The 115343-nt window shown below is 47.3% G+C and carries 115 protein-coding genes, 4 pseudogenes, 3 riboswitches and 1 other annotated feature (2 of these 123 only partly in view); of the genes and pseudogenes, 45 read left to right on the forward strand and 74 right to left on the reverse strand.

The genetic code is table 11. The features are described from left to right. The 7 genes from MY7_RS16460 to MY7_RS16490 all read right to left on the reverse strand — a co-directional run. Positions 1-975, reverse strand: the 5' portion of a protein-coding gene (locus tag MY7_RS16460) for a purine/pyrimidine permease (RefSeq protein ID WP_021494757.1). It extends 345 nt beyond the left edge of the window; only the first 975 of its 1320 coding nucleotides appear in the window; its start codon is at positions 973-975; its stop codon lies beyond the left edge, outside the window. 18 nt (positions 976-993) lie between these two features. Then, positions 994-1320 (reverse strand): YwdI family protein, encoded by a 327-nt coding sequence (locus tag MY7_RS16465; protein WP_228767507.1) that lies wholly within the window; start codon positions 1318-1320, stop codon positions 994-996. A gap of 154 nt (positions 1321-1474) precedes the next feature. Then, complete coding sequence (locus MY7_RS16470; protein WP_029325744.1) at positions 1475-2158, reverse strand: uracil-DNA glycosylase; 684 nt, start codon at positions 2156-2158, stop codon at positions 1475-1477. A 14-nt stretch (positions 2159-2172) separates the two neighbouring features. Next, positions 2173-2979 carry a glycosyltransferase family 2 protein gene (locus MY7_RS16475; protein WP_029325745.1) on the reverse strand — a complete coding sequence of 269 codons (807 nt, stop codon included), beginning with the start codon at positions 2977-2979 and terminating at the stop codon, positions 2173-2175. An 84-nt stretch (positions 2980-3063) separates the two neighbouring features. Then, entirely contained in the window at positions 3064-3591 is a 528-nt protein-coding gene (locus tag MY7_RS16480; RefSeq protein WP_029325746.1) for a hypothetical protein, read from the reverse strand. 44 nt (positions 3592-3635) lie between these two features. Further along, a complete protein-coding gene (locus tag MY7_RS16485; protein WP_007614549.1) occupies positions 3636-4271 on the reverse strand; it encodes a permease prefix domain 1-containing protein in 636 nt (211 codons plus the stop codon). Further along, positions 4264-4602 (reverse strand): PadR family transcriptional regulator, encoded by a 339-nt coding sequence (locus MY7_RS16490; RefSeq protein ID WP_007614551.1) that lies wholly within the window; start codon positions 4600-4602, stop codon positions 4264-4266. The genes MY7_RS16485 and MY7_RS16490 overlap by 8 nt, the downstream gene beginning before the upstream one ends. A gap of 149 nt (positions 4603-4751) precedes the next feature. Here MY7_RS16490 and MY7_RS16495 point away from each other — a divergent pair, with 149 nt between their 5' ends. Next, entirely contained in the window at positions 4752-5564 is an 813-nt protein-coding gene (locus MY7_RS16495; protein WP_003150959.1) for a bifunctional hydroxymethylpyrimidine kinase/phosphomethylpyrimidine kinase, read from the forward strand. Positions 5565-5594: 30 nt separating this feature from the next. Here MY7_RS16495 and MY7_RS16500 read toward each other — a convergent pair whose 3' ends face one another. The 5 genes from MY7_RS16500 to MY7_RS16520 all read right to left on the reverse strand — a co-directional run bounded on the left by MY7_RS16500 (position 5595) and on the right by MY7_RS16520 (position 10140). After that, positions 5595-5870, reverse strand: a complete 276-nt coding sequence (locus MY7_RS16500) for a hypothetical protein (RefSeq protein WP_042635591.1) — start codon at positions 5868-5870, stop codon at positions 5595-5597. 63 nt (positions 5871-5933) lie between these two features. After that, complete coding sequence (locus tag MY7_RS16505) at positions 5934-7373, reverse strand: sucrose-6-phosphate hydrolase (RefSeq protein ID WP_007614555.1); 1440 nt, start codon at positions 7371-7373, stop codon at positions 5934-5936. Then, positions 7370-8752, reverse strand: a complete 1383-nt coding sequence (locus MY7_RS16510) for a sucrose-specific PTS transporter subunit IIBC (RefSeq protein ID WP_007614557.1) — start codon at positions 8750-8752, stop codon at positions 7370-7372. The genes MY7_RS16505 and MY7_RS16510 overlap by 4 nt, the downstream gene beginning before the upstream one ends. A 219-nt stretch (positions 8753-8971) precedes the next feature. After that, positions 8972-9802 (reverse strand): PRD domain-containing protein, encoded by an 831-nt coding sequence (locus MY7_RS16515; protein WP_012118737.1) that lies wholly within the window; start codon positions 9800-9802, stop codon positions 8972-8974. Positions 9803-9825: 23 nt separating this feature from the next. Further along, on the reverse strand, positions 9826-10140 hold the full coding sequence (locus MY7_RS16520) for a hypothetical protein (protein WP_029325747.1): 315 nt from the start codon (positions 10138-10140) through the stop codon (positions 9826-9828). 525 nt (positions 10141-10665) lie between these two features. Here MY7_RS16520 and MY7_RS16525 point away from each other — a divergent pair. Next, a complete protein-coding gene (locus MY7_RS16525; protein ID WP_007614561.1) occupies positions 10666-13077 on the forward strand; it encodes a S8 family peptidase in 2412 nt (803 codons plus the stop codon). 41 nt (positions 13078-13118) lie between these two features. On the opposite strand, the gene MY7_RS16530 is transcribed toward MY7_RS16525, so the two are convergent. The 4 genes from MY7_RS16530 to MY7_RS16545 all read right to left on the reverse strand — a co-directional run bounded on the left by MY7_RS16530 (position 13119) and on the right by MY7_RS16545 (position 16981). Further along, the gene (locus tag MY7_RS16530) at positions 13119-14120 is read right to left on the reverse strand and encodes an LLM class flavin-dependent oxidoreductase (protein WP_007614564.1); all 1002 of its coding nucleotides are present in this window, start codon (positions 14118-14120) and stop codon (positions 13119-13121) included. A 161-nt stretch (positions 14121-14281) separates the two neighbouring features. Continuing rightward, positions 14282-15031, reverse strand: coding sequence for an oxygen-insensitive NADPH nitroreductase (nfsA, locus tag MY7_RS16535; protein ID WP_007614566.1), 750 nt, complete (start codon positions 15029-15031; stop codon positions 14282-14284). 102 nt (positions 15032-15133) lie between these two features. After that, positions 15134-16321: an FtsW/RodA/SpoVE family cell cycle protein gene (locus MY7_RS16540; protein WP_007614568.1), complete on the reverse strand. Its 1188-nt coding sequence runs from the start codon at positions 16319-16321 to the stop codon at positions 15134-15136. A 201-nt stretch (positions 16322-16522) separates the two neighbouring features. Next, positions 16523-16981: a GNAT family N-acetyltransferase gene (locus MY7_RS16545; protein WP_029325748.1), complete on the reverse strand. Its 459-nt coding sequence runs from the start codon at positions 16979-16981 to the stop codon at positions 16523-16525. A gap of 291 nt (positions 16982-17272) precedes the next feature. Between MY7_RS16545 and ywcE the strand changes: the two genes are divergently transcribed. After that, positions 17273-17533 carry a spore morphogenesis/germination protein YwcE gene (gene ywcE / locus MY7_RS16550; protein WP_007614574.1) on the forward strand — a complete coding sequence of 87 codons (261 nt, stop codon included), beginning with the start codon at positions 17273-17275 and terminating at the stop codon, positions 17531-17533. 42 nt (positions 17534-17575) lie between these two features. On the opposite strand, the gene qoxD is transcribed toward ywcE, so the two are convergent. Genes qoxD through qoxA form a run of 4 tightly spaced genes read right to left on the reverse strand, consistent with a single transcriptional unit; the run spans position 17576 to position 21517 of the window. Continuing rightward, entirely contained in the window at positions 17576-17944 is a 369-nt protein-coding gene (qoxD, locus tag MY7_RS16555) for a cytochrome aa3 quinol oxidase subunit IV (RefSeq protein ID WP_007614576.1), read from the reverse strand. 1 nt (position 17945) lies between these two features. Further along, entirely contained in the window at positions 17946-18560 is a 615-nt protein-coding gene (qoxC, locus tag MY7_RS16560) for a cytochrome aa3 quinol oxidase subunit III (protein WP_003150930.1), read from the reverse strand. A gap of 14 nt (positions 18561-18574) precedes the next feature. Further along, positions 18575-20524: a cytochrome aa3 quinol oxidase subunit I gene (gene qoxB, locus MY7_RS16565; RefSeq protein WP_007614578.1), complete on the reverse strand. Its 1950-nt coding sequence runs from the start codon at positions 20522-20524 to the stop codon at positions 18575-18577. A gap of 27 nt (positions 20525-20551) precedes the next feature. Then, entirely contained in the window at positions 20552-21517 is a 966-nt protein-coding gene (qoxA, locus tag MY7_RS16570) for a cytochrome aa3 quinol oxidase subunit II (protein ID WP_087920812.1), read from the reverse strand. Positions 21518-22020: 503 nt separating this feature from the next. Between qoxA and MY7_RS16575 the strand changes: the two genes are divergently transcribed. Beyond that, on the forward strand, positions 22021-22266 hold the full coding sequence (locus MY7_RS16575) for a GlsB/YeaQ/YmgE family stress response membrane protein (RefSeq protein WP_003150926.1): 246 nt from the start codon (positions 22021-22023) through the stop codon (positions 22264-22266). A gap of 16 nt (positions 22267-22282) precedes the next feature. Here the strand turns inward: MY7_RS16575 and galT are convergent, their stop codons facing one another. From galT to MY7_RS16595, 4 genes are all read right to left on the reverse strand, one after another. Then, positions 22283-23824, reverse strand: a complete 1542-nt coding sequence (galT, locus tag MY7_RS16580) for a UDP-glucose--hexose-1-phosphate uridylyltransferase (RefSeq protein ID WP_007614582.1) — start codon at positions 23822-23824, stop codon at positions 22283-22285. Then, positions 23814-24998 (reverse strand): galactokinase, encoded by a 1185-nt coding sequence (locus tag MY7_RS16585; RefSeq protein WP_007614583.1) that lies wholly within the window; start codon positions 24996-24998, stop codon positions 23814-23816. Before MY7_RS16585 ends, galT begins: the two co-directional genes overlap by 11 nt. Before the next feature lie 51 nt (positions 24999-25049). Beyond that, complete coding sequence (locus MY7_RS16590; RefSeq protein WP_029325749.1) at positions 25050-25436, reverse strand: GtrA family protein; 387 nt, start codon at positions 25434-25436, stop codon at positions 25050-25052. A 79-nt stretch (positions 25437-25515) separates the two neighbouring features. Then, a complete protein-coding gene (locus MY7_RS16595) occupies positions 25516-26139 on the reverse strand; it encodes a TetR/AcrR family transcriptional regulator (protein ID WP_007614590.1) in 624 nt (207 codons plus the stop codon). Between the two features lie 335 nt (positions 26140-26474). Here MY7_RS16595 and MY7_RS16600 point away from each other — a divergent pair, with 335 nt between their 5' ends. From MY7_RS16600 to MY7_RS16610, 3 genes are all read left to right on the forward strand, one after another. Next, on the forward strand, positions 26475-26636 hold the full coding sequence (locus MY7_RS16600) for an anti-repressor SinI family protein (protein WP_003150917.1): 162 nt from the start codon (positions 26475-26477) through the stop codon (positions 26634-26636). Positions 26637-26852: 216 nt separating this feature from the next. Continuing rightward, positions 26853-27533 carry a class I SAM-dependent methyltransferase gene (locus MY7_RS16605; protein WP_007614593.1) on the forward strand — a complete coding sequence of 227 codons (681 nt, stop codon included), beginning with the start codon at positions 26853-26855 and terminating at the stop codon, positions 27531-27533. Next, entirely contained in the window at positions 27533-28207 is a 675-nt protein-coding gene (locus MY7_RS16610; protein ID WP_007614595.1) for a glycosyltransferase family protein, read from the forward strand. Before MY7_RS16605 ends, MY7_RS16610 begins: the two co-directional genes overlap by 1 nt. A gap of 20 nt (positions 28208-28227) precedes the next feature. On the opposite strand, the gene MY7_RS16615 is transcribed toward MY7_RS16610, so the two are convergent. From MY7_RS16615 to cidR, 6 genes and pseudogenes are all read right to left on the reverse strand, one after another. Further along, positions 28228-28830 carry a DsbA family oxidoreductase gene (locus MY7_RS16615; RefSeq protein ID WP_007614597.1) on the reverse strand — a complete coding sequence of 201 codons (603 nt, stop codon included), beginning with the start codon at positions 28828-28830 and terminating at the stop codon, positions 28228-28230. An 85-nt stretch (positions 28831-28915) separates the two neighbouring features. After that, positions 28916-30172 carry an iron uptake transporter deferrochelatase/peroxidase subunit gene (efeB, locus tag MY7_RS16620; RefSeq protein WP_029325750.1) on the reverse strand — a complete coding sequence of 419 codons (1257 nt, stop codon included), beginning with the start codon at positions 30170-30172 and terminating at the stop codon, positions 28916-28918. A gap of 21 nt (positions 30173-30193) precedes the next feature. Further along, positions 30194-30507: pseudogene (locus tag MY7_RS19795) on the reverse strand (Efem/EfeO family lipoprotein); the annotation flags it as partial. Between the two features lie 75 nt (positions 30508-30582). Further along, complete coding sequence (gene thiE / locus MY7_RS16625; RefSeq protein WP_007614604.1) at positions 30583-31257, reverse strand: thiamine phosphate synthase; 675 nt, start codon at positions 31255-31257, stop codon at positions 30583-30585. Further along, positions 31254-32072 carry a hydroxyethylthiazole kinase gene (thiM, locus tag MY7_RS16630; RefSeq protein WP_007614606.1) on the reverse strand — a complete coding sequence of 273 codons (819 nt, stop codon included), beginning with the start codon at positions 32070-32072 and terminating at the stop codon, positions 31254-31256. Before thiM ends, thiE begins: the two co-directional genes overlap by 4 nt. Before the next feature lie 2 nt (positions 32073-32074). After that, positions 32075-32983: a cidABC operon transcriptional activator CidR gene (gene cidR, locus MY7_RS16635; protein WP_003150908.1), complete on the reverse strand. Its 909-nt coding sequence runs from the start codon at positions 32981-32983 to the stop codon at positions 32075-32077. 106 nt (positions 32984-33089) lie between these two features. Between cidR and MY7_RS16640 the strand changes: the two genes are divergently transcribed. The 5 genes from MY7_RS16640 (at position 33090) to MY7_RS16660 (ending at position 36268) form a co-directional block, all read left to right on the forward strand. Beyond that, positions 33090-33476, forward strand: coding sequence for a CidA/LrgA family holin-like protein (locus MY7_RS16640; protein WP_007407725.1), 387 nt, complete (start codon positions 33090-33092; stop codon positions 33474-33476). After that, entirely contained in the window at positions 33458-34138 is a 681-nt protein-coding gene (locus MY7_RS16645) for a CidB/LrgB family autolysis modulator (RefSeq protein WP_007614609.1), read from the forward strand. Before MY7_RS16640 ends, MY7_RS16645 begins: the two co-directional genes overlap by 19 nt. Before the next feature lie 129 nt (positions 34139-34267). Next, a complete protein-coding gene (locus MY7_RS16650; protein WP_007614611.1) occupies positions 34268-34462 on the forward strand; it encodes a YwbE family protein in 195 nt (64 codons plus the stop codon). A 155-nt stretch (positions 34463-34617) separates the two neighbouring features. Continuing rightward, on the forward strand, positions 34618-35379 hold the full coding sequence (locus MY7_RS16655; RefSeq protein WP_007614613.1) for a MerR family transcriptional regulator: 762 nt from the start codon (positions 34618-34620) through the stop codon (positions 35377-35379). Further along, positions 35366-36268, forward strand: coding sequence for a DUF2268 domain-containing protein (locus MY7_RS16660; RefSeq protein WP_007614615.1), 903 nt, complete (start codon positions 35366-35368; stop codon positions 36266-36268). Before MY7_RS16655 ends, MY7_RS16660 begins: the two co-directional genes overlap by 14 nt. An 81-nt stretch (positions 36269-36349) precedes the next feature. On the opposite strand, the gene MY7_RS16665 is transcribed toward MY7_RS16660, so the two are convergent. Next, entirely contained in the window at positions 36350-37537 is a 1188-nt protein-coding gene (locus tag MY7_RS16665) for a class I SAM-dependent rRNA methyltransferase (protein ID WP_029325752.1), read from the reverse strand. A gap of 94 nt (positions 37538-37631) precedes the next feature. Here MY7_RS16665 and MY7_RS16670 point away from each other — a divergent pair, with 94 nt between their 5' ends. Continuing rightward, positions 37632-38015, forward strand: coding sequence for a VOC family protein (locus MY7_RS16670; RefSeq protein ID WP_003150894.1), 384 nt, complete (start codon positions 37632-37634; stop codon positions 38013-38015). A gap of 28 nt (positions 38016-38043) precedes the next feature. Here MY7_RS16670 and celB (MY7_RS16675) read toward each other — a convergent pair whose 3' ends face one another. Beyond that, entirely contained in the window at positions 38044-39378 is a 1335-nt protein-coding gene (gene celB, locus MY7_RS16675) for a PTS cellobiose transporter subunit IIC (RefSeq protein ID WP_007407728.1), read from the reverse strand. Between the two features lie 161 nt (positions 39379-39539). Between celB (MY7_RS16675) and MY7_RS16680 the strand changes: the two genes are divergently transcribed. Then, on the forward strand, positions 39540-41285 hold the full coding sequence (locus MY7_RS16680; RefSeq protein WP_007614626.1) for a S8 family peptidase: 1746 nt from the start codon (positions 39540-39542) through the stop codon (positions 41283-41285). Between the two features lie 58 nt (positions 41286-41343). Here the strand turns inward: MY7_RS16680 and MY7_RS16685 are convergent, their stop codons facing one another. Then, positions 41344-42204, reverse strand: a complete 861-nt coding sequence (locus MY7_RS16685; RefSeq protein WP_029325753.1) for a glycosyltransferase family 8 protein — start codon at positions 42202-42204, stop codon at positions 41344-41346. A 178-nt stretch (positions 42205-42382) separates the two neighbouring features. On the opposite strand from MY7_RS16685, the gene MY7_RS16690 reads away from it, so the two are divergent. Next, entirely contained in the window at positions 42383-42880 is a 498-nt protein-coding gene (locus MY7_RS16690) for a MarR family winged helix-turn-helix transcriptional regulator (protein WP_032864572.1), read from the forward strand. Further along, positions 42877-43088 (forward strand) — a binding site (T-box leader). It overlaps the preceding gene by 4 nt. Before the next feature lie 45 nt (positions 43089-43133). After that, positions 43134-44378: a tyrosine--tRNA ligase gene (gene tyrS, locus MY7_RS16695; protein ID WP_007614632.1), complete on the forward strand. Its 1245-nt coding sequence runs from the start codon at positions 43134-43136 to the stop codon at positions 44376-44378. A 56-nt stretch (positions 44379-44434) separates the two neighbouring features. Here tyrS and MY7_RS16700 read toward each other — a convergent pair whose 3' ends face one another. Together MY7_RS16700 and MY7_RS16705 are read right to left on the reverse strand one after the other, a co-directional pair. After that, complete coding sequence (locus MY7_RS16700) at positions 44435-45067, reverse strand: GTP pyrophosphokinase (RefSeq protein ID WP_007407732.1); 633 nt, start codon at positions 45065-45067, stop codon at positions 44435-44437. A gap of 130 nt (positions 45068-45197) precedes the next feature. After that, on the reverse strand, positions 45198-46133 hold the full coding sequence (locus tag MY7_RS16705; RefSeq protein WP_007614633.1) for a 1,4-dihydroxy-2-naphthoate polyprenyltransferase: 936 nt from the start codon (positions 46131-46133) through the stop codon (positions 45198-45200). A gap of 442 nt (positions 46134-46575) precedes the next feature. Between MY7_RS16705 and MY7_RS16710 the strand changes: the two genes are divergently transcribed. The 6 genes from MY7_RS16710 (at position 46576) to MY7_RS16735 (ending at position 52137) form a co-directional block, all read left to right on the forward strand. Beyond that, the gene (locus tag MY7_RS16710) at positions 46576-46725 is read left to right on the forward strand and encodes a teichoic acid D-Ala incorporation-associated protein DltX (protein WP_007614636.1); all 150 of its coding nucleotides are present in this window, start codon (positions 46576-46578) and stop codon (positions 46723-46725) included. Positions 46726-46740: 15 nt separating this feature from the next. After that, positions 46741-48252: a D-alanine--poly(phosphoribitol) ligase subunit DltA gene (gene dltA / locus MY7_RS16715; protein WP_007614638.1), complete on the forward strand. Its 1512-nt coding sequence runs from the start codon at positions 46741-46743 to the stop codon at positions 48250-48252. Then, positions 48249-49430, forward strand: coding sequence for a D-alanyl-lipoteichoic acid biosynthesis protein DltB (gene dltB / locus MY7_RS16720; RefSeq protein WP_007614640.1), 1182 nt, complete (start codon positions 48249-48251; stop codon positions 49428-49430). The genes dltA and dltB overlap by 4 nt, the downstream gene beginning before the upstream one ends. Positions 49431-49446: 16 nt before the next feature. Further along, positions 49447-49683: a D-alanine--poly(phosphoribitol) ligase subunit 2 gene (dltC, locus tag MY7_RS16725; protein WP_003150875.1), complete on the forward strand. Its 237-nt coding sequence runs from the start codon at positions 49447-49449 to the stop codon at positions 49681-49683. Beyond that, positions 49684-50862: a D-alanyl-lipoteichoic acid biosynthesis protein DltD gene (dltD, locus tag MY7_RS16730; protein ID WP_007614648.1), complete on the forward strand. Its 1179-nt coding sequence runs from the start codon at positions 49684-49686 to the stop codon at positions 50860-50862. A gap of 183 nt (positions 50863-51045) precedes the next feature. Next, positions 51046-52137 carry a branched-chain amino acid aminotransferase gene (locus tag MY7_RS16735; RefSeq protein ID WP_029325756.1) on the forward strand — a complete coding sequence of 364 codons (1092 nt, stop codon included), beginning with the start codon at positions 51046-51048 and terminating at the stop codon, positions 52135-52137. A gap of 40 nt (positions 52138-52177) precedes the next feature. Here the strand turns inward: MY7_RS16735 and licH are convergent, their stop codons facing one another. The 7 genes from licH to MY7_RS16765 all read right to left on the reverse strand — a co-directional run bounded on the left by licH (position 52178) and on the right by MY7_RS16765 (position 58513). Then, a complete protein-coding gene (gene licH, locus MY7_RS16740) occupies positions 52178-53506 on the reverse strand; it encodes a 6-phospho-beta-glucosidase LicH (protein ID WP_007614651.1) in 1329 nt (442 codons plus the stop codon). Then, the gene (gene licA / locus MY7_RS16745; RefSeq protein WP_003150867.1) at positions 53503-53835 is read right to left on the reverse strand and encodes a PTS lichenan transporter subunit IIA; all 333 of its coding nucleotides are present in this window, start codon (positions 53833-53835) and stop codon (positions 53503-53505) included. The genes licH and licA overlap by 4 nt, the downstream gene beginning before the upstream one ends. 18 nt (positions 53836-53853) lie before the next feature. Beyond that, positions 53854-55212 carry a PTS cellobiose transporter subunit IIC gene (gene celB, locus MY7_RS16750; RefSeq protein ID WP_007614652.1) on the reverse strand — a complete coding sequence of 453 codons (1359 nt, stop codon included), beginning with the start codon at positions 55210-55212 and terminating at the stop codon, positions 53854-53856. Positions 55213-55227: 15 nt separating this feature from the next. Further along, complete coding sequence (gene licB / locus MY7_RS16755; protein WP_003150863.1) at positions 55228-55536, reverse strand: PTS lichenan transporter subunit IIB; 309 nt, start codon at positions 55534-55536, stop codon at positions 55228-55230. 98 nt (positions 55537-55634) lie between these two features. Beyond that, positions 55635-57590 (reverse strand): transcriptional regulator LicR, encoded by a 1956-nt coding sequence (gene licR, locus MY7_RS16760; protein ID WP_007614653.1) that lies wholly within the window; start codon positions 57588-57590, stop codon positions 55635-55637. A 146-nt stretch (positions 57591-57736) separates the two neighbouring features. Beyond that, complete coding sequence (locus tag MY7_RS20050) at positions 57737-57871, reverse strand: hypothetical protein (protein ID WP_369719122.1); 135 nt, start codon at positions 57869-57871, stop codon at positions 57737-57739. A 51-nt stretch (positions 57872-57922) separates the two neighbouring features. Then, entirely contained in the window at positions 57923-58513 is a 591-nt protein-coding gene (locus MY7_RS16765; protein WP_007614654.1) for a DNA-3-methyladenine glycosylase, read from the reverse strand. Positions 58514-58755: 242 nt separating this feature from the next. Here MY7_RS16765 and MY7_RS16770 point away from each other — a divergent pair, with 242 nt between their 5' ends. From MY7_RS16770 to katX, 13 genes are all read left to right on the forward strand, one after another. Beyond that, entirely contained in the window at positions 58756-59754 is a 999-nt protein-coding gene (locus MY7_RS16770) for a FecCD family ABC transporter permease (protein WP_050585487.1), read from the forward strand. Next, on the forward strand, positions 59755-60768 hold the full coding sequence (locus tag MY7_RS16775; RefSeq protein ID WP_007407745.1) for a FecCD family ABC transporter permease: 1014 nt from the start codon (positions 59755-59757) through the stop codon (positions 60766-60768). A 16-nt stretch (positions 60769-60784) separates the two neighbouring features. Further along, entirely contained in the window at positions 60785-61681 is an 897-nt protein-coding gene (locus MY7_RS16780) for an ABC transporter substrate-binding protein (protein ID WP_007614657.1), read from the forward strand. Between the two features lie 102 nt (positions 61682-61783). Beyond that, complete coding sequence (locus MY7_RS16785) at positions 61784-62134, forward strand: ArsR/SmtB family transcription factor (RefSeq protein WP_007614667.1); 351 nt, start codon at positions 61784-61786, stop codon at positions 62132-62134. Between the two features lie 13 nt (positions 62135-62147). Continuing rightward, positions 62148-63446: an arsenical efflux pump membrane protein ArsB gene (locus MY7_RS16790; protein ID WP_007614668.1), complete on the forward strand. Its 1299-nt coding sequence runs from the start codon at positions 62148-62150 to the stop codon at positions 63444-63446. Between the two features lie 153 nt (positions 63447-63599). Continuing rightward, the gene (locus tag MY7_RS16795) at positions 63600-63911 is read left to right on the forward strand and encodes a PTS sugar transporter subunit IIB (RefSeq protein ID WP_007614670.1); all 312 of its coding nucleotides are present in this window, start codon (positions 63600-63602) and stop codon (positions 63909-63911) included. A 14-nt stretch (positions 63912-63925) separates the two neighbouring features. Next, complete coding sequence (locus MY7_RS16800) at positions 63926-64243, forward strand: PTS lactose/cellobiose transporter subunit IIA (protein ID WP_007614672.1); 318 nt, start codon at positions 63926-63928, stop codon at positions 64241-64243. Between the two features lie 18 nt (positions 64244-64261). Further along, positions 64262-65581 carry a PTS cellobiose transporter subunit IIC gene (gene celB / locus MY7_RS16805; protein ID WP_007614674.1) on the forward strand — a complete coding sequence of 440 codons (1320 nt, stop codon included), beginning with the start codon at positions 64262-64264 and terminating at the stop codon, positions 65579-65581. 29 nt (positions 65582-65610) lie between these two features. Continuing rightward, complete coding sequence (locus MY7_RS16810) at positions 65611-67011, forward strand: glycoside hydrolase family 1 protein (RefSeq protein ID WP_007614676.1); 1401 nt, start codon at positions 65611-65613, stop codon at positions 67009-67011. A 19-nt stretch (positions 67012-67030) separates the two neighbouring features. Next, a complete protein-coding gene (locus MY7_RS16815; RefSeq protein WP_007614678.1) occupies positions 67031-67912 on the forward strand; it encodes an ROK family protein in 882 nt (293 codons plus the stop codon). After that, positions 67909-68853 (forward strand): mannose-6-phosphate isomerase, class I, encoded by a 945-nt coding sequence (gene manA / locus MY7_RS16820; protein WP_007614679.1) that lies wholly within the window; start codon positions 67909-67911, stop codon positions 68851-68853. The genes MY7_RS16815 and manA overlap by 4 nt, the downstream gene beginning before the upstream one ends. A gap of 19 nt (positions 68854-68872) precedes the next feature. Then, positions 68873-69955, forward strand: a complete 1083-nt coding sequence (locus tag MY7_RS16825; RefSeq protein WP_007614682.1) for a glycosyl hydrolase — start codon at positions 68873-68875, stop codon at positions 69953-69955. Positions 69956-70032: 77 nt separating this feature from the next. Further along, entirely contained in the window at positions 70033-71646 is a 1614-nt protein-coding gene (gene katX / locus MY7_RS16830; RefSeq protein ID WP_007614684.1) for a catalase KatX, read from the forward strand. 38 nt (positions 71647-71684) lie between these two features. Here katX and MY7_RS16835 read toward each other — a convergent pair whose 3' ends face one another. Further along, on the reverse strand, positions 71685-72671 hold the full coding sequence (locus tag MY7_RS16835) for a choloylglycine hydrolase family protein (RefSeq protein ID WP_007614685.1): 987 nt from the start codon (positions 72669-72671) through the stop codon (positions 71685-71687). Between the two features lie 316 nt (positions 72672-72987). Between MY7_RS16835 and MY7_RS16840 the strand changes: the two genes are divergently transcribed. Beyond that, positions 72988-74346, forward strand: coding sequence for a purine-cytosine permease family protein (locus MY7_RS16840; RefSeq protein WP_007614687.1), 1359 nt, complete (start codon positions 72988-72990; stop codon positions 74344-74346). 13 nt (positions 74347-74359) lie between these two features. On the opposite strand, the gene MY7_RS16845 is transcribed toward MY7_RS16840, so the two are convergent. The 5 genes from MY7_RS16845 to MY7_RS16865 all read right to left on the reverse strand — a co-directional run bounded on the left by MY7_RS16845 (position 74360) and on the right by MY7_RS16865 (position 81117). Further along, a complete protein-coding gene (locus MY7_RS16845; protein WP_007614689.1) occupies positions 74360-75190 on the reverse strand; it encodes an NAD(P)H-hydrate dehydratase in 831 nt (276 codons plus the stop codon). A gap of 90 nt (positions 75191-75280) precedes the next feature. Then, positions 75281-77011, reverse strand: a complete 1731-nt coding sequence (cydC, locus tag MY7_RS16850; RefSeq protein ID WP_007614690.1) for a thiol reductant ABC exporter subunit CydC — start codon at positions 77009-77011, stop codon at positions 75281-75283. Next, positions 77008-78711, reverse strand: a complete 1704-nt coding sequence (gene cydD, locus MY7_RS16855) for a thiol reductant ABC exporter subunit CydD (protein ID WP_007614692.1) — start codon at positions 78709-78711, stop codon at positions 77008-77010. The genes cydC and cydD overlap by 4 nt, the downstream gene beginning before the upstream one ends. Beyond that, positions 78711-79727, reverse strand: coding sequence for a cytochrome d ubiquinol oxidase subunit II (cydB, locus tag MY7_RS16860; RefSeq protein WP_007614694.1), 1017 nt, complete (start codon positions 79725-79727; stop codon positions 78711-78713). The genes cydD and cydB overlap by 1 nt, the downstream gene beginning before the upstream one ends. Then, a complete protein-coding gene (locus MY7_RS16865; protein WP_007614697.1) occupies positions 79711-81117 on the reverse strand; it encodes a cytochrome ubiquinol oxidase subunit I in 1407 nt (468 codons plus the stop codon). The genes cydB and MY7_RS16865 overlap by 17 nt, the downstream gene beginning before the upstream one ends. A gap of 502 nt (positions 81118-81619) precedes the next feature. Between MY7_RS16865 and MY7_RS16870 the strand changes: the two genes are divergently transcribed. Beyond that, positions 81620-82963 carry a 2-hydroxycarboxylate transporter family protein gene (locus MY7_RS16870; protein ID WP_029325757.1) on the forward strand — a complete coding sequence of 448 codons (1344 nt, stop codon included), beginning with the start codon at positions 81620-81622 and terminating at the stop codon, positions 82961-82963. Between the two features lie 34 nt (positions 82964-82997). Here the strand turns inward: MY7_RS16870 and MY7_RS16875 are convergent, their stop codons facing one another. The 4 genes from MY7_RS16875 to MY7_RS16890 form a co-directional block, all read right to left on the reverse strand. Beyond that, positions 82998-83840 (reverse strand): polysaccharide deacetylase family protein, encoded by an 843-nt coding sequence (locus MY7_RS16875; protein WP_007614704.1) that lies wholly within the window; start codon positions 83838-83840, stop codon positions 82998-83000. A 99-nt stretch (positions 83841-83939) separates the two neighbouring features. Then, on the reverse strand, positions 83940-85040 hold the full coding sequence (locus MY7_RS16880; protein ID WP_029325758.1) for an ABC transporter ATP-binding protein: 1101 nt from the start codon (positions 85038-85040) through the stop codon (positions 83940-83942). Between the two features lie 116 nt (positions 85041-85156). Further along, a complete protein-coding gene (locus tag MY7_RS16885) occupies positions 85157-86050 on the reverse strand; it encodes a PucR family transcriptional regulator (RefSeq protein WP_007614708.1) in 894 nt (297 codons plus the stop codon). A 166-nt stretch (positions 86051-86216) separates the two neighbouring features. Further along, positions 86217-87053, reverse strand: coding sequence for a YitT family protein (locus tag MY7_RS16890; protein ID WP_003150818.1), 837 nt, complete (start codon positions 87051-87053; stop codon positions 86217-86219). A gap of 65 nt (positions 87054-87118) precedes the next feature. Further along, positions 87119-87220, reverse strand: a riboswitch (guanidine-I (ykkC/yxkD leader). 347 nt (positions 87221-87567) lie between these two features. Between MY7_RS16890 and MY7_RS16895 the strand changes: the two genes are divergently transcribed. Beyond that, positions 87568-88107, forward strand: a complete 540-nt coding sequence (locus MY7_RS16895) for a DUF4352 domain-containing protein (protein ID WP_139325673.1) — start codon at positions 87568-87570, stop codon at positions 88105-88107. Positions 88108-88153: 46 nt separating this feature from the next. On the opposite strand, the gene galE is transcribed toward MY7_RS16895, so the two are convergent. Further along, positions 88154-89170 (reverse strand): UDP-glucose 4-epimerase GalE, encoded by a 1017-nt coding sequence (galE, locus tag MY7_RS16900; RefSeq protein WP_007614717.1) that lies wholly within the window; start codon positions 89168-89170, stop codon positions 88154-88156. Positions 89171-89380: 210 nt separating this feature from the next. On the opposite strand from galE, the gene pepT reads away from it, so the two are divergent. The 4 genes from pepT to MY7_RS16915 all read left to right on the forward strand — a co-directional run bounded on the left by pepT (position 89381) and on the right by MY7_RS16915 (position 93322). Then, on the forward strand, positions 89381-90613 hold the full coding sequence (gene pepT / locus MY7_RS16905) for a peptidase T (RefSeq protein ID WP_007614719.1): 1233 nt from the start codon (positions 89381-89383) through the stop codon (positions 90611-90613). A 576-nt stretch (positions 90614-91189) separates the two neighbouring features. Continuing rightward, on the forward strand, positions 91190-91357 hold the full coding sequence (locus MY7_RS19800) for a hypothetical protein (RefSeq protein ID WP_003150808.1): 168 nt from the start codon (positions 91190-91192) through the stop codon (positions 91355-91357). Positions 91358-91459: 102 nt separating this feature from the next. After that, positions 91460-91936 (forward strand): LURP-one-related/scramblase family protein, encoded by a 477-nt coding sequence (locus MY7_RS16910; RefSeq protein ID WP_007614724.1) that lies wholly within the window; start codon positions 91460-91462, stop codon positions 91934-91936. A gap of 84 nt (positions 91937-92020) precedes the next feature. Then, positions 92021-92107: riboswitch (SAM riboswitch) on the forward strand. Positions 92108-92185: 78 nt separating this feature from the next. Next, positions 92186-93322, forward strand: a complete 1137-nt coding sequence (locus tag MY7_RS16915) for a 5-methyltetrahydropteroyltriglutamate--homocysteine S-methyltransferase (RefSeq protein ID WP_015418525.1) — start codon at positions 92186-92188, stop codon at positions 93320-93322. Positions 93323-93356: 34 nt separating this feature from the next. On the opposite strand, the gene MY7_RS16920 is transcribed toward MY7_RS16915, so the two are convergent. Beyond that, on the reverse strand, positions 93357-94238 hold the full coding sequence (locus MY7_RS16920; RefSeq protein WP_029325759.1) for a methyltransferase domain-containing protein: 882 nt from the start codon (positions 94236-94238) through the stop codon (positions 93357-93359). Positions 94239-94599: 361 nt separating this feature from the next. Further along, a riboswitch (purine riboswitch) is annotated at positions 94600-94700 on the forward strand. 135 nt (positions 94701-94835) lie between these two features. Here MY7_RS16920 and MY7_RS16925 point away from each other — a divergent pair. After that, complete coding sequence (locus tag MY7_RS16925; protein WP_029325760.1) at positions 94836-96029, forward strand: NupC/NupG family nucleoside CNT transporter; 1194 nt, start codon at positions 94836-94838, stop codon at positions 96027-96029. A 47-nt stretch (positions 96030-96076) separates the two neighbouring features. On the opposite strand, the gene MY7_RS16930 is transcribed toward MY7_RS16925, so the two are convergent. The 3 genes from MY7_RS16930 to MY7_RS16940 form a co-directional block, all read right to left on the reverse strand. Beyond that, positions 96077-96751, reverse strand: a complete 675-nt coding sequence (locus MY7_RS16930) for a DUF3298 and DUF4163 domain-containing protein (protein ID WP_007614732.1) — start codon at positions 96749-96751, stop codon at positions 96077-96079. Between the two features lie 140 nt (positions 96752-96891). Continuing rightward, on the reverse strand, positions 96892-97200 hold the full coding sequence (locus MY7_RS16935) for a hypothetical protein (protein ID WP_015418528.1): 309 nt from the start codon (positions 97198-97200) through the stop codon (positions 96892-96894). A gap of 251 nt (positions 97201-97451) precedes the next feature. Further along, positions 97452-99503 (reverse strand): catalase, encoded by a 2052-nt coding sequence (locus tag MY7_RS16940; RefSeq protein ID WP_029325761.1) that lies wholly within the window; start codon positions 99501-99503, stop codon positions 97452-97454. Between the two features lie 200 nt (positions 99504-99703). Here MY7_RS16940 and citH point away from each other — a divergent pair, with 200 nt between their 5' ends. Continuing rightward, entirely contained in the window at positions 99704-100984 is a 1281-nt protein-coding gene (gene citH / locus MY7_RS16945; RefSeq protein WP_007614739.1) for a citrate transporter CitH, read from the forward strand. 41 nt (positions 100985-101025) lie between these two features. On the opposite strand, the gene bglS is transcribed toward citH, so the two are convergent. Both bglS and MY7_RS19410 read right to left on the reverse strand, forming a co-directional pair. Then, complete coding sequence (gene bglS / locus MY7_RS16950) at positions 101026-101757, reverse strand: beta-glucanase (RefSeq protein ID WP_007614740.1); 732 nt, start codon at positions 101755-101757, stop codon at positions 101026-101028. A gap of 217 nt (positions 101758-101974) precedes the next feature. Continuing rightward, positions 101975-102067, reverse strand: a pseudogene (locus tag MY7_RS19410) (CAT RNA binding domain-containing protein); the annotation flags it as partial. 171 nt (positions 102068-102238) lie between these two features. On the opposite strand from MY7_RS19410, the gene MY7_RS16955 reads away from it, so the two are divergent. Then, a complete protein-coding gene (locus MY7_RS16955; protein ID WP_139325669.1) occupies positions 102239-103489 on the forward strand; it encodes an MFS transporter in 1251 nt (416 codons plus the stop codon). Positions 103490-103518: 29 nt separating this feature from the next. Here MY7_RS16955 and MY7_RS16960 read toward each other — a convergent pair whose 3' ends face one another. The 15 genes and pseudogenes from MY7_RS16960 to MY7_RS17030 all read right to left on the reverse strand — a co-directional run. Continuing rightward, positions 103519-104958, reverse strand: coding sequence for a DEAD/DEAH box helicase (locus tag MY7_RS16960; RefSeq protein WP_015418533.1), 1440 nt, complete (start codon positions 104956-104958; stop codon positions 103519-103521). 54 nt (positions 104959-105012) lie between these two features. Then, a complete protein-coding gene (locus MY7_RS16965) occupies positions 105013-105387 on the reverse strand; it encodes a hypothetical protein (protein ID WP_007614747.1) in 375 nt (124 codons plus the stop codon). Beyond that, positions 105368-105712: a hypothetical protein gene (locus tag MY7_RS16970; protein WP_007614748.1), complete on the reverse strand. Its 345-nt coding sequence runs from the start codon at positions 105710-105712 to the stop codon at positions 105368-105370. Before MY7_RS16970 ends, MY7_RS16965 begins: the two co-directional genes overlap by 20 nt. Then, the gene (locus MY7_RS16975) at positions 105699-106064 is read right to left on the reverse strand and encodes an SMI1/KNR4 family protein (RefSeq protein ID WP_007614750.1); all 366 of its coding nucleotides are present in this window, start codon (positions 106062-106064) and stop codon (positions 105699-105701) included. Before MY7_RS16975 ends, MY7_RS16970 begins: the two co-directional genes overlap by 14 nt. 50 nt (positions 106065-106114) lie before the next feature. Further along, complete coding sequence (locus MY7_RS16980) at positions 106115-106588, reverse strand: DUF2716 domain-containing protein (RefSeq protein WP_007614752.1); 474 nt, start codon at positions 106586-106588, stop codon at positions 106115-106117. Positions 106589-106650: 62 nt separating this feature from the next. Next, on the reverse strand, positions 106651-107454 hold the full coding sequence (locus tag MY7_RS16985) for a hypothetical protein (protein ID WP_228767508.1): 804 nt from the start codon (positions 107452-107454) through the stop codon (positions 106651-106653). A 53-nt stretch (positions 107455-107507) separates the two neighbouring features. After that, complete coding sequence (locus MY7_RS16990; protein ID WP_007614756.1) at positions 107508-107786, reverse strand: hypothetical protein; 279 nt, start codon at positions 107784-107786, stop codon at positions 107508-107510. A gap of 16 nt (positions 107787-107802) precedes the next feature. Continuing rightward, the gene (locus MY7_RS16995; RefSeq protein ID WP_007614767.1) at positions 107803-108168 is read right to left on the reverse strand and encodes a YxiJ family protein; all 366 of its coding nucleotides are present in this window, start codon (positions 108166-108168) and stop codon (positions 107803-107805) included. A gap of 154 nt (positions 108169-108322) precedes the next feature. Then, complete coding sequence (locus MY7_RS17000; protein WP_007614774.1) at positions 108323-108928, reverse strand: hypothetical protein; 606 nt, start codon at positions 108926-108928, stop codon at positions 108323-108325. Beyond that, a pseudogene (locus MY7_RS17005) lies at positions 108910-109418 on the reverse strand (YxiF family protein). The gene MY7_RS17000 and the pseudogene MY7_RS17005 overlap by 19 nt, the downstream one beginning before the upstream one ends. Positions 109419-109449: 31 nt before the next feature. Further along, on the reverse strand, positions 109450-110268 hold the full coding sequence (locus tag MY7_RS17010; RefSeq protein WP_007614778.1) for a hypothetical protein: 819 nt from the start codon (positions 110266-110268) through the stop codon (positions 109450-109452). 42 nt (positions 110269-110310) lie between these two features. Continuing rightward, positions 110311-110790 (reverse strand): hypothetical protein, encoded by a 480-nt coding sequence (locus MY7_RS17015; protein ID WP_007614780.1) that lies wholly within the window; start codon positions 110788-110790, stop codon positions 110311-110313. Positions 110791-110857: 67 nt separating this feature from the next. Continuing rightward, a pseudogene (locus tag MY7_RS19415) lies at positions 110858-111118 on the reverse strand (YxiG family protein); the annotation flags it as partial. A 364-nt stretch (positions 111119-111482) separates the two neighbouring features. Next, positions 111483-111965, reverse strand: a complete 483-nt coding sequence (locus tag MY7_RS17025) for a YxiF family protein (RefSeq protein ID WP_007614784.1) — start codon at positions 111963-111965, stop codon at positions 111483-111485. 5 nt (positions 111966-111970) lie between these two features. Next, on the reverse strand, positions 111971-115343 hold the 3' end of the coding sequence (locus tag MY7_RS17030; protein WP_007614785.1) for a DNRLRE domain-containing protein. 3668 nt of this gene lie beyond the right edge of the window; the window shows 3373 of its 7041 coding nt (coding positions 3669-7041); its start codon lies beyond the right edge, outside the window; its stop codon occupies positions 111971-111973.

A 115343-nucleotide genomic window follows, 5' to 3' on the forward strand; every position in this document is an offset into this window, starting at 1 on the left:
CATACTGATGATCATGACAAATACACTTCCCAAAAGAAACGGCTTTTTCGAAGGAAGCTTCGTCGTCTCAATAAAACCGGCTGCCCCTGAAATCGGCACAGGCGCAATGCCTCCTGACAGTCCGCTCAAAAGGTGGCTGATCGAAGCCGCAAACCCTGCCGGACGCTCACGCCGCTTCCCGACGGTGCCGCCGAATTTTTTCACCGCCGCTTCTACAACCCGGATGCTCGCGAGCATGTTGACAATCAAAAGCACGGTAATGAAGAGTGATGTAATAATCAGGCCGCTGTCAAACACGGGTTTTCCAAACGGAAAAAGAGCCGGCAGCTGAATCACGCGGTCCGGTATTTGAATCGGTTTGGCAGCGCCGAAGACGGCGAATAAGATCCATCCGCCGGCAAGCGAAAGGAGAATCGCATACTGTCTTAAGAACGTAACATTCGATCGGGACATGATGAACATCGCCGCCGTCACAACCATGGCGAGCCCGAATACAAGGCCGTCGACGCTGTTTTTTAAATAGCCGATGCCCAAAAGGCCTTTCACAATCGGCTGACTCAGCTGCATGACCAACAGCAGCAGATACACACCGGTCACAACCGGCGTAAACAGCACGGCCAGCCGTTCAATCACTTTAAAAAGGCTGAACAAAAAGAAAAAGACAGCGCTTAATAACAGCGCCCCTTGCAGCGCCCGCAGCGTCTCGCCGAATGTCGCGAACACCGTGCCAGTCAGTCCGCCGTAAATCGTGTATACGCCCCACCATAAGCCTGCCGGGCTTTCATTAATCGGCAGACGATGTCCCTGGAGACATTGGATGACCGCGGCGACGCCAAGCACAAAAAATGTGCTCTGAATCAATGCGGCAGAATCGGCATGGTTCAAGTGAAATGATTGTGCGATGGCGACAGGAACTACAATCGCAGCCGCAATCATAAATGCCGTCCATTGCAAACCCCCGAGTATCAGTTTCAAGTCAATCAACCTCTCCTGTTAAAAATCGAAAATGGAATCCCCGTTTCCGTCTTCCTCACGTTCGTCTTTCGCTTTTTTCTGATATTGGTTCAGCCCGGCGCTGCCCATCATTTTTTCAAGCAGCAGCGGGTCTGTCGAAGGAGACGCGGAAGGTTTCGGCGCCGCTTTCGGAATCGGATTCTGCACAGGCGCCGGATCGGTGTGCGTCTGAGTGCCGAGCACGACATCACACAGAGAGCGGATGGCGGCCGCGTGCATTTTGACCTCCTCGGTGCGGGTCGCCGTTTTCGCCTGCCTCAGTTCTTCTTCCATCTTCTGAATCAAAGCAGAGATATGTATGTTCATGAGTAAATCCTCCAGCAGTAATTTGTCTTCTTCCTGCATTTTATCAAATTTCTGAGCGAATCGCAGAATTGAGTTTGTTATTTTTTCTGACGGCATATCGCCCTGAACGTCAAAAAGACGCTTCCGCCGGGCGGAAGCGCCTCAAAAAAACCGTTTATTGCGGCAGGTCGGGGATGCACCAATCGATCGGCTGCTCCCCCATTTTTTCAAGGACGGCGTTTGTACGGGAAAACGGTCTGCTCCCGAAAAAACCGTTCCTTGCCGAAAACGGGCTCGGATGAGTCGATTCAATAATAATGTGTTTCGATGTGTCAATGCGCTCTTTTTTCATCTGCGCGTGACGCCCCCACAGGATAAAGACAATCGGCTTCTCTCTTTCATTCACCACATCAATGATGCGGTCAGTGAGCCGCTCCCATCCCTTGCCTTTGTGGGAATTGGCCTGACCGCGGCGAACCGTAAGCACTGTGTTTAACAAAAGCACTCCCTGCTTCGCCCAGCTGACGAGCGATCCGTGGTTCGGTACGGAGCAGCCGATATCGTCCTGAAGCTCTATGAAAATATTTTTCAAAGACGGCGGCTGTCTGACCCCGGACTGAACGGAAAAACTAAGCCCGTGCGCCTGTCCTGGCCCGTGATACGGGTCCTGTCCGAGAATGACCGCTTTTACATCCTCATAGGGCGTATAATGCAAGGCGTTAAAAATATCATGACTGTCTGGATAAATCGTTTGGCTGCTGTATTCTTGTTTCAGCATTTCTCTCAGCTCTTGATAATACGGTTTGTCAAATTCATCTTTCAGCTGATTCCACCAGCTGTCTTTTAAAAGCTGTTTCAAACTGTCCGTCCCCCCTATGAATTTTGCAGTCTTGAATGGACGGGCTTTCCGTCCCACACAATGTCAGTCGGCGCCTCCCGCCTCTTCATGTCCGGCTCTTCAAGAAGAACCGCGAAGTTTTTCGTCGGGAGCTCCCCAAGCCCGTGCTTTTCGCTTAACCGGTCTAAGTACCGCTTCCGTTTGCCGCCGAGATCCGCGGACTGATTGCCGCCTCCCTCAAAAAACGCATATATGACGCTCGCGCAAGGAACACGCTTCACACGGTGCTGTTTCGCGGCGCGCAAATAGAAGTCCCAGTCCCAATAATTATGGACATCCGGATCAAAATACCCTAACGTGTCATGCAGAGAACGCCTGTACATGCTGCCTGACGGAACGTACGTGGAAAATACCCGCATATCCGCATAATCCGCCGTATAGGCGAAAGACTTTCGTGACACCGGGTATCTCGTGCCGCCCCGTTCTTCAAATGACACAATTTCCGCGTCAGAATGGACAAAATCCGCATCAGCAAGTGCAGCCGCCATTCTTTCCAAATGGCCCGGCGTAATGAAATCATCATCATCGCACAGCATGATACAATCACCCGACGCTTTTTTCACACCTGCGTTCCGCGCTTCCACATGTCCGGCATTCTGTTCTAAATCAATAATCTGAATCGGCAGATCGCTGTACAGCTGCTTCGCTTGTTCGACCGATTCCCCGGCATCATTTACAATGATCACTTCATAAGGCTTTATGGTCTGCATGGAAATCGACTCCAGCAGCTCACACAAAGCCGGAATCCGGTTATACGTGACTATGACAATTGATATATTCATGACCCGCTCCTTCTGCTTTTTCTCATGTTCTATTAAAACATAAAGCGGCGGAGAGATCAGGGGGGATTTTTGATTTCTGCCCATTCAGAAACAAATCCAGGTCATGCCCGCCAGCAAAACGAGAATGATCAGAAGGTCTCCCCAAACAGTGCATACCGCCTTGGCATTAAGTCTGCCCGCCTCCATGGCGTTCCAAAGTTTTGATTGATAAACAGGCACCAACACCATTGCATAGCATGTGCACAAACAGACAAAAGCCGGCGGGACAAGCGCACATCCATCCTCATCCCAATCATGAATCAGTTCCGGTATACTCACCCCGCTGTCAATGTACAAGTATAATATACCCGCCGGCGGAATGAGCGAACTGATCTGCAGCTCGAAAAGTTTCACCTTCCACTCACGCGCAAACGAAACGGCCCAAATCCATCCCAGCGCATAAAACAATAGAAGAAGCAAAATACTGAAAACAACAAAAGTAGCGTCTTGCATCCCATTCAGAACCATAATAAAAAGACTCACAACGGGCAATGCAAGAACCAAGCCGCAGGCGGTAAATACGGTAACGGCTATTTGGGCGCACGCGCCGTACATCCACGAACCTAATCTCATTTTAACACCCCTATATAGATTCCCTATGTATATAGTGAAAAAGATCAGGCAAGCCTCTGCCTGCCTGCGTAAAAACCTATTTTGCCGCAAAACGGAAAACATACCGTCACAACGGCGCATACTGCCGCAAAACTCGGTGTGACCGCCGAAGGAAACAGCCCAGCCGGAACCAGATTGAACAAAAAGACAAACATAAAACATAGATTCGGCACCATTGAAGCCCATACCGTCCGCTCAGCAAGCTTTTTGCCGCCAGCCCCGAACTCTTTGCCAGCTTGATAGCCGATTTGGAACCAATACAGCACATAACCGATCATAATCAGCCATACTGACACGGAAATCCCTTTCCACAGCGCGTCAACAGCGGGATGAATCCTCCACGCGTGCATCATCGTAATCATCGCCCCCATCACAAAAAGACCGCAGTTGCAGAACAGATAAAAGAGCATAAAAGTCCGCGCGGGCACCGCCGAAGCTTTTTGAAAAGCAGAGATAATCTCAGACGGAGCCCCCACTTCCCGCAGAATAAGCGCCATCGCTTCGCTTTCGGTTTTTCCTTTTTCCAAATGATCACATATGGCATGATGAATATGGCTTTCGATTTCTTTTAATAATTCACGGCTTCCGGCCTTGCCTTCCAGCCCTTTTCTGATTTCCTGCACATAAAGGTCCTTATCCATTCTGCCCGCCCCGCTTCAGCATCCGGTCCATCAGTGCAGAGAACAGATTCCATTCCTTCGTCCGTTCGGCTAGAATGGTCTTTCCTTCATCGGTGATCCGGTAATATTTTCGGTCCGGCCCTTTGGTCTGCTTTTCCCAGTAAGAAGAAATATAGCTTTGGCGTTCAAGCTTATGAAGCGATGGGTACAGCGTGCCTTCCTTCATTTGCAGTTCATTCCCGCTTCTTTTCTCCATTTCTTTCACAAGTTCATACCCGTACATGGGCCGTTCATTCAGCAGCGTCAGCACCAGAATGACCGTGCTTCCCTTTACAAGCTCCCTGTTGAGCATTTATTTTCTCACCCTTACCTAGTAATCTTATGTAGGTATTGTACGCACATCCCCCGCGGCTGTCAAATCATTCCTCCAAGCCTTCCGTATTGTGATCGGGAGAAAATCTAACTATAATGAGATATAAAACACTGATGGAGGCCATTGATATGTCAATGCACAAAGCACTTACTATTGCCGGTTCTGATTCCAGCGGCGGCGCGGGAATTCAGGCCGATTTAAAAACATTTCAAGAAAAAAACGTATACGGAATGACGGCTTTGACCGTGATCGTAGCGATGGACCCGGAGAACAGCTGGGATCATCAAGTATTTCCGATCGATGCCGATACGATTCGCGCACAGCTGGCGACGATTGTTGACGGAATCGGCGTAGACGCCATGAAAACGGGAATGCTCCCTACCGTGGAGATCATAGAGCTTGCGGCGAAAACGATTAAAGAAAAACAGCTGAAGAATGTCGTTATCGATCCTGTCATGGTCTGCAAAGGAGCGAACGAAGTGCTGTATCCGGAGCATGCCGAAGCGCTTCGCACCCAATTGGCGCCTCTGGCAACCGTCATCACGCCAAACCTGTTTGAAGCAAGCCAGCTGAGCGGTATGGATGAATTAAAAACAGTGGAAGACATGAAAGAAGCGGCCAAGAAAATTCACGAACTCGGCGCGAAATATGTATTGATTACAGGCGGAGGCAAATTGAAACATGAAAAAGCGATCGACGTGCTGTATGACGGAGAAACCGCAGAAGTATTAGAAAGCGAAATGATTGATACACCTTACACGCACGGAGCCGGATGCACATTCTCCGCCGCCGTGACGGCAGAACTGGCCAAAGGCGCTGAAGTGAAGGAAGCCATCTATGCGGCAAAAGAATTTATCACCGCGGCAATCAAAGAATCCTTTCCGCTGAACCAATACATCGGACCGACTAAACATTCGGCGATGCGCCTTAGCGGAAAATAAAATAAATATCCCCCTCATAATCGAGGGGGATTATTTCATTTTTTTCGCGGATGACCGCAAAAACATCTCAATAGACTGCACAAACAGCGCATATTCCTTCATCTGTTCATATGTATGCATTAGCCGATCACTCCATTCATTGTGCGGCTCAGCTCTCTTGAGCATGCGATTCAGCTGAAGCAATACTTCTTTATATTCTTCCCGCTTATCTTCCACTTGCTCTGCGGCTTTGACAAGTAAACATTTCGGCGTCATCTTCTGATTTTTCAAAACTGAGAAAACAACTCCTTTTATTCCTGGAATCATAGGCTTTCGTTTGAAGAATAGCACAGATGGCATAGGTTTCACATAAGAAAAAAGAACGATTTTCTACAAAAGTGTCCAAATTGAGCCATTTATTTCCGTTTTTCCTACCGAAGTGACGGTTACGTCATCATTTCCCGGGAAAGGAAAATATCTGGCGCTGAATACCTCTTCTCCATCATTTAAAAACAATTCAATCGAGGATGCATCCAGAAACAGCTGCACAGAATGCACCTCGCTGATGGCGCAGCTTCTCGTTTCTTTTTCTTCTCCGCTGAAAGCGGTGCGCTCCAGCACAGCTAGCCCCTCTTCCTGATGAAATATAAACCGGGCTGCGCCCCGAATTGAGATTTCAAAACCGGATTCGCAAGTGATGTCTTCCAGCAGCACTTCAGCCCGGGACGCATCTTTCACCGGGAGGCTTACAGACGAGCAATTCAATTGAAGACGGCGCTTTTGTTCATCCGTGCGGCGTGATTTCATTTCCGGGAGCGGGCGCTGTATGATTCTGCCGTTGGACAGTGACAGCTGTCTCGGCATCGTTAAGCAGTGAATCCAGTGATACGCATGTGTCGGATGTTTGTCCTCATGCTGATCCGGAACCCCCATCCACGCGAACAGAATTCTCCGTCCCTTATCATCTTCCAGCGTCTGCGCCGCATAAAAATCAAATCCTCTGTCAAGCTCCGTAAATTCACCATGCTTAAACTCTGGCCGCTCTGTATGCAGCCTGCCGAGGAAATAGCCCGCCTGGTGGCTGTTATGATATTTTATCCCGTCGGCTTCAAGCCCCTGCGGACATACGAGCAGCACGTCGGTTCCGTCAAGGGAAAACAGGTCGGGACATTCCCACATATAGCCGAATGACCCGAGACCGCCGGAGTCCGCCCCCGCAATCGCACCGTGAAACGTCCAATCCGTCAAGTTCTCTGATGTGAACAATACAGCGCTTCCGGTGAGCTTTTCTGTCTGCGCGCCGAGCACCATGTAATACGCTCCGTCTTTCTTCCAAACCTTCGGATCACGGAAATGAGCGGTATAGCCTTCCGGGAGACGCGCGACGACTCCTTTTTTTTCAAATACGATCCCGTCTTCGGATACGGCGAGGCATTGATACGTTTCCCGATTGCCTTCTTCGTCACGGACATTGCCTGTGTACATCAGGCAGAGCCGCCCGTCTTTTTCGATGGCGCTTCCGGAATAACAGCCGTTTTTGTCATACCACTCACCCGGCGCAAGCGCGATTTCTTCCTCTTTCCACTCAACGAAATCCTTCGTCGTCACATGCGCCCAAAATTTCGCGCCATGCCCCGTTTGAAATGGCTGCCATTGAAAAAACAAGTGATATACGCCGTTCCATTGGATCACGCCGTTCGGATCATTTAAAAGCCCGACCGGCGGCATAATATGATAGTGCTGGCGGTATGGATCTGACGCGGCTGTTTCTCCCCGCTTCTTTTTCGCTTCCTCAGCCTGCAGGCGCAGCTCTTGATCCGGTGTCCTCATTTGACGGCCTCCTTTTCTTTAGCTCCCATAATGTAAGCGGCAATAAACGCCGAGACAGAGGCGATGCCCATTCCGATCAGATAGTTTATAAGATTTCCTAAACCGAGCGGAGCCGTGATGGCAATCATCGGAATTCCGGTCAGACCGTAGGCATTGGCGGCGACGCCGGTCACCACGACATAGGCTCCTCCCAGCGCTCCGCCGATCATTCCCGCGATAAACGGCTTACGGTACCTTAGGTTCACACCGAAAATGACTGGTTCGGTTACGCCGAGAAAAGCGGAGAATGCGGCTGGCAGAGCGATTTCTTTCATTTTCGCTTTTTTCGTCAGGAAAAATACAGCCAGTCCCGCCGCACCCTGAGCGACATTCGCCATCGACCAGATAGGAAGGATATAGTTTCTGCCCAAATCAGCGATGAGGCCGGCCTCAATCGCATGAAAGCTGTGATGCACACCGGTAAGCACAATAAGCGGATAAAGACCGCCGAAAAGCAGTCCGGCAACAATTCCCGCATGATCATACACATATGTCAGCGAGACGGTAATGCCTGATCCGATCGCCCTGCCAAGCGGACCGATTGCGATAAAGGTAATAAATCCTGTGACAATCACCGTGACAAACGGCGTGACCAATAAATCGAATGCGTGAGGCACAATTTTTCTCGTGCCCTTTTCCACTTTGCTCATAATGTAAACGGCTAACAGTACGGGGATGACCGTCCCTTGGTAGCCGAGCAGCGCAATGTCGAAGCCGAAGAGCTGCATAAAATCAGGCGATGCATCCGCAAGCCCCCACGGATTCAAAAGCGCCGGATGGATCATAATTCCCCCGAGCACGGCACCGAGATAGGCATTACCGCCAAATTCCTTCGCCGCGCTGAACCCGATGAATACGGGCAGGAAGATAAACGCCGCGCTTGAAAACATGTCTAAAAGCTTAAACAGCGATGATTGTTCAGACACCCAGTGAAAAGCCTTCATCATGCCGAGCAGCCCCATTAAAAGTCCGCTTGCCACGATAGCCGGAATGATGGGAACGAATATGTTAGACAGTGTCTTCGCAAATCTTGCGGCCGGATTCAGCTTTTTTTTCGCTGCGTCCTGATGTGTCTCACGATCCTCCCGCCCCAAATCGGCTTCTTTTGAAAAAGCGTCATACACTTTATTCACGAGGCCGGTGCCGAATATAATTTGATATTGCCCCGAGCTGCTGAAAGCCCCTTTTACGCCTTCTATTTCTTCAATGCCGGCCTGGCTGATCTTCTGTTCATCTTGAATGACGAGCCTGAGCCGCGTCGCGCAATGTGTCGCGCTGATGATATTTGATTCCCCTCCGATATGTTTGATAAGCTGTTTTGCCGTTTCTTGATAATTCATTATGTATCCCCCTTTCTAAAATCAAAAAAGACCTAAAATTCGCCAACGAAAAAGGTCAGCATGATCCCTTTTTCATGTACGCAAATTTTAGGTCTTGCCTGTATTACCAGTCACAATCCCGCCGGATTCAGTTTTTTTAATGCGCTTTCATTCTATTTCATGATAGCGCTTTCGTCAATATGTTTTCAAAAAAAAAGTCTGTTTCTCGAAACAGACGCGTTATTCCGGGTTTTTTTGCAGACGCTGGACATGCAGCGTAATATAGCCGGCCTCGGATTCCGGCAGTTCCAAATCATATTCATTTTTTAAAAACGCCGCCAGTTCAAGCGCACACCGATAAGCAAACGGATACTTTTTTTGGATGAAATAAAGCATCTCCTCGTCCATGGAATGGAGTGCTTCATTTGAGTCCAACCGGCTGACCGCATACCGCAAGTGCGTGACGAGGCGCTGATAGGAAATACTGTCTTCATCCACCTTCTGTTCGAAAAAGGATTCGATCTTTTCGATCATTTCTTTGATCATGGTTGTATGCTTCATCGCCGAATACATGCTTTTGGCATCCGCCTTGGCAGTGTGGATATGAAGCGCGATATACCCCGCCTCATCATCAGGCAATGATATACCGAGGGTTTGTTTCACGTGTTCAACCGCCCAGCGGCCGATCTCATATTCTTTTTTATAAAGCGCCTTAATTTCATGAAGCAATCGGTTATGCACCTGAAGGCCGTTTTGAATCCTTTCGATCGCAAAGGATAAATGGTCCGCCAGCGCAATGTGGATGTGATCGCTCAAAGGTGCCGCAAGCTCTCCCTCCGCATGGCTGATGATATCTTCAGCCGCCTCTATATGCTCTTCGGGAAGCGTTTCTAACACTTGTTTGAACTTTTCATTTTCGTCGTGCACGACAAATATTTTTTCAATTTTATGTTTTTGAATCACATCATTTTTTCTCTTTTGAAAAGCGATTCCGGGACCCATTACGATCTTTTCCCGTCCGTCTTCTTTTATTAACGCCGCATTGTTATTTAATACTTTGTCTATTCTCAAGAGGTTCGCTCCCGTTCTTATGTTTAGTGGGATTGTACCCTCTTTTTCATATGATGTAAAGGTGTCGGACCCGCGCGCTCCCGTTTCGGCAATTCTTTGCGGACAGGCATCCATCGGTTTTTATCCAGCCTGCCGCTGGCCGATTTCGTTTCATCGGTCAAATCCGCCGATCGGACACGGCTCACAAACGAAAAAGCCCCAGCCGTCCGGTTCGCTTTCTTATGATAAGCCGCTTGGTTTCCGTACACGGCGGCTAATGGATATCTTCCGTTACCCGGCGCCATCCAGTTCATCAGAAAGACCATCCACACCCGTAAAGATACTAGCAAACGTTTCATTGCAAATCATCCCTCCGCTTCTTTTTGACAGACAGCTTGTTCGCAGGCCTGTTTTTCTCTCCGCTTTAACGGAAAAGGCGGCCGATCCTTCTCCGTTAAAAACTAGCGGGTCTAGCAACCCTATGACTCTATGATAGACGCGGTCGGGCGAATTGTTTGTCACAATATGAGTGAAAAAACAAACTAGTTTTCAGAAGTTTTGTTGAAAGCTGATGGAAATGACCTGAAAAATGGAAAAGCCGATAAAAAAAGTTATACACACTTTATCCCTTGGTTAAGCACAGCTTAAACACAGGGTATATCCACATATCCACAAACTTGATCTATATTTTGTATAGGAACATTCGTTCCCAACAATATATATACACAAATTTATTCAGTTATGCACAGGATTCTGTGTATAACTCCCTCCTTATTCACAGACCAATTTCCATAAATGAGTCATATGTCACAAGGATTATTTTGAATTTTCAAGAAATATATACTAGATTTCTAATTTAGATAAAGAAAAAGGGGGAAACACGATTGAAAAAAGGAATCATCCGTTATCTGCTTCCGGCTTTTGTCTTATCCTTTACCTTATCCACAAGTTCACAGGCTGCGCCGGCTTCAAAACCGCAAACTCCTGATCTTGAGAAGGCTGAGGTGTTCGGTGACATTGATATGACCACCGGCAAACAAACGACAGTCATCGTGGAGCTGAAAGAAAAGTCACTGGCGGAAGCAAAGGAACTCGGCAAAGCACAGACAAAAAGCAAGCTGAAAAGCGAACGCGCAAAAGTGAAAAAGAAAGCGCTCAAAACCATAAAACACGGAAAAATCAACAGGGAATATGAGCAAGTGTTTTCCGGCTTCTCCATGAAACTCCCGGCAAATGAAATCCCCAAACTGCTGAGTGATCAGGATGTCAAAGCGGTTTATCCGAATGTTACCTATCATACCGATCAGCTCAAAGATAAAGACATCACCCTATCTAAAGATGCCGTGTCTCCGCAGATGGATGACAGCGCGCCTTATATAGGGGCAAATGACGCGTGGAAGCTCGGCTATACGGGTAAAGGCGTCAAGGTTGCCATTATTGACACCGGTGTCGAATATAAACACCCTGACTTAAAGAAAAATTTCGGACAATATAAAGGATACGATTTTGTGGATAACGACTACGATCCTGAAGAAACGCCGTCCGGTGATCCGAGAGGCGCGTCGACTGACCACGGAACCCATGTCGCGGGCACGGTAGCGGCAAACGGAACGATTAAAGGCGTCGCGCCGGATGCTACACTCCTTGCCTACCGTGTGCTCGGTCCGGGCGGAAGCGGAACAACGGAGAACGTCATCGCCGGCATCGAACGCGCGGTACAGGACGGAGCGGATGTCATGAACCTTTCTCTCGGCAATTCTGTGAATAACCCAGACTGGGCGACAAGCACGGCGCTTGACTGGGCGATGTCAGAAGGCGTCACGGCCGTTACATCAAACGGAAACAGCGGGCCGAACAATTGGACCGTCGGCTCTCCGGGAACGTCCAGAGAAGCCATCTCCGTCGGAGCGACCCAGCTGCCGCTGAACGAGTACGCCGTCTCCTTCGGTTCCTATTCCTCAGCGAAAGTAATGGGCTACAACAAAGAAGATGACATAAAAGCACTGAATAAAAAAGAAACAGAGCTCATAGAGGCGGGTATCGGCGAGCAAAAGGATTTTGAAGGCAAAGATCTGAAAGGAAAAGTCGCGGTCGTCAAACGGGGCAGCATCGCCTTTGTGGATAAAGCCGACAACGCCAAAAAAGCGGGCGCGATCGGTATGGTTGTGTATAACAATGTCCCGGGAGAAATTGAAGCCAACGTACCGGGCATGTCCGTGCCGACGATTAAACTTTCATCAGAAGACGGCGAAAAACTCGTCAGCCAATTAAAAGCGGGCGGCACAAAAGCGACTTTCAATTTATCCGTGGCTAAATCGCTCACTGAACAAATGGCAGACTTTTCGTCACGCGGTCCGGTTATGGACACGTGGATGATTAAACCTGACGTCTCCGCTCCCGGCGTAAACATCGTCAGCACCATTCCGACCCATGATCCGGCCGACCCGTACGGCTACGGATCGAAGCAGGGAACGAGCATGGCTTCCCCGCATGTAGCCGGCGCAGCTGCCGTCATCAAGCAGGCCAAACCGAAATGGAGCCCGGAACAAATAAAAGCCGCTCTCATGAACACGGCGGAAACCTTAACGGACGCGGACGGTGACGTATACCCGCATAATGCGCAAGGCGCCGGAAGCATCAGAATCATGAAGGCGATCAAAGCAGACTCCCTTGTCGCCCCGGGAAGTTATTCTTACGGAACGTTTATGAAAGACAAAGGCAATGAAACGAAAAAAGAAACCTTTACAATTGAAAACCAATCGTCCATCAGAAAATCATATCAGCTCGTGTACTCTTTCAACGGCACAGGCATTACCGTTTCGGGCACAGACCGGGTCGTGATCCCCGCTCATCAAACCGGAAAGGTCAATGCGAAAGTAAAGGTCAATGCCAAAAAAGTAAAGGCAGGCACCTATGAGGGAACCGTCACAGTGCGTGAAGGCGGAAAAACAGTCGCAAAAGTGCCGACGCTGCTGATTGTAAAAGAGCCGGACTATCCGCGCGTGACGTCAATCGACGTGCAGGACGGCACAACGCAGGGAACCTACCAAATTGAAACCTATCTTCCGGCGGGAGCCGAAGAGCTTGCCTTCCTTGTATATGACAGCAATCTTGACTTTGTCGGCCAAGCCGGCATCTACAAAAAGCAGGATAAAGGCTATCAATATTTCGACTGGAACGGCAAAGTCAATGGTGACACCGCACTGCCGGCAGGAGAATATTATATGCTGGCCTATGCCGCGAACAAAGGGAAATCAAGCCAGGTGCTGACTGAAAAACCTTTTATCATTGAATAACCGAACAACCCTGCTGGAGCATCAGCAGGGTTTCTTTCTGATTAATCGGCAAAAGCTTCTCGAAGCAGGCGATATGACTGAAGTTTATCTTCAAAATGATGAGTAATGGTTACAGCCATCACTTCTTCTGTTCCGTATGCTTTACTGAGAGCCAGAATCTGTTCTTTCACTTGCTGCTTCGTTCCGATGATCATTCGGTTCCGATTATCGGCAATTCGTCTTTGCTCATACGGTGTATACGTATTGCCGCGGACGGTTTCGTAAGACGGTACGCCGTGAAGCGGAATCCCCTGTTCACCCGCAAGCAGCGTATAATCCATGACGGCCGCGAGTTCCTCCGCTTTCTCCTCCGTGTCCGCGCACAGCACAAACACCGCCACGGCTGTTTTTGGTTCTTTTCCTAATAGAGAAGGTTTAAATCTGCGCTTATATTGTGCTGTCGTGCTTTCTCCGCCTTCTCCATTAATAAAGTGAGCAAACATATAGCCTGCACCCATTTCTGCGCTCAGAAGCGCGCTTTCCCCCGAAGAACCGAGAAGCCAGACTTCCGGCGACGTCTTAATAAGGGGTGATGCGGTCAGATTCGGAAAACGGTGATTGTCATCGGCTGCATCATGCAAATACATCGCCAGCTCACGAAGCTGCTGCGGATATTGATCAGCACTACGCTTCCCGCCGTCATTCAGCGCCCATGATGCGATCGGCATTCCGCCCGGCGCTCTCCCTAATCCGAGATCGATTCTGCCCGGCGTCAACCCTTCAAGCACGCGGAAATTCTCCGCCACTTTATATGCGCTGTAATGCGGAAGCATGACACCGCCTGAGCCTACACGAATCTCATTCGTTTTCGCCGCAATATGGCTGATCAGCACTTCAGGGCTTGAACCCGCCAACCGCTCTGAAAAATGATGCTCTGACACCCAAAACCTCTTATATCCGAGCTTTTCCGCCTCCTGCGCCAGTCTTACTGTATTCCGCAGCGCGCTTTCCGCAGAACTCCCTTCTGATACAGGAGATTGATCTAATATGCTTAATGAAATCATCACTGTCACCTCATCAACATCGTACCACTGCTAAGCCGTTTTTTCTTTCTGTATGCTTATAAGCATCCCTGATGATAAACATTTATATACCTTGTTCCATTTTGTCGAAATATGTTACACGTGAAACATAAAAAACCTCTCCCGTCAGGAGAGGTTTTTTCTTAATTCTTTTGAAAACCTTTATCTTTTACATATTGATTCAAATAGGTTCTCGGTTTTTGTTTCATGAACTGCAGAATTTGATCAGACCACGTTTCAACCCGCTTGCCGTTTGTCCGTTTATCATAATAAGCGGAGATGGTTTCATCATATTCCTTCATATAACTGCGGAAGTTTTCTTCATTCGTATCATACGTGTTTTCATGATATACGGCTTGTTTCGGCAGGCGCGGCTTTTGACCGGACGGATGAGCGGGATGACCGACTACCAAGCCGAACAGCGGCAGCACATGGTCAGGTGTACCAAGCACTTCCGTCACCTGATCAAGTTCATTTCGAATGCCTCCGATATAACAAATGCCAAGTCCCATTGATTCCGCGGCCACACTTACATTTTGTGCGGCAAGTGCGGCATCAATGACGCTGACCATAAACATTTCCGTATTCTCAAGAAGCTCGGTAATGTTTTCGCCTTTTTCCTCAGCAAGTTTTTTATGGCGGTACAAATCAGCGCAGAACACAAACAAGTGCCCGTTATTTTCGACGTAAGGCTGGTTTCCGGCCAGCGCCGCCAGCTTCCGCTTTTTCTCCTTATCGGTTACGCCGATGATGGAGTAAGCCTGCACGTAACTGGACGTTGACGCCGCCTGGGCGCTTTTCACTAATGTATCTATCTCTTCTGCTGTCAGAAGCTCGTCAGTAAATGATCGGATCGACCGATGATTAAGTATAGTTTCGATGGTATTGTTCATATAAAAGCCTCCTTCTCTCTATATCATATCCGAAAGGGAATCATGTCAAAAGCGAAATGCTCTAAACAAAAAAAGACAGCCCGAAAAACGAGCCGTCTCACATTAAGAATTGAACAAGTAGCTTTTATATTTCGTCAGCTGCACACTTGCGTTATATACGATCCCGAAGCTGATTAATGTAGAAAGCACCGAGCTCCCCCCATAGCTGACAAACAGCAGCGGAATACCGGTAACCGGCATAATGCCGATATTCATCCCGATGTTCTGGAAGGTGTGAATCACGATAAGTGCAGTAAATCCTACGCAAAAAAACGCGCCAAATCGGTTAAACGCATGCAAGCGGTCAATCAGCACCACAAGTCTGTAAATTAAAAAGAAAAACATGACAACCGCAATGGCGCAGCCTAAAAATCCAAAACTTTCACCCAAAATCGCAAAGATAAAGTCGGTCTGTCCCTCAGGTACGTACACCTTCAGATTATGAACACCGTTTCCGGTAATGCCGCCCGATCCGATCGCCATAACGGCCTGATCCACCTGCCAGCTTTTATCGCTCTCTGCCTGAGTCGTTGCCGCACTGGAGTCAGACATCCACGATGTAATCCGGTTAATTTGATAATCCGCAATGCCGATTGAATTCGCCACATGGGGAAATTCAATCACGAGAACTAAGAAAAGGCCAAGCACGAGCGCGGCCGAACCGCCGATGATGGTGATCAGCTTCCAGTTTACACCTGACATAAACACCATCACCATAACGATAAACAGACAGATCGCACCCGTTCCGGCATCCTGCAAAACGATCATCCCGATCGGAATAACCGTCCATGCCGCAATTTTCAAAAGCAGATTCACATCTTCCCGAAGTGACCTTTGATCCTTCGGGCCCGCCTTCGATATAATGGACGCGACCATCATCATAATTCCTATTTTCGTGAACTCTGAAGGTTGAAGAGTGAAGCTGCCGATTTTAAACCAGCTCTTCGCTCCGTTTTTAATCGGCGCGATGGATTCCGGCGCCACACGTAAAAGGAGCAGTGACAGCACGCCGGCAATTAACACGTACAGACTCAGTTTTTCAAGCTGCTCTAAATCAAAATACATGATACTGACCATGAGACCGGCTCCGATGACATAAAAGACGATCTGTCTCATCCAGGCATCACTTCCGTACTGCCCGAACTGTCCGGCCGCATAAATCGCCGCAACACTAATTATTAAAAACACACCAAATATAAAAATCAAATCCCCCTGATAATAGGGATTTTGCTGTTTCTTATATCGACTCATTCTATCCCGCCTTACATTTTCATCGGAAGTCACTATTGTTTATTATACATGAACACTGTTCAAGAAAACATGATGAGGTTGCTTCCTTTTTATTTTTTACGGTTTGGGGACTACACGACATATGACGTGTCAGAAAAGGAAATGTTTCGGTCATGACGAAACTTTTCCGATAAAAAACCCCTTCTCGTCAGAAAAGGGGTTTCAGTCTATGTTTAACGTCATAAACAAGCTGTTCGGGTCCTCTTTATAATGTGCAAACGGATTACAATATTGAAACCCGGCTTTTTCATACAGGCGTCTGGCGGGGAGAAAAGCCTCCATAGAACCGGTTTCTAAGCTGATACGCTGATAGCCTCTCCGCCTTGCTTCTTCAAGCATATGGCGGAGGATCCGATTGGCTGTGCCTTTTCTGACATGATGCCGAGAGGTTCTCATTGATTTGATCTCACCGTGCCGGCTGTTTACCTCCTTTAAGGCACCGCAGCCGAGCAGGATGCCGTTTTCCCTCGCACTCCAAAACGTAACGTCAGGCTGACGCAGCCGGTCCGCATTGAGCGCGTGTATACTTTCCGGAGAAGAATGCATGGTCATGCTCTTCAGATGCTCCTGCAAAAGCGCAATGACATCCGGCGCTGTGACATCTTCTTTCCTTACGTCCACTTCAAACCGCCCTTGCTGTGCATGTTTCTTTGACCATAGGAAAGGTTCACAGCCTGCGCCATTCCATTGTCCGGAAATGTGACAGGGTATTTGGCCTTTCCGGTTTCTTGTACCTATCCAAAAATGAGGCAATAGTTGCAATACATTTCTCGAAAAAGCGGTATCAAAAATTGGAAAACATGGTATAATAATTGTAACAAAATGTTCAAAAAACGACCACAAAACAGACACATTTCATTCTCTGTATTTCATTTTGGAAACGCTCCCATAAAATGAAAGGAGACATGTAAGATGGACATGTTTTTTGCTTATTTACTGGTCGCAAGCGCAACACCCCTCTTTATCTGGCTGGATAACAAAAAAGTCGCTCTTTCGGCCATACCGCCAATTATTCTCATGTGGGTTTTCTTCTACTTTTACGCAACCAGCAGCCTATCCCCTCTCGGCCACACACTCATGATCATCCTGTTTGCCGCCAACGTCATCGTTGCCCATATCGCCGCCTTTATCATTTACGGCCTTCCGCGCCTGCGCCGGAGAAGAAGCCAATAAAGGCACAAAAAACCCTCTTCGTCTGAACGAAGAGGGTTTTTTTTATTCCTGATGTTCGGAATGATGCTTCGCACCGCCAGGAGGGTTTCCATCCATATGGTCACCGTGATGGTAGTGCGCCGCAAAGATCCAGATGGAACCAAGGATGATAACAATCGCTCCGAAAAATCCGAAGAGCGTGTTTCCGACTTGAATTCCGCCGTTTTCGCTTTCTGTCATGTGCATGAACATGAGAAGCTGAAGACCAGCTTGGATAAATGCGAATCCGAAAATGATCCAGAGTTTTGCTGATGAGCTTAAATCTGTATATACCGCAACCCAAAGGGCCAGCAGGGTCAGAATAATAGACAACGCAAAACCTACGATATGCTTCCACGGAAAGTGGCTGTGTTCAGCAGATTTGTTTGCCATATTATAGTCCCCCCAATCCGATGAGATAGACGCCTGTAAAGATGAAGATCCAAACAACGTCTAAGAAGTGCCAGTATAAACTTGAGATAAAGATTTTTGAAGACGTCTGCGGCGTTAATCCGCGTTTCTTCAATTGCAGTAAGATGCCGGCAATCCAGAAGATACCGATCGTTACGTGCGTTCCGTGCGTTCCTAGAAGGACGAAGAATCCAGACCAGAAAGCACTTGTACCGAGAGATGCTCCTTCATGTACATAGTGGATGAACTCGTTAAGCTCACATCCGACGAAGCCCGCGCCGAGAAGGAGCGTAATGATCGTCCAAATGACGACGCCTTTTAAACTTCCGCGACGCATTTCATGAACAGCGATCCCGCAGGTGAAACTGCTGATCAGAAGCAGGAATGTCATGATCATGACAAGCTTCACTTCAAATAATTCAGCCGGTAAGACTCCTCCTGCTGTTCTTCTTTGAAGAACGAAGAAGGTTGCAAATAGTGTTGAGAACAACACAATCTCTGCCCCTAAAAAGATCCAAAACCCGAGAATATTGAGTCTGCCGGTTTCAGATTGATATTCCATAGGCGCGTTAGAATTGCCGTGTTCTGCATGTTCCATAAATCACGCCTCCTTTATTCGGAAATCTTTCTTTCCGTCTCTTTTATTTCTTCAACAGGTATATAGTAGCCATTGTCATATTCAAATGAACGAAGCACCATGCAAAGCAGAATGCCGATCAAGCCGACAATGCCCATCCAGAACCATTCAAATACAAGTCCGAAGCCTGCAATACCGAACGCCACTGACATAATAAGCGGTCTTCCGGAGTTGTGCGGCATATGGATTTTCTTGAACTTGCTTTCCGGATGAATATCCGTTTTGTCTTCTTTCAATTGCAGTAACGCATCTTGAGATTTCACTTCAGGAAGCACCGCAAAGTTGTAATGCGGCGGAATCGCAGATGAAGTCGCCCACTCAAGCGTACGTCCCACGCCCCATGAATCTCCGCTGATCTCGCGAGTAGAGTAGCGGAAGCTGTAGTAGATGTTGTAGCAAAGGATTAAGAATCCGACACCCATCATGAAGGCTCCGACAGTTGAAATAAAGTTCAATGCAGTCCATCCGTCATTCGGTCCGTAAGTGTAAATACGGCGAGGCATACCTTGCAGCCCCAAGAAGTATTGAGGGAAGAAACATACATTAAATCCGATCATAAAGATCCAGAAGAACCATTTTCCGATTCTTTCGTTCAGCTTGTGGCCGAACATTTTCGGATACCAGAAAATAAATCCTGCGAAACATGCAAATACCGTACCCGCGATCAGCACATAGTGGAAGTGAGATACGAGGAAGTACGTATTATGGTATTGATAATCCGCTGCAGCCATTGCAAGCATAACCCCTGTTACCCCGCCGACAACGAAGTTCGGGATGAACGCAAGCGCCCACAGCATCGGTGTTGTAAAACTGATCCGGCCTTTATACATCGTAAAGAGCCAGTTAAAGATTTTAACCCCGGTCGGAACCGAAATCGCCATCGTTGTAATTGAGAAGAAAGAGTTAACGGACGCACTGTTCCCCATTGTGAAGAAGTGGTGAGTCCATACAAGGAAACTCAGGACGGAAATGGCGATAATTGAGCCGACCATCGCTTTGTAACCGAATAACTGCTTTCTTGCAAACGCTGAAATAATTTCAGAGAAAATACCGAATGCCGGTAAGATAACGATATATACTTCAGGGTGTCCCCAAATCCAGAACAAGTTAGCCCAAAGCATCGGCATACCGCCGGCTTCCAGCGTGAAAAAGTGAGCGCCGAACAAACGGTCAAATGATAACAGCGCCAATGCCACTGTCAAAACAGGGAAGGCGAATACGATAATTACCATTGTAATCAGCGTCGTCCATGTGAACATCGGCATACGCATCAGCGTCATGCCTTTCGTACGCATTTTCAGGATCGTCACCATAAAGTTGATACCCGTCATCAGCGTACCGATACCGGCAATCTGAAGACCGAGCAGGTAGAAGTTCTCACCAGGCCCGGGACTCATGTCGTTGCTTGCCAGCGGCATGTAACTCGTCCAGCCTGCGTTCGGAGAACCTCCGATAACGAAAGAAATATTGAAAAGCATCGCACCTACGAAGAACGTCCAGAAACTCAGGTTGTTCAAGTAAGGGAATGCTACGTCGCGCGCACCGATCTGCAAAGGTACGACAACGTTGATCAGACCGATTAAAAACGGCATCGCCATGAAGATAATCATGATCGTACCGTGAGTCGTAAAGATCTCATTATAGTGGTTTGAGTCTAAAAAACTGTTATTAGGAAGCGCTAACTGGGCGCGCATCATCAAGCCGTCGACCCCGCCGCGGAACAGCATGATAACAGCAGAGATAATGTACATGATTCCAAGTTTCTTATGGTCTACAGACGTAAGCCATTCAGACCAGAGCCATTTCCACTTTTTGAAGTATGTGAGTACAACGATGATAGCAATAGTGGAAAGCGCAATGGAAACTTGTGCGCCCAGAATTAATGGGTCACCTGTTACAAAAAATTCATCCCATCTCAATTTCATTCGGGCTTCCTCCTTTCTTGTTCAATTTCAATCTTGTTTATCGTCGGATACTTTAAATTCGTTTTTCTTTACATTTTCCCACGGATCTGTTTTAGAGTGCGGTGATACGGCTTTGTAGCCAAGGCGTTTGCGCGCCTCCATCGCATATTCGGCATCTTGGCCGTGGTCAACGTATTTTAAGTGTGTAGAAGAGAACGTTAATTTACCGACATTCTCCGGAAGCATCAGTTCGTCATACTTCTCTTTCGTCAGCTTTGGAGAATCGCTTTGGGCTTTTTTCACCCAGCTGTTAAAGTCTTTTTGCGTAACAGCTTTTACGTTGAATTTCTGGTCGGCAAAGTGTTCGCCGGTGAAGTTCGCGTTGCGGCCTTCATATGTTCCCACTTTGTCAGCCTGTAAGTATTGATCCATCAGCATTCCCGCCATCGCGTATTTTTGTCCCCCAAGCTGAGGAATCCATAGCGATGCCATTGAATCGGCTGAAGAAATTTTAAATAAAACCGGACGGTCTACAGGAATGTTCAGGTAGTTAACCGTCTCAATATCCTGCTCTGGGTAGCTGAATACCCATTTCCAGTCTACCGAAGTAGCATAAACAACAAGAGGCTCTTTATCCTTTGTCGCTTCAGGCGCTTTTTCTAACGAATATATCGTCTGTACGGTAGGCACAGAAAGTGCAATAACAATTAAAATTGGGATCACTGTCCAGACTACTTCTAAGAACGTGTTGCCGTGCATCTCGGGCTTGTAATTTCCGCTGTCTTTGCCTTTGCGGTCGCGGTATTTCACTAAAATGATTGTAAATAGTACGAATACGACGCCGACAATGAACAGCATAAATCCGATTGACAAGAGAATCAGATCTTTCTGCTGGTCTGCTACAGGTCCTTTCGGATCTAAAACGGAAATGTCGCTGCATCCGCCCAGTACGAAAACAACAGCCAACATCGCTATTAAAAGTAACGGTTTAAATGCTCTGAACAAGAAGATCACCATCCTTCCTATTGATGTAGTGAATCTGAAATGTACTTTCTCAAAATCTTTTCTCTATCTACCTTGTTATGCTATCAAAATCTGCCCTTATTAGCTTTATTTTTTTCTAAAGTTCATCTTTTTTTCGACCTAATGTCACAAAATCGTCAAAAAATGCATGAACTTTTTCCACTTGCGCAAATCAAACATAAAAAGTTTTAGATCATTTAGCATATATAGAGAAAAAAGATAGTGAGAACGAATAATACCAAATAAAGGTTTACCATAATAAAAAACGCTGGTCAACAAAAAGTTTCATTTTGTTAAACATTCTACAAAAGAAATATTTTTTCCTTTGCTCACACCTTTTCACACGGTTTCCATTTTAACGCAACGCATTGTGAAAAAAAAGACCGGAACGCGCCTTGATATGTTCATTATAAAAAACGCATTCATATGTTTAATATGGACAAAACGAAGGTAACATATAGGCATAAATAAATAAAAAATAGGAAGTGATATTTATGGGTTTTATCGTATCTCTGATTGTCGCTATTATTATCGGCTGGATCGGAAGTTTATTTGTAAAAGGCAGTATGCCCGGGGGAATCATCGGGTCAATGATCGCCGGTCTGATCGGCGCATGGATCGGGCACGGACTGCTCGGCACATGGGGTCCTCACCTTGCCGGCTTTGCCATCATTCCGGCAATCATCGGAGCTGCGATCGTGGTATTCTTATTCAGCCTGATCGCCAGAAGCAGAGGATAAAAAAAAGCCTCGTCCCTTATGGGATGGGGCTTTTTTCCGGTAGAGCGCCCAAATGGCGGATAAACCGCCGGAAAGCCGCTCTGCCTTCTTCCGTCTGTTTAAAGACGCCGGCATGCTCCAGTATCCGCGCAAAGGCATGGCCGATTTCCTCTTTCAAAATCTGTTCCGCGTTTTCTTTCGTTATCTTCCGCTTATGCAGCACACTGAGCGCCCAATCTTTATGCGCTGCCGCAGAAGGGTCTGCCGTTAAGACCGCTTCCGGGTCCGGTGAGCACAGCGCTTCAGCCGTGTATTTCATTTCTTGTTCAAGGCGGCCCGGCAGAATCGCAAGCCCCATTACCTCAATCAGTCCGATATTTTCTTTTTTCAGGTGATGAACTTCCTGATGGGGATGAAAAATTCCCAGCGGATGCTCATCAGAGGTGCGGTTATTTCTGAGGACGAGATCTAATTCGAATAAACCTTTTTTCCGCCGGGCAATCGGCGTAATTGTATTGTGCGGTGTTTCTCCTGAATAGGCGAGGAGATCAGCCGCCTCATCGGAATAACCGCGCCATGCCCGCAGGATGGCATCCGCCGCGCCGGAAAGCTCAGACGCGCTCTCGCTTTGCAGGCGGATGACCGACATCGGCCACTTCACAATTCCCAACACCGTTTTCGGATAGTCAGGCAGCCTGTACCGGCTTTCTGTCTCCGCCCGCGCCATCGGGAATTCATAATTGCCCCCCTGAAAATGGTCGTGGCTTAAAATACTGCCGCCGACAATCGGCAGATCAGCATTGGAACCGAGAAAATAATGAGGATACTGGCTGACGAACGACAGCAGCCGGTCAAACGTTTTTTTACTGATCTCCATCGGTTCGTGCCGGTCTTTCAAAACGATGCAATGCTCCCGGTAATACACATACGGAGAAAATTGCAGAAACCACTGCTCATCGCCGAGAATCACCGGAATGACACGAAGGTTTTGACGCGCCGGGTGATCCGGTCTCCCCTCGTACCCGACATTTTCTTTACAAAGAACACATCTCGGATAATCGGATTGAGGCTGCTCTTTGGCAGCCGCAATTGCTTTCGGATCTTTTTCCGGTTTTGAAAGGTTGATCGTGATGTCCAGCTTTCCGTAAGCCGTCTCAGCCGTCCACCCGACATTCCGCTGTATTCTGTCCGAACGGATATAATACACATCCTCTGAAAATCGGTAAAACGCCTTTGTCGCCTGCTCCGGCCCGTGCACCGCCTTTGTTTCTTCAAAACGACGGACAATCTCGGACGGCTGCGGGGCAAAGCAGCCCATGATCTTCGCGCTCAGCAGGTCGCGATAGGTGTCTGTATCGGCTGCAATCCGGCCTGTTTCTGCCGCCCATTCATAAATCGGGGCCAATATGTCCGGCAATGATGCCGCCGATTCATTTTCTTTCTGTTCTGAAACTTCCGGATGGGTGATATGCAAAGCTTCATATAAACGGTTTCTTGTATATTCAATATCAAGATAGGAAATCAGCTCTTTTTGCAATCCGTACCGGATTAAACGTTCCACGTGCCGCTCAATTGCCATCGTCATCCCCCTTTAGTTCTCTCGCTCCGGCTCCGACATCCGCCGTGTAAAAGTCAGCTTTTCTCCCTGTCTTTTCCTCATAGCGGGCCCCTGCCGTTTCAATAAAATCCGAAACCGCATCGTCCTTGACGATACTGACAGTACAGCCGCCGAAACCGGCTCCCGTCATCCTTGATCCGATCACCCCGCCGTGGCGCCAGGCCGCTTCAGCCAGTGTATCCAGCTCATGACTCGTCACCTCGTAGTCATCGCGTAAAGAGAGATGCGAATCCCTCATTAATTCACCGATATGATGAAGCTGATTGTTACTGAACATGTCGGCGGCCTCTATTGTGCGGTGATTTTCATAGACGGCGTGTTTCGCCCGGCGTCTGTTCACTTCATTCTGAATCAGCTCCGCATGAGCGTCAAAAGCGGAAGGGGTCAGCTCTCCCAGTGATTGAACGGAAAGATGCTTCTGGAGATCACAAAGCGCTTCCCCGCACTCCTTGAGCCTTGTATTATAGCCTGAGTCTGCAAGCGTTCGTTTTTTATTGGTATTTGCAATAACGATCGACAGCCCCGACAGCCCGAGTTTTGTATATTCAAAGCTGAGCGTCCCGCAATTCAGCAGAATCGCATGATGTTTCTTTCCCATTCCGATGGCGAATTGATCCATCATTCCGCAGCTGACGCCGATAAAGGAATTTTCCGCCGTCTGAGCGAGCTTCACCAAGTCGAGCATATCCGCCTCAAGCTCATGGCATTCCTTGAGAATGACCGCCGTAACAAGTTCAATGGAAGCCGAAGATGACAGCCCCGCTCCGTTCGGGATATTTCCCCAGAACACAATATCGAAGCCGTGCGGAAGGGAAAAACCGCTGCCGAGACATTCCGCCATGACCCCTTTCGGATAGTTGGCCCACCCGTCCTCTTTTTGATAACGGATATCATCGAGACTGCATTCCTTTATGCCCGCTTCCTTAAATTGATGAGAGTACATTCTGACGAGCCTGTCCCCTCTCTCCCGGACGGCTGCATATGTACCGATCGTCAGCGCGCACGGAAAGACGTGGCCCCCGTTATAATCCGTATGCTCTCCGATGAGATTCACTCTGCCGGGCGCAAAGAAAATGCGCAGGTCCTCCGATTCCCCGAATACATCAGCAAACGCTTTCTTTATTTTGTGCTTCATACGCATCCCCTTTCACCATTACACTTTCCCCCGGGGCGCGGAAAGAAACCGTTATGACACGCCCTCTTCTTTCGCTTTTCTGAAGACAATCCACTTGCTGGCCGCATAGTTGACGACTACGATAATGACGTTATCGGCGATTTTCGCCAGCGTTTCGTTCATATGAAATTGACTGACCAGAAGAATCATCATGGCGAGATCGATGGCGAGAGACAATACCCGCACGCTGAAAAAGGCCGTCAATTCTTTCATCAGACTCCGCATCCCCGCGGTCTTTTGCTGAAATACATACAGTTTATTCGTGACATATGCAAATAGAACGGACAGAATCCAAGCAGCGACGGTCGCCGCCTTGTAATCCATCTCAAAGGCCGACGTCAGAATGTAAAAACTGACGATATTCACGATGGTCGTGAATATCCCCATAATGATATACATCATAATTTCTCTGTAGCGCATGGCAGTTCCTCGCTTTCTGAAAGACTTTTCTAAACCTTTTGTCAAATCAAGAAGAACGTTACCCCGATTTTCTGCCGCTGACAAAAACATAGAGCGCGTCAAACATGCTGCGGAAAGTAACCGGCCTTCCCAGCACATTGGATTGCTTAATCATCCCGTCGATGAGCGCGCACATCATGTTAGCGGTATGCTCGGTATCTATATGGTCTTCTATTAAATTTCTCGATTTGAGCCAATTTATGTACATGGTGCTTTCTTCTATCCATAACTTATAAAGACGGATATAAGCTTCATATTCACTGACGACTTTGTAAGTAGGCATATGAACGGCAAAAGACACAACATTCCAGGCAGGCTTGCTGTTTACAAACCGCATCAACAGGCTGGCCGCGCTGGCCGCAGCTTCACAAAGCGTCAACGGCCGCGCTGTTTGCTTCTCTAATTCGTCGAGATAGCCAGTGATGATCCTTTTTTTAATCTGACGCCTGTCTAACAAATGCTTCAGAAAATCTTCCTTGCTTTCAAAATGAACGTAAAACGCGCCTTTGCTGAAACCCGCCGCTTTACTGATGTCATCGATTGAGACTGAATCGTAAGCTCTTTCAATCAGGAGATGAAGGCCTGCGTCAATAAAACTTTCAAATGTTTCTTCTCTCTTAATTTGAAATTTGTTTTTTTTCATTTTTTACCCCAGCTGTTTGATCATTCACTTTATCTTACACCGAATCATTCTTTTGCGGTATTTTTTATGCAAAAAGAATATGCTAGTCGACGCTTTGAGGGTAAATGTTAATAGGTCATATGATTTATTTTTATTTGCATACTATCCAGTCAGTATTTATTTGTTTATTATTATACGTAAGAATTCTTGAAGGATTTTGGTTATTTCAGTCATTTTCTTAGGGAATAGGTAGGTGAATTCATCTTCAATTTGGGATTACCGGCCAACTATGTGTGATATTTGTTATACATTGGCTGCTGTAGCTGGGCAAATCAATTTTTCAATTGGAGGTTCTTATGAAAACTCATGTAATGAAAGATATAGATCAAGATTGGCAATTGTTAATTCAAGAGGCTAGAATCATGGGTTTGCACATTGACGATGTGAGGCGCTTCTTAAATACTGAAAAAGCGGTGAAGAAAAAAACACCAATGAAAAACACCATCCGCCAGCGGTAAGATTACAGGCGGATCCTTTTACTATATGACCTGCCACAGTCCGCCCGCACCCGAGTTTTCAAAGGAACATCCGCAATAAGAGGGGAATCAGAGAACAAACCGTATACCGGACAACCATTCCCGTCCGCATTCCGCAATTGAACAGCCAAACATGGTGATATGAGATCCCCCCGCTGCATATCTTGTGTATATGCCCGTTTATGAGGTGATACACAGATGGATACGAATCCCTATTATGATGAAAAACAACAGAACTACTACGAAGGCCTGAATCCTTATTTATTGAACAAAATAGACGAAAACTGGCGGACAGTGCTTGATGTCGGCTGCGGCACAGGCAATTTAGGAGCGGCGATCGAACACCGCGGAATAACGGTTTACGGCATTGAAGCGTATCCCGAAGCCGCAAAAAAGGCGGAAAGCAAATTGAGCCACGTGCTTTGCGGCGACATTGAATCCGCCATTCTTCCGTACGAATCAGAACAATTCGACTGCATGCTGTTCGGAGACGTTCTTGAGCATCTTATCGACCCGTGGTCCGTGCTGAAAAAGCTTCGTCCTTATGTAAAAAAAGACGGCACGGTGCTTGCATGCATACCGAATGTCGGCCACATCTCAGTGGTGCTGGAGCTTTTAGCCGGCAAATGGACTTACAGGGACGCCGGATTAATGGATCAGACCCACCTGCGTTTTTTTACCCGTGAAGAGATGCTTTCATTATTTAAAGCCGCCGGCTATGAGGTGAAACGCATTGAGGCGATCCGCGTTGATCACCCCTCTTATCACAAAGCCATCGCATCATTGCACGAAGTATGCGTACAGCTTGGCATAAGGCATGACTTTATGACAGAAGCATCGGCGTATCAATATGTGATTGAGGCCGAGAGGAGCATGTAATGGATTCACATTCATTTCTGTTTGTCGTCTGTGTGAATGACGAGTCGCTGTACTCCCGGTGCAAAAGCCATATCATGCAGCTTACCGTCCCCCCTTCATACTCCGTTGATATCATGCCGATATACGATTCAGCAAGCATGGCCTCGTCCTACAACAAAGCGCTGAGACACCCCTCCAAATATAAAATTTATCTGCATCAGGATACCTTTATCATTCATCAGCATTTCCTTCATGATATGCTTCATATCTTTCAATCTCATCAGGAGCTCGGCCTTCTCGGTGTCGCCGGCTGCAAAACCCTGCCGCCGAACGGCATTTGGTGGGAAAGCGGAGAGCGGATGGGAAAAGTGATTGAATACCGGGGGAATGCTTATCACCCGCTGGACTTTGAGCACGGCGATGAAGACGGCCTGTTTACGCCCGCTGACGCCATTGACGGCTTGTTAATGGCGGCTCAATATGACGTGGAGTGGCGGGAGGATTTGTTTCGCGGCTTTCATTTTTACGACACATCACAGTCGCTTGAATTTCAAAAATACGGCTATCAAGTTGGCGTCGCCTGCCAAAAAGACCCTTGGTGCCTTCATTTTTGCGGCGACTCATTTGACGCCGCGGCTTATGAAGCGGACAGACAAACATTTGTCAAACACTATATGGCAAAGCCCTCTCGCTGATCGAGAGGGCTTTTTTCGGGTTAACGTTTATTCAGTTCCCGCTCAATGATTTGTTCAAAGGTTTCCTTCCCCGCCGCGCCAGGGATTCTCTCATCGCCGATGATAAACGTCGGCACTGCCGTAATGCCGGCTTCCTCATAAGCATGGCGGAGCGCTTCCCGCTGTACGTGTCTGTACGCTCTTGTCTCAAGCGCCTCTTTGAAGGCAGTGCCGTCAAGTCCGGCTTCTTCCGCAAGCTTTGTCAGCACGCCAACGTCACCGATATTTTGTTCTTCCTGAAAGAACGCCTGAAAAACGCGTGTATGGTATTCGCTTCCTTTCCCATGTTCCTTTGCGAAATGAAAGCCTTCAAATGCCAAATCCGTGTAAGGATGCGGTGACACGCGGGGGAACGTGATTTCAACGCCTAAAGACTGCGCCATCGGCTCAATGGAGTTTTTCCACATCTGCCGCTTGGCGGGATCATTCACCGGATCAAGTTTCGGCGAGGGGCTCGGACGCAATTCAAACGGCATCCATTCCACCTGTACGTCCTTGTCCTTGATTGCTTCTTCAAACGCCGCTTTGCCGACAAAGCAAAACGGACATACATAATCAGAATATACTTTAATCTGCAGTGTCATTGTAAGTCTCCTTTCCTTTTTATTTTAAGTTGTAACATATATAGTTACAAGTGTTTTTTTAAAAACACCCTCCATATGGAAGGTGTCACGATTCCAGCAGCCTTTGGGCGATATATTCTCCTTTTTTACAGCCGCCGGGACAGGCGAATAAGGAAGAGCCGATCGTTTGTGTGTATTCATTCAGTGCATCCTTTGCCGCCAAAGCCTTCAGCATCGGGACAAATTGGCGGTCCGGGTCTTTTTGAAAACAGATAAACAGCAGGCCTGCGTCAACATAGCCCGTCTTTGGATCAATTCCGTCCGTATAGGAAAATGCCCGGCGCAGAATCTGTCTGCCGGTTGATTTTGCCACGCTGACATGCGAGTCGGCGGGAATTTGATTCAGCTTCACGGGATCGATTTCCTCTTTTTGTCCGAAAGGCGCGCCCGAGCTTTTCACCCGCCCGAACGTGTCCTCTTGTTCCTTCAAGGATGAACGGTCCCATATATCTAAAAACATCTTAATTTTCCTAAACGCCATGTACGTGCCGCCCGTCATCCAGTCCGGCTCTCCTGATTGAACCCAAACGATCGAATTCATCAGGTTTTCATCCTTTGTGCTTTGGTTGCCGGTGCCGTCTTTGAATCCGAAGAGGTTGCGCGGCGTTTCCCCGTTTTTCCCGCCGCTTAAGAAACCTTTATTGAGAAAGCGGACTTCGCACACGCCTGCTGTCTGTTTCATCAGGTTGCGCACCGCGTGAAACGCCGTTTGTTCATTATCCGCGCAGACCTGTATGACGATATCACCGCCGCCTTGTTTCTTATCGAGCTTGTCGTTAGGCATCGGCGGAATATCGGCGAGGTGCTTCGGTTTTTTATCTTTCAGTCCGAAGCGGTCCTTCCCGTCTTTCTCGAAAAACCCGGGGCCGAAGCCGAAGGTAACGGTCAAATTCGCCGGGGCCAGATCCTGCGACTCCCCGGTATCCTGCGGAGGCATATATTTATTTTTCTGTTCGCCCGACGGGACGGCGCCTGAAGTCAGCAGCTGCGTCAGGCTTGTCCATTGTTTGAAAAGGGAGATGACATCGGCTTTGTCGCTTGACATGACATCAAGCGCTGCAAAATACACATACGTCTGATGCGCCGTTGTGATTCCCGCTTGGTGCTTTCCGTAAAAAGGAACGATTTGATCACAATCCCTTTTTTCATCATTCTTCTTTGAAGCGGTGGCTGCCGGTTTGAAGAGCGGCGCGAGTCCTCCGAGGCCGCTCGCTCCGACAGCGACGGCGGCGCCCGCGACGGCGCCCCACTTCAGGACATCCCGTCTGTGGATCTGTTTTTCCTTGTTTTGTTCATCGCTCATGCTGCGTCTTAACTCCTTTAAAAGCACATCGGCAATCTTCGACATGGTTTCAGAAAGGGCCGTCAGCCGTGCTTATCTCTCTGATTTGATCTGTACTTAATGTATCACAAGACGTATACGATTGATCGCACGTTTTGATTTCGACATCAAAACTTCAAATTCGCTGAATTCCGCATCAAGTTTTTCCGTGACCTCGAAATGATCTCTCACTGCGCGCTTTTCACTGGTTCATAGAGTGCTTTTAAGCCTTCGGCGCCGGCGGTGATTGGTTCAGGCATCACTTTGAGCAAAGCGATAGAGCCGTCAAACACTTCGGTCGATATTGCAAGCTGATTGCCCTGTTCTTGACATACGGCTTATATTCTCCAAGTCCGTCACTGCCTTTTTACGCACACAGAAAAAGGGCCGCCCTATCGGGACAGCCCTGCTTTGGAGTGCCGAATTTCCTCTGAAAACTTGCGCGCCGCCGCTTTTGGATCTTCAGCTTGGCTGATGGCGCTGATCATGCTGACGCCGTCTGCACCCGCTTCAATGACGGGCGCCGCGTTGTCAGCCGTAATGCCGCCGATTCCTACAATCGGAATGCTGATGCCCTGACGCCGCACCTCTTCAATCAATGTAACGCCTTGCACAGCTTCAGCATCTTTTTTTGTTTCGGTCGGATAGACCGGGCCCATTCCGACGTAATCGGCTCCGGCTTCTTCCGCCCGCTTCACCTCGGAGACATTATGTGCTGACACACCGAGAATCATATCGCCGATTGCCGCTCTCGTTTCTTCGGCGTCTGCGTCATCCTGTCCGATATGCACTCCGTCCGCCTCAAGGCGCAAGGCCAATTCGACATCATCATTAATGATGAAAGGAATCCCGGCCTGCCTGCAGACATCCTGCACCTGCTTCGCGAACAGGACACGTTCATCCCCTGTTAAAGAACCGCTCCCCTTTTCCCGAAATTGAAAAAGCGTAGCGCCGCCCTCAATGGCTTTTTTCACCACAGAAACGGGGTCTGCGCTTGTATTGTTTGATCCCATAATAAAATAAACCGATAACATATCCTTCATCATTTCCCGAGAAATACGCGTCATTTTTCTGTCACCCTTTCAATTGCAGCAAGCTCGGCCGCTTCTTGTTCTGAGATGCTTGCCAGCTTGTTTAAAAGCTCAATCTGGAAGCTGCCCGGCCCCTTATGGACGGTGTCCAAAGCGGCAAGCTGAGCGGCGCTTCCGTATACAGAAACGGCTGAAACGGCCGCTTGCAGAACGTCCTGCCCCGCTGCGCAGAAGGCTCCGATTACAGATGTCAGCAGGCATCCCGCCCCCGTCACCTTCGTCAGCAGTTTGTCACCGTTATGTACGGCGTATGTGTCGGTGCCGTCGGAGATGACGTCGGTTTTTCCGGTAATCGCAATGACCGTCTTCAGCCCGCTTGCAGCCGTCTTAGCGAGCTGAACCACATCTCCTCCGGCTTTCCCCGCATCCACGCCTTTTATCTTCCAATCAGGGGCGCCGGCAATATTGGCGATTTCCGCGGCATTCCCGCGAATGACGGACAAGCGGACCTCCTGTATGATCTTGCGGGCTGATGCCGTCCGAAACGGCGTGGCGCCGGCGCCTACCGGATCAAAAATGACCGGAACACCGTTTTCATTGGCCGATTTTCCGGCTGCGATCATAGCTTCAACCGACGCCGAACTGAGGGTGCCTATATTCAGGACGAGCGCTCCTGCGATTTTCGCCATGTCGGCGGCCTCCTCAATTGCATAAGCCATAACGGGCGATGCGCCGAGCGCGAGCAGTCCGTTAGCGGTGAAGTTCGTGACGACATTATTGGTGATACTGTGAACGAGCGGGTTTTGATCCCGCACTTTACTCAAGTGTTGAGCTGCGGTTTGTGCGTCCATGCTTAATCATCCTTTTTTCTCTTTTTCGGATTCCATAAATACGATTTCGTATGCTCCAGCCAGGCTCTGGCGGCAAAGGACATATAGCGGTCTTTCCGCCAAATGATGGCTAAATGCCACGGAATGACCGGATGAACGAGCGGAATGGTTCTGACTTTGTCAGGATCAAGACCGCGGCAGATTCTTTCCGGCAGCAGGCCGATACCGAGATTGGCGGATACCATTTCGCTGATAAAGTCCCACTGTGACGTTTCATAAATGACGTGCGGCCTGAATCCGGCTTTCACGCATTCCGTCATAATTCGATTATGAAGGACAAAATCCTCCCTGAAAAATATGAACGGCTCTTCTTTCAATTCGTGAAGACTGCATTCCTTCTCGTCCGCGAGCCGATGTGACGGATGGACGACGAGCATAAGGGTTTCCTTGACGATTGTGAACGTATGAAAAATCTCTTCATTCGCGGGAAGCACGACGACCCCGATATCAAGCGAGCCGTCCTCCACTCCTTGCTGCACTTTAATAGAGCCGTCCTCAACAAGCTGAAACGTCACATCGGGATATGTGACGCGGAAGTCACCGAGCACTCTCGGGAAAAAGCCGGACCCGATCATCGGCGGAAGACCGATGCGGACGTGCCCTTTCTTCACTTCCATAATATCGTTCAGCTCTGACGTCAGGTTTTGGAATGACTTTGTGATTTCCTGCGCCTGCACATACATGCTCTGCCCGGCGTCAGTCAGTTCAACTTGCCGGCCATTGCGGTAAAACAGCTTAATGCCGAGCTCCGTCTCCAGGTTTTTAATCATTTTTGAAATTGTCGGCTGTGAAACATACAGCGACTGTGAAGCCTTCGTAAAGCTTTTCAAACGGGCCACTTCCAAAAAATACGTTAAGTGCCGGATATCCATTACATTTCATCCTTTCTATAGACAAAAGGAATACACATTATTCTTTATATGTATTTTACCTATAGCAAAACCTTCTGTACAATATAAATATAAGGGAGGCATCATTATGAAAAAATTGCTGCTTACCGTTATTCAAATCGCTCTGCTGTTTATATTTGCGCGTCTGATCAATTGGGTCACGGCGGCTCTTCATATAAATATTCCCGGCAGTATAATCGGGATTGTGATTCTTTTCACATTATTGCATTTCAAGATTATCAAACTTGAATGGATTGAGCTTGGCGCAGCATGGCTCCTCGGTGAGCTGCTGCTGTTTTTCATCCCGTCTGCCGTCGGAGTGATTGAATACGGAGATATCATGTCTAAATTCGGCGTAAGCATTTTACTTGTCGTCGTCATCAGCACATTTGTCGTGATGGTTTCAACAGGTACGCTTACACAGCTGATAGCAAAAAGAAAGGAGAAAAAACAAACGTGTTCATCGGAATCATAAGTTTATTCTTAACTGTCTTAGTATATTTGGGCGCAAAAAAACTCTACACTCGTTTTCCGCGGGTGTATACGTCGCCGCTTCTGATTACGCCCGCTGTTTTGGTCGTACTGCTGCTTCTTGTCAATGTCCCGTATCAGACATACAATCTCGGCGGCGGACTGCTGACCGATATGCTTCAGCCGGCAACAGTGGCGTTCGCTATCCCGCTTTATAAATATTTCCCGATTTTAAAGAAATACGCCATGGAAATTATTTTGAACGTAGCGGTCGGTTCATGTATCGCCATTCTGTCAACGGCCTTTATCGCGAAATGGTTCCATCTCGGCAGCAGCTTAGTCGACAGTCTCGTGCCGCGATCCGTGACGACGCCGATTGCCATGAACGTTTCAGAAATGATCGGCGGGATGCCGGCCGTTACAGCGGTTTTCGTCATTTTAACGGCTTTATTGGGAACGATCATCGGGCCGATGGTCATCCGCTATTTCCGCATTGATAACGAAATTGCCCGGGGCGTGCTGCTCGGAACTAGCGCGCACGGAGCGGGAACATCTAAAGCGTTTGAGCTCAGCTCCGTATCAGGAACGATCTCAAGCGTGTCCATGATTCTCGCCGCAATTATGACGCTGTGCGCGGCCCCGATTTTGCTTTCGTTTATGTCATAAAAGACTGCTCCTTACAGAGCGGTCTTTTTTTATTTGCTATGAAGGATTGATTCGTCTGTCCTTCATAAAAAGACGAAAACACGATATGATAAGATATGAAGTGAAAAGACTGAAGAACGGATGTGTCATATGAACGGCCAGCAGCGAAACAGCATCAGAAAAGGACTTGAAGTCGATATCGTCCTGAAAGCCGATCAGCGTTCAGGAAAGCTGACAAGAGGAATTGTGAAGGATATTTTGACGAACTCAAGCTTCCACCCGCGCGGCATTAAGGTCCGCCTTGAAGACGGGCGAATCGGCCGGGTGCAGCACATTATTGAATAGAAAAAAGCCGGAGCTTCACGCCCGGCTTTTTTTCTTTAGTTTCAGCAATGAAATCCTCATATGTTCTCCCTTTATATACAAAAAATCTTTAACCAACTATTGACTCTTACGTTGCGTAATACTTTAGAGTAGCCATTAAGGAGGCGGCAAACGTGATGGGTATGAAAGTAAAAGAAGTAGCTGAACTGATTGGAGTAAGCATACGTACTCTCCATCATTACGATCAAATTGGATTATTGACTCCTCAGGAAACGACCGATTCCGGTTATCGGCTTTATTCTGAAGAGAATCTTGAACAGCTGCAGCAGATACTATTTTTCAAGGAGCTCGATTTCTCCTTAAAAGAGATTAAAGAAATCATTAATAGTCCTTCATTTAATCGAAGGGAGGCATTAATTTTACAAAAGAAAATGTTGATTGAGAAACGGAATAGAGTCGATAAGATGATTGAAACCATCGATAAATCAATCAAACATATGATGGGAGAGATTTGCATGACGAACAAAGAGCGGTTTGAGGGAATGAACTTCAATCATAATCTTTATGAACAAGAAGCTCGCAAACGGTGGGGTGATCAACCTGTCGATAAGGTAAATATTAGATTGAAAAACATGACTGATGGTGAGCAAAAAGATTTATCTGATAAGTGGACTGCAATGTTCAATAAATTTGCACTCCTTATTAACCAATCTCCCAAGTCCCCAGACGTACAAACAGCTATCAAAGAGTGGTTTGATTTTCTCAATGAAAATTTTGGTGAATATTCTTTTGATGCCTTTTACGGATTAGGTCAACTCTATATTGAAGATAAACGCTTCACTAAGAACATCGACCGGTATGGTGAAGGGCTGGCGAAGCTCATGAGTGATGCCATTACAATTTATATAGATCATCAAAAAAAGGGTGGTACCCATTAAAATCATTATCGAGGATACAATTGGGCAATACGAAACATTATTTTCAATGGTTGAAAATAGAGAAGATTATTATCGGTATTCAATGATGAAACCTTTTGAAGATATGTGGAAAAAGATTAATGTCCCCTTAAAGGCAAAGCAGCCTAACGGATATGATGTAATCATGGCTGCAAATATGCTGGGCTATCTGAGCATATTTGATACGGAAACCGGAAGAAAAGCATTAGAGAATCTAAAAGAAATTCAAGCTCTTCAAATTGCATATGGCACTTTAACTCATTGTGTAGAATTTACCAAACAAAACCGCTTAAAAATAAATGCTGATGAAATAAGGTTTGGGATGTATCTGGCCAATCAAAAAAAGCTTGAATTACATAGAGGGTATTGTGGATTCGGAGGAATTCCGGGATTTATTCAAGTTTCAATATTCCCCAATTCATATAACATACCGAGACTGCCTGCTGTAATCGCACATGAATTTCATCATAATATTCGTTTTTCGTATTTCAATTGGGATTATGGGAACGTAACAGTTGGTGATTACTTAATTATAGAGGGGCTGGCAGAATCGTTTGCCAAAGAACTTTACGGAGAAGCTCTGTTAGGTCCCTGGGTTACTTCTTTTGAAAAAGAAGAGTTAGAATACTCAAAAGAAATTATCAAAGACTCATTAAATGTGAAAGGGTTTGCTGAGGTCAGCAGTTACATGTTCGGTGACACCTTTGCAGCCGAACAAGGTTATCAGCCTGTCGGCTTATCACCGTTTGCAGGTTATGCGGTTGGCTACCAAGCGGTGCAATCCTTCATGAAAGCCAACAATGTGGGGATTAGAGAGGCCACTTTACTTGGCACAGATGAGATACTAAGTAATAGCGGGTTGTTTCTTTAAGAATGAAGATTATTTTATCCCGTATTAAAGCGATGGAAGAGGGTTTTCTTTTCCCCTCTATCCACGCTATAAATGATCATCCTATTTTTTCCGCAAGAAAACAACCTTCAAATAGTTCCCTTCTTTAAACGCGGGAATCGTTTTGAAATCTTCCGGAAGCGTATATTCTTCCAAAATGTCGTAACGCTCATTTGTTTCTTTAAAGGCGGTCTCTATAAAGCCTTTAAATTTCTTCATATTGAAGGCGCTGCTGTTTGTCGAAGCGGCGATGATGCCGTTTTTTGCGGTGATGGCGATCGTTTCCTTCAGCAGGTTTTTATAATCTTTCGCCGCGCTGAACGTCCGTTTTTTTGTGCGGGCGAAAGAAGGCGGATCAAGGATGATGAGGTCAAACTCCAGCCCTTTTTTTGCCGCATAGCCGAAGTATTTGAAAACATCCATGACTTTAATGTCATGCGCCTCATAATCAATTCCGTTGGCGCTGAACTGTTCAATCGTTTTTGCGAGACTGCGGTTGGCGACATCGACGCTGGTCGTTTTCTCAGCTCCTCCAAGCGCCGCCGCAACGGAAAATGCCCCCGTATAAGAGAACGTATTCAGCACCCGTCTGCCGTTTGCATACTTATCCCGAATCGCTTTGCGCACATGACGCTGGTCTAAGAAAATGCCCGTCATCGCCCCGTCGTTTAAATCCACCGCGTACTGTATGCCGTTTTCTTGAACAATGACCGGAAAATCTCCTCTTTCGCCTTTGACAAAATCGTCGTCTTCCACGTATTGTCCGGCCGTATCGAATCGTTTCTTTTCATAGATCGCTTTATAAGAAAGCTCCAGTCCGTCAATCGCCTCAATCATGCTGTCCTTATAAGCGTAAATGCCTTTACTGTACCATTGAATCAGCAGATAACCGTCATAAAAGTCAATCGTGACGCCGCCGATGCCGTCGCCCTCACCGTTGAAAAGCCGGAACGCCGTCGTATCGGGCGCCTTAAACAGATGGGCTCTTGCTTCAGCCGCTTTTTTCAGCTTGTCCAGAAAGAAACGTCCGTCGATCCGTTCATCTCTCGCGCGGGACAGCACCCAGCCGACTCCTTTATTCTGCAAGCCGTAATAGCCTTTTCCGATAAACTCACCCTTCTCGGATGTCACATCAAAAAGATCGCCCTCTGTTAAATGAGCCGAGCTTCCGGACAGAGCGTCTTTTTCAATCAGGGGGAATCCTTTTTTCAGCTTTCCGGCAAATGTATCTTTCACTGTAAGTAGCTTCATTGTGCATTCCTCTTTCGTTTTGCTTTCTCTTATCGTACCATAAAACATGATCAACACCGCATTGTCCCGAAAAATTCAAAACAGGGGGAAAACCATGACAGCCAAAAGAATCGACCATACAGGCATTATGGTCAAAGATATTGAAACATCCATCGCCTTTTATCAAGACGTTCTCGGTATGCAGTTAAAGGATCGTATCACTCATACGAACGGCATTATTGAACTTGCCTTTCTCGGCTTTCAGGAAGGGCCGGAGACAGAAATTGAGCTGATCCAGGGCTATAGCAGCGAGCTTCCCGCAGAAGGAAAAGTGCATCATGTCGCTTTATTAACTGAAGATATCGCGGCGGAGTTCACGCATGCGAAGCGTCAGGGCGCCGTATTTATCGATGAAGAAATCACGACGCTTCCGAACGGGTACCGCTACTTTTACATTGAAGGACCTGACGGCGAATGGATCGAATTTTTCCAGCGTTAAAAAAAAAACGGGCGAAGGCGCCCGTTTTTTATGTTTCTTCAGTGACGTTTTGTTCCGCCGCCCGCTCCTCTCTCCATTTTTGAAGATCCCAAATTCGGAAAAACGGATAATAGATGATAAATGTAATCAGGAGATTGATCAGCTGCATGACCGAACCGGAGATTTTCCCGCCCGTCGCCAAATAACCGGAAATCAGCGGCGGCATCGTCCACGGCACGGCGATTCCCGCCGGTTTTGCCACCATCCCCGTGCTCATCCCGATGTACGTCGCTGTAATGGTCAAGAGCGGCGCAATGATAAAGGGCACGATTAACAGCGGATTCATGACGAGCGGCATCCCGAAAATAATCGGTTCGTTAATGTTAAAAATTGCGGGCCCGATGCCGAGACGGCCGAGCTGTTTCATCTGTTTGCTTCTGGAGCGCACAAGCATGGTCAGCACAAGGGCAAGCGTCGCTCCGCTTCCGCCGACATTAATCCATATTTGAAAGAACTGTGTCGTAAAAATGCTCGGCAGCGCTTCTCCCGCCTGAAAAGCCAAACGGTTGGCATCCATCGCCCCGTACCAGATCGGCGACATGACGCCGCCGATAATGGACGCGCCGTGAATCCCGCACGACCAAAGCAGCATTTGCACGAATTCGGCGATAAGACTTCCGCCGAGACTCCCGCCCAAAATAGACAGCGGGGTGCCCAGCAGATCGCCTACGACATTGTGGAGGCTTTTAAAAGGAGTTATTTCAATAAACAGACGGGCCAGCCATACAAGCGTAATAATAATGAAACCGGGGATGAGCGCAACGAACGATTTGCTGACCGCAGGCGGCACTCCGTCAGGCATCTTAATGACGATATTTCTTTGTATGATAAACCGGTACACTTCCGTAGACAGCATTGCAATGATCATCGCGACAAACAGACCTTTGCTTCCGAGCAGCGAAATCGGAATGCCGCCTCCCACCATAATCTCTGTTGCCGAGCCGTCAGGAATAAACGGAATCTGATACGGCGTCGCCAATAAAAAGGCGGCAAGGGCAATGGCTCCCGACGACAGGGCATCCACCTCATAGCTTTCCGCAAGCCGGTAAGCTATCCCAAAGGCGGCGACAAGCGCCATAATGTCAAAGGACGCATTCACGGGATACCCGAGCTTTTCAACCCAATTTTCACCGAAAAGACCAGCCATAAAATCGGCATAACCGGGAATCGGAAGACTCGTCAGAATCAGAAAAACCGATCCGATGATGATAAGCGGCATAGTCAAAATAATGCCGTCCCGCAAAGCTCTTAAGTGCCTTTGGCCGGCGACTTTTCCGGCGACAGGCATGATTTTTTCTTCCATGACCCGATTGAACGTACTCATTTATCAAAAACCCCCTTTTTGAGTTCATTGCGCAGATGTCTTAAAGCATTTTCTCCATCATATTTTGGAAACGCTTACATTTGCATACAGAAATTTTCCTTATCCCTTAGGAAAAAAAGAATTCCGCACTGCCGATATATAAAGAAAAAGGGGGAATTGCAATGTATCACACCCTGAAACCGATAATGGCCGCGGCCTTGTGCGTCAGCCTGTTCTCCGCCGCGGCGCCCGCGCACGCCGAGACGCACGACCGGGACGTTATCGTGGTGTACAAAAATCAAAACGGCAAGGAATCCGCCATAGACAGCGGAGCGGATGTGGAACAGACCTATCAGCATCTCCCGGCAGTCGCCGTGTCAGCCGATTCACAAACGGTGAAAGACCTGAAACAGGACCCTGACATCTTATATGTAGAAGACAATGTATCCTTTCAGGCAGCAGGCGGTTCTGATATCCGCCCGTTATCAGCAGCCCAAAGCAGCAGTTACGCGCTGCCGCAATGGGATATAGAACCGACTCAGGTCAAGCAGGCGTGGAAAGAAGGCTTGACGGGAAAAAAGGTGAAAGTGGCGGTCATTGACAGCGGCATTTATCCTCATGATGACCTTTCCATTGCCGGAGGCTATTCCGCAGTCAGCTATACTTCCTCATACAAAGATGACAACGGACACGGGACGCATGTCGCCGGAATCATTGCGGCCAAACATGACGGATACGGCATTGACGGCATCGCGCCGGATGTCCGGTTATATGCAGTTAAAGCATTAGACAGAAAGGGTGCAGGGGATCTTAAAAGCCTTCTTAAAGCGATCGACTGGTCGATCGCCAACAAAATGGACATCATCAATATGAGTCTCGGAACTAACGCAGACAGCAAAATTCTTCACGACGCCGTAGACAAAGCATACAAAAAAGGAATCGTGATCGTAGCCGCCGCAGGAAACGACGGCAACAAAAAACCCGTCAATTATCCGGGCGCCTACAGCAGCGTAACAGCAGTCTCAGCGTCAACTGAAAAAAACGGGCTCGCGGCTTTTTCCACGACCGGAAAACAAATTGAATTTGCCGCACCCGGCACCAATATTACGAGCACGTACCTGAATCAAATGTACGCCACGGCTGACGGCACATCTCAAGCCGCACCCCACGTCACCGGCATGTTCGCGCTGCTCAGGCAGAAATATCCCGAGGAAACAAATACACAGCTCCGGCAGCAGATGCAGCAAAACATCAAAGATCTGGGCGCTCCCGGACGTGACAGCCGATTTGGGTACGGCCTGGTGCAATATCACGTAAAGCAAAAGAGCTTTGCCGAACGGGCTGTAATAAAAGCGGAAAAGACGAAAAAACAGGCAGATATCAATCAAGCAAAAACGGCCGTCAGCAAGCTGTCCAAGTCAAAGGGAAAAACCGCTCTCGAGTCCCGGATCAATAAAGTTCAGACGGCAAGAAATGTGACGGACGCAAGAGACAAAGTCCGAACTGCCGAAAAACAAAAGAAAAAAACCGCCGTCAATGCCGCACAAAGCGCCATTCGCAAATTACCGGCCGGTTCAGAGAAAAAAGGGCTGCAAAAGCGGCTGAACGCTGTCAACTCAAGCCTTTTGAAAACAGCTGAGGCCAGCGTCAAGCAGGCGGAAAAAAAGACCTCTGAGGCCAGCACCGCAAAAGCCCAAAAAGCAGTCAGCGAAATCCAGCCGGGAAAAGAAAAAACCGCTCTGGAAAAACGGCTTGACCGGATAAAAGATAAACTCAACCGGCAGCAGGCTAGAGACAAAGTAAAAACGGCTGAAAAAACCAAGACGAAAAAAGCAAAATCAGCGGCGCAAACAGCAGTCAGCCGATTGAAGTCGTCTGCCGAAAAGACCGGCCTGCAAAAACGCGTGCGTGCGATTCGGGTGAAATAATAAAAAAAAACGCTTATGAGCCGGATAACGGCTTCACAAGCGTTTTCATCGCACCTGCCTATTGGTTCATGGCCGGGCGGTCAATCGTGTTCCATTTCGTAAAGGACATATATCGGAAATAATGATCACGATACGGGTGCGAGGTGCCTGTATTCCAAGGCTTGTCGCTGCCGCAGAAATGGACGATGGCCGGTTCGGCACGTGTTTCTCTGTAACGTATACGGTCGATCAGTTCAGGAGGCGTTTTCTCATTCATGATAATATGCGTCTGCGCGTTCCAGCGCGGATGCAGTTCATGCCATTGATCATATAAGATCGCGTTAAGCGCGTCCTGATCATGAAACACGAGAAAATCCTCCGAGCTGTTTTCGTTGATAAAATCAATCACCTTTTCGGAAATATTTTGTTTTCTCCAAGGTTCGAAATCTATAATCATAATGCCGGAATTAAAATACTTGGCAGTGTCGCTGATATTCATTTTTTTCAGTCTTTCATGCTGTCCTGCGTCTTCTACCGCCGCAACTATTGCCGGGGAAATATCCAAATCCCATAAAACCGAAATATCTTCCATCACAATTGCATCGCAATCAATGTAAATCATCCGCTTTACGGACTCATCCTTAATTAAATCAGGGATGGAAATGCGGTAATAAGCTGCTTTTGTAATGTGGCTGCTTTCGACTGCATGCTTGTATTGATCAGCGTCTACTTCTAAAAATTCAAGCGGCGTCCCGAATGACATCGCAGTCTGTTCAAGCTTGTCCTTGTTTTCGGCAGTAATTCCGCCGTCGATCACATATAATTTGGCATTCCTTGTTTTATCCATATTCATCAATAAAGAAGCGAACATCCCACCCAAATGACGAGCATAATGATCATCGGCACATGATACGATATGCATTGTTTCATTCTTTCCCACTGATATTCATCTCCCTTTTTGTTGTACAAATGTCTTTCCCTTTTTTTAAAAAGTAAACCTTGATCTTACACATTTTTTCTGCGGGAATGTGCTGTTTGCGATTTGATATCTTTTGCATTCTCTGTTAAAATTCATTTCATAGCTAATGATTCTGACAATAAAAAGGAGCATGACGCCATTGACGAATCGCAACGATGCCGGATCAGACAATAAGAAGCCGAACAGGCCTTTTTCCGATCTATCCGGCAAAAACAAAGAGGCGGCCTATATTGCCGCTGCACTCTATCGGTCCGCCCAGCAGCTCCGTGTAAAAATGGAGAAAGAGGTGCTGTCGGCACACAAATTATCATGGACGGCGTTTTCCATCCTGTATGACCTTTGTGAATGGGAAACGCTTGATACAAGAAGGATAGCCGCTCTATCCGGAATTACCTCGGCGACGGCGAGCAATGTCCTGAACACTTTGGAGAAGAAGGGCTTATGCAGCAGACAAACGAACAAAAGAGACCGCAGGCTTGTATTCGTCAGTATTACCGATGAGGGCAGAAAGGTTATTGAAGATCTGTACCCCGACTTTCATCAGGGGGAAATTGAACTGACGGCCTGTCTGGATAAACAGGAACAAAAAACGCTGTCCGCCCTGCTGCAAAAAATCGCTGACAATTTCATAACGTAGCAGCTATGACGGGAATCAGTAGCGGATTGTCTCCCTGTTTCAGAGAGCCGGCGGATGGTGCAAGCCGGCACAAAGACAAACGTGAATTACCTCCCTGAGCTTTCTTTGTGAACTTCAGTAGCAAAGAACGGGAAACCGTTATTCGAATGAGCGGAAGACGTCGTCTTCAATCAGGGTGGTACCGCGTGCATACAGCCACGTCCCTTTTGGGATGCGGCTTTTTTGTTTGGCTAAAAAAAGGAGGATGTAAAAGATGGAATCAATCACTTTAACGAATGATCAGGAAAAAGAAGTGCAAAGGCAGCTGGATTTGTACATGACCGGCGCCGCGGACGTCATACCGCCTGAAGAATTGAGAAATAAAATCGCCAAATCAGTGGCATCCGGCAAGCCGCTGAACATTAAACTCGGCCTTGATCCGTCCGCACCCGACGTCCACTTGGGCCATACCGTCGTGTTAAACAAACTGCGCCAATTTCAAGAAAACGGCCATATCATACAGCTTGTTATCGGGGACTTTACCGGAAGAATCGGTGATCCGACGGGGAAGTCGCAAGCCAGAAAACAGCTGACTGATGAAGAAGTCCAGCACAATGCCAGAACCTATTTTGAACAGTTTGGCAAGGTGCTGGATCAAGACAAAGTTGAACTTCACTGCAACTCAAAATGGCTGAAGACTTTGAATCTGGAAGATGTGATTGAATTAGCGGGGAAAATTACTGTCGCCCGTCTGATGGAGCGCGACGACTTTGAGGAGCGCATCGCCATGCAAAAACCGATCTCACTTCACGAATTCTTTTACCCGCTGATGCAGGGTTACGATTCTGTCGTTCTCGAAAGCGATATCGAACTCGGCGGAACGGACCAGCATTTTAACGTGCTGATGGGCCGCCATTTCCAAGAACGCTACAAAAAAGAAAAGCAGGTCGTCATCCTCATGCCGCTTTTGGAGGGTCTTGACGGCGTTGAAAAAATGTCTAAATCAAAAAACAACTACATCGGCATTGACGAGCATCCGAACGACATGTACGGCAAAACGATGTCATTGCCGGACAGCCTGATGAAAACATATATTCATTTAGCGACAGACCTAGAGCCTGCGGAGAAAAAACAGATGGAGAAGGATTTGGAATCAGGAAAGCTTCATCCGAGAGATGCCAAAATGATCTTAGCGGGTACAATCGTCAGAATGTACCACGGCAGGAAAGCGGCGGATGCGGCAGAACAGCATTTCAAACGTGTCTTCCAGCAAAACAGCCTGCCTGAAGATATGAAAACCGTCATATGGGACGGAGAAAAGACCGTGCCCCTTATTGAGCTGCTCGTCACGATTGGACTCTCTTCTTCAAAAAGCGAAGCACGCCGTATGATTCAAAACGGCGGAATCAAAGTGAACGGGGAGAAAACGGATGCCCTTCATACCGTCATTACCGCAGAAGACGGCATGACGATTCAGGTGGGTAAGCGAAAATTTGTACAGCTGCGCGTAAACGGATAAATAAACAGCCGGACTGCACATAAAAGCGGTCCGGCTGTTTGTGATGCGTCAATCGTTTAATCGACTTCTTTCTTAATTCCAAGCATCTTTTCGTCTAAATAATGGGCGATGTCCGCCGCTTCCTTCAGCTCGTCGGTCAGATGCTTTGGGACTTCGTTATTTAATTTGTAATAAATTTTATGTTCAAGACTCGCCCAAAAATCCATGGCGATGGTGCGGATTTGAATTTCCGCCTTCACATATTCCACACGATTCGTCAAATAAACGGGAATTTCAATAATCAAATGCAGGCTGCGGTAGCCGTTCGGCTTCGGATGTTTGATATAATCCTTCACCTTTACGATCTTCAGGTCCTTATGCTGCTTCAAAACCTCAGCGACATTATAAATATCGGAAATAAAGGAACAGATAATCCTGACACCCGCAATATCATGAATATGCTCTTTCATTTCCTGCGTCGTCACATCGCAGCCTTTGCGCATCAGTTTATTGACGATACTCTCGAAACTTTTTACGCGTGATTTTGTATGCTCGATCGGGTTATGCCCGTGAATCAAATTATATTCCTGGCTGATGATAGAAAACTTCGTATCCAGCTCATCTAAAGCGAATTTATAAACTAATAATTCATTTTTCCAATCTTCCATGACCGTTTTCAAATCATCCATATGGGCTGTTGACAAGTCCATTTTTTTCATCTCCTTGCTTTGCTGTCCATATATGAGACGTGTCAGTCCGCGGTCAGGTTCTTTACAATATCGTGAAGATTATTTCATAAAAAAAGCAAATGCCGATTATGGCATTTGCCCTTTCATTTGATCAGCGGAAATAACTGATCAGGAGTCCGATTGAAAGCAGGAATCCGAAGAATGTATTGGTTTGCGCCGTTGATTTCATCGCAATAATCATGTTCATCGGCATTTCGTTTTTCACAAAGCCTTTCACGGCCTGAACGGGTTTCGGCACACTCAGGAAGACCAGGAACAGCCACGGGCTTGTGTAACCCATGATGACAAGACCGACGATCCAGATGTAAGCGATGGCAAATGATGCGGCCAGTATCATGACGGCCCCTCTATGCCCCATCAAAATGGCCAGCGTTTTACGTCCGCCCTTTTTATCTTCCTCAATATCACGGATATTATTGGACAGGTTAATCGCTCCGACCAAGATGGCGATCGGGATAGAAATCAAAATGCTCTGTTCATTAATTCTGCCTGTCTGAATGAAGAAAGAAATAAGGACAAATACAGAGCCCATGCAAATGCCGGAGAACAGTTCCCCGAACGGTGTATACGCAATCGGCAGCGGGCCGCCCGTATACAGATAGCCGATCAGCATGCCGGCAAGGCCGATAACCGCAAGCCACCAGCTGCTGCTCATGCAGATATAAACACCGAGCACGAGGGCAATCGCATAAGAGCCGAGCGCCAGCTGCAGAATTGTTTTCGGCTTCATGCCGTGGCGGACGATCGCTCCGCCGATACCGACGGAATCCTCCGTATCTAAACCGCGTTTAAAATCGTAATATTCATTGAATAAGTTCGTGGCGATCTGGATCCAAAGGCAGGAAAACAGCATGGCCAAAAACAGCAGGAAATCAACCTTTACGTAAAACATCGCCAATACGGTGCCGAGAAGTACGGGCACAAACGATGCCGTCAATGTATGAGGGCGGGTTAGCTGCCACAAAATGCGGCCCATGCTTTCTTTCTCGGGCGTCTTTTGGCTGCCCCCCATATTGTTTTGATTCATTTTCCTCTTCCTTTCTATTAAAAGGCTTTCACAGTCAGCCGATAACAGTAGTGTTGAATTGGGGTTTTCACGTTTCTGCTACCTTATCTATCATAATAATTTCTTCCTCATTTCACAAGATGCGGCGCTTTATCGGCTATCCTGCCGGAAACGGCTTTTCGCCCTTCTCCATTGGGGTTCGGCACAAGCCTGCTTAAGAAAAATCCGCGAAAATTTTTTTACCTCGTTTATATTTACGATAAGTTAAAAATCCCGCCTGAACAGCGCCTTTTTAGTATGATCAATTGCCAATTTATACATGCGTGTTTTCCATCCTTTTGTTCCTCATTCATTTTTAAGGAAATTTTAAGCTTAGGATATTAGACATATTTTGAAACTTTTTGTTAATCTAATCGTCATATACTGGTGTAATTATTGAATACGCGGGGAAGGAATTTTGAATATGATGCAAAAATTAAAACGTGCTTATGAAAATAGATTGATCAAATGGACGTTTCATACGGGCTTTTATTTTCTGATATTAGTATTGCTTTTTTGGATGTATGGATTTCATACAGCGAATACCGGCACTTATATTTACAACGATTTCTAATCGGGGAGGATAACTATGAAACTACTTGATGCTATAAAAACATACGCAGACGCCAAGCCGCAGGCCGAAGCGTTTCGTTCCTTAGATCATTCCCTCACTTACGGGGAATTATGGGATTTGTCGGAGCGGGTTGCGTCCGGCATTCAAAAACATACAGCTGACGGTTCGAAAGCGCCTGTCCTGGTTTACGGACATATGGAGCCGAATATGATCGTTTCTTTCTTAGGAAGCGTCAAAGCGGGCCGCCCTTACATCCCTGTCGATGTTTCCATTCCGGCGGAGCGGATCGTCAAAATCATTGAAAGCTCAGGCGCAGAGCTGCTTATCAGCGTATCGGGAGATGCAGTCGATACGGGAAGCAATCTGATTAAAACCGTTACGCCCGAAGAGCTTGCAGCTGACGGAGATGCAGACCTCAGCCGTGAGAACTGGGTAAAAGAGCTGGATACGTTTTACATTATTTACACGTCCGGCAGCACGGGAAATCCGAAGGGCGTGCAGATATCGGCTGATAACCTGCAAAGCTTCACTGACTGGATCTGCAGGGATTTTCCTGTGGGCGAGGGTAAGACATTCTTAAACCAAGCGCCGTTTTCTTTTGATTTATCTGTCATGGACATTTTTCCGTCGCTTCAAACGGGAGGTACGCTGCATTGCGTAACGAAAGACAAAATCAATAAACCGAAAGTACTATTTGAAGAGCTGGAGAAATCCAAACTGAACGTCTGGACATCGACGCCGTCTTTCGTCCAAATGTGTCTGATGGACCCCGGCTTTACGCAGGAGCTCCTGCCTGAGGCAGAAGTATTTATGTTTTGCGGAGAAGCGCTTCCGGCTGCCGTGGCACAGGAGCTGTTAAACCGTTTTCCGAAGGCCCGTGTATTCAATACATACGGCCCGACTGAAACAACGGTTGCCGTCACCTCCGTTGAAATTACACAGCAGATCATCGATGAACATGAATCTCTGCCTGTCGGTTTTGCAAAACCCGATATGGATATCTTCATCATGGATGAAAACGGGAATAAGCTTCCGGACGGAGAAAAAGGGGAAATCATCATCGCGGGCCCGAGCGTGAGCAAAGGCTATCTCGGAGAGCCTTCTCTGACGGAAAAAGCGTTTTTCCCGATCGACGGCCAGTGGGCATATCACACGGGTGATGCCGGTTATGTTCAGGATGGTCAGATTTTCTGCCAAGGACGCCTTGATTTCCAGATTAAGCTTCACGGCTACCGCATGGAGCTGGAGGAAATCGAAGTACATGTAAGGCAGTCTCAATATGTGCGCACGGCGGTTGTCATCCCGTATCAGCCTAACGGACCTGTCGAATATTTAATTGCCGCCATCGTGCCTGAAAAACATGATTTTGAAAAAGAATTCCAGCTGACAAGCGCCATTAAGAAAGAACTGGCCGCTTCGCTTCCGGCCTACATGATTCCGAGAAAATTCATTTATCAGGATCACATTCAAATGACTGCGAACGGAAAAATCGACCGTAAACGCATTGGCGAAGAGGTTCTTGTATGACGCCTTACAGCTCGTTTTTCTTCTTTATCTTACTTGGAATCCTTCTTTTGCCGACGATTATTTTAGGGCTGAACGGCAAGAGATTCCAAGGATACAACATGTTTATATCCATCATCGTATTGGCTTTGATTTTCGCGCATGATCTGCACGGCGTGATCGCACTATGTATCTTTACGCTGTGGCAGGTGCTTTTAATCAGGGGTTATCTCGCTTACAGACTGAAAGCCAACAGCGGCTTTGTCTTCAGTATAGCCGTAATCGCGTCCATTTTACCCCTGTTTTTATCTAAATTATGGCCGTTTTTCTTTCCGCCGGCGCCTCATCACCCGGTTCATAACCTGATCAGTTTCTTAGGAATTTCTTATTTGACATTTAAAGGCGTCCAGCTGATCATGGAAACGAGAGACGGGCTGATTAAAGAAAAAATGCCGCTTCACCGCCTTTTGTACTTTATTATGTTTTTCCCGACCATTTCTTCCGGTCCGATCGACAGATACCGCAGATTTGCCAAGGACGAACAGAAAGTATGGACAAAGGGAGAATACGCTGATTTACTGTATACCGGCATTCATAAGATTTTTATCGGTTTCTTATACAAATTCATTATCGGATATGCGATTAACACGTATTTCATTATGAATCTGTCTCATATCACCCACAGCAAACTGTGGGGTAATGTGCTGTACATGTACGGATACAGCTTGTACCTGTTTTTTGATTTTGCGGGTTACACGATGTTTGCCGTCGGTGTAAGCTATATCATGGGTATCAAATCTCCGGAAAACTTTAATAAGCCGTTTATCAGCAAAAACATTAAAGACTTCTGGAACCGCTGGCACATGTCCTTATCCTTCTGGTTCAGAGACTACGTATTTATGCGCTTTGTTTTCTGGATGACAAAGAAAAAATGGATAAAGAACCGGATGGCCGTCTCGAACATCGGGTATTTCCTGCTGTTCATGCTGATGGGCGTCTGGCACGGACTCGCCCTGCAATATATTGTATACGGCCTGTACCACGCCGTATTAATGACCGGGTATAACTTTTTTGAGAAATGGAATAAGAAATACAAATGGCTGCCCGCCAATCGTTTTACGGCCTTTTTAGCCATCGTCATCACATTCCATTTCGTATGTTTCGGATTTTATATTTTCTCAGGAAAACCATTTCATCACTAAAGGAGATTGAAAACACATGGAATTTAAACAGGAAGTATTAGACGTATTAGCTGAAGTTTGTCAGGAGGACGCTGTGAAAGAAAATCCTGATATTGAAATCTTTGAAGAAGGACTGCTTGATTCTTTCGGAACTGTAGAACTGCTGGTCGCCATCGAAAACCGCTTCGGCATTACAGTGCCGATCACTGAATTTGACCGTGACGAGTGGAATACGCCAAACAACATTGTAAACAAACTGACTGAGTTGAAGTAAATGAAAAAGCGTTTCTTTGGACCAATTATTTTAGCGTTCGTCCTGTTTGTCGGAGCTATCGCAGTTCCGGCTTCATGGCTCACGCGCTTCATTCCTGAAAAACGTGTCGAAGAGTCGGCGGCAGCCTTAAATCCGAATATGTTCCAGGGGCTCTATCTGCAAAACAAAATGTTCGAAGACTCGAAGTATATGCCGATTTTCGGTTCTTCCGAGCTTTCAAGACTGGATGAGTTTCACCCGTCCAACTATTTCCAAGTAAACAACCAAGGCTTTTCGCCTTATCTTGTCGGAAAAGGCGGGGACCAATCCTTGATACACGCCGTGAACTTTGCGGCGCATTATCAGCAGCTGAAGGGCAAAAAACTGGTATTCATTGTTTCTCCGCAATGGTTTATCAAAAAAGGTTCTGATGAACAGCACTTTGCGCCGAATTTTTCATCACTTCAGGCATTGGATTTAGCATTTAATAACCAGATTGATCCCGCGGTCAAAAAGAATATGATGAAGCGCATGCTCCGTTTTAAAGTCGTTCAGCATGATGCCGTCCTTTCTGAATTGTACAAGGGAATGGTCAACGGACAATCATGGAAAGTGAAAGCGGTCATGCCGGCTGCCAAAGCTTATTATTCTCTGCTTGAGAAAAAAGATCTTTATTATTCAATGGGAGAAACCAAGGGCCCTGAACGGACGATCTCTGAAAACCTGAAAGGGAAATCGTGGTCAGAGTTAAAAACAGCCGCCGCTCAATTAGGAGAACGGAGCTCCAAGTCCAATCCTTTCTATATCGATGACGCTTCTTATAAAAAGATTAAGAAGAAAGTAAAGAGAGTGAAAGGAATCAACAAAGGAAGAACATACGCCAAATCAGTCGAATATCACGACTTTGAGGATATGCTGGACATTCTGAAAGATGCCGGCGCTGAGCCGATGTTCGTGGTTATTCCGGTCAACGGAAAATGGTATGACTACACCGGCTTCCCGAAAAAAGGCCGGACTGATTACTACAAAAAAGTCACTAAGCAAATTAAAGCGAAGGGCTTTCAGGTTGCCGACTTATCCGGGCACGAATATGATCCGTACTTTATGAAAGACACCATCCATATCGCCTGGAAGGGCTGGGTGTACGTCGATAAAGCAATGGAGCAGTTTTACAAAACCGGCAAGGTGACGGTTCACTGAGCACGGTGATAACAGAATACGTAAAAACGAACACGCAGGGGGCATTCTCTCCCCTGCTTTTTATGTGATTTGATTTTTTCACAAATTTGAGGAAAACTATTGCGAATATTTGTTGAAGGTATACAATAGAATATAAATTATTTTCAAATAAGTTTGACAATAACACCAATAGGGAGACAGAACATTATGAAACAAGATATTCGTGTTGAATTGACTTCAGCCAAAAAACCGAAACCGGACCCCCATGACCTTGCGTTCGGCAGAATTTTCACCGACCATATGTTTGTTATGGATTACGATGCTGATCAAGGCTGGTACGATCCGAGAATTATCCCTTATCAGTCCATCTCAATGGATCCTGCGGCTATGGTTTATCATTACGGCCAAACCGTTTTTGAAGGGCTTAAAGCGTATGTAACGAAGGATCAGGAAGTGCTTCTGTTCAGACCGGAGAAAAATATGGAGCGCCTGAACCAGTCAAATGACCGCCTTTGCATCCCGCTCATTGATGAAGAGCTTGTTCTTGAAGGCCTGAAACAGCTCGTAGCCATCGACAAAGACTGGATTCCGAAAGCGGAAGGCACTTCCCTTTATATCCGTCCGTTTATCATTGCGACTGAGCCTTTCCTCGGTGTAGCGGCATCCCATACGTACAAGCTGTTTATCATTCTTTCCCCGGTCGGCTCTTATTACAAAGAAGGCATTAAACCGGTAAAAATCGCCGTGGAAAACGAATTCGTGCGCGCCGTCAAAGGCGGCACCGGAAACGCGAAAACCGCCGGCAACTACGCATCAAGCCTGAAAGCGCAGCAGGTTGCGGAAGAGAAGGGATTTTCCCAGGTTTTATGGCTTGACGGCATTGAGAAAAAATACATCGAAGAAGTCGGCAGCATGAACATCTTCTTCAAAATCAGCGGCGAAATCGTGACGCCGGAGCTGAACGGAAGCATTCTTGAAGGAATTACGAGAAATTCCGTCATCACCCTTCTCAAACATTGGGGACTGACTGTGTCTGAGCGAAAGATTTCGATCGATGAAATCATCCAGGCGCATCGTGACGGCCGATTGGAAGAAACATTCGGAACCGGTACGGCGGCGGTCATTTCTCCGGTCGGCGAACTGATCTGGAATGATGAAAGTCTTGTCATCGGCAGCGGTGAAACCGGAGAGATCTCGAAGAAATTGTATGATACCATTACAGGCATTCAAAAAGGCGCGGAAGCCGACGTGTTCGGCTGGACGAAAGAAGTCGCCTCACTAAGCGAATCAAAATAAGCAAAAAACCCGGAAGCGAATCCGGGTTTTTTTACTGCTCTTATGCTTCAATCGACTTAAAGAAATGAGGCAGATGTTCTTTGTGGGCCTCAAGCATTTCATCCAGAATGGCCTTTGCCACGGAGTCTGACGGGACGAGAGGGTTGATCGTCATCGCAAGCAGCGCCGTTTGATAATCTCCCGTGACGGCTGCTTCAGCGGCGACGCGCTCAAATGATTTGATTTGCTGGACGAGTCCGCGGACAGACACCGGCAGATCACCGACGGCGATCGGTTTCGGACCGTCTTTCGTCATGACACAGTTCACTTCGACCGCTGAGTCATTCGGAATGCTGGCGATCGCGCCGTTGTTTATTGTATTGACGGGCTGGATATCATGTTTGTCGTTATAGATGGAGCTGATCAGGTTGCAGGCCGCATCACTGTAGTACGCTCCGCCCCGTTTTTCAAGCTGCGGCGGTTTGATGGCGAGATTCGGATCTTTGTACAGTTCGAACAGTTCTTTCTCAACCTTCTGCACGACCTCGGCGCGTGTGCCCTCCGTCTGTGACGCTTCTATTTCATGCTCGAGCATTTCGTTCGTTTTGAAATAATAGCGGTGGTAGCCGCAAGGAATCAGATCGAGCGCCTTCAGGAATTCAGGCTCCCATTCCGCGCCTGAAATATTTTTCATCGTCATGGCGTTTTCCGGGTCTCCCATGGCTTCAATGACTTGATCTTTCACGCTGACGCCGTCTAAGAAAACATCTAATCCGAAGACCATGTGATTCAGCCCGGCAAATTGCACTTCGATCCGGCTGACATCCACATCCAATGCTTTTGCGACGCCCATTTTAATGCCGATCGGCACATTGCAGAGACCGACGACTTTTATGAGATTCGAGTAGCGGAGCAAGGCCTCGGTAACCATGCCGGCAGGGTTTGTGAAATTCACGAGCCATGCATTCGGACAAAGCTCTTCGATGTCTTTCGCGATTTCCAGAATAACCGGGATGGTGCGCAGCCCTTTGAATAAACCGCCCGGACCGTTTGTCTCCTGGCCGATTACGCCGTATTTTAACGGAATCCGTTCATCTTTGGCGCGGGCCTCAAGAAGGCCGACGCGGAATTGAGTCGTTACGAAATCCGCATCCTTCAAAGCTTCTCTCCGGTCAAGCGTCAGGTGAATCTCTATCGGAACACCCGCTTTTTCGACCATGCGTTTTGCAAGCCTGCCGACGATATTGAGTTTTTTCTCGCCTTCAGGAATGTCGACGAGCCATAATTCTCTGACTGGCAGTTCCTCATAGCGCTTAATGATGCCTTCCACAAGCTCCGGTGTATAGCTTGAACCTCCGCCGATCGTTACAATTTTAATTCCTTTTGTCATATTTTTGCTCCCCCTTGCAGACTCACTTTTTCGTAAATCTCGACTAACTCAGCGGCCAAGTCTTTCACGGTCATGGCATTCATTAAATGATCTTGCGCATGCACCATCAAAAGCGTCATGTCTGTTTTTTCTCCGCCGGCTTCATTTTGGATCAATTCTGTCTGATAATGATGGGCTTCGGTCAGTTCCCTTGCGGCTTCCTGAAGCTTTTCTTCCGCCATGGCTCTGTCCCCCCGCTTTGCGGCGGCAATGGCTTCCATTGATGCGCTTCTGCCGTTGCCGCCATGCAGGATGATCTGAAAAATGGTCTGTTCCATTTTTTCATTCATGTGTTTCACTCCCTTTCTCTACAGCACGGCTTTTTCGTCTCCCTGTATGGCTGGCGCCTGCGATTGTTCAAGTTCGTTTTCTTCTTTCAGCTTTTGCGAATCCCACATTCTGAAGAACGGATAGTACACGATAAAGGCTGTGATGATATTAATCGCCTGCATGACAGCCCCTGATATTTTTCCGCCCGTGGCAAGATAGCCGGAGAAAATCGGCGGCATCGTCCATGGGACGGCAATGCCGGCAGGTTTGGCGACGAGGCCAGTGCTCATGCCGATATAGGTAAAGACCAGTGTGACAAGCGGTGTGATAATGAACGGAATGAGAAGCATCGGGTTCATGACGATCGGCATTCCGAAAATAATCGGCTCATTAATATTAAAGACGGCCGGCCCGATGGCGAGTTTCCCAAGCTGCTTCATCTGCTTGCTTCGCGAACGGAGAAACATGGTGACCACGAGCGCCAGTGTCGCGCCGCTTCCGCCGATGTTGATCCAGATTTCAAAAAACTGCTGGGTGAAAATATTCGGAAGCGCATCGCCCGCCTGAAACGCAATCCGGTTGGCATCCATCGCTCCGAACCAGATCGGCGCCATGACGCCGCCGACTATGTTCGCCCCGTGTAATCCGCACGCCCACAAGAGCATTTGAACCGCTTCGGCTATCAGGCTTCCGCCGAGACTTCCCCCAAGAATCGAGAGCGGCGTCCCCAGTACAACGCTTACAATGTTATGAAGACTTTCAAACGGCGTCGCTTCGACAATTAAACGCGCGCCCCAGATCAGAAAGATGACGGCAAAGCCGGGAATTAAAGCGACAAATGATTTGCTGACCGCCGGAGGCACGCCGTCCGGCATTTTGAAGACGAAATTCCGCTGGATGATCAGGCGGTAAATTTCCGTCGACAGCATGGCGATGATCATCGCGACAAACAGCCCTTTGCTTCCCATGAGAGACAGCGGGATGCCGCCGCCCACCATGATTTCCTCTTTGGCGCCGGAAGGCAGAAACGGAACTTTGTACGGCGTTGCCAAGAGAAACGCCGCCAAAGATATCGCACCGGCCGATAATGCGTCCACCCCGTATTTTTCGGCCAGGCGGTAGGCGATTCCGAAAGCGGCGACAAGACCCATGATTTCAAAGGTCGCATCAACCGGATATTGCAGTTTTTGAGACCAGGCGCTTCCGAACGTCTTTGCCATGAAATCCGCATATCCCGGAATCGGCAGGTTGCCGATGATCAGAAAAAACGAACCGATGATGATAAGCGGCATGGTGAGGATGATCCCGTCACGCAATGCTTGCAGATGCCGCTGGGAGGCAATTTTTCCGGCAATGGGCATGACTTTCTCTTCTAAAAACTGGTTCACCTTATTCACACGGCCCGCCCCTTTCTACGATGCGTTTCCGAGCTGTTCCGCTGATTTCAGAACCTCCGCTCCGTTGCACGTGCCGTAATGGACGGTATTGATGACTTCAACCGGCACTCCTTTTGATTCACCCAATTTTTTCAGCTGCGGAAGCAAATAACGGACTTGAGGCCCAAGCAGCAATACGTCCGCTTTATCAATATGCTGGTTGACTGAATCGCCTGACACCGCCCAGATTTTATATTCTTTTCCTTGTTCCTGCGCGCTTTTTTCCATCTTGGTGACGAGTAAGCTTGTTGACATCCCTGCTGCACAAACGAGTAATATATTCATGTAAAAGACCTCCTGAAAGTTTGATATTTTGTATGTCTCGATGTTAATACCATCATATTATGAAATCGCTTTCATAACTACTCAGGCTTTTTCCGCTGCTAACGGAAAAAAGGTGTATCCCGGTCTTTCTCTGATCGTTTGTCTCTGAATACTCGTAAAACCTCCTGATAGGTTGTGCATTTTAAGAGACGGCTTACCGCGGCCGGATCATCTAACATCCCGCCGAGCCATTTGTACATATGCTGGAGGTCGGCTTTGCTTTCTTTCTCGACGCAGAGCAGGCAGACAAATTGGACACGCTTATCCGCCCAGTCAATCGGCTTCTTCAGCGTGCATACCGCCCAAAACGTCGTGTCTGTCTGCGGAACGAGCGGGTGCGGAATTGCCGTAAGATTGCCGAAACTCGTAGGAGAAATCGCTTCCCTTTCAAAAATAGAATCGGTCAGGGAATCAGAAGCGAGGCCGGCTTCTGCAACCTGCTGTCCGAGAAAACGGATGACGTCCTCCTTCGTCTCCAGATCCTGCTGCAAAAATACCAGCTCCGGTTTCAGAAAGTTCAATTGTTCCCGCTTTTCTTCCAGCATGGCGTCGATTTTTGTAAAATCGCCGCCGCCCAACAGCGTCTGAACCTTTAATACGGGAACGGGCAGGTCTTTTTTGATCGGCACTGTGCTGACCACAAAATCAATCGACTCAAAGGAAAGCTGGTCAAGGCTGCAGTAATCAGCCGTTCCGACGATTTCAAGACGCTTTGCGAACCGGGAACGGAGCTTTTCTCTTAAAAGCTGCGCGCTGCCGGCGCCGGACGCACAGACAATCAGACAGCGCTTAGGCGGCCGTTCCGTCTTTCTCCTTTCGATGGCGGCTCCGAAATGAAGCGCCAAATATCCGATCTCATTTTCATGAATATCAATGCCGGTTTGCTCCTTGATCACGATTCCCGCAATCACTCCCGCTTCAAATGCGAGCGGATAATTTTCCTTTATGGCGGAGAGCATCGGGTTTCTCAGGTTCATTCCGTACCGGTTTCGGTTAATCGCCGGCTTAATGTGGAGCGCAAGACCCGCTTTCAGCTCATTGTCGTCCGTGATTCCGAGCTTCAGCTCCCGCTCAATGGCTTCAATCATGGCCTCCGTCAAACGGCTGGTTTCCCCGTCTATCAGCCTTGTAAGCTCTTTTCCTTCCAGTTGTGACTGGGTCATGCGCTTTGTCCCGAGCAGGTGAATGGCGATATAGGCGGTTTCCTGTTCGGGAAAGGTGACCGAAAGCGCAGATTCAAGCTCTTTTACGATGGCTTCCGCTGACTGATATTCTGTTTCAAGCTTAATATCATGAAGATCTTCCGGAATGAGAGATACATAGTTTTCTGTCCGGATTCGTTTGCAGGCAATGGCGATATGGATGATGAGATTGTTCAGGCCGAAGAAAGAAAGCGGGATCTTATGGTTTCGAACCTGCTTCATAATGGCTGTGCGGATCACATGAATGTCGTCTTTCGGCAGAATACCGGCCTTTTCACTCAGGAGATCAGGCTCAGGCTCGCGGTCGTCCACTAAGTATTCCGCCATACAATAACGGAGGCGGAGCTCTTCGCCGCGCAGCTTAAAGCCGTAGTTCGGCCTTGTTTCCAAAATGATGTCATAGGGGCGGAGCCGTTTTTTGACTTCTTTTAAATCAGATTGAAGTGTGGATTTACTGATGAACAGTTCTTCCGCCAAGTCATCCAGCTTGAGGTAGCCGTCGGTCAGAAGCATTCTTTTCATAAGGTAATCTATCCGTTCATCGGGAAAAATCGGCACGGTGCTGTTCTGCTGGAAATTGTCCTGAAGCCAGTTTTTAAACGGCTGTTCATTCCGGATCAGCAGCTTATAGCCGCTCCCTCTGACAGATTGAATGGATGCGCCGTGTTTTTCTACAATGGTTTGCAGTTCCTTTATGTCATTGCGGACCGTCCGCGTCGTTACCTTTACATTTGCAGCGATGACTGAGCTTGTAACCGGTGTTTCAGCAGCTAAAAGCAAGCGCAGAAGTTCACGAAGCCGCCCATGAAGCATGAGAAAAACCTCCTATCAGATCAGATGCAGACGTGAAAAATAGGCAAAAAGAATGAGGAAGGGGTAAATGTATGTAAATTCTATAATGGGGAGGATTTCAAGTCAATGCGGCAATCCGATGCCAAGCCCGTAAAAAAACAGCCGGATCAGCCGGCTGTTCGGGATGCGGACATGCGGTTCCGCTTAGATGCCTTCCGTTCTTTTATGATTTTTCTGATGATCGGATAGATGACGGGCGCCCATTTGATAATCGTTTTGAAAAATTTTTTCAATGTCTGAATCCCCTTTCTTTTACCTTGTCTTTCCCCTGTTATCAGCGGTTATAAACATGGTCAGCGTGAGACATACCGGTTCCCCGTCACCCAATAGCGCCACGGATAATCCCGGGCTTCTCTGCTGTTGTCAATCCCGATTCTCGGGCCTGTTGATATATGTTCAGGCGTAAAGCCCTCGGTAATATACAGCGGCGGTTCCGTGATCATGCCGCCGTAGTCGTTCATTGAAATGCCCATCGCTTTCGTCAGTTTTCCCGGGCCGTTTGTCCACTCTCTCGGGGGTCTGCCCGGTCTCCTGCTCTCCATCAGGAACTGTCCTTCATGAGGCTCCGCCGCCCTGATTAACACGGCCTGCGGAATGCCGATGTCCGCGGCGACGACGTTCATTAATGTATGAGTGTGCATGACGTATGTATAAATGCGGCCCGCCTCATGGAACATAATTTCCGTCCGTTTCGTGCGCCGGTTGCCGAAGCTGTGCGCCGCCCGGTCATCCGCTCCCATATAAGCTTCCGTTTCCACGATAAAACCTGAAGCCGTTCCCTCGTCCGTCTCCTTCACCAAAAGACAGCCGAGCAATAAAGGGGCAAGCTCCACTGACGGTCTCTGGTAAAATTCAATCGGCAAAGGCTTTCCTTCTCCCGCCATTTGCCTCCCTCCTTTCTGAATATAGCTATTTCCTCTTTCACGTTTTTCACTTCTTTTTTACAATATAAACATGAGAGAAAAAAAGGACATCATTGTTGAACGCTCTATTGCGTTTTGAAAATCGGCTCGGTATAATATGATGGTTCAAATGAAAATGATTCTCATATTCAATAAATACCGGACAATGATCATAAAAGTAGGTGAATTGATTTTTGAGCGATTCTGTCACGTCCGCAAACCGTCTGATCAGCATCTTAAAAAACGGGGTTTTCTTCCTGATCGCGGTGATCGGGCTGCTTGTATCTATTTTTTTCGCCGTCTCATTCGGCGCGAAAGACATTACTTTACATACGGTTTGGTCGGCTGTTGCTGATTACAATCCGAACATAACGGGCCAGCAGATCATTCATGAATTGCGTCTTCCGAGGGTGCTCGGGGCGGCCGTTACAGGAGCCGCTTTTGCCGCAGCCGGCGCCCTCATGCAGGGTGTCACGAGAAATCCGCTTGCCGATTCGGGCGTCTTAGGCGTAAACGCGGGCGCCATGTTTGTTGTTGCGCTCAGCTTTGCTTTTTTCCCTCATTTGTCATACACCCTGCTGATGGTGATGTCATTTTTGGGAGCACTGGCAAGCACCGGCTTGATTTTCTTTATCAGTGCGGCGGGAAAAGGCAGCATGACACCTTTAAAGGTGACGCTTGCCGGAGCGGTCGTGGCCGCTCTTTTACATTCACTCAGTACCGGTGTGGCGATTTATTACGATTTAAGCCAGGATTTGGCCTTCTGGTACGCCGGCGGGGTGTCAGGGATCAAGTGGGCTCATTTACAAGTCCTTGTCCCCGTGATTGCGGTCTTCATCATTCTCGCGACATTCATGGGCCGGTCCGTCACCCTTCTCTCAATGGGAAATGACGTGGCGGCGAATTTAGGGGTGAACACGGCTCTGACGCGTGCCGCCGGATTAATGATCGCCGTCGTTCTTGCCGGTGTGTCTGTTTCCGCTGCCGGCGCGATCGGCTTTGTCGGGCTGGTTATTCCCCATATCGCGCGAAAGATCGTCGGCGTTACGTACAGGCTGATTATTCCGATGTCCGCGTTACTCGGCGCGATTCTATTGATTTTGGCTGACCTGGCCTCACGCACGGTCAGTCCCCCGAGGGAATTGGCGATAGGCATTATGGTCGCACTTGTCGGTGTCCCTTTCTTTCTTTATATTGCCCGCAAGGAAGGGAGAGACTTATAAATGAAAGTGCAGAAAGAAACAAAAAAAGCGGCGGCAGCAGGACTCATTCTGCTGGTCATCGCCGTTTGCATTATTCTGATCGGGCTGCATACGGGCTCATTCCGGCTTTCTCCTCTCACGGTGGGAAAAACGCTGTTCGGATACGGCACGTTTCAAAGCACAACCGTTTTATTCGATTACCGGCTTCCCCGGATTCTGGTGACGATGCTGGCCGGCATCGGTTTAGGAGTGTCGGGCGCTATTTTGCAGGGTGTATCCCGAAATCCGCTTGCCGATCCGGGCATTCTCGGACTGCATGCCGGCGCTTCCTTCGGTTTGATGATGTATATCACATTCTTTCATTCTTTGGAGGCGCAGGCGTCGATGTTCATCCCGCTGTTTACGTTTGCGGGCGGAACACTCGCCGCTCTGCTGATCGTAGTGCTTACGTACGACAGGCTGAACGGTTTTTTAACGATCCGCATGCTGTTAGTCGGAATCGCCGTTTCCGCGGGCTTCAGCGCCGTTACATTGTTTATGTCGCTGCGCCTGAATGAAGAAACCTATACATTCGCTTCCCGCTGGCTGGTGGGAAACGTCTGGGGCAGGGATTGGATTCACGTGTGGTCGCTATTGCCCTGGATCGGCATTCTCGCACCGCTTGCATGGCTGAACGCCCGGTCTTTGAATATTTTAATGCTCGGTGACCAGGCAGCCGCGGGGCTCGGCGCACACGTGCAGAGAAAAAGGATCATGCTGATCGCCATAGCGGTCGGCTTGTCCTGCGCGAGCGTTGCGATGGCCGGGGGAATCGGCTTTATCGGCTTTGCCGCCCCTCACTTGGCAAGACGGCTCGTCGGCACCATGCATCAGCATATTATTCCGATTGCAGGATTAATCGGACTTGTCATTCTTGTCGCGGCAGACACCATCGGCCGGTCTTTGTTTCAGCCGAACGCCATTCCGGCCGGCGTGGTTGCTGCAGCCATCGGCGCGCCGTATTTTCTCTATCTCGTCATGAAAATCAAATCATAAAACAAGGAGTATTCCCATGAAAAAAATAATTGCGCTCATCAGTTTCATGTGTATTTTCTTATTGGCTGCCTGCCAATCCGATTCAACACAGCCGGAGTCAAAAAAGAAATCCGGCGATCATAAAATCGCTTCGATGTCCATTCACCTGACAAATGATCTGCTGGCTCTCGGCGTTACACCGGCCGGTTCCGTCGTGGGCGGAGAATTAAAAGATTTTCTCCCTCATGTGAAAAATCAGCTGAAAGACACGAAAAAACTCGGCCCTGCCTCAGACCCGGATATGGAAGCTTTACTTGAGCTGAATCCAGACAACATTTATCTTGATAAAGAATTTGCGGGAAAAGATGTGTCAAAATACAAGAAAATCGGAAACACACACGTTTTCGACCTTGATAAAGGCACTTGGCGCGATCATTTAAAAGACATCGGAAAAATCGTCAACCGTGAAAAAGAAGCGAAAACTTTTATTCAAGATTACGAAGATGAAACAAAACAAGTCAGATCCATGATGAATAAGGAATTAGGGAAAAACGCCAAAGTCATGGCGATCCGCGTGAACGCAAAAGAGCTTCGCGTCTTCAGCACACGCCGCCCGATGGGACCGATTCTGTTTGACGATCTGAAGCTGAAACCGGCTGATGGCATTAAAGAAATGAACACTTCCCGCCCTTATGAAGTCATTTCTCAAGAAGTGCTGCCTGATTACAACGCAGATGCGATTTTCGTCGTCGTTAACAGAGACGACAAGTCACAGCAAGCTTATAAAGAATTGCAAAAAAGCGCTGTATGGAAAGGGCTGAAGGCCGTGAAAGCAAACCACGTCTATAAAATTGCCGATCAGCCTTGGCTTGATTATTCAGCACTGGGAAATAAATTAGCAATGGATGAAGCGAAAAAACTGTTCCAAAAATAAACATGAGCCGGTTTTGCAAAAAGTGCAAGACCGGCTTTTTTATATTGCCGTTTACTTATATAAACATCTGCTTATATAATAGTGTGAAAAAGGAGTGAGCGCATGGAACGGCGGCATCATGCTTTAAGTTCCGAAGGGATCAGCCAGTGCCTCAAGCTTCTAAGCGACCGGACGAGGCTTTTGATTCTGAAGCTTCTGGAGGATAAGGAATATTGTGTCTGCGAGCTGACGGCTATTTTTGATATAAGTCAGCCCGGCATCAGCCAGCACTTGCGGAAATTAAAGAACGCCGGCCTTGTGCGGGAAAGACGCGAGGGCCAGTGGCGGTACTATGCCATTCATCCGTCCGGTCCGGAATACGCGCTGGTTTGCTCGATTCTGCAGCAGATAGATGAAAAGGACGAAGTTTTACAGACATTGCGGCAAAAAGAAGTCACTGTTACATGCCGGTAAGGGGGATATATTCTTGGGAGTTGCGGTTTTATCAGCGCTGATTTTTGTGCTGACACTTGTGTTTGTCATATGGCAGCCGAAACATGTATCAATCGGCTGGTCTGCCTGCGGCGGAGCGGTCCTCGCTTTGATCGCCGGAGCAGTCAGCCTGCACGATATCGCGGAAGTGACGGGAATCGTCTGGAATGCGACACTTGCCTTTATCGCCATTATTATCATTTCATTGATTCTTGACAGCATCGGTTTTTTTGAATGGGCCGCGCTGCATATGGCCATGGCGGCCAAAGGCAGCGGGCTGCGGATGTTTCTCTATGTGTCGGTCTTAGGGGCTGTTGTCTCCGCCCTGTTTGCCAATGACGGAGCGGCGCTCATTTTGACGCCGATCGTACTGGCGATGGTGCGGGCTTTGAATTTACCTGAAAAGCTGGTTTTTCCGTTTATTATCGCCGGAGGATTCATCGCCGACACCACCTCGCTTCCGCTCGTTGTAAGCAATTTGGTCAATATTGTATCCGCCGATTACTTTCATATCGGGTACATTGAATATGCATCACGCATGCTGGTGCCCAACCTTTTTTCTCTGGCGGCAAGCATTTTGGTGCTGTATCTCTATTTCAGAAAAAACATTCCGAAACGGTATGACACCGGTCTTGTGAAACATCCGGCATCCGCGATTAAGGATGAACGCCTTTTCCGGTTATCGTGGGCTGTGCTGGCCGTTTTATTGATCGGATATTTCGTCAGCGAACTGCTGTCGATACCCGTTTCCTTCGTTGCCGGCTCCATCGCGGTCATTTTTCTCATTCTGGCGCAGCGAAGCCCCGCCGTCCCTGCGAAACAAGTCATCAAGGACGCCCCGTGGGCCATCGTGTTTTTTTCTGTCGGCATGTATGTTGTCGTGTACAGCTTGCGGAATGCCGGACTGACGGATCTTCTTTCTCAGCTTATTCAGAAAGCGGCGGATCACGGTTTGTTTGCGGGCACACTCGGAATGGGGTTTATCGCTGCGATCCTCTCCTCCGTTATGAATAACCTGCCGACGGTGATGATTGACGCCATAGCCATCAGCGGAACGGACACTCACGGGCTGCTGAGAGAAGCATTGATTTACGCGAATGTTATCGGTTCTGACCTCGGGCCGAAAATCACGCCGATCGGGTCGCTGGCGACATTGTTATGGCTCCACGTGCTGAGCCGGAAAAACGTGAAAATTTCCTGGGGAATGTATTTCAAGACAGGTCTGATATTAACCATTCCGACGTTATTTATCACCCTGATCGGACTCTATTTATGGCTGTTATGGCTCGCTTGAGATGAAAAACCTTTTAAGTTGAATCTTAAAAGGTTTTTTTGTGTCAAAAATCCGAAAAGTAAAACTTTTATATTTTAAAAGTATAGACATTTAATTTAAAAAGATTATAATATTCATGAAAACGTTTTAACTTTACGAAAGAAGGGATTCCTCATGAAAAGAATTTTATTAGCCTGCAGCTCAGGCATGTCCACCAGCCTTCTTGTCACGAAAATGCAGAATTACGCCCGCTCCATCGGTGAGGAGGCCGAGATTTGGGCAGTCGGACAGGATAAAGCAAAAGAAGCGATGAAAGACGCAGACGTCGTACTGATCGGCCCGCAGATGAGTTTTTTAAAAGGCGAGCTTCAAAAAGAGGCGGACCCGCTTCACATCACCGTTGATGTGATTGATATGATGGCATACGGCATGGGAGACGGCAAAAAAGCATACGAACAGGCCGTTGCCTTGATAGAGAACAAATAAAGGAGGCGATAAGCATGGAAACGTACACGGATGAACAGATCAGTTTTCAGCTGATTCTTCACAGCGGCAATGCCCGCAGCAATATTATTCAATCGATACGCGCATATAAAGACGGCCGGACAGATGAGTCAGGCACCTTTCTGACAAAGGCTGAAGAAGAACTGGGGAAAGCGCATGACATCCATTTTCAGATGATTCAAAAAGAAGCCGGCGGCGCCAAGACGGCTGTCTCTCTGCTTTTTATGCATGCTGAAGACCACTTAATGTCAGCGCTTTCAATGAAAGAGCTCGTTAAAGAAATGCTCGACTTATTTCAATCAAAAAATTTATAGAAAGCCGGGGGTGAAGACGTGTTTGAGAAAATCAGCCAATTCCTTATTCCGATCGCTGGCAAATTAAACAATAACCGCTACCTGCAAGTCTTACGGGATGCTTTTATGCTGGCGTTTCCGCTGACCATTTTCGGTTCGGTGTTCGTCGTGCTGACGAACCTGCCGTTTTTAAACAAAATCATGAGCAGCTCCGCACTGTCTGTCTTTCAATCCGGATTTGGCGGCGCTTCGACGGCGACGATGGGGATTATGTCCATTTTTGTCGTCTTCGGGATCGGCTATTACCTTTCCAAAAGCTACGAAGTGGAGGCCGTATTCGGCGGAGCGATCGCATTGGTTTCTTTTCTGCTGCTCACCCCGTTCGTCTTAGAGCCGGAAACGGGCAAAGCGGTCGCAGGCGTCATTCCGGTTGACCGGCTTGGAGCAAAAGGGATGTTTCTCGGCATGATAACCGCTTTTTTGTCAGGTGAAATCTACAGAAGAATCGTCCAGAGAAACTTAACGATTAAGATGCCTGCCGGTGTTCCTCCGGCTGTTGCTAAATCGTTCGCCGCATTGATTCCGGCTTTTATCACGCTTACCGTCTTCCTCTTGATCAATGCGGCTGTCACCCAGATCTTTCACACCAATCTGCATGAAGTCATTTATCATACGGTTCAAGCCCCGCTTGTCGGACTTGGAAGCGGCATCATTCCTACATTAATCGCTGTTTTCTTTATTCAGATTTTATGGTTTTTCGGACTTCACGGACAAATCATTATCAATTCCGTGATGGACCCGATTTGGAATACATTACAGGTCGAAAATTTGGCTGCGTATACAGCGGGAAAAGAGATTCCCCATATTATTTCTAAGCCGTTTATGGAGATTTACACCGTCGGAATGGGCGGAACCGGAATGACATTGGCCATAGTGATCGCCATCTTGCTTTTTATGAAAAGCAAACAGATGAAACAGATATCCAAACTCGGTCTTGCGCCGGGCATTTTCAATGTCAATGAGCCGGTTATTTTCGGTTTGCCGATCGTGATGAACCCGATCATTATCATTCCGTGGGTGATCGCGCCGATGGTTGTCACCCTTGTCACCTACCTGGCCATGTCGGTGGGGATCGTGCCCCCTCCTACCGGCGTGACCGTGCCTTGGACCGTCCCCCTATTCATTAACGGGATTATGGCGACCAATTCCGTTATGGGCGGCATTATGCAGCTGGTCAACCTCTGTATTGTGTTTGTCATCTGGCTCCCGTTTCTTAAAGCGCTGGACAAATTAAACATGGCAAAGGAAAAAGAAGCTGAGACCGAGCAGCATGCCCGGGATAACAGCATGAGTATGTAATCAAAATCGCAGTAAGGGAGAGAAATCAATTGACTGAATCAAATATTCAATATCGTTTTCCGGAAGGATTCTGGTGGGGGTCTTCCGCCTCCGCCACCCAAACAGAAGGCGCCGCCGCCAGAGACGGAAAAAGCCAAAACATATGGGATTACTGGTATGAAAAAGAGCCGAGCCGTTTTTTTAACGGCGTCGGTCCCGGCGACACGTCACGTTTTTACGATCAATACAAGGAGGATATCCGGCTGATGAAAGAAATCGGCCACAACTCCTTCCGGCTGTCTATTTCCTGGTCAAGATTGATTCCGGACGGAACTGGCGAGGTCAATCAGAAAGCGGTCGCGTTTTATCAGGACGTCATCGATGAAATGCTTGCCCATCATATTGAGCCGTTTGTCAATTTGTTTCACTTTGACATGCCGCTCGCCCTTCAGCGTAAGGGGGGCTGGGTCAGCCGGAATACCGTTGACGCGTTTGAACATTACGCCAAAACATGCTTTTCGCTATTCGGTGACAAGGTGAAAAAATGGTTCACTCACAACGAGCCGATTGTGCCGATTGAAGGCGGCTACTTATACGACTTTCACTACCCGAATCACGTTAATTTTCAAGAAGCGGTGCAGGCCGGCTTCCATACCCTGCTGTCGAATGCAAGGGCTGTCAAAGCCTACAGAGAATTGAAACAGGACGGACAAATCGGAATCATTCTGAATCTGACGCCTTCTTATCCGAGAAGCTCACATCCTGAAGATGTCAAAGCGTCTCGGATTGCCGACGCCTTTTTCAACCGCTCATTTTTAGATCCCGCCGTAAAGGGCGAATTTCCTGAGGAGCTTGTCGAGATTCTCAAGGCGGAAGGCTTTCTGCCGCGTTATGAGAAAGAAGATCTCCGCCTCATTCAGGAGCATACGGTTGACCTGTTAGGCGTGAACTACTACCAGCCGAGGCGCGTCAAGGCAAAAGAACATGTTCCGAATCCGCATGCCCCTTTCCTGCCTGAGCGTTTCTTCGATCCGTATGTCATGCCCGGCCGGAAAATGAACCCTCATCGCGGGTGGGAAATTTACGAAAAAGGAATCTATGACATTCTCACCAATCTCAGAGAAAATTACGGAAATATCGAGTGTTTTATTTCTGAGAACGGCATGGGAGTAGAAGGCGAGGAACGCTTCCGCGATGAAAACGGCATCATTCAGGATGATTACAGGATTGAATTTATCCAGGAACATCTGAAATGGGTGCATCGGGCCATCGGAGAAGGTTCAAATGTAAAAGGCTATCACCTGTGGACTTTCATGGACAACTGGTCTTGGACAAACGCTTATAAAAACCGCTACGGCTTTGTATCTGTCAATCTGGAAAACGGGGGCGAACGGACTGTCAAAAAAAGCGGCCGTTGGTTCAAAGCCGTTTCCGATCAAAACGGATTTTAACAGATGAGGAGGGACGGCCATGCTTGGAGGTATTGAAGCCGGCGGCACGAAATTTGTCTGTGCCGCCGGACAAAGAGACGGCACCATTCTGGACAGAGCAGAGTTTCCGACGGGAGAACCGGATGACACACTCAGAGAGGTGATCCGTTACTTTAAAGATTTCCCGATAGACGCCATCGGCATCGGGTCGTTCGGACCGATTGATATCCGTCCAGACAGTCAAACATACGGGTGCATCACCGCGACGCCGAAGACAGCCTGGCGGAACTGCCCTATTCTTCACACGATCAAAAGCGCTCTGGATATTCCCGCAGGCTTCACCACCGACGTTAATGCGGCGGCGCTTGGAGAAGCTTCTTTCGGCGCGGCCAAAAACGCGGACAGCTGCCTCTATTTGACGGTCGGCACAGGCATCGGCGCGGGCGCCATCATGAACGGCAGATTTGTTCAAGGGCTGTCTCACCCTGAAATGGGCCACATTTATGTCAGAAGACATCCGGACGACGGCTACAAAGGCAATTGTCCTTACCATACAGATTGTCTGGAAGGCCTCGCGGCAGGCCCCGCCATTGAGAAACGCTGGGGGAAAAAAGCATTTCTGCTGACGGATCAGCAGGAAGTGTGGGAGCTTGAGGGCTATTATATTGCCGAAGCGCTTGTGCAGTATATTCTCATACTTTCGCCGGAAAAGATCATTCTCGGCGGGGGCGTCATGAAGCAGCATCAGCTGTTCTCTTCTATCCGTCAGCACGTGAAAAAGCAGCTGAATCAATATATTGATCTGCCCGATATTGAAAAATACATCGTTCCCCCTCAATTAGGGATTCACTCCGGCGCGGCCGGTTCGCTCGTATTGGCGGAGCAGGCCTTAGAAGCGGCAAACCGGGAGGCGGGAAAATGACGAAGCTCTTATTTTTGGAACCGGTTTTTAAAGAAAGATTATGGGGCGGGACGAAGCTGCGCGATACATTCGGGTATGAGATTCCTTCTGAGCGGACGGGAGAGTGCTGGGCGATTTCAGCTCATCCGCACGGCACATCCATCGTGCGGAACGGGCCTTTTTCCGGAACATCATTACACCGTCTCTGGAATGAACACCCTGAACTGTTCGGACAGCCGAAAGAAGACGCTTTTCCCCTGCTCACAAAAATTCTTGACGCAAATATGGACTTATCCGTACAGGTGCATCCGGATGACGCATATGCACATCGGCATGAAAACGGAGAACTCGGAAAAACGGAATGCTGGTACATATTGGACTGCAAAAAAGACGCGGAGCTCATTTTAGGGCATCGCGCCCAAACAAGAGAAGACTTCGTTCGGCTCATTGAACGAAACGAGTGGGATCACCTGCTCCGCCGCATCCCCATTAAACCCGGCGACTTTTTCTATGTCCCGAGCGGCACACTGCACGCTTTATGTGAAGGTACGCTCGTTCTTGAAATCCAGCAAAGCTCTGATGCCACCTACCGGCTTTACGACTATGACCGGACGGATGGGAACGGGAATAAACGCGAGCTTCATCTTCAGAAAGCAATTGACGTAACAGAGATTCCGCATACCGATGAAAAAGTAAAAAGCACAAAGCATCGGATCGGAGATGCTCTCATTACAATACTCGCAGAGACACCGTTCTTTTCAGTTTATCAATGGAATGTGAGCGGGAAAGCATCATTCCCCGCCCCCGGCCGGTATTTACTCGCAAGCGTCATTAAAGGACGCGGAGAACTGGATGGATGCCCCGTTCACAAAGGCGATCACTTTATCGTGCCGGCGGATTCCGGAGATTTTGTTATAGAAGGAGATTGTGAGGTTATCGTTTCACATCCTTCATCACCCTAAAAATCAGGAGGTCTTTTATATGCTCAAAAAGTTAGCAGTCTGCCTGTCTATCGTTTTATTACTCTTAGGAGCCGCCAGTCCGATATCGGCTCACACCGTTTATCCCGTCAATCCAAATGCCCAGCAGACGACAAAAGATATCATGAACTGGCTGGCGCACCTGCCCAACCGTTCAGAAAACAGGGTCATGTCCGGGGCGTTCGGCGGGTACAGCGATGTCACTTTTTCAATGACAGAGGAAAACCGCTTGAAAAACGCGACGGGACAGTCTCCCGCCATCTACGGCTGTGACTATGGGAGAGGATGGCTTGAAACAGCGGATATCACCGATTCTATCGATTACAGCTGCAACAGCAGCTTAATCTCATACTGGAAAAGCGGCGGCCTCCCTCAGGTCAGCCTGCATCTCGCAAATCCGGCTTTTCCATCCGGAAACTATAAAACGGCCATCTCAAACAGCCAGTACAAAAACATCCTGGACCCTTCAACTGTTGAAGGAAAACGCCTTGAGGCGCTGCTCAGCAAAATCGCCGACGGCCTTACTCAGCTGAAAAATCAAGGCGTCACCGTTCTGTTCAGACCGCTGCATGAAATGAACGGCGAGTGGTTCTGGTGGGGGCTGACAGGCTACAACCAAAAAGACAATGAAAGAATCTCACTGTACAAAGAGCTTTACAAGAAGATATACCGCTATATGACAGAGACAAGAGGATTGGATAACCTTTTGTGGGTGTATTCGCCGGATGCCAACAGAGACTTTAAAACAGACTTCTACCCAGGCTCATCTTATGTGGATATTACCGGTCTGGACGCTTACTTCACTGATCCGTATGCGATATCAGGCTATGATGAAATGCTGTCTCTGAAAAAACCGTTTGCCTTTGCCGAAACCGGTCCGTCCGGCAATATCGGAAGCTTTGATTATGCTGCTTTTATCAATGCGATCAGGCAAAAGTATCCCGAGACAACGTACTTTTTGACATGGGATGAACAATTAAGTCCGGCGGCCAATCAAGGCGCGCAAAGCCTTTATCAAAACAGCTGGACGCTGAACAAGGGCGAAATATGGAACGGCGGGTCCTTGACGCCGATTGCGGAATAACTGCTTCTTTTAAAAATCGGTTTTAAGAAACGGCTCTGCTGGGCATATTGTTACCGTTCAAAAAGGAGGGTTCAACAATGGAAAATAACAAAAACAGCGAAGAAACGCTTTCCAGTAAAACGACCGGTAAAGGCGAGTCAGAAGACACGCTGACAAACCGGCAGGGCCATCCGGTCACTGACAACCAGAATGTCAGGACAGTCGGCAATAGAGGACCGACGACATTGGAGAATTATGATTTTTTGGAGAAAATCAGCCACTTTGACCGCGAACGGATTCCCGAGCGCGTCGTTCACGCGCGCGGCGCCGGGGCACACGGATACTTTGAGGCGTACGGAAGTTTTGGAGACGAGGAGATTTCTACATACACAAGAGCGAAAGTGTTTCAAAAGAAAGGAATGAAAACTCCGGCGTTTGTACGGTTTTCTACCGTCAACCACGGAAAGCATTCCCCGGAAACATTGCGTGATCCCCGGGGTTTTGCCGTTAAGCTTTATACCGAAGACGGCAACTGGGATCTGGTCGGCAACAACCTGAAAATCTTTTTTATCCGTGATCCGCTGAAGTTCCCGGATCTTGTGCACGCATTTCAGCCTGATCCTGTTACGAACATTCAGAACGGCGAGCGTATTTTCGACTTCATTTCCCAATCACCGGAAGCGACTCATATGATCACTTTCTTGTTTTCGCCTTGGGGCATCCCGGCCAACTACCGACAGATGCAGGGCTCAGGCGTCCATGCCTACAAATGGGTCAATGAAGAAGGTAAAGCCGTGCTCGTTAAATATCACTTTGAACCGAAACAAGGCATCCGCAACCTGACACAGAAGGAAGCGGAAGAGATTCAGGGGAAAAACTTTAACCATGCGACACAGGATTTGTATGAAGCGATTGAAAAAGGCGATTACCCTGAATGGGAAGTGTATGCGCAAATCATGACTGATGACGAACACCCCGAGCTGGATTTTGATCCGCTTGATCCGACCAAGCTGTGGTATAAAAACGATTTCCCTTGGAAGCCGATCGGTAAATTGGTTCTGAACAAAAACCCGGAAAACTACCATGCCGAGGTGGAACAGGCCTCATTCGGAACGGGCGTGCTTGTGGACGGCCTTGATTTTTCAGATGACAAATTACTTCAGGGGCGGACATTCGCCTATTCAGATACCCAGCGGTACCGGGTCGGCGCAAATTACCTGCAGCTTCCGATCAACTCGCCGAAAAAGCATGTCGCCACCAACCAGGAAGGCGGGCAAATGCAGTATCGGGTCGATCGGGCAGAAGGACAAAACCCGCACGTCAACTATGAGCCGTCCATTATGGGAGGACTCAACGAAGCAAAGCAGGATGGGAAAGACCATACACCTCATGTCGAAGGCGATGTGAAGCGGGAAGCGATCGACCGGTCGAATAATTTCGGCCAAGCCGGTGAAACGTACCGCAGATTTTCGGAATTTGAACGGAACGAATTGATCACAAACTTGGTCAATACGCTTTCTTCCTGCCGGAAAGACATTCAGGATCAAATGATTGAGAATTTCACAAAAGCAGATCCGGACTACGGAAAACGTGTTGCGGAAGGGCTGAAAAAAGCCTCCGAAAGCAACAGCGGCGGGCCGATCGGCACTACAGATACGGCACAAGCCGCAAAACAGGCTGAACAGGAAAGCCATCCGTCTGATCCGTATTAAATAAAAAAACAGGACAATCGCGTCCTGTTTTTTTTGAGCTAATTCAGCTCCTGTATATTCTGCTCCGCCGCGGCCGCAAATACTTTCGGCTCCGGACGGTCAAGATCTTCATGGAATAAACTTACTTTGTGAATCTGCCGGTTGTCGTACAGATGAAAGTAGTAGTTCCCGGTGTCACAGCACATGACCGACGTATACTGCGTATAATCAATTTCATTCTCCTCTGTGATCACCGCGCCTTTTGGAATATTCACATTGGACAGCACGTGAAAAGCGGCCGTAACGCCATCCGTTTCATGAGCGGCAGGCTCTAAATGCTCTTTCAGATAAGCGGCTCTGATGAATCGGGATGGCGGCGTGTAATCACCGGGAAGCCCGATCGTTCCAGATCCTTGGCCGAAAGCGGTTAATGTCATTCCGCCCAATGTTTTGCTTTCTGACTGCTGCGGCCTGATTCCGATATAATGGCGCAGATTGGTCACATGCCAAGGAAATTCCGGACTGTTGGTCATCACTCCGGGTTGGTTGTCATATACTTTCATTCCCTCCGGTGTCGGCTCGATGACAATGCAGCCGCCCGTGCGGTCTGATAAAATCCAATGAAGAGGCAGCACCGTATCCAATAACATTAACTTCTTCTCTACAATCGTCAGCATTGAGAGCTTTTCCTTTATGTCTTCAAGAGATTCACAGTTTGATAAGGCCCAGGTGACAAACTCATGAGGAGCGATGTGACAGGTGCCCTCCCGTTCCGCTTTCTCGTATCCCGCAAAGCCCGGAAAATACAGCGTCGCACACGACAGCCCTTTTTCATTTACGCCATCGGCAAACAGAACATTGCCGAGATTTCTCCCCATGCCGATAAATGCGTATTTCGTCTTATGCATCCTGCCGTCAGCTTCGCTTTTCCAGCTGTACTGACGAGGGTAAAGCACGACGTCCGTACCGAGCTGAAATGCAAAATCCATCGTTCGCGCCAATAGGTGATTACCGTCTGTCGTTTTCAATGTAAGACTTGTACACATATCATCAATCCCCTTTTCATTAATGAAATTTACACAAAGTAAACTATTCTTTCAGCTTAACGAATAATGGCTCCATTCGTCAAAAGATTGACACATTTCTTCTTAATACATATTAGTCCGTAAGCATATCCATGCCTTTTAAACTCTGGCAAATCGTTTTGGCGGCAGTGTTTGTACCGTTTTTCAAAAAAACTTTTGAACGGCTTGTCAGCGAGGCTTTACAATGTTTTCCTGCATGCTGGAATTTGTAAACGGCAGGTCAATCTGTTAAGCTATGTCTTTATGTTAAAGAAGAACATACGGAGGAGATTATCTATTGAAAGTAGAAAGGCGAACGATTGAACATATTCCGCATGACGAAAGACACGGAAAGGCTAAAGATTTATTCCCCGTCTGGTTCGGGGCTAATATGCATATTACGACGTTAGTCACAGGCACACTGCCCGTTACAATGGGACTCGATCTCTTTTGGAGTATCGCCGCCATTATTATCGGGACCTTTATCGGCGCAATCTTTATGGCGTCTCATTCCGCACAAGGACCTCAGCTCGGAATTCCGCAAATGATTCAAAGCCGCGCGCAATTCGGCGTGATCGGAGCGATTCTGCCCCTCTTTTTGGTCATGTTTATCTACCTGGGCTTCTTTGCGAGCAGTACAATTCTCGCAGCCGGTACACTGAGCAGCTTTGTACCGATTCCGGCTTCATGGTGTATTATCGGCTTAAGCGCCATCTGTTTTTTACTCACGATCTACGGTCATGATCTGATTCACAAAATGCAGAAAATCCTCTCTTGGACCTCCTTTGCCGTTTTTTTTGCTGCAACGATTCTTATTTTTCAACTGCCGATTCCTTCAGGAAGCTGGGTGCCCGGCTCATTAGATCTGCCTGTTTTTCTGGTGGCGGTCAGCGCGGTGGCCACATGGCAGCTGGCATATGCGCCATATGTCGCAGATTATTCCCGTTATCTGCCGGTCAAAACACCGGCATCGCATACCTTTTGGTACAGCTACGCAGGTACGTCAGTCAGTTCCATCTGGATGATGCTTCTCGGCGCCATTTTGACGACGGCGCTCCCGGAATTTACCGCTAATGCGGGAAATGAGATTGTCCGATTATTCGGTCCGTTTTCCTTTATTATGCTGATCATTGTCCTGTTCGGGCAAATGGCGATCAACGTCTTTAATTTATACGGAGCCTTTATGTCAACGACGACTACTTTGGAGCCGTTTTTAAAACTGAAGGTGACGCCGAATACGAGAGTGGTAATGATCCTTTGTGTGACGGCAGCGGGTACTGTATTAAGCCTCTTGGGCCAAAGCAATTTCATGGAACTGTTTTTAAATTTCATCTTTTTCATCAGTTATTTCTTAATTCCATGGACGGCGATCAACCTCGTGGATTACTATTTTATCCGACGCGGAAAATACCACGTCAAATCGATGTTTGACGTCAACGGACAATATGGCAGGGTCAATTGGATTACAGCGGCCGCCTTCGTTTTGTCGATTATATTAGAAATCCCGTTCATCAATACATCCTTTTACATCGGACCGCTCGCTGAAATATTCGGCGGAGGCGACATTGCCTGGGTCATCGGCCTGGCCGTTCCGTCGTTGCTGTATTATGTCCTGATGAAATCAAGGGTAAAACAACAAGAGGCGCCTTCCCTATGAAGACGCCTTTTCTTTATTCATATTCCTTCCATACACGCGGCAGCAGTTCAGAAAGTTCGTGCGCCAATAAGGTATGGGCGGAGCGCTCTTTCGTCCATAATTCCGCACATTCGCCGTGAAGGCGGACGGCGTTCAATACGGCATGTTTCGGGTCTTGATGACAGCACAGCATGCCGAGAATCATTCCCGTCAGCGTGTCGCCGGTCCCCCCTTTTGCAAGCGCGCCGTTTCCGGTTGTATTTCTGCGGCATTCCCCGTCGGGAAAAGCGATAATGGTTTCGTTTCCTTTCAGGACAATCGTGGCGTGAAGCCGCTCCGCCCATTCCGCGGCATATCCCGCTCTGTTCTGCTGAATCTCTTGAATCGGAAGGCCTGTCATTCTGGAAAATTCGCCGGGATGAGGCGTCAAGATCACAGGGGCTTTCCTCTTTGGATAGGTTCTTTTCGTAATGGCGCCCGCGTCCAGTATGACGGGATAATCGGCAGAAAGCAGCTGATCAGCCGCCTGCTGCACTTCGTCTGTTTGAGGAAGGCCCGGCCCGATGGCAGCGGCCCGGACGGTTTCCCCGGACTGGCCCGCCGCGGCTTTTTTCCAGCCGTCCCGCCAGTACGTCGCTTCCGGCAGCACCGGGACGATAAGCGGAATGACGCCTGCCGATGTACCGATGACGAGCTTGCCGACACCGCTTCTCATCGCGCCCAATCCGGCCAGAAGGGCGGCTCCCGGCATGTCATCGCTCCCGGCCAGCAATAACGCCGTCCCGAACGTTCCTTTATGGCTGTCTGCCTCCCGTTTCGGCAGCGTATCTTTCACATCCTGTTCCGTCCAATCCATTATATTCATCTCTGTACCTCCTCTTCTGTCTCCTATTTATATTCCAAACAAGAAGAGATTTTAAACCGCACAAAAAAACAGCCGCTCGTTTGCGGCTGTTTATGTTCTGATCGGAACATCAAGACGGTAAAGCTTCCGGTACCGTTCGTTTTCTGCAAGCAGCTCTTGATGGGTTCCTTCCATTTCTGCTTTTCCATTTTCTAAAAAGACGATTTTATCAGCTGTTTCCACACCCGCTAAATGGTGTGTAATCCAGAGGATCGTTTTCTCTTTAAAGACATCAAAAATCGTATCAAGCAATTCGCGTTCAGTGACCGCATCAAGGCCGACCGTCGGTTCATCAAGGATAATGACCGGCGTGTCTTGGAGCAGAATACGGGCAAGCGCGATCCGCTGCCGTTCCCCGCCTGAGAAACGAATCCCCGTTTCCTGCACAGACGTTTCATATCCGTCAGGCAATGATTCAATATAATCATGCAGCTTCACTTGCCGCGCCGCCCGCTTAACATCTTCATCACTCGCCTTGCCGTTTCCGAGCCGGATATTGTTCATAATGCTCGTGTTAAAGAGATGAGGTTTCTGATTCAAAACGGCCACCGCTGAGGAAATCTGCTCCTGCACGGCCGCAGTTTCCAGCCCGTTCAGCATCACTTTGCCCGAATCGGGAACTAAGGCGCCTTCAATTAAAGCGAGAGAGGTCGACTTACCGGAGCCGCTCCTGCCGAGCAGCGCCATTTTTTCACCTTGGCGGAGAGTGAAGGAAAAACGGTCAAGCACATGACTGTGCTGATCATAAGAAAACGTCACGTTATCAAATGTAAGTGTCACATCCGATACATCCAGTTTCTCATCCGTCTGCTTCACCTCACCACTTCGCAGCTCCGGAGCCGCCTTACTCATTCTTTTGATGGAATCCTGATAAGAAGGCACTTCCGTCAGCGCATCCGAAAGGGGCAGAAACGCCTCCGTCAATGGAAATACGACAAGCACAAAGGCCGCGATCATCGTGTTGGCGATGCTGCCGTCCGCATACTGACCCGCCGTCCAGAACAGCATGATTAATATGAAACCGCCGACGAGGCATTGCGCGGCGAGATCACGCCATCTCGTAAACCGCTGACGTTTGCTTTCAAGGTCAAACCACGCCTTCTCTTTCTCTTCATAAGAGGAAATAAAGGCCGCCTGGCGTCCCGAGAACATCCAGTCGCTCACGCCGAGCACGGCATCTGTCAGCCGGCTGTAGAGCGTATTCCGGCCGCTTTTCAGCCTCATGTTTTTCGCTCTCGTCACAAGAAGCGACACAACCGGAAACAATACAACCAATATAAACAGATAAATCGCCGCAAAAGCGGCAAACGGCCAGGAAAAAAAGCCGAGTCCGATAACGGATGCCGCATACAGCAGCAAAGCGGAAACCGCCGGGAAAATCGTTTTTAAAAACGCATCCTGCAAATGCTCAATATCCTCAGCCAAAATGCCGAGCATGTCGCCCGTCCGAAAACGGGATGAAAGCATGAGCGAGGCCGGCTCCAGCATATTGTAAAGCCGCACCCTCATGTCGGACACGATTTTCAAAATGATATGGTGCCCCGTCAGACGCTCGGCGTACCGTGAGACTGAACGGGCAATCCCGAAGGTGCGCACGGCCACAATCGGAACGTACACCAGCAGGATATTCTCAGGCCTAGTCGCCGACTTAGAGATCAAAAAACCGGAAGTGAACATGAGAAAGGCCGCCGAAAAAATCGTCACCGTGCCTAAAAAAATCACAAGAACAAACAAACGGGCATTTTGCTTTATATACGGCAGAATCCATTCTTCTTTTCTCATGTTCTTTCCCCCAGTTGCGCCTTTACAAGTTTGGCGTATACGCCTTGTTTCGCCATCAATTCGTCGTGGGTGCCGATTTCCGCCACCGCGCCGTCATCAAGCACGATAATTTCGTCCATCTCAAGCATCCAGTGAAGACGATGAGTGGCCAGAAAAACAAGCTTATTTTCAAACAGGTCTTTCATCGTTTCTTTTATTTCATATTCTGTTTCAATATCAAGGTGAGCGGTCGGCTCATCCAAAAGGAGAATCGGCCGGTTTCCTAAAAAGGCTCTGGCCAGCGCGACACGCTGAGCCTGTCCTCCGCTGAGCACCCGTCCGCCCTCGCCGATCCGGCCGTCAAGACCGCCGGGCAGATCACGGATCAGTTCGGAAAGACCCGCCGAAGCAGCGGCCTGCGCCGTTTCCTCACGGGAAGCATCAGGATGATAAAACCGGATATTATTCAAAAGCGTGTCATCAAAAATGTACGGGTGCTGCGGAATATAAAGCAGCTGCTTCTGCCAGCCGTCCGACTGCAGATGCGAGCGGGATTCACCGTTCACCTTGATCTCACCGGACACGGGCTCTAAAAAGCCGCCTAGCACATCAATGAGTGTCGATTTTCCCGCACCGCTTTCCCCGATAATTCCGATTTTCTTCTTCCCTTTAAAGGACAGATGAAATTCAGACATCGATTCTCGGACGGACAAACGCGTAAGCTGTAATTCATCCCCGTCAGTCCACGTATCAAGTTCGAGCGGCTTTTCTTCTTTAAAACCGGGCTGCGCCAAAATCGCTTGAATGGTTTTCCCCGCCTCCTGCCCGTTTAACGTCGCGTGGTAATCATTCCCCACTTCGCGGACCGGGAGAAAATATTCAGGCGCGAGAATCAGCGCGGTCAATGCCGGCCCGAGCAGAATTTGTCCGTCTATCAGCCGCAAGCCGAGAAACACCGCCACTGTCGCCACCGACAGCATCGTAAAGAAATCAAGGGCGAATGATGATAAAAACGCGACCCGGAGCGTGCTCATCGTCGCCTTACGGTATCTCTCACTGACATGAAAGATATTTTTACTGTGTGATTTGCTTAATCCTAAAAACCGCAATGTCTCCAGTCCGCGGAGCGAATCCACGAAATGATTGGAAAGCGTCTGATAGGACTTCCATTGGCGATCGGCTTTTTTCTGCGCGACAAGCCCGAGCAGAATCATAAATATAATCAAAATCGGAAGCGCCAGAATCAAAATCAAAGCCGATGTTTTATCCTGAAAAAACACGTAAATGACAACGGCTGCCGGCACAATCGCCATGCTGACCATTTTCGGCAGAAACAGCTCTAAATAACGACGGAACTGGCTGATGCCTTCCATCGCCAGCGTCACCATCCGGCCTGTCCCCTCTTTTTTCGCAAAGCGGGGGCCGAGACGGAACAATTGCTCAAGAAATCTTTTTCTTAAGTCTGCGCCGGTTTGCGCGGCATATTGGTACACGATTTTCTGCCGGACCGTTGTCACCGCATGCCGGACCAAAAACGCAAGCAGGAAAAAGCCGATAACCGGATAAAGAGAAGCAATCTGCTTCCCGTTAAATAATCCGGTTACCGCCTGGCTCAGCCATTCCGCCTGCAAGATGATGGCGGCCGTTTGTATAATCGTTAATCCCGTAATGATCGCAAGAATCCGCTTCATTCCTTTATAAAGAAACAGGTCTTTTCCCATTAATAAGTCATAGGCTCCTTATGGCTGACGCGTTTCCGGAAGACATAATAGCTCCAGATCTGACTGCCGATGACAAACGGCAGCAGAGTCAGTGCGACAATTGTCATGACCTTAAGTGAATAATCACCGGAAGACGCGTTAGCTACTGTTAAGTCATACGCGCTTGTCAGCGAGCTGACCATGACGCGCGGGAACAGAGAGATAAAAATCATTGCAACTGTCAAAGCAAGACCCGCGCCGGTCATACCGAATGCCCAGCCGTCTTTTTTCTTGCTCATGAACACAACGGCAAGAACGTTGCAGATGACAATCAGCACGAATACCGGAATCGTGATGTTTGCCCGGCGTGTAAACATATCCGTATCGTATGCAGACATCGCAAAGAAAGCAAGTACAACAAGAAAGATAACACCGATTACGCGTTTTGCCATTTTTCTCGCACGCTCTTGTAAATCACCGATCGTGCGCAGGGTGATAAACATTAAACCATGCAGGAATGAAAGAAGGGTGACGGCTGCTCCGCCAAGAACGGAATACACGTTCACAATATCTGAAAAACCTGCGTGAATGTTCATATGTCCGTCAATCGGCACACCGCGGAACAAGCTTGTGAAAATAAGTCCGAATACAAATGGCGGGATAAGGCTGCCGAAGAAAATCACCCAGTCCCATGTTTTGACCCATTTCAGATTATTCACTTGGCCGCGGAATTCAAATGCCACGCCGCGCCCCATCAAGGCAAGAAGAATGATGATAAACGGAATGTAATATCCGCTCAGCATCGTCGCATACCAGTTCGGGAATGCCGCGAAGATCGCTCCCGTACCTGTGATAAGCCACACCTCATTCGCATCCCAGAACGGGCCGATGGTGTTAACCAGCACTCTGCGTTCTAATTCATTATGGCCAAGAAATCGGGTCGAAATGCCGACACCGAAATCAAAACCCTCTAAAAAGAAAAATCCGACAAACAAAACTGAAACGAGTATAAACCAAAGATCATGAAGTGACCCCATGGTAGACCTCCTGACTGAACGGATCCGTTGATACAGGAACATCCTTATGATCATCATGGTCCGCACCTTTTTTAATTTCACGAACGAATAGGAAAACAAGCAGCGCGCCTAAAATCAAGTACATGACGCCGAAGCTGATAATTGAAAACAGCAGAGATCCCGTCGTTACGTTAGGAGAAACGGATTGTGCGGTCGTCAATTGCCCCATGACCGTCCACGGCTGGCGGCCGATTTCAGTCATAATCCAACCGGCAGAGTTCGCAATGAATGGGAATGCGATCAGTGCGATCATGCCCCGTAAATACCACTTGCTCGTATGAAGCTTTTTGCGGCGGTTCAGAATAAAACCGGCAATCGCGGCAAAAATCATAAGCGCGCCCGCTCCCGCCATAATGCGGAAACTCCAGAACGTCGTTTTAACAGGCGGGATATAGTCGCCTTTTCCGTACGTTTTTTCGTATTCTTTTTGAAGTGTTTTCATCCCTTTCACACTGCCGCTGAACTTCTGGTAAGCCAAGTAGCTGAGTGCGTAAGGAATTGAAATTTCTGATGTGTTTTTTTCTTTATTCGTATCAATATTCGCAAAAGCCGTCCACGCGGCAGGATCACCGCTGTCATCCCAAAGCGCTTCACTGGCAGCCATTTTCATCGGCTGCGATTCCATTAAATGCTCGGCCTGCATATGTCCGCTGAACGCAACGCCGATACCGGCGATCAGACCGACAATCATCGAAAGCTTGAAAGATTTATGGAAGAAAGGCACTTCTTTTTTCTTCAATAATTTAAATGCGCTGACACCGGCGATAAAGAAAGCACCCGTCGCAAGCGCTCCGAAAATGACGTGAGGGAATTCAACCCAAAGCTGAGGGTTTGTCAGAAGCGCCCCGAAATCATTCATTTCCGCGCGGCCGTTTTTAATCGCAAAGCCGACCGGCTCCTGCATGAATGAGTTTGCCGTCAAAATCCAGAAAGATGACATAATCGTTCCGAAGGACACAAGCCAAATGCAAAGCAAATGCACTTTTTTAGATAAACGGTCCCAGCCGAAAATCCATAATCCGATAAAAATAGACTCCATAAAAAACGCCAAAAGCGCTTCAACCGCAAGCGGAGCTCCAAATACGTCTCCGACAAAACGGGAATAATCAGACCAGTTCAATCCGAACTGGAATTCCTGAAGAATCCCTGTGACAACGCCGACAGCGAAGTTAATTAAAAAGAGATGCCCCCAAAATTTAGCCATTTTGAGATAGGTCTCTTGTTTTTTGACAACATAAAGCGTCTCCATCAAAGCAACCATAAACACAAGCCCGATAGACAAAGGCACAAACAAGAAGTGAAACAATGTTGTAGATGCAAATTGAATGCGGGCTAATACCAACTCACTCATGATGTTTTTCCTCCAATCTGGTAAATTGCTCAACATTTCACAAACATGGCGAAATCATTGCTCGGTATTTCACAAAAAATGATATATTTGCTCAATGTTTCACAAATTCGTCAAAACTATTGAAATATCAGCCTGTACACCCTGGGGGACAGCGGCTGTCATAGAAATGATTCAATATCATTACTTTACAACGATTCAGCCTAAAAAAAAAGATCAATATACCTAAAATAAGGCTGAAATTGTGACCGATTATTGTCGGATTTGTAGAGATTTTATGTCAGCACCTAGGATATTTGTCCCTTTGATATCGTACCTCTTTTTTATTCGTGTGGCGAACAAAATGCTTTTCTCGGTGAAAAAGCCCGCCAAATCGCCATTTTGAGAAAGAAAATGTGAAGAAAGCATGTCCTCTAGTAAATTCATAATATATGAACAATTTAAATTTTTTAGTATACTTTAAATGGGGATATTTTTTCACTACATAACGACTGGGGGAACAAGCATGGGAGAACTTCAACCAAAATTGCAAACGGATTCAATCCAAAAACAGGAACGGACTGATAACTGGTTTGCCAGAGCAATGAATATAAGAATCGGCATTATTCCTCTTCCTATCTATATCCTGCTTTTCTTGCTTATTACGGTGTTTGTCATGAGCCGTGATGTAAAAAGCGACATTCTGACATCAATTGCCGTCATGAGTTTTTTCGGATTTACCTTCGGCCAGATCGGAAAATCCATTCCGATCGTGCGGTCCATCGGCGGCCCTGCGATTCTCGCAACCTTTATTCCATCCGCTGTCGTCTACTACCACCTGCTTCCGAAAGACATTATTACTTCAACAACAAAATTCACGGAAAGCTCCAACTTTCTCTATCTATTTATTGCCGGTATCGTCGTCGGCAGTATTCTCGGGATGAAAAGAGAGACGCTCGTCAAAGCTTTCGTCAAGATTTTTATTCCGCTGATCGCCGGCTCGATCGCGGCCGCCATCGTCGGCTTATGCGTCGGGACGCTGCTCGGGCTCGGCTTTCAGCACACGCTGCTTTATATTGTCGTTCCGATTATGGCGGGGGGTGTCGGTGAAGGCGCGATTCCTTTATCCATCGGCTACTCCGATATTATGCCGATGTCCCAGGGAGACGCCTTTGCGCTTGTGCTGCCGTCCATCATGCTCGGCAGCCTGTGCGCCATTATGTTATCGGGCTTGCTGAATGTCATCGGGAAACGCAAACCGGAATGGACGGGCAACGGGAAGGTTGATAAGTCTGATCATTCCGCTCCCGCATTGGAACAGCCGGCCAATGATAAAACGTTTGATTTGTCCTTTTTCGCTTCGGGCGGTATTTTAGCGGTTTCCCTCTATTTGGTCGGCATGCTGGCGCATGATTTCTTTCAGCTTCCGGCTCCTGTCGTGATGCTCGTCCTTGCCGTTCTCATTAAGCTGTTCAGGCTGGCGCCGGCTTCGATTGAAAACGGAGCCTTCGGCGTCTCGCGCTTTTTCTCGACAGCCGTGACCTATCCGCTCTTATTTGCGATCGGCGTTTCAATGACACCGTGGGACAAGCTGATTGCGGCGTTTACGATCAGCAACATCATTACCATTTTATCAATCGTCGTCACGATGATGGCCGTCGGTTTTCTGACCGGAAAATGGATGAATCTGTACCCGATTGAGACGGCGATTATTAATGCCTGCCATTCCGGCCAGGGCGGCACCGGCGACGTCGCGATCTTGAGCGCCGCTGAACGGCTTGAGCTTATGCCGTTCGCCCAAGTGTCGACCAGAATCGGCGGAGCGATTACCGTGAGTGTCACCCTTCTGCTGCTTCATCAATTCTATTAAACTGAAAAAAGCCTCCGCATATGCGGAGGCTCTGTTATTTCATCACATTTTGAATATAAGAGCCGAATGCCGCGCCGGACATGCCCGGCGACACACGGACGCGGTGAAGCCCGTAAAGCCCCTGATCTCTTGACGCCGCTCCCGGCTCCGTCGTGACCGCCATACGGTAGCCTGACGCGGCGGCGGCTTTTAATGTTTCCTTATTATATCGTCCGACAGGGTAGCTGATCATAGACGTCCGCTGCCCGAACATTTGATCAAATAAACGCTTAGAGTCCCTCATTTCACGTCGCTGCTGCTGCGGTGTGAGCCCGTTCAATTCGAGATGGTTCATCGTATGGCTCTGAATGGAAATGCCGTGGGCGGCCATCTCCTTCATCTGCTTCTCAGTCAGATGATTCTTATGCCCGATAAAGTTTCCGATCATAAAGATTGTCGCTTTCATCTTGTATTTCTTTAAAATGGGATAGCCCGCTTTCACATTGTCGGTATAGCCGTCATCAAATGTGATCAGAACACATTTTTCACGCGGCTCCTTATCCTCCGTCAGCATCAGATAGGCCTCTTCAGGAGTCATCGTATAATAGCCGTGATCATGAAGCCACTTCATATGCTGCCGGAATTCTTCCTTCGGCACGCGCAGGCTGTTTCCCTCAGAAATGCTGTGGTACATCAGAATCGGCAGTCTTGCCGTTCCTTTCGTTTGAACCCAGGCGGACGTATCCGGCTGCTTTTTGATTTCGCGCTTTACAGATTTTTTATCGTGGTGCGCTTCTGCCTTCGGAATGCTTTGTTCGGCGCTTGCCTCATGGCCCGAGCAAGCGGCAAGCGTAAACACGGCAGCCAAAAGGCACATGCACATGATCATGCGTTTCATCGTTTTCCTGCTTTCTGTCTTCTATTTACTTTTTATATCGGTTATGCGTCATAAATTGTTACATCAAAAAAGCCGGACATCCAGCTGTCCGGCTTTGCGTTATGAGCGGATTCTGATTTCTGTTTCACTGTCAAAAAAGTGAGCCTTATTCATGTCGAAAGCGACGGTCAATTCCTCACCGGCACGAATGTCATGGCGGGCGTCAATCCGTGCGATAAAATCCTGATCCCCGATCCGGGAATAAACCATAATTTCTGACCCGAGCAATTCCGCGACATTGATTTTAGCTGTGATGGATGAATTCTTATAGGATTCCACCACAATCAGCTCGTCATGTATGTCTTCCGGGCGGATGCCGAAGATAACATCCTTGCCGGCATACCCTTTTTCCCGTAGCATTTTCATTTTCCCTTCCGGCACGCTGAGAGCGGCCGAACCGATCTGAATGGCGCCGTCCGTCAGCTTTCCTTTGAAAAAGTTCATCGCCGGGGAGCCGATAAACCCGCCGACAAATACGTTTTCCGGATGTTCATACACGTCTTTCGGGGTGCCGATCTGCTGAATTTTTCCGTCCTTCATGACTACGATGCGTGTCGCCATCGTCAATGCTTCTGTTTGGTCGTGCGTCACATAGATTGTGGTAGTTTGCAGCCTTTGATGCAGCTTAATAATTTCTGCCCGCATCTGCACCCGAAGCTTTGCGTCCAGATTTGACAGCGGCTCATCCATTAAGAACACTTTGGCGTCCCTGACAATCGCCCGTCCTAATGCAACCCGCTGCCGCTGCCCGCCGGAGAGCGCTTTCGGTTTGCGGTGCAGATACTCTGTGAGTCCCAGCATTTTTGCCGCTTCTTCGACCCGTTTTTTTATCTCAGGTTTCGGCATCTTCCTCAGCTTCAGACCGAAAGCGATATTATCATAGACCGTCATGTGCGGATATAACGCATAGTTTTGAAACACCATGGCGATATCCCTGTCTTTAGGAGCGATGTCATTCACTCTCGTGTCACCGATATAGAAATCGCCCTTCGTAATGTCTTCCAGCCCGGCAACCATCCGCAATGTTGTCGACTTGCCGCAACCCGACGGACCGACAAACACGATAAACTCTTTATCTTTAATATGAAGGTTAAAATCATCGACAGCCGCTTCTTTTTGATCGTAATACTTATAAATATGCTCCAGCCGAAGTTCCGCCATGTCATCTCTCCTTTTTTGTAACCGCTTTCTTAAATAGGATTGTAACAGCGTCAGACGGCGGCGGATATAGGCAATGTTCATAAAAAAAGTCCGCTGCCTTCGTGCACATTTCCCATTTAATGTGATTTTTCATACTGCAGACAAATGAAATAAGCCAGCAGGGCGCCCCGATATGTCTTAATATCAATACCTGAGCGTTCCGCGAATTTATCAATCCGATATTGAAGACTGTTGCGGTGCAAATGCAGTTTTTTCGATGTGAGCGACATGTTCGAGTTATGTTCAATAAAAGTCTGAATCGTATGCTTCAGCTCCGGTTCTTTCTGAAACAGCAGCGCCGCTTCTTCGTGAAGCAAGGCTGAGAGCTTTTCTCTGCTTTCTTCCATGAGCATGGCCGGAAATACCGTTTCCGCGGTCAGCGTGCTCAGCTGCGGGAGATGACGCCGGCCAATCTGACAATATTGCTGTTCTCTCCGATAATGAAGGCGCAGACGTTCTCCCTTGCAGTAATACCTTCCGACGAAAAAACGGACACTGAAATAAAAATCGCCTTCGAGAATCTTCACAAAAGATGCGATGTCATCTGAATCCGGCGCTTCCAGCTTTTCTTCCTCCACAATCACGCCTTGATCTCTTCCCGTCCGGACAACTGTATATGAAACCGGCCAGAAATGGCGCAGCGCTTCCGTAAATGCCCCCCAGTCCCGTTCTCCCAATAAGTCATAATGGATAAAACGGACACGCGGCTCCTTGACATCAGGCACCGGACCTTCTTCCAGCAGAAACCGCCGCCACCTCTTTGCTGCCGCCGTCTCCGGAAAAAAAACGCCTTTTTCTTCAGCGGGCGTCAAAAATGATTCCAGAAGCAGTTTCTCCTTCGGGGCAATATCCTCCTTCGGAATGGCGACATAGACCCGCCTTTTCTCATCATAAAAGCAAAAGACATCCTCCGCCGTACAGCACGTATCAGACAACACAGCCCTCGGGTAAATTGCCAATAACGGGTTCATATGCGCTCCTTTCTATCGCTCTATCATATTTTCAGTATAAAACGTCCGGCCGATTGTATCCACTTCGTTTTAAGAAACAGCTTTCAGGCTATTTCCCGGGAAACGGATCACAACTGCTTCTGCCGGCATAAGAAAAAAACCCTCCGCGCCGGCAGAGGGATCCTTTTTATTTAGAGATATCGACGAAGCCTTCACCAAAGACATCACGCACATCATGAACAATGACAAACGCTTTTGTATCACAGCTTTTAATAATTTTTTTGAGCATGGAAAGCTCTTGTTTCTGGATGACGATATATAAAATTTCCTTCGACTGCCCCGTGTAATTTCCTTTACCCGACAGCAGCGTAACCCCTCTGTCCATCAGCGTGTTGACCTGTTCAGCGATTTCGTGCTTATGCTCAGATATAATTGTCACCGCTTTTTTCGTATTCAGGCCTTCAATGATAAAGTCCATCACCTTCGTTCCGATGTACAGCATAACAATGGTAAACATCATTTTTTCCGCACCGATGATGAAATAAGAACTGAAGACGACAATCAGATCAAAGAACAAAAGCGCATAGCTGATATTCCAATCGAGATATTTGTTCGCAATTCTCGCCAAAATGGCAGAACCCGCAGTCGTTCCTCCGACTCGAATAATGATCCCGATTCCGACACCGGCAAACACACCCGCAAAAATAGTATTAATAATGAGTTCATGTGAAGGCGAGTGCCAATCATGCGTCAGATGCAGAAACAGTGAGTTGGCAACAACGGTAATGATCGTATAAAGCGTTGTTTTTCCGTCTAAAAATTTATATCCGATAATCAATAAGATCCCGTTCAAAATGATATTCGTCACCCCGGGCGACCATTCAAACACATAGTATAAAATCAGGGTGATTCCCGTTACCCCGCCCTCTCCAAGATCATTCGGAATGGCGAATAAATTAACGGCCAAAGCAAAGATAAAAGCCCCAATAATCAGCATCAGCACATCCAGCAATCTCTTTTTCATCCCAGACACTCCCTTTATATAAAATCAAAAAAGCCCGGGAGAGCACTCTTCATTAAAAGAGCAGAAACTCCCGGGCTTTTATCCCAACGTGTCACAGCAGGAACCTGCTGTGTGTTTTCTCTCGGTCCAGACCAATTCAGCATTGCGGAACCCTAGAAAACCACTGTTTTTTATGTTCAGTTTTTGTATATCTTTCAAGATTATACGGGAAATCACGAACATGTTCAACCACTCTTTTTTTCATTAAACATATAAAAAATTCGAACGATCTGCCGATACTAAAAAAGCTCCTTAAAATACATGACTAAAAAATCATTAAAATACTTTTTTTCTCAAAATATTATTGACTATAGGTTATTTTGCAGGCATTATAGTATGTAGTTTTTAAGAAATAGTTTACATAGGAGGAAATATTATGGCAGGAAACCTGGTGTCTTGTAAGGCATGCGGCAAAGAAATCGCTAAAGGCGTTAAAAAATGCCCAAACTGCGGTAAAGATCAGAGAAACTTTTTTATGAGACATAAAATTATCACATTGCTTCTGGCAGTAGTGGTTATTATCATTCTCGTAAACATCGGCGGCGGAGGCGGATCTTCATCATCTAAAACCGCGTCTTCAAAAGCTGCGGAATCCAAGGAAAAACTGTATAACATCGGTGACACTGTTAAGACTGAGAAAACTGAAGTTACTGTTACCAAAGTGGAAAAAAGAGATTCAGTAGGCTCTCAATTTGTCGAGAAAAAAGCGTCTGACGGCGGCGTTATCGTAGCTGTTCAATACACAGTTAAAAATGTTTCAAGCAAGCCGTTAAGCTCTTTCTCCATTCCAAGAGCGAAATTAGTAGATTCTAAAGGAACATCCTATGATTCAGATATTGATGCTTCTTCAAGCTATGCAACAGAAACAAAAGTAGACAACAGTAAAATTTTAAGTGACTTGAACCCGAACATTAAAGTTACTGACGTAAAAGCTTTTGAAGTTGATAAAAACGCATACTCTAAAGGCACTTGGAAATTAAAGTTCAGCAACGATGTTGAAGTGAAAATTAAATAATGACCGTAATAAAAGAGACCTTCATCATTTGAAGGTCTCTTTCTTTTTACACCTTTTGGTACCCGTTCACATTGGAGGACTGCCACTTCCAAGAGTCGGCGCACATTTCTTCAAGCCCGCGCTTTGCTTCCCAGCCTAATTCAGCCTTCGCTTTTGCCGGGTCTGCGAAGCATGCGGCGATGTCTCCCGGGCGCCGGGCGGCAAAACGGTACGGCACTTCTTTTCCTGATACTTTTTCAAACGCCTTGACCATCTCAAGAACGCTGTAGCCTCTTCCCGTGCCGAGATTATAGGCGTCGGCGCCTGTTGTGTTCAGCACCTTCTCAAGCGCTTTGACGTGGCCCTCGGCAAGGTCAACGACATGGATGTAATCCCGCACACCGGTACCGTCCTTTGTCGGATAATCATTGCCGAACACCTGCAATTGCTCAAGCTTACCGACAGCGACTTGTGCGACATACGGCATTAAATTATTCGGGATGCCGTTCGGGTCTTCTCCGATCCGCCCGCTCGGGTGCGCGCCGAACGGATTAAAGTAGCGGAGCAGCGCAATGCTCCATTCAGAGTCCGCTTTATGCAGATCGCGTAAAATCTGTTCCAGCATCAGCTTTGTCTGCCCGTAAGGATTGGTCGCGCTTAATGGAAAATTCTCAGTGATCGGCGTTGTTTCCGGAACGCCGTAAACCGTCGCTGAAGAACTGAAGACGATCTTTTTCACACCGTGTGCCTGCATGGCTTCACATAAAATAAACGTTCCCGTCAGATTATTATGATAATAACGGAGCGGAACAGCCACAGACTCACCGACAGCTTTTAATCCCGCAAAATGAATGACGGCTTCAATCTCATTTTCAGCAAACACCCGGTGAACGGCGTCACGGTCAAGGAGATCCGCTTCATAAAACACCAGCCCTTTTCCGGTAATATCTTTCACACGCTCCAATGCTTCCGGTGAACTATTTGACAGATTATCCAGAACCACGATGTCATAGCCGCCGTTTAACAGCTCGACACATGTGTGGCTTCCGATATAACCCGCTCCGCCTGTCACTAAAATCGCCATGAAGAAAGCCTCCCCTATTGAATGAATTGATCATATTATATCGGTTTTTTCTTCCTCAATCATCCATTTCCAAAAAGTTTAATCGTTTAGTCATCGTTTCTTCATAATTTGTTTTCATTCGCGTAAAAAACAGAGCCCTCGATTCAAAACGGTTGCGAAATAGAAATCCCTCCCCCGCGCATGGTAAGATAAGACAAAGGAGATGACGGTATGAAAAAAGAAATCATTGAACGCTTTACCTCTTACGTAAAAGTCGATACACAGTCTGACGAAAACAATGAAAACTGCCCTTCAACCCCCGGCCAGCTGACATTGGCCAACATGCTGGCAGATGAATTAAAGTCGATCGGCATGACAGACATCACAGTCGATGACAATGGGTACGTCATGGCGACTCTGCCGGCGAATACGGATAAAGACGTGCCGACTGTCGGTTTTCTGGCTCACGTGGACACCGCGACCGATTTTACCGGAAAAAATGTGAATCCTCAGATTATTGAGAGCTACGACGGACATGATATCGTTCTGAATGACAAACTCAATGTCGTCCTGTCGCCTGAGCAATTCCCGGAGCTCTCCCGCTATAAAGGCCAGACGCTGATCACAACAGACGGCACGACGCTGCTCGGAGCCGACAACAAAGCGGGCATTGCCGAAATCATGACGGCAATGGCGTACTTGATCAAACATCCGGACATCAAACACGGAACGATCCGGGTCGCGTTCACGCCCGATGAAGAAATCGGCAGAGGCCCTCACAAATTCGATGTCGGCCGCTTCAACGCCGCATTCGCCTACACGATAGACGGAGGCCCCCTCGGCGAACTGCAATATGAAAGCTTTAACGCAGCAGCCGCAAAGCTTACTTGTTACGGAAAAAGCGTGCACCCGGGAACGGCGAAAAACAAAATGGTCAACGCTTCAAAAATCGCGATGGAATTTCATCACGCGCTGCCGAAAGAAGAAGCGCCGGAATATACGGAAGGGTATGAAGGCTTCTATCATTTACTTTCCATGAACGGAGACGTTTCTGAAGCCGCCCTGTCGTACATCATCAGAGACTTTGACAGAGACCGCTTTGCAGAACGAAAAGAATATATGCAGAAAACCGCCGATGCGCTGGCGGCCAAATACGGCAACGAAAGCATCAAGCTTGAACTGCGTGATCAATATTACAACATGAGAGAAAAAATCGAACCGGTCAAAGAGATAGTCGATGTCGCCTATCAAGCCATGAAAAACCTCGACATCGAACCGATTATCGAACCGATCCGGGGCGGAACCGACGGATCACAGCTCTCTTACATGGGACTGCCGACACCGAACATTTTTACGGGCGGCCAAAACTTCCACGGAAAATATGAATACATTTCCGTCGATCATATGGAAAAGGCGGTAAACGTCATTGTTGAAATCGCCAGGCTCTTTGAAGAGCGCGCTTAAAACCAAAGCCCCCTGCTTTGGTTTTTTTCTTTCACATGAAACCTTTCCTTCTTTCTTTCCGTATATAAGGTATGAATTGGAAAGAAGGAGTGAAGACTATGGCAAGAGGCACTGTAGCGAAAGAATTGAAAAAAACCTTAAAAGACCCGCGTGTTCTGGAGACAAAATCAAACCCTTTTAAAAAACTGCGGAAAATGTTCAAACGATTTTTTTAAGATAACATCTCGTTTTCTTTAAAAAAATAAAGAAAGCGCTGTCAACTCGCAGTCATCTGTTAGAAGCAGTTATTTTGCATATTATAAGGTTTTTTAGGGTACTGAATAACACAAGGCAAACGAAAACACTGAAGTAGTTATTTAGACACTTACAAAAAATAGTGAAAAAGTTATATAAACGATCATCATTCATCAGCCGATACAATCTATAGAACCACAACAAGAGCAAAATTTCTTCAACCCATAGTTATTTTTACGGAAAATGACGTTATTTTTTAAAAAAGTGACAATTGTTTGAATACTTTTCGTTTGTTTTTTCGTACAATAATAATACCAAAACTTTTTTTGGGAGGTATGTAAAATGATGCTACTTATTTTTGCTGCTTTGACAGGGTATCTTGTTTTCTCTTTCAGTAAGGACAACCGCCGGAAAACGCCAAAGACAAGCCCGCTGGTGACAGCTGCCGACACGAATAACATCATTGATTTAAATGCGATCCGTCAAAAACGCCGGATGCCGCTATCATAAAAACGACAGCTGCCGCAAAATCGGCAGCCTTTTTTTATGCACCCGGCCTATATGAAACCATCCGCCTCCTTTTTTCGTACAACATAAAAAAGGAGTTTTTTTATGTACCATTTTTACATCAAAGAGCGAATGTTGACGTTTAAGAATCGTTTTCAAGTGTTTCTTGAAAGCGGAAAAGAAGTCTACAATGTTGAAGGAAAGCTGTTTTCATTTGGTGATGAACTGAAGCTGACTGATTTGGACGGCCGCACGCTCGCCAGCGTCAATCAGAAACTGATGTCGCTCGTTCCCCGTTACGAGATTTCCGTCAGCGGCAAACCCGTCTGCCAAGTCATCAAGAAAGTCACGTTTTTCAAACCGAAATTTGAAATTTCCGGACTCGGCTGGGATCTTACCGGCGATGTGTGGGGCCGGAATTTTCAAGTGACAGACGGAGAATCAAACCGGATGACCGTCACCAAATCATGGATGAGCTGGGGCGATTCCTATCATTTGCAGATTGAAAAGGAAGAGGATATCGTTCTTTGTCTCGCGATCGCCATCGTGATAGATATGATTCTATTTGAGGGTGACAAATAAAAATATTTATCGAAATATATTGACAATATGAGAAAACATACTAAGATTAATAGTATTACAGTTTATTCTGAAAAATAGCATATTTCCTTATCAAGAGAGGTGGAGGGACTGGCCCTATGATACCCGGCAACCGCTGTACAGCAGAATGGTGCTAAATCCTGAAGATAAGGTTGAGATTTGCGGACGCAAGCTCTTCCCTATCCGAGGGAAGAGTTTTTTTATATTTCATCAGGAAAGAAGGAATCGTTCATGTCACAGCAAAACACAGAACAACCATTGCATACGCTTCTAAGAAAAAACCCGCCGTTTCGCGCGGATCAAGTCGGAAGCCTGCTGCGGCCGGCGGCTGTGAAGCAAGCCCGCCTGCAAAGAGCGGCGGGTGAGATTTCGGCAGAACAGCTGCGCGAAATCGAAAACAAAGAAATCATCCGCAGTGTGAAAAAGCAGAAAGAAACCGGCCTCAATGTCGTGACTGACGGCGAATTCCGCCGGGCCTGGTGGCATTTTGACTTTCTCGAAAATTTAGACGGCGTCGAAGCGTTTACGCCTGAAAGCGGCATTCAGTTTCACAACGTACAGACGAAAGCGCGCGGCATTAAAGTAACGGGAGATATTGATTTTTCTCAGCATCCGATGCTCGAAGATTATAAATTCCTGCACAGCATTGCCGGCGATGCTGTTCCGAAAATGACCATTCCAAGTCCGAATATGCTGTTTTTCCGCGGAAAATTGGAAAAAGCGTCCTACCAGAATGATTACAAACAATTTCAGCACGATGTGTCAAAGGCGTATAAAAAAGCGATTCAAGCTTTCTATGACGCCGGGTGCCGCTATCTTCAGCTCGATGACACCGCATGGGCCGTTTTCTTATCAGAAGCGGGGCTTCGTCAGATTGAAGCTTTCGGCACAACGCCGGATGAGCTGCGCAAGCTGTTTGCCGCTTCCATTAATGACGCCATCAAGGACCGCCCTGACGATCTGAAGGTTACGATGCATATCTGCCGCGGCAACTTCCAATCCACATGGACGGCTGAAGGCGGCTATGATGCAGCGGCTGAAACGATTTTTGACGGGCTTGACCTTGACGGATTGTTCTTGGAATATGATGATTCCCGCTCCGGCGGCTTTGAACCGCTCCGTTATGTCAAACGCTCTGATCTTCAGCTTGTGCTTGGCTTGATTACGTCGAAACATGGCGAACTTGAAGACAAGGACGCGATTAAACGCCGGATTGAAGAGGCTTCACAATATGTCAGTCTGGATCAGCTTTGCCTCAGCCCGCAATGCGGATTCGCCTCCACTGAGGAAGGAAACCTGATCACAGAAGAACAGCAATGGGCGAAACTGCGCCATGTCGTCAACATTGCCGGTGAAGTCTGGAAATAAAAAAAAGACACGCGATCAGCGTGTCTTTTCCGTTTTACAGCGGACTGGTTCCGATTAAAATATCGATATCTATCGTGACAGCAGCCTCTTTCCGGCTGATAAACCGCCGGATGCTGTCATCAGTACATTTCCATGTTAAGGGCGTCATTTTCACAAGCCGCTCGAGGTCAGGCTGCGCTAAGGTCTTCGTGTAACACAGCCGTTTGCGCTCAAAGGTTTGAAAGCCCGCTTGGAATCGTCCGGCCGCAGAATCGGCGGTGTCATTCCGCCGAGGACTGTCTCCGAAGAAGAATTCCCTTACTTCCTTCAAATAATCACGCCGCGGCACCGCTTTAATGACTGTGCCGCCCTTCCTTAAAAGCCTGCTGCATTCCTTGTAATTCCAAGGTGATAAAACAGACATTACGACATCAAAACAGCTGTCGGCAAACGGCGCATCCGCCACATCAGCGACGGCAAAAACCAAATGATTCCCGAAGGCCTTTGCGGCATGCAGCACACCTTCTTTCGAGAGATCAATGCCGATTCCCGTCACGGAAAAAGCGGGCTGAAGCAATTTGCATACGGCGGCTAAATGAGAGCCTTCTCCGCATCCCGCATCCAATATCGCCGCCGATGTTTGCGGAGATTGAATATGGGTGATGATGGCGGCGATCTCCTTTTGAACCGGAACAAAAAATTCCCGGCTGTCAAAAAGCTCGCGTCTCGCTTCGAACAGCTGCCTGTCATAGCTGGTTTTGACCGATTTATTGAGGAAATTCACATATCCTTGTTTTGATATATCAAATGTATGCCCGTGTCCGCAAATCAAGCTTTTGTATTGTGAGACCGCCATGGCCGACCGGCATAGCGGACACCTGAACACGGACTGGCATGATTGCAGTAATTCCGCGCGTTTTCTTTTTATAGACGTCAAAAAAACACCTCATTCATTCGTTATTCCGATGAAATGAAAAAGGCATAGACAAATAAACCTCGCCAAATTGGAAGGTTTAACCTGTTTATCTATACCTCTCATTATCTGTAACGAATGAACTGGATGATCACGAAAATGACCCCTTTTCTGCCGTCTTTTGAAGGCTGTGCCCTCAGATCCATTTTATCAGCTGCATCCCGTCTTTACAATGAACCGGAACGGTTTTGGGAGTTTTTTATACCTTTATTATCCAATTACTTATAGACATCCTTTATTTTCTTTATTTATAATATAAATTTATTATTTTGAAAATATCTAAAAAGGTTGATTTTCAAAAATTGAAACGATAAAATACTGCTATCTCATGTAATATCGTTATTCTTGTATATGATCAGTAATATGGTCTGATTGTTTCTACCTAGTGCCGTAAAAGACTAGACTACAAGAAAGTTTGCATAAATTTGAACGAGTGAAAAGCATATGACGCTGTCTATTCTTTTCTTTTGGCTCTTATTTATCACACTTTCTGGCTTTCAGGAATTTGTGACGAATAAGAGCTTTTTTTATTTCCATAATACCCTTATAGGAGTTGCTCACATGTACTTTTTATTGAACATTGTCGGTCTCATTGTTGTCATGGCTGTTGTTTTCTTATGCTCTCCCAACAAGAAGAAGATTAAATGGCGTCCGATTGTCATGCTCCTCGTCTTTGAGTTTCTGATTACTTGGTTTATGTTAGGGACAAAAATCGGCGGCTTTGTCATCGGGAAGATCGGCGCGTTCTTTACATGGCTGATTTCCTGCGCCAGTCAAGGGATTGCGTTCGCTTTTCCGTCTGTCATGGCGAACCCGACGGTTGATTTTTTCTTCAGCGCATTGCTGCCGATTATCTTCGTCGTGACCTTCTTTGATATGCTGTCGTATTTCGGTATTCTGCCGTGGCTCATTGATAAAATCGGCTGGCTGATTTCTAAAATATCCCGTCTGCCGAAGCTGGAGAGCTTTTTCTCCATCCAGATGATGTTTTTAGGAAATACGGAAGCTTTAGCCGTCATCCGCCAGCAGCTTGCCGTCGTCAGCAACAATCGGCTTCTGACATTCGGGCTGATGAGCATGAGCAGCATCAGCGGCTCGATCATCGGATCGTACTTGACGATGGTTCCGTCCACTTATGTGTTTACAGCCATCCCGCTGAATTGCTTAAACGCGCTTTTAATCGCCAATATGCTGAATCCCGTGGACGTTTCTAAAGAGGATGATATTATTTACGTTCCTTCAAAAGCGGAGAAAAAAGACTTCTTCTCCACGATTTCTAACAGTATGCTTGTCGGCATGAACATGGTCATTGTCATTTTAGCGATGGTAATCGGCTATGTGGCGTTAACGGCCGCGTTAAACGGCGTACTCGGACTGTTCGTGCACGGTTTGACCATTCAAAAGATTTTCTCATACATCTTCAGTCCGTTTGCCTTCCTTCTCGGATTAGGCGTACATGACGCGATGTATGTCGCACAGCTGATGGGCATCAAGCTCGCGACGAATGAATTCGTGGCAATGGCCGACCTGAAAGGGCAGCTGAATTCACTTCCGCCGCACACGATTGCCGTGGCTACGACATTCCTGACATCATTCGCAAACTTCAGCACCATCGGTATGATCTACGGATCTTATCAATCTCTGCTTGATGGTGAAAAGTCAGCCATCATCGGAAAAAACGTCTGGAAGCTGCTTGTCAGCGGAATTGCCGTTTCCTTATTGAGCGCGGCGATTGTCGGATTGTTTGTCTGGTAAAAGAAAAAAGCGATACCGCTCCGTTTTGGAGTGATATCGCTTTTTTTTTATTGATAGACGGATGCAGGTACGAAAACGTCCCGGATTCCTGCCGCGTACGGTCCGAGATCATATTGTCCGAACACAACGGCAATGCCGTTTTTCGTAAAGAAGAAAGGTCTTTCGTTATTCAGGATGATCTCCTGTTTTTTAACGTCCTGATCGAACAGATCATCATGTTTCTTGATGTAGCCGTAAAGATAGTCTCTCGTCTTGTTAGCTTTCGTTTTTGTATTCAGCACATCATTGAGTGTGACCCGTTTTTTTGCGGCCAAGTCGTAATTAAAGGTCTGAACAGATGTCAGCCCGTGTGCGCCGCCTGTGTAACTGTAGTCTTCCGTCTGAATGCTGAGCTTGCCGTCTTGATTATACTTCACCTTGAAATCTGCCTGGTATTCCGCTTTGTAGCCTTGTTTCTCACCGTCTTTTTTGTTTTTCACATATTCTTGGTACGATTGTTCAATATAGAGTTTGAAGTCCTGATTGATTTTCTTTTCAAAAGATGCGTTTCCCGTTTTTGTGACCTCGGGGTATGTCAGCTGTTTTACATGCTTATACGTATGGCTTTTGACAACGGGCTTTGCGGTTTGCGCGGCCTCGGCTGAAGGCGCGAAACCTCCGAACGACGCGGCTGTCAGCACGGTTAAGAGCACGGCCGCCATCATTTTGAATGCCTTTTTCATCACAACTCCTCCTTTTCATTACCGTTCCCTTTTTGAAAACGGGTTACACTCTATAGACAGCGCGGAACAGCAAATTGTTTCTGGGCCTTCTTTCACATTTTCTCCATGAAAAAAAGAGACATGGAAAATCCACGCCTCTTTTACCGTGAAGGTCTTTGCGCAATGGCTTCATAAACGGCTTCCGCCAAATCGGAGTTGCCGAACATCTCCAAAACGCCGATAACGGTTTGATCAGGAATCGGTTCTGATTCCTCCTTCGGCACGACAAGTTCTTCAGCCGTTTTTCGCAGCTCTTCGTTTAAAGGCTGTCCGGGATAAGCCTTGCTGTAAATGGCCATCGGATCAAGGTCATGATTGACGCACCATTGGGCAAACACCAAAATCATCATGTTTTCGTCACGCCGGTAATATTCTTCAAGTTGTTTTTCGGTAAACGGCTTCACTATCATTCGCTCCTCCAGAAAATCTACCCCTAAGATACACAAACACAGAGCGGAAGTAAACCAAAGAGGGTGAAACATATTATTTCATCAACCCGCCTGCTTTAAATGGCGCATGCCCTGACTCTCTAAAACTGTTGTCTGAATGTCCCGGACAGCGGAAGGTACGGATTTGCACGGAAGCAATTTTCGTTTTCTCCTCAGATATTTCACTTTCACAAGAAAAAAGCGCCCCTCTCATAAAAGGCGCTTTTTCATTCTTATATGTTTCTGTCCCAATGCCGATGCTCAGCCACGGCTTTCAGAAATTGTTCGCAGTTTCCGTCCGGAACAAGGCCGGGGCCGTTTTCGGTTCCGGCGGCGAGGGCGAGAAGTTCTTTTCCTTCACCGGAGGCGCCGATCGCTTTGTAATGGCTGAAAGCTTCGCTGACGAAGTCTCTGGCCGATTTTTGGGCTTTGAGGCTGTCTGTGCTTTGTTTTCCGCCCGGAATGAAAACAGCGTCGTACAGGACGGAATCCGCTGTCAGGAAAGTGGCTGATGCTTCCAGCTCCGTACCGTTTTCTCCCTTCACGGTTCCCAGCGCGGGGCTGATGATATCGGCTCTGACTCCCGCCTGTTTGCATGCGTCAAGCACTTGTTTGACTTTCTCATCAGAAAATCCGTAATCGGTTAAAACCGCAACCTGCCTTGTCGCTGCCGTCTTCACCGTGTTTTCCTGGCTTAAGGCCGGGGAAGTGAACGTTTCATCGGATTCACGATCCTTCGGCGGCGGGTTCACGCCGATTCCTTTCGCAACACGCTCGGCAAGCCCGGCGTCGACATGACTGAAGACATCAACCACCTGCTGCTGCACATCCTTGCTGTTCACTTTTCCGACTTCAAAACAGAACGCGGAGATGATATGTTCTTTCTCGGCGGGAGACATGCTGTTCCAGAACATCTTGGCCTGAGAAAAATAGTCATTGAAGCTCTCACTGCGCTGGCGGATTTTTCTGCCTTCTACTTTTTCCTGATAATGAACGTATCCGCCTTCTTCTTCTGAGGCCGGCGACGGATCATTGTTCTGCAGGGAATTTTTATGATAGGCGACAGGGCCCTTATTAATCGTCATCCGATGGTAGCCGTCGTATTGGTTGTTATGGAACGGGCAGACCGGCCGGTTGATCGGAATCTCGTGAAAATTCGGCCCGCCAAGACGGATGAGCTGTGTATCCGTATAAGAGAAAAGCCGGCCTTGAAGAAGCGGGTCATTGGTAAAATCGATGCCCGGCACGACATTGCCCGGGTGGAATGCGACTTGTTCTGTTTCCGCAAAAACATTGTCCTGATTGCGATCGAGGGTCATTTTTCCGATCAGCTTGACGGGAACCAATTCTTCCGGCCACAGTTTTGTCGGATCAAGGATATCGAAATCAAACTTAAATTCATCTTCTTCGTCAATCATCTGAACACCGAGCTCATACTCGACTTTGCCGCCGTTTTCAATCGTTTCCCACAGGTCGCGGCGGTTGAAATCGGGATCTTTGCCGGCAATTTTCTGCGCTTCATCCCATACGAGGGAATGAACGCCGAGCACGGGTTTCCAGTGGAATTTTACAAAGCGCGCTTTTCCTTTCTCGTTGACGAAACGGAACGTATGCACGCCGAAGCCCTCCATCATCCGATAGCTTCGCGGGATGCCGCGGTCAGACATCGTCCACATGACCATGTGCGCGGATTCAGGATTGTTTGCGACAAAATCCCAGAACGTATCATGAGCCGTCGCAGCCTGCGGCATTTCATTGTGCGGTTCCGGTTTTATGGCGTGAACGAGATCCGGGAATTTGATCGCGTCCTGAATGAAGAACACCGGAATATTGTTTCCGACGAGGTCATAGTTCCCTTCTTCAGTATAAAACTTCGTCGCAAATCCCCTGGCGTCACGGACGGTGTCGGCTGATCCCTTGGAGCCCGCCACTGTTGAGAAACGGACGAAAACAGGCGTTTTGACGGACGGGTCCTGCAAAAATTTCGCCCGTGTATATTCCGTCATCGGTTCGTACACCTGAAAATGCCCATGAACGCCGTACCCGCGCGCATGAACGACCCGTTCCGGAATCCGCTCGTGGTCAAAGTGCGTCATTTTTTCACGAAAATGAAAATCCTCCATCAGCGTGGGGCCGCGGACGCCCGCTTTTAAAGAATGCTCATCCTCAGACACGCGAAGCCCCTGATTGGTCGTCATTTTTTTGCCGCTGTTATCAGACCGGTACTGCTCCAGCTGTTCGTCCTTTGAGTGTTCATTTACTCGTTTGTTTTGATCATCACTCATGTCAGTTCCCCCTTTTAAAACGAAACATTCTACAGCACATTTACCCCCGGCGTTCTTCATATAAACTGCTGATCCGCTCATTAGGATTTTAGGTCTGTATTTACATATGCGGTCATACACATTTTGAAATAAGCCATTTTCACAGAAAGAAGTCGTGAAAGCGCTTACCAAAATAACTGTTGAACAGGGGAGGTCATATCGTGCTTGCCATACTCGGTTTTGTGATGATGATTGTCTTTATGTATCTTATTATGTCTAACCGGCTTTCCGCTCTTATTGCTTTGATTGTCGTTCCTGTTGTGTTTGCCCTGATCAGCGGATTTGGCAAAGATCTCGGCGAGATGATGATTCAAGGCGTTACAGACCTCGCTCCAACCGGGATCATGCTGTTATTCGCCATCCTGTATTTCGGAATTATGATTGACTCAGGTCTGTTTGATCCCCTCATTGCCAAAATCCTATCGCTTGTCAAAGGGGATCCGTTAAAAATCGCCATCGGCACAGCGGTTCTGACGATGACCATTTCGCTGGACGGAGATGGGACAACAACGTATATGATTACAATTGCGGCAATGCTGCCCCTTTACAAACGGCTCGGCATGAACCGTTTGGTGCTGGCGGGGATTGCGATGCTCGGTTCGGGGGTCATGAATATTATTCCGTGGGGCGGGCCGACGGCGAGGGTTTTGGCTTCCTTGAAATTGGACACGTCAGAAGTTTTTACGCCGCTGATTCCCGCTATGATCGCCGGCGTTCTCTGGGTGATCGCCGTTGCTTATCTCCTCGGAAAAAAAGAACGGAAGCGGCTCGGCATCATTTCGATTGAACACGCGCCGTCTTCTGATCCGGAGGCGACGCCGCTCAAGCGTCCCGCTCTCCAATGGTTTAACCTGCTGCTGACTGTTGCTCTGATGGCCGCGCTGATCACCAGCCTGCTGCCGCTCCCTGTTCTTTTTATGATCGCGTTCGCCATCGCCTTGATGGTCAACTATCCAAATGTCAAAGAGCAGCAGAAACGGATTTCGGCACATGCGGGTAATGCGTTAAACGTTGTCTCAATGGTGTTTGCGGCAGGCATATTTACAGGCATTCTCTCAGGCACAAAAATGGTCGATGCAATGGCGCATTCTCTCGTTTCCCTCATCCCTGATGCCATGGGCCCGCATCTGCCGTTGATCACTGCGATCATCAGCATGCCTTTCACCTTTTTCATGTCGAATGACGCCTTTTACTTCGGTGTGCTTCCCATCATCGCTGAAGCCGCTTCCGCTTACGGAATAGACGCCGCTGAAATCGGAAGAGCCTCCTTGCTGGGGCAGCCTGTGCATCTGCTCAGCCCGCTTGTGCCATCCACCTATCTATTGGTCGGAATGGCAGGCGTCAGCTTTGGCGATCATCAAAAATTCACTATTAAATGGGCCGTGGGGACAACGATTGTGATGACGATTGCGGCGCTTTTGATTGGGATTATTTCGTTTTAATTAAAAAAGGATTTCCGCTGGCGGAAATCCTTTTCTGTACATTATTTTTTTGTATAGCGCACCCAGTCATAATGAGCGTATAGCGGATTTACACCATTGTAGGAACCGAGCCAGTCATCAACACCTATCCCATTCCATAAGTTCATCATGATCTTTCCCGGTGTTGTCGGGATTTGGCTTGTCGCAGTATGTTTTAATTGCCCATCGACATACCATTTAATAGAGTTTGGCTGCCAATCGAACGCATACGTATGATAGGCATTGGCCGCATCAAATCCGAGATCCGCGACCTTCTCATGATTTCCCTTTCCATTTGTATAATAATTAAATTGAACCTTTGTAGTGTCTTTTCCTAAAAATTCGATATCAATCTCATCCCAAGGAGTGCCATCCGTTGGACCTGTATAAGTGAAGAACGATGAAACGATCCCTGTGTTTTTAGCCGGTTTCATTCTGACTTCATAAAGTCCATAGCCATAGGTTTGAACGGAGCGGTTCTCCCCGCAGTCAAACTTGTTATAAGACGGGCTTGTCAGCGCCAAACGCATTTCACCTGATGACGTCATTGATACATTATTTGCACGCCACGTGCAGTTGAACATATCTCCATTGGAATAACCATTTGCTTTTTGCCATAATCCGGAGTTATAGCTGTTAAAAGGTTCAAAAAACGATCCGCCTGTTTGAGCTGATGCAGTAGAAGTGATCGCACACAAACTCAAAAACAATCCAGTGACAAGAAGCAGCAGCACTCGTTTCATACGATAAAACATGTTGGCATTCCCCCTTCTTTGAAAGCGATTTCTTTATCGATCATACATGATTCTGTAAAAGGGAACATCGGTCAGAATAATGATAAAAATGAAACTTAAAAAGACCTAAATTACCAACAGCACAAACAGAAATGATCCGCGCTCATTGTAATTTAGGTTTTGCCTGCCTTAACCAAGTCATATGTGAATGTAAGACAAAATAAATACAAGGAAACTAAAATGGAATGCCCCGGCCCATGATGACCAATTCCTGATTGCCTTCTTTGAGCACACTGACAACATTATTATTAATGACTTTCGCAATCTTCAATTCTGTCTCTCTCCCGCCTGACCATTTACCTGCTACACCTTGATTGTACATCCTTTTTGAACTAGTTCAATATCTCCAGGTCAATCAGAAAACGCCGTTCAGAAATCATTGTCCAACGATTCGGCAGCGGCGCATATAATGAAGAGAACCGGTTTTTGGGAAGGAGCGTGTGTGATGAAACGGTTTTCGAAAGAAGAAAGCAGCTGGATGCTGTATGATTGGGCCAATTCAGCTTATTCGGTCATTATTATGACGGCTGTTTTCCCCTTGTTTTTTAAAGCCGCGGCGGCGGAAAACGGTGTCAGCGCGGCTGATTCTACCGCTTATTTGGGCTATACGATTGCCGCCGCGACTTTTATTTTGGCGATGCTCGGCCCCGTCTTAGGAACGATTGCCGACTACAAAGGATGCAAGAAACGGTTTTTTGCCTTCTTTCTTCTGATCGGTGTGGCGGGCACAGCCGCGCTGGCTTTGATTCCCGGCGAATCTTGGATGCTGTTATTAATTTGTTATACGATTTCCACGATCGGCTTTGCCGGATCTAATGTGTTTTATGATGCGTTTCTCGTTGATGTGGCCGCAAAGGAGCGGATGAATATGGTGTCCGCCAGGGGATTTGGACTGGGCTATATCGGCAGCACGATCCCTTTTCTCCTCAGCATTGCCGTCATTCTTTCAGCACAAGCGGAGGTGATTCCGCTGTCCGCCCAGGCTGCCGGCCGCATTGCCTTTTTGATTACGGCGGCTTGGTGGGGGCTGTTTTCGATCCCGCTCCTTCTCCGCGTCCGCCAGCGCTATTATATCGAGAGGGAGCCGCGGCTTGTACTCAGCAGTTTTATACGGCTGGCCGGCACGCTGAAGCAGATCAGGAAGCACCGGGCGCTGTTTTTGTTTCTGCTCGCCTATTTCTTCTACATCGATGGGGTCGGCACCATCATTACGATGTCCACGTCATACGGGGCTGACCTCGGCATCAGCGCGGCAAATCTGCTGATTGTTTTATTTGTCACTCAGGTCGTCGCCGCGCCTTTTTCGGTTTTGTACGGACGGCTGGCCGAACGGTTTAAAGGAAAAACGATGCTTTATGCCGGAATCGGCGTGTATATGATTGTCTGCACGTATGCTTATTTTATGGATTCCGCTTTTGATTTCTGGGTCTTGGCTATGCTTGTCGCCACTTCCCAAGGAGGTATTCAGGCGCTGAGCCGCTCTTACTTTGCCAAGCTTGTCCCCAAACAGAACGCCAATGAGTTTTTCGGCTTTTATAATATCTTCGGCAAGTTCGCTTCGATTATCGGCCCTCTTTTGATTGCCGTGACCGCCCAGCTGACCGGAAATTCGTCAGCCGCCGTGTTCAGCCTGATTTTGTTATTTGTGATCGGCATTGCCATCCTTGCGTTCGTCCCCGAGGAGACGGCGTAAAAAAAGCCTGCGCGCGGCAGGCTTTTTTTTTATTTCTTGGCTTTATGGACTTTCAGTTTTTTGCCTTTGACCGTCGTATTTTTCATGATGTCAAGAACGTGCGGGCCTTTGCCGTTCAGAATCTCGACGTACGATGCGTTGTCCAAAATCGTGATAATCCCGATATCGTCGGCTGAAACGCCGTCGATTTTCGCAATCGTTCCGACAAAATCGACCGCTCTGAGTTTTTTCTTTTTCCCGCCGTTAAAGTACAGCTTCATGATGTCTTTGTTTAACTGTTCGCTTTTGTCTGTTTTGACATCGGGGCGGGCGTTCAATTTTTCCGCAAAAGCCGCTTTCCGTTCCGCTGTTTCTTTCTCAGACGGCGCCTCACGCTTTTGGATGCGGAAACCGATATATGTCTCAATGTCATTCAGAAACCGCGATTCAGACGGCGTCACAAACGTAACGGCCAGTCCGCGGTGTCCGGCGCGGCCCGTTCTGCCGGTGCGGTGTACATAGCTTTCTTTTTCAAGCGGAATATCATAATTGATGACGAGGCTGATGTTTTCAATATCAATTCCTCTGGCGGCAACATCGGTCGCAATGAGATAGCGGAACTCGCCGCGCTTGAATTCATTCATGACGTCAAAGCGGTCTTCCTGCACCATGCCGCCGTGAATTTTATCGCAAGGGTAGCCCAGCCTGTCCAGCTCATCGGTTAACTGGATGACTCTTTCTTTTGTCCGGCAGAATATGATGCAGCTGTCCGGGTTTTCGGTGATCAGGACATCACGCAGCAAAGATGTTTTGTCCTCTTCTTCTGTTCTGGTGACAAAATGCTCAATGTCTTTTGTCGTCAGGCCTTCCGCTTTTACTTCAATCAATTCAGGGTCTTTCATATATGTGCGGCTCAGCTTCTCGACGTCATCCGGAAGCGTCGCTGAAAACAGCATGGTGACTCTGTTTTTCGGCAGATGCTGAATGATGGCTTCCACCTGTTCAATAAATCCCATATTCAGCATTTCATCCGCTTCGTCAATCACTACATACGCCAGCCGTTCAAGCGGCAGCGTCCCTTTCTCTATATGATCAAGCACACGCCCCGGCGTTCCGGCAACGACGTGGCTTTTTTGCTTCAGTTCGGTTTTCTGTTTGTCAAAAGAAGCTTTTCCGAAAACCGCCGTGGCTTTTATCCGTTTGAAACGGCCGATATTCGTAATATCTTCTTTAATCTGCGCCGCAAGCTCGCGGGTCGGCGTTAAAATCAGCGCCTGCGGTTTGTTTTCCTCCCATTCCGCAAGCTCGCAGATCGGAATGCCGAAAGCCGCGGTTTTGCCGCTGCCCGTCTGCGATTTGACGACGAGGTCTTTTTTTTGCAGCGCGGCGGGGATGACGCGCCGCTGCACTTCAGTCGGCTCGGTGTATTGCAAGCCATTCAGCGCCCGTCGGATCTCGGGGCTGATCGCATATTCATTAAACTCATTCATGACTAAACTCCTTCTCTGTCCGGCTCCCCTCATTATACGCGAAATGCCGCCGCTTTACCCTGACGTTTTGCCGGGCCATTCGGGGGACTGCTTTTTCTTCATGTCAAGCACGACCCATTTGGCGCAATAAAAGCTCATGCTTCCTTCTCCGTCATCGACATAGTAGCGGATCGATTCCCAGCCGCCGTCGACCGGGCTGATATCCAGATGGATGTCGGTGATGCTTTCAAGATCATCCAGCCGGGCAGCCCTCACACCCTCAAAACGCAGCACGGCATCATACTGCCCATCAGTCAGCTTCAGCTCAAACACCGGGATTTTATCATAATACTCGTTATACCCGTTATAGAACGTAAACTCCGTCAATTCAAAACAACCCGGCGAATCCGGCCCCAGCAGAACTGCTTTCTCATGTTTGTGCCACTCCATTTTGTGCCTCCTTACTTAACACCTTCTTCTCTGCTGCTTCATATTGACGGCAGTAAAAGCGGAACGTTTGGTTCTCCCACTCCTCCACGAGAAAATGCTGTCCATCATCGCCGTCAGCAGGATCAATTGCTACAATGCCTGAGCCAGCCGTTTGACTCTCCATTTCTTTTATTTGAACGGAAGAAACGTCTTTGCATGTGAGCCTTACACGAATGAGATGATGTTCACACTCGGAGGAAAATGCCAACTCAATTGCAGAAATCCCCCCTTCCCGGAGGAGGCGGAATTCTAAAAGCTCCTGAATCAGCCACTTATTCTTTTTCATTTTCTATAAATTCTCCTATAGAAGCGGCATACAACTCAACGCCGGCAGTCTCATGATCCCACAGATAGACAGTCTCCTCCATTACACTGTCCGTCTTTTTCAAGCACAGCTTATCCCCGGTTCCGTTGTCGGCAATTACGATCAAATCGTCGGGCATACTCTCTTCTCTGCACACACTGTTTTGCCTGATCACATCATCCCAGGTTTTCTGCAAACGGCTTTGTTCATGGATAGGGAAAAAAATCCACTCTCCGATTTCCGCAGGGTTCTTTTTATGAATCAGCCGTTTATATGCTTTCGGAAAAGTTGCTCCCAAGCTTTTTTCCGCAGCTCTGAACTCTTCTTCTGTCATCCTGTTATTCCTCCTCCCGTAAAAGCATGAGATTCATTCGCAAGCGGTCTTCACTTTTGAAATAAGACAGGAGCGTTTCTTTCTATCGCCCTTATTAGCGGTGAGCCAAAAACCGTAATGGTTTGCTGCCGCGGATCCCCTAGCAGCCCCCACTGGAAGTCCTGATGAATAAAGAAACAATAGTCTCCGTTTGGAATAACGGAGACCAGCCATTCACCGAATTCATCTTTATCAATTGGCACATGAGGATTAAATAGATAACATTCATGCTGCCAGTCCAGCGCATATATAAACTCTTGCTTTAACGTACAAGATTGAAATGCCTTTAGCAACTGCACCTCTGCATCTTCCAAAAAACTGATATTCCCTTTTTCATCATTGAATTCTTGAGATACATCAAAGATCTGAAACGGTTTTGGAGGTTTTATAGAGGCAAATATACTGCCCGGTTTCCATTTCACTGCGCGATTCACCCTGCGCCACAAGCGCTCTGTCTCCTCTTCACTCAAACAGTGCCAATTCATGTATTACTCCTCCCGCAGCTTCAAACGTTTCACCTCTGCCCGTCCCTTTTCAAAAGCTGCCGTCAGCTTAGTAAGTAAAGCCGGTTGCTCTCATCAACCCCCGCAGCTTTATCTTGATATGCAGCCACTTGTGTAAAACGGAGAGGTTTTCTTGAGACTTTATCAGTGAGCTGATATTCCCCAGCCTGTTTCGCCATGTTATGAAATTTTACTGCCTTGTCAATTCGGCACGAAGCTTCATTCCGAATCAAAAAGTAATATGATGAACCAATCTTGAATTGTGCACTAAAGTCAAAGTCTGCCTTATGAAAGCTTAACGTTTCGCCTTGCAAATCGACCTTCCGGATATAATCTTCACCAAGCGTACAGTAATGAAGATAAAGAGCATCCTTTTCTGCATACGCCCCATAAAAATGATCAATAAGGTGCGGAGACGTACAGAAAGAATCACAACGAGATTTCCAAATTCCGTCTACAAAAGGAAAGAGGGTCACGCCTTTTGAACTGATATCGTCGTCCAGACAAGAAAATATTCCCGATTCATCGTAACCCAGCCACAAATTACTCGCAGAATCGACTGTCATTGACCGGATGTAACGGCCCCCGTAAAACGAATGGTAAAATCCTTTAATCGGGTGCCATACATAAATATTCGGTGCTTCATAAACCATCCCATCCTCATAGTCCTTATGGATATGAAACAAAAATAAATCTCTTGATTTTTGAACGCCGATGATTTTCTTAGATGTTTCAATTTGATAGCGATGACGTAAGTGTCCATCCCTGTTCCGGAATATGAAAATGCGGTTGATATATTCATCTTGCCGCTTTTCCTGAGCCAGTACGATGAGCTCCGTTGCATTCATGGACAGGATGATTGGGCCGCTTGAGTTGATTTTTGTATGAATTCTTGTAAAGACTAATTCCGACATGAACGCACCCTTTCTTCATGCATTTTCATATATTTCTGCATCCAATCTCTTAATTCTTCTAACTTATGCAGATACGAATCAGGCGAATCTTTCAGATCAAACCCGCTCAAATATACGAGCATCTCCCAAACGGTTTCGTCCTCAACCGCCGGATCATCTGCAGCCACGTACTCGCACGCCCAATCCGACACTTCTTCTCTCGCCGCTTGACCGTTCAGGATCAGACCAGCCTTCTTCAGACATTCTGCTCTTGTAGGTTCTGTCACGTCAGAATCCTGCCTTTCATTTCTTGTTTAAAATGCTGACTAACAGCCTCCGGGCCCGTTCGTGCCGCCCGATTTCCCGGCTGAGCTCCGGATAATCCGTTAAAGCGTTTTTCAGCTGCGCATATTGCGGATAAAGCTCAAAAAAGGATTTATATAAGGCTTTACGCTGCCGCGCAGGCATTTGTTTATTCGCCAACACAAAATCAAAGCTGCCGCAGATAAGTGCGAAGTATTCATAAAAATCCCCATCGCAGGCAACCCCCTCAAAATCTTCTTCGAATCTCCCTGTATCTGAAGGCAGCGGACCCTCTAATTCTTTTTTGTATAATTTCAGGTTTCGAATGACGTCATTATTTAAAGAATATCTGTTGGATCTTAACATCTCAGAATCACTCGAATATCACCTGTTTCATCGATGATCGTAAGCGAAAGCCCGCCATTCTGATGCCGTCCGAGATACAGACGTCCGCAGTTACAAGTGACAAAAACATCCTTTTACTGATTCATTGTGTATCTTGTTCATTTTTATTTTCATGTCATTGCCCCTTGTATTTATAATGCGCGGTGAGCTTTTTTTGAAATTCATCCGGAACAGTCTGATCCGGGAATACAACTGATATCCAGTCTAAAACATGATCATCTAACGGCCTCCATGATTCTAACGTTTTTCCCGCAATCTCCTGATCAATGCCTAAAATACAAATTTCAAATTCTCTCTCTCCGTAAATCGCCCACTTGAAAGTCGGTGAAGCCCATACGACGCGGGATGCAATATTCATTATGCTGTCATTTTTACTGTACTTTGGATAATCAGTTAAGATTGAAAGATATTCATCTTTGGTTATATATAAAGGAATCTTTAACCAGTTAAAATATCCGAATTCCCCGTAAAACCGATTCATATCATCCGGTTGTGCCAGAACAGCCATTAAGATAAATTCATCGTGATGATGATGCGCCAAACTTTTGAGCATTCCCCAGCCTTCTTCAGACAAAACCCAGTGGAATTCTTCGAATAGATGATAATGTTTTCGTTGTTTAAATACTTGTTCGGGCAACGTTTTGTTTTCATGCAATAAGGAATATATTTGGGATTGAAAAACCGCCGATTCCTTTGTGTTTTTTATAAAAAAGGGATGCATTTTGAACCTCTTTTCAGCGGTTTATACACAAGCTCACAGCCGTATTCTGTGTGAAATAAACAGATAGCAAATGAGAAGGACGGCTCAACTAAAATAAAGCTGTTAGAAAGCAGCCGGCCTTCAAAATCTATAAAATCCATGAGACAGTGCAGATGAATGCACAATCCTTCAGCGCACATTTGATAGCGCCGACTTCATCACTATACGGATGAAACAGATAAACAATATCATTCATCCGTTCAACCCCCGTATCCGCAATGTTTTCTAAAATAAGCGATATGGCTGTCTCCTTGTCGCTTATATCAACTTCACGCCCTGAACTTGGGAAAGAATTCGATAATATAGTCTCAAATATCTGCCTGCTTTGTTCTGCCTCAGCTAATTGATAAACAAACCCTGATTCTTCACAAGATCTTAACGAGGCACGCACCTGTTTCATTAAAAAATGCCTTTTGTTTTCCTCAAGCTTGTCAATTAACTTTTCTCTCATCACTGAGCACTTCCTTACAGGATACTTTCATTCAATACTTTACCAAATATAAATCGTTATCACTAAAGATAAAAATGCGGTCCTGTACGGCTCTGTACGTTGTTTCTCCTTTTCTATCAATACCGTGTATCATGACACCAGTCTCTTTGTGCTCTTCATGAAATGCAAATAGGTTATCCTCGTGACTCTGAATCAGCAGCACCCTTTTTTTCGAAACGGACAGCTGATCACAATAGGAGTATTGATCGCCGTCCAGCACATATTCTGCAACAGTACGAATTCTGTCCCGTCCAATCTGATAATGACCGATGACACAGCAATCTTCTCCCTCGAAACAAACATACAAATCAGATTTTATCGATTGTACGGCATAGCATTCATGCATCATTTCTTTAAAATCGTCTTCAAAATAAAACGTTCTGTCTTCTGCATGAAAAGCAAATATCGCTTTTGCTTGAGGATTTCTCTCATCATACATACCCTCGTCTGTTAATCCGATCCATAATAAACCATCCTCACCCAGATGAAATACATTGGCGCTTAATAGAAAAGAACAAATCGGATTGATTTTATTACTGTTTACGCAGTATGCGGCTAATTGACACGTATGATTTTCCAGGTAAACGATAACGATTGTGTTATCATACGAATCAACCAGATAGAAATGGGCATCTTCAGAAAATCCGCATAACTCTTTTTTGATTAAAAGAGAGCTGCCTTTCATAACCTCCAATATTACTTTGTGATCGTGCACCGACACAATAAACACTTGATCATCTCGGCTCGCATTGAAATAGATGATGTGCTCTCTTTTATATGACCCAACCCGCTCCGCGGTGAGTTCTAACATCAGCAACACTCCATTGATTAGGAATCTGGAATTTATATTAAATTAATCAATGATATATAAATCTGCCGCATCGTATTCAAACCAAATGATTTTTTCATTATTTTCAGTAGTTACATCAACCTTTTGAGTGTTCAGGTTCATATAGAACTTATTGTTGGCAGGGTTTGCTATTATAACAACAAAATCATTGATCGATGCTAAAAAATATAATTCATCTAATAAGTAATCTGCCATCAATTCTTCTTTGGTTAGGACACATTCAATATGAATTAACTTTTTCGATACAGTATTCATATGTATCATTTTCTTTTCAACCTTCTTCTTCCATTCTTCAATAAAAGAAGGAAATGCCATTACTTCTATTAGAGCTGTTTCGAACTCTAAGTCATTCATTAATTGAGAAAAAGTGTCTTTACTCACTAGATCACACGAATATAGCGAGTTGTATTTCAGCGGATTAATCACATCCAGATTCCCTATACCCTTCAATGATTCTTTTTGTATATTTAAAGGGCTGCTCATGTTTGCCTCCGCGAACGATTTCGTTATGTAAGAAAAGAGAGGCTGGGAACCTCTCTTATTTGTTTATTTATGATTTCGAATGATCCGCATAAAATGATTGATCATCAAAGCGAACTGTTTCAGCTTCTACAGCAATCAGCATTCTGTTCATGTCAATGAGAAAATTAGCATTTGATTGATACTCAGGAATTACAGCATTTGATAGATTTCCGATTCCTTCCGGGTGGTAACTCATCTCAAATACTTGCCAATTGTATTCTTCAGGGTCTATTTTTTCTAATCTCATATCACCAATATCTGCACTAAAATAAACAGATGCTGCATTTTTTGTTCAGCTTTATTTTGTACAACATGAATCTTATTTAAGAGTTCTTTTTTAAAGAACTCTTAATCGACCCTTATCATCAATATAATCTACCCGTTGTTCCTCTCCTGACTAATCTCAGTTTATATACCAACAAATCCGCATATAAAAGGGGCTTGATGCTAATCATAAGTCATCATCAAGCCGAAAACATCTTAGTTAGTATATTGTTTTATTCAATAATTTAAGTTATGTGTTGAAGCACATAGTCGTATGGAGAATCTTTCGAATCACTCCCGCTTTTGATTTTACATATGCCTTCTATTAGCTTACCATGTTCAAACTGACACCACGTATTCAAAGTACTAAATGATGATTAGTTATAAACTTACTGTTTTTTTGCATAAAAGAGCTCACAACCATATTCTGTGTGAAATAAACAGATTGCAAATGCAAAGGATGGTTCTAGCAAAATAAAGCTATTAGAAAGTAATTGACCTTCAAATTCAATAAAATCTAATAAACAGCCTAGATGCTCTACACAATCTTTCAGAGTACTCTTGATGGCTCCCACTTCATCACTATGTGGATGAAATAGGTAGATAATATTATTTTTGCTCTCAGAACCCAAGCAGGCGGTGGTTTCTTTTAATAACTGTTCAGCCTCCTTTTTGTTATTCACCTTCACTTCACGCAACATACCTTCGATAGAATTTGATAACACAGCCTCCAACAAATTGCGGCTTTGCTCTACATCGGCAAGTTGGTAAACAAACCCCTTTTTTTCGCAGTATTGTAATCTCTCTTTTAATTGTTTTATTAAAATTTTCCTCTTATTCTCCTTAAGTTTTTCATCTAATTTTCTTCTCAATTACCCTATCTCCTTCTTTTTGTTCTATATCCTTTAAAATGTTCTGGATAATGTCCTTTAAGTTGATTGTACCTCCCTTTTTTCAAGGGACTTCTACCTTTTCCAACACCATGAAAATGGGGCCCTCTACCTCGTTTATCATGTTTATGAAGTACCACATATTTTTTATGACTTCCTCTTCCAACTCTACCAAAAGAATATACAGTTCTATGCTCGCTACTACCATCGTATACTTTTTTATGTGTTTTATATTGAGAAGAAGTAGGTATTCCGGCAGCCCGTTTAGCAGCCCTGAATGAAGCCCTCCTACTCATTTGTTGGGTAGCTTTATAAACCCGACTAGCACCCTTAAATAACTTCCCAGGACCAAAGTTCGAAGCCGCTGCCCAGGCTGCACCTCTCCACCCTTTACCTGATTTATAGGCCTTATATCCATCATAGGCTGCAAATCCGGCATTTACCACAAGCCACACCCAATGCCCATCTGGATCAACATTCATCACTGGGTTGTTGTTTCCGTATGCATATCCATTCTGATCTAAAGAATCGCCGTCACTTCCCGGGTCTGGGTCTAGTGATAAGAATACACCGTTTCTTGGTTCGTAGTAGCGGGCCATGAGATAGTACAGGCCGGTTTCTTCGTCGTATTGGTAGCCTGCGTAGCGGTAGCGGTTGTCTTTTACTTCGTCGCTCGCTTCGGTTTTTGTCGGATTTCCCCATGCATCGTATTGATATTTGGCAACGGTTTTTCCGGTGCTGTCTGAGATGGCGATGACGTCGCCGTGTGCGTTGTAGTGATAGAAATATTTCTTGCCGTTCTTTGTATAGGATAACAGCTGGCCGCTGTCACCGTACGTGTATGATTTTGTGACGTTGTTGTCTGCGTCTGTTTCATACAGGACGTTCAAGCTGTCTCCGTCGTAGAAGTAGTTCGTAATGTTTCCGTTGACGGTTTTTTGGATTCTGTTTCCTTTTTCATCGTATTTGTATGTTGCGAACGGCTTGTCTTCGCCTTTTTTTGTTACGGCGGTCAGGTTGTCTTCCGCGTCCCACGTGTATGTGTATTTGCCGTCAGATGTGCGGTTGCCGTTTTTATCGTAGGACAGTTCTTCGTCATTCACCTTCGTCAGCTGGTTCATAATGTTGAAGGAAGCGTTGACTGATTTGCTTGCGCCGTCCTTTGTGGCGGTGACGTTTGTCCGGTTGCCGAAGCCGTCGTACGTATATTGAATGACGGTGCCGTCTTCATGAGTTTCTTTGACGAGCTGGTTGAGCTTGCCATATTCGTACTGGACCTTTCCGCCCGCTGAGCTGTCGATGACCGTGCGGTTGCCGTTGGCGTCGTATTCATAGCTTTCCCGGAAGATGCTGCCGCCGTTTTTCGCTCCGATATGAAGAGAGCTGACAAGATTCCGCTCATCATATGAGAAGCTCGTGCCGACTTCATTTCCGCTGATGAATGTCTGGACATTGCCGTTTTCATCATAATCAAATGTATAGGCTGAAGTGCCGTCTTTCATTTCAATCATTTGATCAAGTTTGTTGTACGTAAAGCTGTTTGTTCCTTTTTGGCCGCCGTGGCTCCATGAGAAAGTTTTCAGCTTATCCGAATCAGCCGGATACGTCCAGCTTTGGCTGCCGCCGCGGTCGGTTAATTCAGTCAGGCGGTTTTTGTTGTCAAAGGTGCGTTTTTTCGTTGTATTTTGTTCTTTGTTTGTGACCGACGTTTCATTGCCGTTTTTGTCATAGGTAAAGTTGTATTTTTCAGTGCCGTTATACGCTTTTGACTTAACCCGGTCGGTGCCGTCATAGGTCAGCGACACTTCATTGCCGTTGGCGGAAACGGTTTTCGTCAAGTTGCTGTTGGCGTCATATTCACTCTTCAGTACATTGCCGAGCGGGTCGGTTGTTTTGACGAGCTTGCCCATGACGTCATATTCATATTGATAGGTCTGGTCTGCGCCGGCCCGAATCGTTTTTGTCAGCTCATTTCCTTCCTTGTCATAGCTGTGAAGGATGGATGTGCCGTTTGACAGGGTCAGCTTTGTCAGCTGGTCGGCCTGATCGTATTCGTAGGCGGTTGTTTCGCCTTTCGCGTCGGTTTCAGACATTTTCTTTCCAGTCTCGTCATATGAAGCAGTGCTTGCATACCCTAGTTCGTCTTCTTCTTTTGTGACGTAGTTTCCTTTTTCGTCATAGGTGTTTTTCGTCAGGATGCTTCCTTCGATTAAACGGATATCATCAAACCACGCCGTTCCTGTGGCGCTTTTTTGGAACAGAATGCTGATTTCGATTTTATTGATCGGCTTTGTTTTCGGAATGACTGCCGCCGCCCGGTTCCATTCCTGCGTCCCCTGCGGGAATTTGGCGGTGTATACGCCCGTCGTTCCGTCCGCATAGGTGACGCCGGCCTGAAGCGCGTAATCATTGTCGTTCGTTAATTTTACGCCGTCTGCCTTGGACATCCCTGTCAGCGTGATATATACCGGCTTATCGTCCGCACTTTGGCCTAATGTAACGGTTTGTTTTGCGGCCGCATTGGCTTGTGATGCATTTGTGCGGGACGCTTTTAATGAGCTGTCATCATCGAAGCCTTCATCAAGGTCAGCGGCGGCTCCGCTTGTGCTCCAGCCGTCTGCTTTAGCCGTGAAACTGCTGTTTTGCACCGGGTTATAGCTTGAAGAGACTTCGCCTTTTTCCAGCTGAACCTGATCAAACCACGCTTTTCCTTTGCCGTCCTTGTCGTTATGATCCACTTCCATATAGACGATGGCTTTTCCTGCATTGGCCGGTGTGGTAAAGGTGATCTGCCGTTTCGTCCAGTCATTCTTTCCGGCTAATGCGCCTGATTCATTGTGAATCCATTGAATGCGTTTTTGGTCTTTGTCACGCAGATCAATGTTGAAATACGCTCTCGCCTTTGTCAGATCCGTTTTGATCTGGCCGCTGAGTGTATACGTCGTATTCGGCTCAAGCTGCACTTCCTGCGTTGCGGACGCATGGCCGTGCTCTGTTCCGGCTGAAGCGGATTGTGAGGTGATCTCCAGTGCTTTTTGTCCGGACAGCGCGCCGCTTCTTGCTTTGACAGACGCGATGCTTCCGCTGTCTCTCGTAGCAGTGAGATTCCAGCCAAGCTTTGTTCCTTCAAAGCTGCCGTCTTTCAGCAGGCTCGCCGAAGCTGCCAGCTCTTTGCTTGATTGAATGAGATTTCCGTACTTGTCATACACGGCGGCGGATGAGGATTTTCCGCTTTGATCCGTTTCAGAAACGGCATCCAGTCCGTCGTACGCAATATCGGTGACGTTCCCCTCGGTATCCTTCATTTTCGTCACGTCATTGTTTTTGTTGTACTGATACGTTTCGGTGCCGTAGTTGTCT

Origin of the sequence: Bacillus sp. 5B6 (assembly GCF_000259405.1) — a bacterium.
Classification (GTDB): domain Bacteria; phylum Bacillota; class Bacilli; order Bacillales; family Bacillaceae; genus Bacillus; species Bacillus velezensis.

Excerpts from the sequence above, each read along its gene's own strand:
- MY7_RS17000 (WP_007614774.1), bottom strand. The coding sequence starts at position 108,928 with ATGCATCCCTTTTTTATAAAAAACACAAAGGAATCGGCGGTTTTTCAA.
- MY7_RS16815 (WP_007614678.1), top strand. The coding sequence starts at position 67,031 with ATGCTTGGAGGTATTGAAGCCGGCGGCACGAAATTTGTCTGTGCCGCC.
- MY7_RS16800 (WP_007614672.1), top strand. The coding sequence starts at position 63,926 with ATGGAAACGTACACGGATGAACAGATCAGTTTTCAGCTGATTCTTCAC.
- licA (WP_003150867.1), bottom strand. The coding sequence starts at position 53,835 with ATGAATGAAAAAATGGAACAGACCATTTTTCAGATCATCCTGCATGGC.
- tyrS (WP_007614632.1), top strand. The coding sequence starts at position 43,134 with ATGGAATCAATCACTTTAACGAATGATCAGGAAAAAGAAGTGCAAAGG.
- galE (WP_007614717.1), bottom strand. The coding sequence starts at position 89,170 with ATGGCGATTTTAGTGACAGGCGGAGCGGGTTATATCGGAAGCCACACA.
- MY7_RS16930 (WP_007614732.1), bottom strand. The coding sequence starts at position 96,751 with ATGAAAAAGGCATTCAAAATGATGGCGGCCGTGCTCTTAACCGTGCTG.
- bglS (WP_007614740.1), bottom strand. The coding sequence starts at position 101,757 with ATGTTTTATCGTATGAAACGAGTGCTGCTGCTTCTTGTCACTGGATTG.
- thiM (WP_007614606.1), bottom strand. The coding sequence starts at position 32,072 with ATGGACGCACAAACCGCAGCTCAACACTTGAGTAAAGTGCGGGATCAA.
- MY7_RS16995 (WP_007614767.1), bottom strand. The coding sequence starts at position 108,168 with ATGTTAAGATCCAACAGATATTCTTTAAATAATGACGTCATTCGAAAC.
- MY7_RS16765 (WP_007614654.1), bottom strand. The coding sequence starts at position 58,513 with ATGGCGGGAGAAGGAAAGCCTTTGCCGATTGAATTTTACCAGAGACCG.
- MY7_RS17015 (WP_007614780.1), bottom strand. The coding sequence starts at position 110,790 with ATGAGCAGCCCTTTAAATATACAAAAAGAATCATTGAAGGGTATAGGG.
- MY7_RS16680 (WP_007614626.1), top strand. The coding sequence starts at position 39,540 with ATGTATCACACCCTGAAACCGATAATGGCCGCGGCCTTGTGCGTCAGC.
- MY7_RS16655 (WP_007614613.1), top strand. The coding sequence starts at position 34,618 with ATGGGTATGAAAGTAAAAGAAGTAGCTGAACTGATTGGAGTAAGCATA.
- MY7_RS16585 (WP_007614583.1), bottom strand. The coding sequence starts at position 24,998 with ATGAAGCACAAAATAAAGAAAGCGTTTGCTGATGTATTCGGGGAATCG.
- MY7_RS16520 (WP_029325747.1), bottom strand. The coding sequence starts at position 10,140 with ATGAAACGTTTGCTAGTATCTTTACGGGTGTGGATGGTCTTTCTGATG.
- MY7_RS16640 (WP_007407725.1), top strand. The coding sequence starts at position 33,090 with ATGAAAAAATTGCTGCTTACCGTTATTCAAATCGCTCTGCTGTTTATA.
- cidR (WP_003150908.1), bottom strand. The coding sequence starts at position 32,983 with ATGGATATCCGGCACTTAACGTATTTTTTGGAAGTGGCCCGTTTGAAA.
- MY7_RS16540 (WP_007614568.1), bottom strand. The coding sequence starts at position 16,321 with ATGAGTCGATATAAGAAACAGCAAAATCCCTATTATCAGGGGGATTTG.
- MY7_RS16870 (WP_029325757.1), top strand. The coding sequence starts at position 81,620 with ATGGGAGAACTTCAACCAAAATTGCAAACGGATTCAATCCAAAAACAG.
- MY7_RS16480 (WP_029325746.1), bottom strand. The coding sequence starts at position 3,591 with ATGAGATTAGGTTCGTGGATGTACGGCGCGTGCGCCCAAATAGCCGTT.
- MY7_RS16505 (WP_007614555.1), bottom strand. The coding sequence starts at position 7,373 with ATGAGGACACCGGATCAAGAGCTGCGCCTGCAGGCTGAGGAAGCGAAA.
- MY7_RS16650 (WP_007614611.1), top strand. The coding sequence starts at position 34,268 with ATGAACGGCCAGCAGCGAAACAGCATCAGAAAAGGACTTGAAGTCGAT.
- MY7_RS16710 (WP_007614636.1), top strand. The coding sequence starts at position 46,576 with ATGATGCAAAAATTAAAACGTGCTTATGAAAATAGATTGATCAAATGG.
- MY7_RS16700 (WP_007407732.1), bottom strand. The coding sequence starts at position 45,067 with ATGGACTTGTCAACAGCCCATATGGATGATTTGAAAACGGTCATGGAA.
- ywcE (WP_007614574.1), top strand. The coding sequence starts at position 17,273 with ATGGACATGTTTTTTGCTTATTTACTGGTCGCAAGCGCAACACCCCTC.
- MY7_RS16890 (WP_003150818.1), bottom strand. The coding sequence starts at position 87,053 with ATGAAAAAGAGATTGCTGGATGTGCTGATGCTGATTATTGGGGCTTTT.
- licH (WP_007614651.1), bottom strand. The coding sequence starts at position 53,506 with ATGACAAAAGGAATTAAAATTGTAACGATCGGCGGAGGTTCAAGCTAT.
- MY7_RS16980 (WP_007614752.1), bottom strand. The coding sequence starts at position 106,588 with ATGAATTGGCACTGTTTGAGTGAAGAGGAGACAGAGCGCTTGTGGCGC.
- MY7_RS16705 (WP_007614633.1), bottom strand. The coding sequence starts at position 46,133 with ATGAATCAAAACAATATGGGGGGCAGCCAAAAGACGCCCGAGAAAGAA.
- MY7_RS16610 (WP_007614595.1), top strand. The coding sequence starts at position 27,533 with ATGGATTCACATTCATTTCTGTTTGTCGTCTGTGTGAATGACGAGTCG.
- MY7_RS17010 (WP_007614778.1), bottom strand. The coding sequence starts at position 110,268 with ATGTTAGAACTCACCGCGGAGCGGGTTGGGTCATATAAAAGAGAGCAC.
- MY7_RS16475 (WP_029325745.1), bottom strand. The coding sequence starts at position 2,979 with ATGAATATATCAATTGTCATAGTCACGTATAACCGGATTCCGGCTTTG.
- MY7_RS16600 (WP_003150917.1), top strand. The coding sequence starts at position 26,475 with ATGAAAACTCATGTAATGAAAGATATAGATCAAGATTGGCAATTGTTA.
- MY7_RS16590 (WP_029325749.1), bottom strand. The coding sequence starts at position 25,436 with ATGTATATCATTATGGGGATATTCACGACCATCGTGAATATCGTCAGT.
- dltA (WP_007614638.1), top strand. The coding sequence starts at position 46,741 with ATGAAACTACTTGATGCTATAAAAACATACGCAGACGCCAAGCCGCAG.
- MY7_RS16940 (WP_029325761.1), bottom strand. The coding sequence starts at position 99,503 with ATGAGTGATGATCAAAACAAACGAGTAAATGAACACTCAAAGGACGAA.
- MY7_RS16785 (WP_007614667.1), top strand. The coding sequence starts at position 61,784 with ATGGAACGGCGGCATCATGCTTTAAGTTCCGAAGGGATCAGCCAGTGC.
- MY7_RS16825 (WP_007614682.1), top strand. The coding sequence starts at position 68,873 with ATGCTCAAAAAGTTAGCAGTCTGCCTGTCTATCGTTTTATTACTCTTA.
- MY7_RS16605 (WP_007614593.1), top strand. The coding sequence starts at position 26,853 with ATGGATACGAATCCCTATTATGATGAAAAACAACAGAACTACTACGAA.
- dltD (WP_007614648.1), top strand. The coding sequence starts at position 49,684 with ATGAAAAAGCGTTTCTTTGGACCAATTATTTTAGCGTTCGTCCTGTTT.
- MY7_RS16670 (WP_003150894.1), top strand. The coding sequence starts at position 37,632 with ATGACAGCCAAAAGAATCGACCATACAGGCATTATGGTCAAAGATATT.
- MY7_RS16835 (WP_007614685.1), bottom strand. The coding sequence starts at position 72,671 with ATGTGTACAAGTCTTACATTGAAAACGACAGACGGTAATCACCTATTG.
- licB (WP_003150863.1), bottom strand. The coding sequence starts at position 55,536 with ATGAATATATTACTCGTTTGTGCAGCAGGGATGTCAACAAGCTTACTC.
- nfsA (WP_007614566.1), bottom strand. The coding sequence starts at position 15,031 with ATGAACAATACCATCGAAACTATACTTAATCATCGGTCGATCCGATCA.
- MY7_RS16965 (WP_007614747.1), bottom strand. The coding sequence starts at position 105,387 with ATGGAGTGGCACAAACATGAGAAAGCAGTTCTGCTGGGGCCGGATTCG.
- MY7_RS16665 (WP_029325752.1), bottom strand. The coding sequence starts at position 37,537 with ATGAAGCTACTTACAGTGAAAGATACATTTGCCGGAAAGCTGAAAAAA.
- MY7_RS16500 (WP_042635591.1), bottom strand. The coding sequence starts at position 5,870 with ATGATTCCAGGAATAAAAGGAGTTGTTTTCTCAGTTTTGAAAAATCAG.
- MY7_RS16495 (WP_003150959.1), top strand. The coding sequence starts at position 4,752 with ATGTCAATGCACAAAGCACTTACTATTGCCGGTTCTGATTCCAGCGGC.
- MY7_RS19800 (WP_003150808.1), top strand. The coding sequence starts at position 91,190 with ATGATGCTACTTATTTTTGCTGCTTTGACAGGGTATCTTGTTTTCTCT.
- MY7_RS16465 (WP_228767507.1), bottom strand. The coding sequence starts at position 1,320 with ATGAACATACATATCTCTGCTTTGATTCAGAAGATGGAAGAAGAACTG.
- cydC (WP_007614690.1), bottom strand. The coding sequence starts at position 77,011 with ATGAGAAAAGAAGAATGGATTCTGCCGTATATAAAGCAAAATGCCCGT.
- qoxC (WP_003150930.1), bottom strand. The coding sequence starts at position 18,560 with ATGGAACATGCAGAACACGGCAATTCTAACGCGCCTATGGAATATCAA.
- MY7_RS16885 (WP_007614708.1), bottom strand. The coding sequence starts at position 86,050 with ATGAACCCGTTATTGGCAATTTACCCGAGGGCTGTGTTGTCTGATACG.
- MY7_RS16925 (WP_029325760.1), top strand. The coding sequence starts at position 94,836 with ATGTACTTTTTATTGAACATTGTCGGTCTCATTGTTGTCATGGCTGTT.
- katX (WP_007614684.1), top strand. The coding sequence starts at position 70,033 with ATGGAAAATAACAAAAACAGCGAAGAAACGCTTTCCAGTAAAACGACC.
- MY7_RS16915 (WP_015418525.1), top strand. The coding sequence starts at position 92,186 with ATGTCACAGCAAAACACAGAACAACCATTGCATACGCTTCTAAGAAAA.
- MY7_RS16970 (WP_007614748.1), bottom strand. The coding sequence starts at position 105,712 with ATGAAAAAGAATAAGTGGCTGATTCAGGAGCTTTTAGAATTCCGCCTC.
- manA (WP_007614679.1), top strand. The coding sequence starts at position 67,909 with ATGACGAAGCTCTTATTTTTGGAACCGGTTTTTAAAGAAAGATTATGG.
- MY7_RS16935 (WP_015418528.1), bottom strand. The coding sequence starts at position 97,200 with ATGATAGTGAAGCCGTTTACCGAAAAACAACTTGAAGAATATTACCGG.
- MY7_RS16895 (WP_139325673.1), top strand. The coding sequence starts at position 87,568 with ATGAGACATAAAATTATCACATTGCTTCTGGCAGTAGTGGTTATTATC.
- MY7_RS16910 (WP_007614724.1), top strand. The coding sequence starts at position 91,460 with ATGTACCATTTTTACATCAAAGAGCGAATGTTGACGTTTAAGAATCGT.
- MY7_RS16960 (WP_015418533.1), bottom strand. The coding sequence starts at position 104,958 with ATGAATGAGTTTAATGAATATGCGATCAGCCCCGAGATCCGACGGGCG.
- MY7_RS16875 (WP_007614704.1), bottom strand. The coding sequence starts at position 83,840 with ATGAAACGCATGATCATGTGCATGTGCCTTTTGGCTGCCGTGTTTACG.
- MY7_RS16975 (WP_007614750.1), bottom strand. The coding sequence starts at position 106,064 with ATGACAGAAGAAGAGTTCAGAGCTGCGGAAAAAAGCTTGGGAGCAACT.
- MY7_RS16985 (WP_228767508.1), bottom strand. The coding sequence starts at position 107,454 with ATGAATGCAACGGAGCTCATCGTACTGGCTCAGGAAAAGCGGCAAGAT.
- thiE (WP_007614604.1), bottom strand. The coding sequence starts at position 31,257 with ATGACGCGTATTTCTCGGGAAATGATGAAGGATATGTTATCGGTTTAT.
- cydB (WP_007614694.1), bottom strand. The coding sequence starts at position 79,727 with ATGGGGTCACTTCATGATCTTTGGTTTATACTCGTTTCAGTTTTGTTT.
- pepT (WP_007614719.1), top strand. The coding sequence starts at position 89,381 with ATGAAAAAAGAAATCATTGAACGCTTTACCTCTTACGTAAAAGTCGAT.
- MY7_RS16845 (WP_007614689.1), bottom strand. The coding sequence starts at position 75,190 with ATGAATATAATGGATTGGACGGAACAGGATGTGAAAGATACGCTGCCG.
- cydD (WP_007614692.1), bottom strand. The coding sequence starts at position 78,711 with ATGGGAAAAGACCTGTTTCTTTATAAAGGAATGAAGCGGATTCTTGCG.
- MY7_RS16595 (WP_007614590.1), bottom strand. The coding sequence starts at position 26,139 with ATGAAAAAAAACAAATTTCAAATTAAGAGAGAAGAAACATTTGAAAGT.
- qoxB (WP_007614578.1), bottom strand. The coding sequence starts at position 20,524 with ATGAAATTGAGATGGGATGAATTTTTTGTAACAGGTGACCCATTAATT.
- galT (WP_007614582.1), bottom strand. The coding sequence starts at position 23,824 with ATGGCAATTGAGCGGCACGTGGAACGTTTAATCCGGTACGGATTGCAA.
- celB (WP_007407728.1), bottom strand. The coding sequence starts at position 39,378 with ATGAGTACGTTCAATCGGGTCATGGAAGAAAAAATCATGCCTGTCGCC.
- MY7_RS16795 (WP_007614670.1), top strand. The coding sequence starts at position 63,600 with ATGAAAAGAATTTTATTAGCCTGCAGCTCAGGCATGTCCACCAGCCTT.
- qoxD (WP_007614576.1), bottom strand. The coding sequence starts at position 17,944 with ATGGCAAACAAATCTGCTGAACACAGCCACTTTCCGTGGAAGCATATC.
- MY7_RS16490 (WP_007614551.1), bottom strand. The coding sequence starts at position 4,602 with ATGCTCAACAGGGAGCTTGTAAAGGGAAGCACGGTCATTCTGGTGCTG.
- efeB (WP_029325750.1), bottom strand. The coding sequence starts at position 30,172 with ATGAGCGATGAACAAAACAAGGAAAAACAGATCCACAGACGGGATGTC.
- MY7_RS16615 (WP_007614597.1), bottom strand. The coding sequence starts at position 28,830 with ATGACACTGCAGATTAAAGTATATTCTGATTATGTATGTCCGTTTTGC.
- MY7_RS16485 (WP_007614549.1), bottom strand. The coding sequence starts at position 4,271 with ATGGATAAGGACCTTTATGTGCAGGAAATCAGAAAAGGGCTGGAAGGC.
- MY7_RS16530 (WP_007614564.1), bottom strand. The coding sequence starts at position 14,120 with ATGATTTCATTAAGCATATTAGATCAATCTCCTGTATCAGAAGGGAGT.
- dltC (WP_003150875.1), top strand. The coding sequence starts at position 49,447 with ATGGAATTTAAACAGGAAGTATTAGACGTATTAGCTGAAGTTTGTCAG.
- MY7_RS16865 (WP_007614697.1), bottom strand. The coding sequence starts at position 81,117 with ATGAGTGAGTTGGTATTAGCCCGCATTCAATTTGCATCTACAACATTG.
- MY7_RS16510 (WP_007614557.1), bottom strand. The coding sequence starts at position 8,752 with ATGAATTATCAAGAAACGGCAAAACAGCTTATCAAACATATCGGAGGG.
- licR (WP_007614653.1), bottom strand. The coding sequence starts at position 57,590 with ATGCTTCATGGGCGGCTTCGTGAACTTCTGCGCTTGCTTTTAGCTGCT.
- MY7_RS16880 (WP_029325758.1), bottom strand. The coding sequence starts at position 85,040 with ATGGCGGAACTTCGGCTGGAGCATATTTATAAGTATTACGATCAAAAA.
- MY7_RS16575 (WP_003150926.1), top strand. The coding sequence starts at position 22,021 with ATGGGTTTTATCGTATCTCTGATTGTCGCTATTATTATCGGCTGGATC.
- dltB (WP_007614640.1), top strand. The coding sequence starts at position 48,249 with ATGACGCCTTACAGCTCGTTTTTCTTCTTTATCTTACTTGGAATCCTT.
- MY7_RS16780 (WP_007614657.1), top strand. The coding sequence starts at position 60,785 with ATGAAAAAAATAATTGCGCTCATCAGTTTCATGTGTATTTTCTTATTG.
- MY7_RS16775 (WP_007407745.1), top strand. The coding sequence starts at position 59,755 with ATGAAAGTGCAGAAAGAAACAAAAAAAGCGGCGGCAGCAGGACTCATT.